This is a genomic window from Streptomyces sp. NPDC017676 (genome assembly GCF_044329325.1).
Lineage (GTDB): Bacteria > Actinomycetota > Actinomycetes > Streptomycetales > Streptomycetaceae > Streptomyces.
Genome location: NZ_JBIRJA010000004.1, coordinates 353,353 through 468,695 on the forward strand (window position 1 = coordinate 353,353; position 115,343 = coordinate 468,695).

The 115,343-nt window shown below is 74.4% G+C and carries 83 protein-coding genes and 1 pseudogene (2 of these 84 only partly in view); 42 read left to right on the forward strand and 42 right to left on the reverse strand.

Going from position 1 to position 115,343, the window contains the following annotated elements; genetic code table 11:
- On the reverse strand, positions 1–1,153 hold the 5' portion of the coding sequence (locus tag ACH4LD_RS11680; RefSeq protein WP_398054024.1) for a cytochrome P450. The gene continues 494 nt to the left of window position 1, outside the view; only the first 1,153 of its 1,647 coding nucleotides appear in the window; the start codon lies at positions 1,151–1,153; its stop codon lies off the left edge, out of view.
- Between the two features lie 121 nt (positions 1,154–1,274).
- On the opposite strand from ACH4LD_RS11680, the gene ACH4LD_RS11685 reads away from it, so the two are divergent.
- Positions 1,275–1,883, forward strand: a complete 609-nt coding sequence (locus ACH4LD_RS11685; protein WP_398054025.1) for a TetR/AcrR family transcriptional regulator — start codon at positions 1,275–1,277, stop codon at positions 1,881–1,883.
- Between the two features lie 166 nt (positions 1,884–2,049).
- On the opposite strand, the gene ACH4LD_RS11690 is transcribed toward ACH4LD_RS11685, so the two are convergent.
- A complete protein-coding gene (locus ACH4LD_RS11690; protein ID WP_398054026.1) occupies positions 2,050–2,541 on the reverse strand; it encodes a MarR family winged helix-turn-helix transcriptional regulator in 492 nt (163 codons plus the stop codon).
- Between the two features lie 81 nt (positions 2,542–2,622).
- On the opposite strand from ACH4LD_RS11690, the gene ACH4LD_RS11695 reads away from it, so the two are divergent.
- On the forward strand, positions 2,623–3,570 hold the full coding sequence (locus ACH4LD_RS11695; protein ID WP_398054027.1) for a zinc-binding alcohol dehydrogenase family protein: 948 nt from the start codon (positions 2,623–2,625) through the stop codon (positions 3,568–3,570).
- Between the two features lie 322 nt (positions 3,571–3,892).
- Complete coding sequence (locus ACH4LD_RS11700) at positions 3,893–4,618, forward strand: DUF2470 domain-containing protein (RefSeq protein WP_398054028.1); 726 nt, start codon at positions 3,893–3,895, stop codon at positions 4,616–4,618.
- On the opposite strand, the gene ACH4LD_RS11705 is transcribed toward ACH4LD_RS11700, so the two are convergent.
- From ACH4LD_RS11705 to ACH4LD_RS11720, 4 genes are all read right to left on the reverse strand, one after another.
- Positions 4,586–5,701, reverse strand: coding sequence for a lactonase family protein (locus tag ACH4LD_RS11705; RefSeq protein ID WP_398054132.1), 1,116 nt, complete (start codon positions 5,699–5,701; stop codon positions 4,586–4,588). The genes ACH4LD_RS11700 and ACH4LD_RS11705 overlap by 33 nt on opposite strands.
- Before the next feature lie 234 nt (positions 5,702–5,935).
- Positions 5,936–7,015, reverse strand: coding sequence for a hypothetical protein (locus tag ACH4LD_RS11710; protein ID WP_398054029.1), 1,080 nt, complete (start codon positions 7,013–7,015; stop codon positions 5,936–5,938).
- A gap of 232 nt (positions 7,016–7,247) precedes the next feature.
- Positions 7,248–8,498: an aromatic acid exporter family protein gene (locus tag ACH4LD_RS11715; protein ID WP_398054030.1), complete on the reverse strand. Its 1,251-nt coding sequence runs from the start codon at positions 8,496–8,498 to the stop codon at positions 7,248–7,250.
- Between the two features lie 79 nt (positions 8,499–8,577).
- Positions 8,578–9,072: an FBP domain-containing protein gene (locus ACH4LD_RS11720; RefSeq protein ID WP_398054031.1), complete on the reverse strand. Its 495-nt coding sequence runs from the start codon at positions 9,070–9,072 to the stop codon at positions 8,578–8,580.
- An 89-nt stretch (positions 9,073–9,161) separates the two neighbouring features.
- Between ACH4LD_RS11720 and ACH4LD_RS11725 the strand changes: the two genes are divergently transcribed.
- The gene (locus tag ACH4LD_RS11725; RefSeq protein WP_398054032.1) at positions 9,162–10,283 is read left to right on the forward strand and encodes a DUF3626 domain-containing protein; all 1,122 of its coding nucleotides are present in this window, start codon (positions 9,162–9,164) and stop codon (positions 10,281–10,283) included.
- 178 nt (positions 10,284–10,461) lie between these two features.
- On the opposite strand, the gene ACH4LD_RS11730 is transcribed toward ACH4LD_RS11725, so the two are convergent.
- A complete protein-coding gene (locus ACH4LD_RS11730) occupies positions 10,462–11,106 on the reverse strand; it encodes a PAS domain-containing protein (RefSeq protein ID WP_398054033.1) in 645 nt (214 codons plus the stop codon).
- A gap of 204 nt (positions 11,107–11,310) precedes the next feature.
- On the opposite strand from ACH4LD_RS11730, the gene ACH4LD_RS11735 reads away from it, so the two are divergent.
- The 3 genes from ACH4LD_RS11735 to ACH4LD_RS11745 all read left to right on the forward strand — a co-directional run bounded on the left by ACH4LD_RS11735 (position 11,311) and on the right by ACH4LD_RS11745 (position 16,866).
- Positions 11,311–14,490, forward strand: a complete 3,180-nt coding sequence (locus tag ACH4LD_RS11735; protein ID WP_398054034.1) for a cytochrome P450 — start codon at positions 11,311–11,313, stop codon at positions 14,488–14,490.
- Between the two features lie 22 nt (positions 14,491–14,512).
- Complete coding sequence (locus ACH4LD_RS11740) at positions 14,513–15,490, forward strand: phosphotransferase family protein (RefSeq protein ID WP_398054035.1); 978 nt, start codon at positions 14,513–14,515, stop codon at positions 15,488–15,490.
- An 86-nt stretch (positions 15,491–15,576) separates the two neighbouring features.
- Positions 15,577–16,866, forward strand: a complete 1,290-nt coding sequence (locus ACH4LD_RS11745) for an ROK family transcriptional regulator (protein ID WP_132785643.1) — start codon at positions 15,577–15,579, stop codon at positions 16,864–16,866.
- Positions 16,867–17,300: 434 nt separating this feature from the next.
- Here ACH4LD_RS11745 and ACH4LD_RS11750 read toward each other — a convergent pair whose 3' ends face one another.
- From ACH4LD_RS11750 to ACH4LD_RS11765, 4 genes are all read right to left on the reverse strand, one after another.
- Entirely contained in the window at positions 17,301–17,543 is a 243-nt protein-coding gene (locus ACH4LD_RS11750; protein WP_398054036.1) for a hypothetical protein, read from the reverse strand.
- 45 nt (positions 17,544–17,588) lie between these two features.
- On the reverse strand, positions 17,589–18,620 hold the full coding sequence (locus ACH4LD_RS11755) for an SDR family oxidoreductase (RefSeq protein WP_103813864.1): 1,032 nt from the start codon (positions 18,618–18,620) through the stop codon (positions 17,589–17,591).
- Positions 18,621–18,943: 323 nt separating this feature from the next.
- A complete protein-coding gene (locus ACH4LD_RS11760; RefSeq protein WP_398054037.1) occupies positions 18,944–19,600 on the reverse strand; it encodes an HAD family hydrolase in 657 nt (218 codons plus the stop codon).
- Between the two features lie 167 nt (positions 19,601–19,767).
- Positions 19,768–20,841, reverse strand: a complete 1,074-nt coding sequence (locus ACH4LD_RS11765) for a PHP domain-containing protein (RefSeq protein ID WP_398054038.1) — start codon at positions 20,839–20,841, stop codon at positions 19,768–19,770.
- Between the two features lie 173 nt (positions 20,842–21,014).
- Here ACH4LD_RS11765 and ACH4LD_RS11770 point away from each other — a divergent pair, with 173 nt between their 5' ends.
- The 3 genes from ACH4LD_RS11770 to ACH4LD_RS11780 are packed head-to-tail and all read left to right on the forward strand — an operon-like array spanning position 21,015 to position 23,165.
- Complete coding sequence (locus ACH4LD_RS11770) at positions 21,015–21,818, forward strand: SDR family oxidoreductase (RefSeq protein WP_398054039.1); 804 nt, start codon at positions 21,015–21,017, stop codon at positions 21,816–21,818.
- 40 nt (positions 21,819–21,858) lie between these two features.
- Positions 21,859–22,923, forward strand: a complete 1,065-nt coding sequence (locus ACH4LD_RS11775) for a DNA topoisomerase IB (protein ID WP_398054040.1) — start codon at positions 21,859–21,861, stop codon at positions 22,921–22,923.
- Positions 22,920–23,165 (forward strand): hypothetical protein, encoded by a 246-nt coding sequence (locus tag ACH4LD_RS11780; RefSeq protein ID WP_171150505.1) that lies wholly within the window; start codon positions 22,920–22,922, stop codon positions 23,163–23,165. Before ACH4LD_RS11775 ends, ACH4LD_RS11780 begins: the two co-directional genes overlap by 4 nt.
- Before the next feature lie 18 nt (positions 23,166–23,183).
- On the opposite strand, the gene ACH4LD_RS11785 is transcribed toward ACH4LD_RS11780, so the two are convergent.
- Positions 23,184–24,416, reverse strand: coding sequence for a ricin-type beta-trefoil lectin domain protein (locus tag ACH4LD_RS11785; protein ID WP_398054041.1), 1,233 nt, complete (start codon positions 24,414–24,416; stop codon positions 23,184–23,186).
- 98 nt (positions 24,417–24,514) lie between these two features.
- Positions 24,515–25,204, reverse strand: a complete 690-nt coding sequence (locus ACH4LD_RS11790) for a VanZ family protein (protein ID WP_398054042.1) — start codon at positions 25,202–25,204, stop codon at positions 24,515–24,517.
- Between the two features lie 233 nt (positions 25,205–25,437).
- On the opposite strand from ACH4LD_RS11790, the gene ACH4LD_RS11795 reads away from it, so the two are divergent.
- From ACH4LD_RS11795 to ACH4LD_RS11820, 6 genes are all read left to right on the forward strand, one after another.
- Positions 25,438–25,632, forward strand: a complete 195-nt coding sequence (locus ACH4LD_RS11795) for a hypothetical protein (protein ID WP_132785652.1) — start codon at positions 25,438–25,440, stop codon at positions 25,630–25,632.
- Entirely contained in the window at positions 25,629–26,081 is a 453-nt protein-coding gene (locus ACH4LD_RS11800) for an MrpF/PhaF family protein (protein WP_398054043.1), read from the forward strand. Before ACH4LD_RS11795 ends, ACH4LD_RS11800 begins: the two co-directional genes overlap by 4 nt.
- Before the next feature lie 171 nt (positions 26,082–26,252).
- Complete coding sequence (locus ACH4LD_RS11805; protein WP_103813885.1) at positions 26,253–26,513, forward strand: hydrogenase subunit MbhD domain-containing protein; 261 nt, start codon at positions 26,253–26,255, stop codon at positions 26,511–26,513.
- A complete protein-coding gene (locus ACH4LD_RS11810) occupies positions 26,510–27,301 on the forward strand; it encodes an MnhB domain-containing protein (RefSeq protein WP_398054044.1) in 792 nt (263 codons plus the stop codon). The genes ACH4LD_RS11805 and ACH4LD_RS11810 overlap by 4 nt, the downstream gene beginning before the upstream one ends.
- Positions 27,301–27,648, forward strand: a complete 348-nt coding sequence (locus tag ACH4LD_RS11815) for a sodium:proton antiporter (protein ID WP_398054045.1) — start codon at positions 27,301–27,303, stop codon at positions 27,646–27,648. The genes ACH4LD_RS11810 and ACH4LD_RS11815 overlap by 1 nt, the downstream gene beginning before the upstream one ends.
- A complete protein-coding gene (locus ACH4LD_RS11820; protein WP_398054046.1) occupies positions 27,648–29,414 on the forward strand; it encodes a complex I subunit 5 family protein in 1,767 nt (588 codons plus the stop codon). The genes ACH4LD_RS11815 and ACH4LD_RS11820 overlap by 1 nt, the downstream gene beginning before the upstream one ends.
- A gap of 6 nt (positions 29,415–29,420) precedes the next feature.
- Here ACH4LD_RS11820 and ACH4LD_RS11825 read toward each other — a convergent pair whose 3' ends face one another.
- From ACH4LD_RS11825 to ACH4LD_RS11835, 3 genes are all read right to left on the reverse strand, one after another.
- Positions 29,421–30,071 (reverse strand): DUF4230 domain-containing protein, encoded by a 651-nt coding sequence (locus tag ACH4LD_RS11825; protein WP_207928382.1) that lies wholly within the window; start codon positions 30,069–30,071, stop codon positions 29,421–29,423.
- 80 nt (positions 30,072–30,151) lie between these two features.
- The gene (locus ACH4LD_RS11830; protein WP_165951625.1) at positions 30,152–30,532 is read right to left on the reverse strand and encodes an anti-sigma factor antagonist; all 381 of its coding nucleotides are present in this window, start codon (positions 30,530–30,532) and stop codon (positions 30,152–30,154) included.
- 127 nt (positions 30,533–30,659) lie between these two features.
- The gene (locus ACH4LD_RS11835; RefSeq protein ID WP_398054047.1) at positions 30,660–31,610 is read right to left on the reverse strand and encodes an NADP-dependent oxidoreductase; all 951 of its coding nucleotides are present in this window, start codon (positions 31,608–31,610) and stop codon (positions 30,660–30,662) included.
- Between the two features lie 71 nt (positions 31,611–31,681).
- Between ACH4LD_RS11835 and ACH4LD_RS11840 the strand changes: the two genes are divergently transcribed.
- Both ACH4LD_RS11840 and ACH4LD_RS11845 read left to right on the forward strand, forming a co-directional pair.
- Positions 31,682–32,638, forward strand: a complete 957-nt coding sequence (locus ACH4LD_RS11840; RefSeq protein ID WP_398054048.1) for a GlxA family transcriptional regulator — start codon at positions 31,682–31,684, stop codon at positions 32,636–32,638.
- A 60-nt stretch (positions 32,639–32,698) separates the two neighbouring features.
- Positions 32,699–33,553 carry a hypothetical protein gene (locus ACH4LD_RS11845; protein ID WP_398054049.1) on the forward strand — a complete coding sequence of 285 codons (855 nt, stop codon included), beginning with the start codon at positions 32,699–32,701 and terminating at the stop codon, positions 33,551–33,553.
- Between the two features lie 156 nt (positions 33,554–33,709).
- Here ACH4LD_RS11845 and ACH4LD_RS11850 read toward each other — a convergent pair.
- Positions 33,710–34,288 (reverse strand): annotated as a pseudogene (locus ACH4LD_RS11850) (amidohydrolase family protein); the annotation flags it as partial.
- A gap of 244 nt (positions 34,289–34,532) precedes the next feature.
- Between ACH4LD_RS11850 and ACH4LD_RS11855 the strand changes: the two are divergent.
- Both ACH4LD_RS11855 and ACH4LD_RS11860 read left to right on the forward strand, forming a co-directional pair.
- The gene (locus ACH4LD_RS11855; RefSeq protein ID WP_132785659.1) at positions 34,533–34,997 is read left to right on the forward strand and encodes a pyridoxamine 5'-phosphate oxidase family protein; all 465 of its coding nucleotides are present in this window, start codon (positions 34,533–34,535) and stop codon (positions 34,995–34,997) included.
- 52 nt (positions 34,998–35,049) lie between these two features.
- Positions 35,050–35,442, forward strand: a complete 393-nt coding sequence (locus tag ACH4LD_RS11860) for a VOC family protein (RefSeq protein ID WP_132785660.1) — start codon at positions 35,050–35,052, stop codon at positions 35,440–35,442.
- Positions 35,443–35,631: 189 nt separating this feature from the next.
- Here the strand turns inward: ACH4LD_RS11860 and ACH4LD_RS11865 are convergent, their stop codons facing one another.
- Together ACH4LD_RS11865 and ACH4LD_RS11870 are read right to left on the reverse strand one after the other, a co-directional pair.
- Positions 35,632–35,934 carry a DUF4235 domain-containing protein gene (locus ACH4LD_RS11865; RefSeq protein WP_014676628.1) on the reverse strand — a complete coding sequence of 101 codons (303 nt, stop codon included), beginning with the start codon at positions 35,932–35,934 and terminating at the stop codon, positions 35,632–35,634.
- Between the two features lie 28 nt (positions 35,935–35,962).
- On the reverse strand, positions 35,963–36,979 hold the full coding sequence (locus ACH4LD_RS11870) for a glutathione S-transferase family protein (protein WP_398054050.1): 1,017 nt from the start codon (positions 36,977–36,979) through the stop codon (positions 35,963–35,965).
- Between the two features lie 602 nt (positions 36,980–37,581).
- Between ACH4LD_RS11870 and ACH4LD_RS11875 the strand changes: the two genes are divergently transcribed.
- Positions 37,582–38,508: a cation diffusion facilitator family transporter gene (locus tag ACH4LD_RS11875; protein WP_398054133.1), complete on the forward strand. Its 927-nt coding sequence runs from the start codon at positions 37,582–37,584 to the stop codon at positions 38,506–38,508.
- An 80-nt stretch (positions 38,509–38,588) separates the two neighbouring features.
- Here the strand turns inward: ACH4LD_RS11875 and ACH4LD_RS11880 are convergent, their stop codons facing one another.
- On the reverse strand, positions 38,589–39,038 hold the full coding sequence (locus tag ACH4LD_RS11880) for a nitroreductase family deazaflavin-dependent oxidoreductase (RefSeq protein WP_398054051.1): 450 nt from the start codon (positions 39,036–39,038) through the stop codon (positions 38,589–38,591).
- A 232-nt stretch (positions 39,039–39,270) separates the two neighbouring features.
- Between ACH4LD_RS11880 and ACH4LD_RS11885 the strand changes: the two genes are divergently transcribed.
- From ACH4LD_RS11885 to ACH4LD_RS11895, 3 genes are all read left to right on the forward strand, one after another.
- Positions 39,271–39,729 carry a nuclear transport factor 2 family protein gene (locus tag ACH4LD_RS11885; protein WP_398054052.1) on the forward strand — a complete coding sequence of 153 codons (459 nt, stop codon included), beginning with the start codon at positions 39,271–39,273 and terminating at the stop codon, positions 39,727–39,729.
- Between the two features lie 200 nt (positions 39,730–39,929).
- Entirely contained in the window at positions 39,930–41,159 is a 1,230-nt protein-coding gene (locus ACH4LD_RS11890) for a cytochrome P450 (RefSeq protein ID WP_398054053.1), read from the forward strand.
- 12 nt (positions 41,160–41,171) lie between these two features.
- Positions 41,172–41,372, forward strand: a complete 201-nt coding sequence (locus tag ACH4LD_RS11895) for a ferredoxin (RefSeq protein ID WP_398054054.1) — start codon at positions 41,172–41,174, stop codon at positions 41,370–41,372.
- A gap of 51 nt (positions 41,373–41,423) precedes the next feature.
- Here ACH4LD_RS11895 and ACH4LD_RS11900 read toward each other — a convergent pair whose 3' ends face one another.
- On the reverse strand, positions 41,424–42,272 hold the full coding sequence (locus ACH4LD_RS11900; RefSeq protein ID WP_398054055.1) for an endo alpha-1,4 polygalactosaminidase: 849 nt from the start codon (positions 42,270–42,272) through the stop codon (positions 41,424–41,426).
- Positions 42,273–42,411: 139 nt separating this feature from the next.
- Between ACH4LD_RS11900 and ACH4LD_RS11905 the strand changes: the two genes are divergently transcribed.
- Positions 42,412–43,380 (forward strand): aldo/keto reductase, encoded by a 969-nt coding sequence (locus tag ACH4LD_RS11905; RefSeq protein WP_398054056.1) that lies wholly within the window; start codon positions 42,412–42,414, stop codon positions 43,378–43,380.
- A gap of 4 nt (positions 43,381–43,384) precedes the next feature.
- On the opposite strand, the gene ACH4LD_RS11910 is transcribed toward ACH4LD_RS11905, so the two are convergent.
- Complete coding sequence (locus ACH4LD_RS11910) at positions 43,385–44,206, reverse strand: phytanoyl-CoA dioxygenase family protein (protein ID WP_398054057.1); 822 nt, start codon at positions 44,204–44,206, stop codon at positions 43,385–43,387.
- A 63-nt stretch (positions 44,207–44,269) separates the two neighbouring features.
- On the opposite strand from ACH4LD_RS11910, the gene ACH4LD_RS11915 reads away from it, so the two are divergent.
- Together ACH4LD_RS11915 and ACH4LD_RS11920 are read left to right on the forward strand one after the other, a co-directional pair.
- Positions 44,270–45,172 (forward strand): helix-turn-helix domain-containing protein, encoded by a 903-nt coding sequence (locus tag ACH4LD_RS11915; protein ID WP_398054058.1) that lies wholly within the window; start codon positions 44,270–44,272, stop codon positions 45,170–45,172.
- Between the two features lie 196 nt (positions 45,173–45,368).
- Positions 45,369–47,501: a ricin-type beta-trefoil lectin domain protein gene (locus ACH4LD_RS11920; RefSeq protein WP_398054059.1), complete on the forward strand. Its 2,133-nt coding sequence runs from the start codon at positions 45,369–45,371 to the stop codon at positions 47,499–47,501.
- 37 nt (positions 47,502–47,538) lie between these two features.
- Here ACH4LD_RS11920 and ACH4LD_RS11925 read toward each other — a convergent pair whose 3' ends face one another.
- From ACH4LD_RS11925 to ACH4LD_RS11945, 5 genes are all read right to left on the reverse strand, one after another.
- Positions 47,539–48,027: a universal stress protein gene (locus ACH4LD_RS11925; RefSeq protein ID WP_398054060.1), complete on the reverse strand. Its 489-nt coding sequence runs from the start codon at positions 48,025–48,027 to the stop codon at positions 47,539–47,541.
- Positions 48,028–48,054: 27 nt separating this feature from the next.
- A complete protein-coding gene (locus ACH4LD_RS11930; RefSeq protein ID WP_398054134.1) occupies positions 48,055–49,308 on the reverse strand; it encodes an SLC13 family permease in 1,254 nt (417 codons plus the stop codon).
- A 64-nt stretch (positions 49,309–49,372) separates the two neighbouring features.
- Complete coding sequence (locus tag ACH4LD_RS11935; RefSeq protein ID WP_398054061.1) at positions 49,373–50,614, reverse strand: hypothetical protein; 1,242 nt, start codon at positions 50,612–50,614, stop codon at positions 49,373–49,375.
- Between the two features lie 248 nt (positions 50,615–50,862).
- Entirely contained in the window at positions 50,863–51,570 is a 708-nt protein-coding gene (locus ACH4LD_RS11940) for a DUF4232 domain-containing protein (protein ID WP_398054062.1), read from the reverse strand.
- 162 nt (positions 51,571–51,732) lie between these two features.
- A complete protein-coding gene (locus tag ACH4LD_RS11945; RefSeq protein ID WP_398054064.1) occupies positions 51,733–53,124 on the reverse strand; it encodes a serine/threonine-protein kinase in 1,392 nt (463 codons plus the stop codon).
- Between the two features lie 47 nt (positions 53,125–53,171).
- On the opposite strand from ACH4LD_RS11945, the gene ACH4LD_RS11950 reads away from it, so the two are divergent.
- Positions 53,172–53,720, forward strand: coding sequence for an RNA polymerase sigma factor (locus tag ACH4LD_RS11950; protein ID WP_103816468.1), 549 nt, complete (start codon positions 53,172–53,174; stop codon positions 53,718–53,720).
- A 15-nt stretch (positions 53,721–53,735) separates the two neighbouring features.
- On the opposite strand, the gene ACH4LD_RS11955 is transcribed toward ACH4LD_RS11950, so the two are convergent.
- Positions 53,736–56,117, reverse strand: a complete 2,382-nt coding sequence (locus ACH4LD_RS11955) for a SpoIIE family protein phosphatase (protein ID WP_398054065.1) — start codon at positions 56,115–56,117, stop codon at positions 53,736–53,738.
- Between the two features lie 276 nt (positions 56,118–56,393).
- Between ACH4LD_RS11955 and ACH4LD_RS11960 the strand changes: the two genes are divergently transcribed.
- From ACH4LD_RS11960 to ACH4LD_RS11975, 4 genes are all read left to right on the forward strand, one after another.
- Positions 56,394–59,486, forward strand: a complete 3,093-nt coding sequence (locus tag ACH4LD_RS11960) for a glycoside hydrolase family 2 TIM barrel-domain containing protein (protein ID WP_398054066.1) — start codon at positions 56,394–56,396, stop codon at positions 59,484–59,486.
- A gap of 109 nt (positions 59,487–59,595) precedes the next feature.
- Positions 59,596–59,835, forward strand: a complete 240-nt coding sequence (locus ACH4LD_RS11965; RefSeq protein ID WP_132785677.1) for a hypothetical protein — start codon at positions 59,596–59,598, stop codon at positions 59,833–59,835.
- A 3-nt stretch (positions 59,836–59,838) separates the two neighbouring features.
- Complete coding sequence (locus ACH4LD_RS11970; protein WP_041666033.1) at positions 59,839–60,216, forward strand: toxin Doc; 378 nt, start codon at positions 59,839–59,841, stop codon at positions 60,214–60,216.
- A 335-nt stretch (positions 60,217–60,551) separates the two neighbouring features.
- Complete coding sequence (locus ACH4LD_RS11975) at positions 60,552–62,096, forward strand: RICIN domain-containing protein (protein ID WP_398054067.1); 1,545 nt, start codon at positions 60,552–60,554, stop codon at positions 62,094–62,096.
- Between the two features lie 72 nt (positions 62,097–62,168).
- On the opposite strand, the gene ACH4LD_RS11980 is transcribed toward ACH4LD_RS11975, so the two are convergent.
- On the reverse strand, positions 62,169–63,347 hold the full coding sequence (locus tag ACH4LD_RS11980) for a lactate 2-monooxygenase (protein ID WP_398054069.1): 1,179 nt from the start codon (positions 63,345–63,347) through the stop codon (positions 62,169–62,171).
- Between the two features lie 82 nt (positions 63,348–63,429).
- The gene (locus ACH4LD_RS11985) at positions 63,430–65,031 is read right to left on the reverse strand and encodes a purine-cytosine permease family protein (protein ID WP_398054070.1); all 1,602 of its coding nucleotides are present in this window, start codon (positions 65,029–65,031) and stop codon (positions 63,430–63,432) included.
- Between the two features lie 453 nt (positions 65,032–65,484).
- On the opposite strand from ACH4LD_RS11985, the gene ACH4LD_RS11990 reads away from it, so the two are divergent.
- Complete coding sequence (locus tag ACH4LD_RS11990; protein ID WP_132785682.1) at positions 65,485–65,919, forward strand: protease inhibitor; 435 nt, start codon at positions 65,485–65,487, stop codon at positions 65,917–65,919.
- Positions 65,920–66,127: 208 nt separating this feature from the next.
- Here ACH4LD_RS11990 and ACH4LD_RS11995 read toward each other — a convergent pair whose 3' ends face one another.
- The 5 genes from ACH4LD_RS11995 to ACH4LD_RS12015 all read right to left on the reverse strand — a co-directional run bounded on the left by ACH4LD_RS11995 (position 66,128) and on the right by ACH4LD_RS12015 (position 70,300).
- Positions 66,128–66,439, reverse strand: coding sequence for a CDGSH iron-sulfur domain-containing protein (locus ACH4LD_RS11995; RefSeq protein ID WP_398054071.1), 312 nt, complete (start codon positions 66,437–66,439; stop codon positions 66,128–66,130).
- Entirely contained in the window at positions 66,420–67,049 is a 630-nt protein-coding gene (locus ACH4LD_RS12000; RefSeq protein WP_398054135.1) for a HemK2/MTQ2 family protein methyltransferase, read from the reverse strand. Before ACH4LD_RS12000 ends, ACH4LD_RS11995 begins: the two co-directional genes overlap by 20 nt.
- A 45-nt stretch (positions 67,050–67,094) precedes the next feature.
- On the reverse strand, positions 67,095–68,156 hold the full coding sequence (locus tag ACH4LD_RS12005) for an iron-containing redox enzyme family protein (protein ID WP_398054072.1): 1,062 nt from the start codon (positions 68,154–68,156) through the stop codon (positions 67,095–67,097).
- Positions 68,157–68,481: 325 nt separating this feature from the next.
- Positions 68,482–68,658, reverse strand: a complete 177-nt coding sequence (locus ACH4LD_RS12010; RefSeq protein ID WP_398054073.1) for a hypothetical protein — start codon at positions 68,656–68,658, stop codon at positions 68,482–68,484.
- A gap of 136 nt (positions 68,659–68,794) precedes the next feature.
- A complete protein-coding gene (locus tag ACH4LD_RS12015; RefSeq protein WP_398054074.1) occupies positions 68,795–70,300 on the reverse strand; it encodes an MFS transporter in 1,506 nt (501 codons plus the stop codon).
- A gap of 248 nt (positions 70,301–70,548) precedes the next feature.
- On the opposite strand from ACH4LD_RS12015, the gene ACH4LD_RS12020 reads away from it, so the two are divergent.
- From ACH4LD_RS12020 to ACH4LD_RS12030, 3 genes are read left to right on the forward strand one after another with little or no spacing between them, the layout of a single operon-like run.
- On the forward strand, positions 70,549–71,388 hold the full coding sequence (locus tag ACH4LD_RS12020; RefSeq protein ID WP_398054075.1) for an SDR family NAD(P)-dependent oxidoreductase: 840 nt from the start codon (positions 70,549–70,551) through the stop codon (positions 71,386–71,388).
- A 6-nt stretch (positions 71,389–71,394) separates the two neighbouring features.
- Positions 71,395–72,321 carry a DMT family transporter gene (locus ACH4LD_RS12025; RefSeq protein WP_132785686.1) on the forward strand — a complete coding sequence of 309 codons (927 nt, stop codon included), beginning with the start codon at positions 71,395–71,397 and terminating at the stop codon, positions 72,319–72,321.
- Between the two features lie 7 nt (positions 72,322–72,328).
- Entirely contained in the window at positions 72,329–73,114 is a 786-nt protein-coding gene (locus ACH4LD_RS12030; RefSeq protein ID WP_398054076.1) for a polysaccharide deacetylase family protein, read from the forward strand.
- Between the two features lie 10 nt (positions 73,115–73,124).
- Here the strand turns inward: ACH4LD_RS12030 and ACH4LD_RS12035 are convergent, their stop codons facing one another.
- Positions 73,125–74,243 (reverse strand): galactosyldiacylglycerol synthase, encoded by a 1,119-nt coding sequence (locus tag ACH4LD_RS12035; protein ID WP_398054078.1) that lies wholly within the window; start codon positions 74,241–74,243, stop codon positions 73,125–73,127.
- 191 nt (positions 74,244–74,434) lie between these two features.
- Here ACH4LD_RS12035 and ACH4LD_RS12040 point away from each other — a divergent pair, with 191 nt between their 5' ends.
- Positions 74,435–75,259, forward strand: a complete 825-nt coding sequence (locus ACH4LD_RS12040) for a ribonuclease BN (RefSeq protein ID WP_398054079.1) — start codon at positions 74,435–74,437, stop codon at positions 75,257–75,259.
- On the opposite strand, the gene ACH4LD_RS12045 is transcribed toward ACH4LD_RS12040, so the two are convergent.
- The 5 genes from ACH4LD_RS12045 to ACH4LD_RS12065 all read right to left on the reverse strand — a co-directional run bounded on the left by ACH4LD_RS12045 (position 75,256) and on the right by ACH4LD_RS12065 (position 82,465).
- The gene (locus tag ACH4LD_RS12045) at positions 75,256–78,072 is read right to left on the reverse strand and encodes an NHLP bacteriocin export ABC transporter permease/ATPase subunit (RefSeq protein WP_398054080.1); all 2,817 of its coding nucleotides are present in this window, start codon (positions 78,070–78,072) and stop codon (positions 75,256–75,258) included. The genes ACH4LD_RS12040 and ACH4LD_RS12045 overlap by 4 nt on opposite strands.
- Before the next feature lies 1 nt (position 78,073).
- Positions 78,074–80,296, reverse strand: coding sequence for an NHLP family bacteriocin export ABC transporter peptidase/permease/ATPase subunit (locus ACH4LD_RS12050; protein WP_398054081.1), 2,223 nt, complete (start codon positions 80,294–80,296; stop codon positions 78,074–78,076).
- Positions 80,293–81,099: an HlyD family efflux transporter periplasmic adaptor subunit gene (locus ACH4LD_RS12055; RefSeq protein WP_398054082.1), complete on the reverse strand. Its 807-nt coding sequence runs from the start codon at positions 81,097–81,099 to the stop codon at positions 80,293–80,295. The genes ACH4LD_RS12050 and ACH4LD_RS12055 overlap by 4 nt, the downstream gene beginning before the upstream one ends.
- Before the next feature lie 101 nt (positions 81,100–81,200).
- On the reverse strand, positions 81,201–81,419 hold the full coding sequence (locus ACH4LD_RS12060) for a hypothetical protein (RefSeq protein WP_014676668.1): 219 nt from the start codon (positions 81,417–81,419) through the stop codon (positions 81,201–81,203).
- Positions 81,420–82,051: 632 nt separating this feature from the next.
- Complete coding sequence (locus tag ACH4LD_RS12065; RefSeq protein WP_103816444.1) at positions 82,052–82,465, reverse strand: PaaI family thioesterase; 414 nt, start codon at positions 82,463–82,465, stop codon at positions 82,052–82,054.
- A 204-nt stretch (positions 82,466–82,669) separates the two neighbouring features.
- Here ACH4LD_RS12065 and ACH4LD_RS12070 point away from each other — a divergent pair, with 204 nt between their 5' ends.
- The gene (locus ACH4LD_RS12070) at positions 82,670–84,181 is read left to right on the forward strand and encodes a S1 family peptidase (RefSeq protein ID WP_398054136.1); all 1,512 of its coding nucleotides are present in this window, start codon (positions 82,670–82,672) and stop codon (positions 84,179–84,181) included.
- Between the two features lie 248 nt (positions 84,182–84,429).
- Here the strand turns inward: ACH4LD_RS12070 and ACH4LD_RS12075 are convergent, their stop codons facing one another.
- The gene (locus ACH4LD_RS12075) at positions 84,430–86,571 is read right to left on the reverse strand and encodes a SpoIIE family protein phosphatase (protein ID WP_398054084.1); all 2,142 of its coding nucleotides are present in this window, start codon (positions 86,569–86,571) and stop codon (positions 84,430–84,432) included.
- A 1,317-nt stretch (positions 86,572–87,888) separates the two neighbouring features.
- On the opposite strand from ACH4LD_RS12075, the gene ACH4LD_RS12080 reads away from it, so the two are divergent.
- The 4 genes from ACH4LD_RS12080 to ACH4LD_RS12095 form a co-directional block, all read left to right on the forward strand.
- On the forward strand, positions 87,889–89,097 hold the full coding sequence (locus ACH4LD_RS12080) for a cytochrome P450 (protein WP_398054085.1): 1,209 nt from the start codon (positions 87,889–87,891) through the stop codon (positions 89,095–89,097).
- A 92-nt stretch (positions 89,098–89,189) separates the two neighbouring features.
- Positions 89,190–90,542 carry a serine hydrolase domain-containing protein gene (locus tag ACH4LD_RS12085; protein WP_398054086.1) on the forward strand — a complete coding sequence of 451 codons (1,353 nt, stop codon included), beginning with the start codon at positions 89,190–89,192 and terminating at the stop codon, positions 90,540–90,542.
- A 508-nt stretch (positions 90,543–91,050) separates the two neighbouring features.
- Positions 91,051–110,121 (forward strand): non-ribosomal peptide synthase/polyketide synthase, encoded by a 19,071-nt coding sequence (locus tag ACH4LD_RS12090; protein ID WP_398054087.1) that lies wholly within the window; start codon positions 91,051–91,053, stop codon positions 110,119–110,121.
- A 13-nt stretch (positions 110,122–110,134) separates the two neighbouring features.
- Positions 110,135–115,343, forward strand: the 5' portion of a protein-coding gene (locus tag ACH4LD_RS12095) for a non-ribosomal peptide synthase/polyketide synthase (RefSeq protein WP_398054088.1). It continues 14,732 nt past the right edge of the window; 5,209 of the gene's 19,941 nt are visible here — the first part of the coding sequence; it begins with the start codon at positions 110,135–110,137; its stop codon lies off the right edge, out of view.

Here is a 115,343-nt window from a genome sequence, read left to right on the forward strand (position 1 = left end):
TCAGCACCAGGGCCCACGCGCCCCGGCGCATCGGATGGTCCCCGGCGAGGACGGTGTCCCGCCGGGCCTCGCGGGCGAAGGCGGGCGCGGTCGGCCACAGCCGCAGCGACTCGTCCAGCACCCGGCGGACCTGGCGCAGCTTGGCGACCTGGTCGTAGCCGGGCCGCGGGGTGTCGCCCCAGACCTGTTCGACCTCGGCGCGCGCCCGGGCGGCGATCTCCGGGTGCCGGGCGAGGTAGTGGAGGGCGAAGGAGAGCGCGCCCGAGGTGGTCTCGTGGCCAGCGACCAGGAACGTGATCACCTGCTTGCGGACGTTCTCCGACGACAGCTTCTCCCCGGTCTCCGGGTGCGCCGTCGCCAGCATGCGGTCCAGCAGGTCCCCCTCGCCGCCGCCGGACCGGCGCCGGGCGGCGACCAGGGCGTCGACCGTGCGGTTGAGGTGGGCGATGTCGGCCGCGTTGCGCCGGGCCGCGGCGCGCAGCAGCAGCGGGGCCAGCGGGCCGGGCACGCTGTTCAGCCGCTGCGCGTAGGTCAGCGTGCCGACCATCGCCGTGACGAAGGGGTGCGGCCGGTCCCGCTCGAAGGAGCCGAAGTCGTGCCCGAAACCGGTCCGCGCGATCGTCTCCAGGGTCAGCCGGGTCATGTCGCCGGGGACGTCCACCGTGCGCCCGGCCGCCAGCTGCCGGTCCCAGTGGTCGGTGAGCCGGCCGGCCACCGACAGCATCATCCCGTGGTAGCCCTCCATGGCCTCCCGGCTGAACCCGGGCGCCAGGACGTCGTGCGCCAACTGCCAGTTGGGCTCGTGGTTGTAGGCGGTGAACAGACCGTCACCGGCCACGGGCCGCAGATTGGCGACGCCGAGTCCGACGTGCTTGGCGAACCGGGACTCGTCGGCGAGGTCGGCGACCAGCCGCGCCCCCCACACGAACACGAACTCCTTGCCGAACGCCCGGCGGCGGAAGATCGGCCCGAGCTCGCGCGCGTAGCGCATCGAGTCCTGCAACGGCCGGTGCCGGTCGGCGCCGAGGACATCGCCGAGCAGCGGCAGCCGGTGCGGCGGACGGGGGATGCGGCGCAGCTCGGGCCAGCCCCGCTCGGCGCTCCGGAAGCCCTTCGGCAGCCCGGTCTCCATGGTCTCCGTCGTCGCCGCCATGACGCGATCTCCCTTGATCCAGCGGATGGTTGACGCAGTGACGCGCGCGTGTTGTACGTGGGTTCAATAGCGCGTCCCAGTGTGGTGCCCTTGTTGAATCCGCGTCAAGTAAAGTGACGCCATGCCCGCGAACCAGGGGGAGCGCGCCCGGCGCAGACTCAGCACCGAGGAACGCCGTGAACAACTGCTGTCGGTCGGCGCGAGGCTGTTCTCGGAGAGCCCCTACGACGACGTGTGGATCGAGCAGGTCGCCGAGATCGCCGGGGTCTCGCGAGGGCTGCTGTACCACTACTTCCCGACCAAGCGGGACTTCTTCGCCGCCGTCGTGGAGCGGGAGAGCGCGCGCATGCTGCGCATGACGGCGGCCGAGCCCGGGGTCCCGGTGCGCGAGCAGCTCGCCGCCGGCCTCGACACCTACCTCGGCTACGTCCAGGCGCACGCCCACGGCTTCCGCGCCTTCCACCGCGCCGACGCGGCCGGCGACCAGGCCGTGCGCCGGGTCTACCAGCGGGCGCTGGCCGCCCAGGAGGAGCAGATCCTGGCCGCGCTCGCCGCCGACCCCGAGTTCGGTCCCGCCGTCGAGACCGCCCCGCAGGTGCGCCTGGCGGTGCGCGGCTGGCTCGCCTTCACCACCGCCGTCTGTCTCGAATGGCTGCGCGGGGAGGGCGAGTCGAGTCGCGAGCAGGTGCGCGACCTGTGCGCCCGCGCTCTGCTGGGCGTCCTCACTTAGCGGTCGGATCCGGACGTCCTTCGGGGGTCGACCGTGCGACAGCGGCACGCCGGTCTCGGCGGGACGCTGACAGGCCGGCGCCTTGGCCTCGGCGACCGGCACGGGAGTGAAGCGGGCGGGGTGGGCCGCCGCCGTATCCCGTGCGGCGTGTCCGGCGGTCGAGAACTCAGGCGGGGGGCGGGGCTGTCGCCTGGCGCGTCTGCTGGATCAGGACGGCAGTGGCTCGTTCCAGGAGTTCGCAGAGTGCGGCGTGCTCGGAGGGCGTGAACGCGTCGGTCAGTGCGCGCTCAAGGACGATCACCTCCTGGTAGGCGCGGTCGAGGACCGCCTGCCCCTCGGCGGTCAGGGTGGCGATCTGCACTTTGGCGTGCACCGGGGATGCCTCGCGGCGGATGAGTCCCTTGGCCTCCATGTTGGTGAGAACGCTGCTCATGCTCTGCTGAGTCACCCCGCAGGAGCGGGCCAGCTGCGCCCCGGACATGCCGCCCTCACGGGAGAGGGCCAGCAACACGGTGTACTGCGTCATGGTCAGGCCGTAGCCGCGCAGCACTGCCTCATGGTGCGCCATCAGGGCCTGCTCGGACCGCCTGATCCGCGTACAGAGGGACTCCTCGACCGGGGCTTCCACCATGCACTCCCACTCAACTGACAGGTTCATGGGTTGACTCAGGAACCTTATACACGTAGCGTCTCGACTCTCGATTATAAGGATTCTGACTCAACACAGGGGGCTGTGACCATGAAAGCTGTCGTTCTCGACGCCGAGGACCACTACCAGGTCGCCGAACTCGACGAGCCCGCCCCCGGCCCCGGGGAGGTGGCGATCCAGGTCGCCTACGCCGGGATCCAGTGGGGGGACGTCATGGTCCGGGACGGCCACCTCCCCTTCCCGCGCCCCTTCGTCCCCGGCTTCGAGGCGTCCGGGCACATCACCGCGGTCGGCGAGGGCGTACCCGCCCACCGCATCGGTTCGCCCGTCGCCGCGCTGACAACGGCGGGCGCCTGCGCCGAGGTGGTCGTGGCTCCCGCCGTGCTCAGTCTGGACGTCGGCGACCTGCCGCTGCGGACAGCCGCGGGTCTTGGCTGGGCCGCGCCGACCGCCTACGACCTGATCCACACCGCGGCTCAAGTGCGCCCCGGCGACGGCGTGTTGATCCACGCCGCGGCCGGCTCGGTCGGTACGCTCGCCGCCCAGTTCGCCCGGCACGCGGGCGCCGGCCGGGTCGTCGGCGTCGTCGGTGGCGCGGCCAGGGCCGACTACGCCGCCCGGTTCGGCTACGACCAGGTCGTGCTCCGCGAAGAGTTCCCGGCCAAGCTCGACGACGAACGCTTCGACGTGATCCTCGACCCGGTCGGCGGCTCGACCCGCCGCACCGGCCTGGAGCAGCTCGCGCCGCACGGCCGCCTCGCGGTGTACGGCAACCTCAGTACCTACGAACCCGTCCTGGCCGACACCAACGCCCTGCTCACGCAGGGCAAGTCGCTGATCACTTACAACAGCGACCTGCTCGGCCGGACCCACCCGGAACGCCTCGCCGACAGCGCCCGCCGCGCACTCGGTCTCGCCGCAGACGGCACAGTGCGCGTGGACATCACCGCCGAACACGACCTGGCAGACCTGGCCACCGCCGTACAGCGGCTCGCCGAGGGCACCACGTACGGCAAGAGCATCCTCCGCATCGCCTGACGGCACGCGCGGAAGCGCCGACCACGAGGCGGTTCCCCCTGGCTCTCCGCCAGGCGGAAGAGACCGCCCCGACGCGGAGGCCGAGCCCACCGGCCCGCCTCATCACTGCCGGGCAGCGACCCAGGCCGCTGCCCGGCCTGTCGATGCCCCGCACGGCCAGGCCCATCGCGTCAGCCTCGAAGAACTTCCGGATCCGACCACTTGGGCCCGCTCGGACCGCTCGGCCCGCTCGGCCGGAACGCCTCCTCCGTCGACGTGGCCTGGTTGGCGTGCGCCCCGATGTCCGATAGGTTAGGCAAGGCTTACCTAAAGGAGGTCACGGATGGGTGACACGCAGGAGTGGACGGCCGCCCCCGGCGCGGCGGAACGGGCGCGCTCGGTGCTGGCCGCCGCGTGGTCGTGCGCGGTGACCGCGGACGGCGTCCGCGAGGAGTACGTCGGCGCGCACACCGTCACCGACGACGGCGCGGTACGGCTGGCGGTGCCCGACGACAGCGGCCTGTTCGGGGCGGTGCTGTGCGCCCCGCGCCAGGAACCCTCCGCCCTGCTGGAGTTCGCCGACGTGGCGCCCGTACCGGTGCGCCACCGCATCCGCGCCCGGCTCTTCCTGTCCGGCTGGTTCGCCCCGTCCGAGGGCACCCTTCTCTTCCGGCCCACCCGCGTGGTGCTGCGCCGGTCCGCCGGGGCCGTGGTGGTCGACCTGGACGAGTTCACCGCCGCCCGGCCCGACCCCCTGGCCGGCGCCGAGTCCCGGCTGCTCACCCACCTCGCCGACGCCCACCCGGACGCCGTCGAGCGGCTCACCCGCCTGGTGCGGCCCGAGAGCCTGCACGCCGCGACCCGGGTGGTGCCGCTCGCCGTCGACCGGCACGGACTCACCCTGCGCATCGAACGCACCCGCGCCCACGGCGACGTACGACTGCCCTTCCACACGCCCGCGGACGACGTCACCCAGCTCACCGAGCGCGTGCACGCCCTGCTCGCCCAGGCCAGTACGGCCGCCTGCCCCCGGGCACTACAACGGCAGCGCGCAGACGGCGACGGGTGAAGCGAACGGCTCACCGGCCGGGCGGAGTTCACCGCTGTCGGCGGCGACGCGGAAGACGGTGACCGTGCCCGAGCGCTGGTTCGCCGCGAACAGCAGCCGGCCGTCGGGCGAGAACGCGATCTGCCGGGGGAAGTCCCCGCCCACCGGTACGGTGCCGAGCAGCCGCAGCCGGGCCCCGCCGTCCTCGACGGCGTACCGCGCGAGGCTGTTGTGGCCCCGGTTGGCGAGGAACGCGTACCGGCCGTTCGCCGTCACCAGGATCTGTGCCGGATAGTTCGTGCCGCCGCCGGACCCCGTCGACTGCGGCTCGCCGATCGTCAGGCGCCCGGTTCCCGGCTCGTACGCGCACACGGCCACGGTGTCGTCCACCTCGTTGGCCAGGTAGGCGTACCGGCCGCCCGGATGGAAGGCCAGATGGCGCGGCCCCGCGCCGGGCCGGGTCCGTGCCCGGGCCACCTCCGTGAGCGTGCCCTTCACCCGGTCGAGGCGGTAGGTGTAGACGGTGTCGGTGCCGAGGTCCACGGCGAGGACGTGCCCGCCGTCCGGACTCGTCAGGAACTGGTGGGCGTGCGGCCCCTGTTGACCGGGACCGGGCGGCGGAGAGCCGTGCGTGACCAGAGCGGTGCGCTCGCCCGGCGCGCCGGAGGCTTCGATCGGGTGCACGGCGACACTGCCCGAACCGTAGTTGGCGCTGAGCAGCCAGCGCCCGGAGGGATGCACCGACAGATGGCACGGGCCCGCGCCGCCGGTGCTCCGGGTGCCGAGGACAAGCCGGTCCGCTAGGCGCACGGCCGTCACCCCGCCGTTCTCCCGCTCGTCCACCGCGTACAGCGTGCGGCCGTCCGGGTGCACGGCGAGATACGACGGGTCGGGCACCCCGGTGAGCGTGCCGGACCCGGTGATCCGGCCCGACTCCGGGTCGTACGAGGCCAGGCCGATGCCGGTGCCGCCGCCCTCGACGGAGGTGTAGGTGCCCACGTACAGCGGGCGCGGACCCGACGGCTTCCGGGGCGGCGGGGCCGCCTCCGGCCTGTCCTGCCCGGCCGGTGTGTCCGTCGGTGGGGCCGCCGGGGACGGCACCATGACGACCGCCGCCGTACCGGCCACGGCGCCGACGAACCGGCGTCTGGTCCAGCCGCCGTGCTCCCGCTCCGGGTGCCGGTTCCGCCGGGGGAGGGGAGACCCTTCCCCCGCCGTCTGTGCCTCCGTGCCCATGCCGCTACCCCAGGTCGTCGGTCGCCCCGCTCGTGACAGTCACCTTGGCCCGCGCACGGCGCCGGGGGCAAGCCGTTGCGGGCAGCGCAACGCCGGCGGTCCCTACCAGTCCCCGTCCTCCACCGGCTTGCCCGGCGCGTCCTTCAGGGGTGTCACCTGGTCGGTGGACGGCGCCTGCCACGGCTCCAGGTCGTCCCCGAGCCACTCGCCGACCGGTTCGACCGCCTCCAGGGTGTCCGTGGGGGCGAGGTCCTCGGCGTCCGCGTCGTAGTAGTCGTACCAGGGCAGGCCCGCCCGGGTGTAGGCCGCCCGGTCCACCGGTGACGGGGGTGGCGCCTCGCCGGTGATCCGGCGCCACTCCGGGGGCGTGACCAGGTGCACGAACACCCGCCCGGCGGGCTGCTCGGACCAGTCGTCCAGCGGCCGGTCGTCCTGGTACACCTCCTGCCGCATCGAGCCGCCGACGCCGAGCCCCATGGCCGTGGCGCGGCGCGGGGGAGCGGCGGCCGGGGCGGGCGGACCGCCGAAGGCCGCGACGGGCGCGGACGGCGGCGATCCGGGGAGTCCGCCGGGGGCCGGGGCGGCCATGGGCAGGGCGGCGCCGTAACCGCCTGGCGCGTCGGCCAGGCGCCGCTGCCGTTCCCCCTCCCGGCGCCGCCACTCGGCGAGGGCGTCCTCCTTGAGCGGGAAGGACCGGAGCTGCACGCCGCCCCACACCTCCTCGCCGGTGACCTGCCCCTCCACGGTCGCGCCCAGCCCCAGTGGTACGGCCACGAACTGGCGGACCGTGCCTTTGCCGGAGTTGATGCCGTCCAGCCAGGGCTGGCGGGGCAGCACCACATAGTTCTGCGGACGCCGGGACAGCCGGTCCCGCCAGGGCTCGCCGGACACCGCGCACACCTTGCCCACACCGACCTGGAGCGCGGCCGGCTCCGACGCGGCGAAGCTCAGCCACATGGCCTCGCGCAGATACACCGGCAGCATGACGCCGCCGCGCGCCCGCATCCACGCGGGCACCCGGTCGGCGTGGTCGGCCACCCGCCGGACCGGGAACTCGCCGAGCCCCGGCGGCAGCGGATGCGTACCGCTCTCGGGCAGGCGCAGCGTGCGGACGAACCGCACCGCCACGCCGCCGGGCAACCGCAGCGTGTTCCCGTCGATCCGGACTCCGTCACCCGTCATCCGTACGCTCCTTCGCCTCCGGCGCGGTCAGCGGCCATCCGCACGTTCCGTCCTTCGGTGCGGTCGGTGGTCGTCGCCGTGCGTTGCGTGTCTTGCGGTGCGGTCGGCGTTCGTCGCCGTGTGTTCCGTGTCGTGCGGTGCGGTCGGCGGTGTGCGTTCCGAATCCTCCGGTGCCGTCAGCGGCCGTCCGTCGCTTCCTCGTCCGCGTCGCCGGACCGCCCCGGCGCCTTCCTCACCGATAACGCTCACCGAACCCCGCGCGGTTCCGCCACAGTTCCTCCTGGACCCCGAGGCGGTCGCGCAGCCAGGCGATCCGGGGCAGCTTGGCCCGGTGCCCGCGCGAGACCCGGTCCAGCTCCTCCAGCAGGCGGCGGGTGCGGTGCTCGGTGTTCAGCTCGTCGATGATCCTGGTCGTCTCGGTCAGGACCGCCCCGAGCAGCTGCCAGTTCGCCCAGTCCTTGCGGATCTCCTCCTGGAGCAGCTCGGCCAGCCGGTCCCGGGTGCCGGCCGCCGTGTGCAGCTCGGCCGACAGCCGTGCCTCCGCCGACTCGGCGTTCTCGCTCAGATGGGTCGTCACCAGCACCGCGAAGCTGACCACCGCGTCGGCGATCTCCGACAGCAGTTGCTCCACGGTCGCCCCCACCCGGGGCGGGAACAGTTCCTCCGGCCCACGGGCCTTCGCCAGGTCCGTGAACGAGCGGGCCAGCACCCGCAGCACCACCGTGCAGATCTCCAGCGTGTCCAGACCGGTGCGCAGCACCACCCGGTGCAGCAGTCCCTCCTTCACCCGTGGGTTGAGCCGCAGACTGTCCTCCGCCTGCCGCAGCGCCGCGTCCACCTGCACGATGTCGTGGTCCAGCCGGCGCGCCTCGTGCAGCCGCTCGGCCGCCCGCTCCCAGGGGATCCGGCCCCCCGCCTCCTCGCCCATCCGCAGCATGAGCTGGCGTACCCGGCGGGCCAGGTCCTCGATGGACCGGCCGGCCTCGTCCACCCACACCGGGGGTGGCAGCAGCAGGTTGCAGGCGGTGCCGACGACCGCGCCGATCAGCGTCTCGACGATCCGTGCCCAGGCGGTGAACCCGACCGTGGTGACACCGAGCACCAGCATGGCGCTGATCGCCACCTCGGCGACGTACTCGTCGACGCGGACCAGGTGTCCCACGGCCAGCGCGGCGACGATCAGCAGGGCGAGGCTCCACCAGGTCAGGCCCACCAGCACGCTGAAGGCGATGGCGACCAGGACACCGGCGACCACGGAGTTCACCCGGCGGATGCCGTTGGTGAGCGTGGCGTAGAAGGTCACCTGGACGACCAGCAGCGCGGTCAGCGGCGCGGTGAGCGGGGCCGGCTCGGGGCTCAGTCTGAGGGCGATCACGTAGGCGACCGTCGCGGCCGCGGCCGACCGTAGCGTCTGGACGACCACCGGCTCCCGACGGCGCTTCGCCAGACGCAGTAGTCCCGTGGTCAACTTTCGTTCGCGCATCCCTTGGCCTGTTCCCGTTCATCGGGTGCGTCGAACGTAGCTGTTTGTGAGCTGGTTCCGCCTGATTTGGGCCAGATGGTTACGCGTACAGCTTGTCGATGAAAGCGGCCAGGTTGCCCGTCGTGCGCGCGATCTGCTCCTCCAGGGCCAGGCTCTCCTCGAACCGGGTGCCGGACTCGGGGGTCTTCCTGCCGCGCACGTACAGCGAACAGGCCAGGTCGGTGCACATGTACAGCCCGACCGAGTTGCCCTCCCGGCCTGCCGCGCCCGCCTTCCGCGCGGTCATCAGCGACACCCCGCCGCCGGGATGCGTGGTCAGACACAGCGAGCACATGCTCCGGTGCAGGAAGCCGTGGTGAGAGGCGGGGAAGCGCAGGGCCACGCCGACGAGCCGGCCCTCCCGCTCCGTGACCAGATAGCTGCGGTCGGGGGCGCCTGGATCGCGCCAGCCGAGGAAGTCCAGATCGCCCCAGGGGCGGTCACCGAGATCGCGCGGGACGGCCAGGCGCTTCGCCTCGCCTTTGGAGCAGTTGACGAACGAGTTGCGGATGTCCTGCTCGGTGAGCGATCTCATGGGGGGAGGTCCTTCCGGATTGCCAGTGCGAACGAACCTAGATGGTCTAGGTTGGGGACTATCCTATTTAGCTGTACGGGGGTGGGCCAATGGATTTCCGGTGGAGGCTGCCCGGGCTGCCGCAGCGTGCCCGGCGGGCGCTGGACCATGTCAGCGGCACCGCGTCCGGCCCACCGCTCGACCCCGGCCTGCGCATCACGGTCAACTTCCACCCCGACCGGATCTCCGGCGGACTGCCGATCCTGGAGTCGCTGGCCCGGGACGGCGCGTACCACTCGCAGTTCGTCACCGGCACCAGCAACGGCGGCCTCACCGCGCACCCGGGCGGCGACCGGACGCTCTGGGAGAGCCGGATCTTCGGCGGTGCCTACGACGACGCCGACCCGGCCGAGCGCCCGGTGTACGGCGCGCTGGACTTCCGGCGCCAGGTGGTCGGCGCGGCCCCCCGCTTCGGCTCCTCGCACCTCAGGCTCTCCGGAGCGGTCCTGGCCCGGGCCACCTTCTGCTACCCGGACAGCTCGGCCGGCCCCGGCGACTTCGGCGTGGCCGGTGCCATGCCGCTGATCTCCCTCGCCGAGGCCGACGAACAGGACGCCCTCAACGACTACATCGAGGCCCAGGTGCACGGGGGTGTGCTGCTCGACCGGGACGTGGAGGCGCTGGTGCTGGACGCGAGCTACCGGGGCACACCGGTGGAGACGGCCGCCCGGCGCCTGCCCTTCCCGCTCATCTGGCACCCCGGCTACCGCCTCACCGTCGCCGAGCTGCGCCGCCACGCCGACTACCGCGGTCCCGAGTACGCCGACCTCGGCGCCCGCATCTCCGAGCACGGCCTCATCACCCCCCGCGTGATCGGCGACGCGGCCCGCACCGCCCGGTACGACCTCCAGGACCTCAAGATGGTCTGGCACACTCTGGCCCGCTTCGGAGCCCCGGAGGGCGCGGGAACGGCGAGACTCCCCCCGCCACCGACCGTCCCGCCTCCCACGGGCGTCGCGGCCGATCCCGGGGACCCTGCGGTGATGGCTGGCACGGACACCGCGGCCGATCCCGGGGGTCGCACGTCCATGGCTCCCACGGTCACTGCGGCCGATCCCGGGGACCCCGCGTCCATGGCTCCGACAGGCACCGCGGCCGATCCCGGGGACCCCGCGTCCATGGCTCCCACGGGCGCCGCCGCCGTGCAGATCCCGCCGGAGCGCAGCGGCTGAGGTTCCCGGTGGCCTGCGGCCGCGGATGCTGTCCTCATGGCTTCGACGGGTGCCGCCACGAAGCGCTGCCGTTGCTCGGACACCCCCACCGCCGAATTGCTCTCCCGTCCCGGCCGCCGTCAGCGTCCCCCGGACGAACCGCCCCGCCCTCCCCTCGTGCCCCCGGCGCGCCCGCTGCTCACCGCCCGTCCGTCGCCGTCCCCGGCTCCGGTGGCCACACCCCCGTGGCCAGTACCCCCATCGCATAGGCCCGGGCGACCAGTTCCGTGCGGTTCGTGGCGTTCCAGCGTGCCGACAGGCGGCGCAGGTGGTAGGTGACGCCGTCCCTGGTGAGGCCCAGTTCGCGGGCGGCGCGGGCCGTCGTGGCGCCGCCGGCCAGCAGGGCCAGGACCCGTCGCTCGGTGTCCGTGACCCGTACCGGCTCCGGTTCCGGTGCGGGGCGCTCGCCCAGGACCCGCAGCATCACCAGCAGCGCCGGTGTCTCCTCCACGCTGTCGCTCACCGGGTCCGCCGTCAGCTCCCCGTGCCGCTCGGCCCCGCCGGGCGCCCGCCAGCACACCGACACCTGGTAGCGGGAGCGGTGCCGCAGCCGCAGCGCCTCGGCGATCCGCTCCACCTGGCCGGCCTGCTGCGGCCGGAACAGCTCCAGCACATGCCGGCCGCGCAGCCGCCCAGGGGTCGTACCGCACTCCGCCGCCATGGCGGGGTTCGCCAGGACGACCTGGCCGTACACATCGCACACGGCCACCGGTACCGCCACCCGGTCGAACAGCATCTGCGCACGGTTGCGCCACACCACCGCGTCGGCCCGTCCCGCTTCCATGGCATCTCATCCAAGAGGAAAGACCAGGTCAGCGGCAACTTGGCGGCAAGGACCCGGCCGCTGGCCGCGACGGCCCGGGGCGCGCAAGTCCCGGCGCGCACTTTCCACTGCACGATCGTGTAGTACCACGGCCCCGGCGCCCTCCGCCCGTCGACCACCCTGGAACGCAGTACGTCCGTTACCGCGAAAGGCAGTTGCCGCGCCATGCCCCCCACCGCACTGCGCCCCGAACCGGCCGGAACCCTGACCGGCGTCCCCGTCGTCGACATCACCGCCACCGGCCCCGGCCGCACCCCCGTCCAGCAGACCATGGCGCTGATGCGGGAGCACGGCCCGGTGCTGGTGCGGCGGCTGCACGGGCGGGACGTGATGTTCGTCGCCGACGCGGACCTGGTCGCCGATCTGGCCGACGAGGAGCGGTTCGCCAAGCACGTCGGGCCCGCCCTGAGGAACGTGCGGGAGTTCGCCGCCGACGGCCTGTTCACGGCGTACAACGACGAGCCCAACTGGGCGAAGGCGCACGACATCCTGATGCCCGCCTTCGCGCTGGGCTCGATGCGCGCGTACCACCCGGTGATGCTGAGGGTGGCCCGGCGGCTCATCGACGCCTGGGACCGTGCGGCGCGGGCCGGCCGGCCCGTCGACGTTCCCGACGACATGACCCGGATGACCCTCGACACCATCGGACTGGCCGGATTCGACTACGACTTCGGGTCGTTCGAGCGCGCCGAGCCGCACCCCTTCGTGGAGTCCATGGTCCGCTGCCTGGAGTGGAGCATGACCCGCCTGGCCCGCACCCCCGGCCAGGACCACACGGCGGCCGACGCGGCCTTCCGGAAGGACGCGGACTACCTGGCCGGCGTCGTGGACGACGTCATCGCCGCCCGCACCGGCACCGACCAGAGCGGCGCCGAGGACCTGCTCGGTCTGATGCTCAGCGCCCCGCACCCCGCCGACGGCACCACCCTGGACCCGGCCAACATCCGCAACCAGGTCATCACCTTCCTGATCGCCGGCCACGAGACCACCTCCGGCGCGATGTCCTTCGCCCTCTACTACCTGGCCAAGCACCCGGCCGTACTCCGGCTCGTGCAGCGCGAGGCCGACGCGCTGTGGGGGGACACGCCCGACCCCGAGCCGTCGTACGAGGACATCGGCCGGCTCGCCTACACCCGCCAGGTCCTCAACGAGGCGCTGCGGCTCTGGCCGACGGCCGCCGCCTTCGGCCGGCACGCCCGTGAGGACACCCTGCTCGGCGGCCGGATCCCGCTGCGCGCCGGCCAGGCCGTCACCGTGCTCACCCCGATGCTGCACCGCCAGCCGGTCTGGGGCGACAACCCGGAGCTGTTCGACCCCGAGCGGTTCACCCCCGAGGCCGAGGCGGCCCGCCCGGTGCACGCCTTCAAGCCGTTCGGCACCGGCGAACGCGCCTGCATCGGACGGCAGTTCGCGCTGCACGAGGCGACCATGCTGCTCGCCCTGCTGGTCCACCGCTACCGGCTGCACGACCACGCGGACTACCGGCTCACCGTGAAGGAGACCCTCACCCTCAAGCCCGAGGGCTTCACCCTCACGCTCACCCCGCGCACCGCCGCCGACCGCGTGCACGCGTCCCTGCCCGGCGCCGCCGCCGTGTCCGCCGCCGGCACACCCGCCCCGGACGCCCTCCCGGCCCGGGTCCGCCCCGGCACCCGCGCCCTCTTCCTGCACGGCAGCAACTACGGCACCTGCCGGGACCTCGCCACCCGGCTCGCCGACGAGGCCGCCGCCGTCGGCTGCGCCACCGAGGTCGCCGCCCTGGACGCCTACGCGGGCGGCCTGCCCACCGACCGGCCCGTCGTCATCGCCGCCGCCTCCTACAACGGCCGACCCACCGACGACGCCCGCGCCTTCACCGCCTGGCTCGACGGCACCCCCGACCTGACCGGAGTGACCTACGCCGTCCTCGGCGCCGGCGACCGCAACTGGGCCGCCACCTACCAGCAGGTCCCCACCCGGATCGACGCCCGCCTCGCCGAACTCGGCGCCACCCGGCTCACCGAACGCGCCGCCGCCGACGCCTCCGGCGATCTCACGGGCGCCGTACGGGAGTTCACGGCCCGGCTGCGCACCGCCCTCCTCCGGGAACACGGCGACCCGGACGCCGTCCACGCCACCACGGACGAGCCCGCCCACGCCTACGCGGTGCGCACCCTGACCGGCGGTCCGCTGGACGCCCTCGCGGAGCGGCACGGGCTGGTCCCGATGACGGTCACCGAGGCGTACGACCTCACCGCGCCCGGTCATCCGCGCACCAAGCGGTTCCTGCGCGTCGCCCTGCCCGAGGGCGTCACCTACCGCACCGCCGACCACCTGACCGTCCTGCCCGCCAACGCCCCCGAGCTGGTGGACCGCGCCGTCGCCGCCTTCGGCCTCGACGCCGACGCCGTCCTGGACATCCGGCCCACCCGTCCGCGCCCCGACCGCCTCGCCGTCGACCGGCCCTTGACGGTGCGGCAACTGCTCACCCATCACGTCGAGCTGCAGGAACGGCCGACCGGGCGCCGGCTGGTCCTCCTGGCCGAGGCGAACCCCTGCCCGCCCGAGCGCGCCGCCCTCGCGGCCGTGCCCGGCGACGACCCGCGCACCCTGGTGGAGCTGGCCGAGGACCACCCCGCCCTGCGCGGTGCCCTGGACTGGCCGCTCCTGCTCGACCTGCTGACCCCGCTGCGTCCCCGCCACTACTCCATCTCCTCCGCACCGGTGGTCGACGCCCGCCACGCCGACCTGATGGTGTCCGTGCTCGACGCCCCCGCGCGGTCCGGCAAGGGCCGCCACCGCGGCACCGGCTCCGGCCACCTGGCCTCCCTGCGGCCCGGTGACACCGTGTACGCCCGTGTCCAGCCCTGCCGGGAGGCGTTCCGGATCGACCACGCGGCGCCGGTCGTGATGGTCGCCGCCGGCACCGGGCTCGCCCCGTTCCGGGGTGCCGTCGCCGACCGCCTGGCCGCCCGCCGTACCGGCGCCCGACTCCCCGCCGGGCTGCTCTACTTCGGCTGCGACGCCCCGGACGCCGACTACCTGCACGCCGAGGAGCTGCGGGACGCCGAGCGGGCCGGCGCGGTCTCGCTGCGGCCGGCCTTCAGCGCCGCGCCCGAGAACGGTGCCGCCTTCGTCCAGCACCGCATCGCCGCCGAGGCCGGTGAGGTCTGGGAGCTGCTGAGCGCCGGTGCCCGGGTGTACGTCTGCGGCGACGGCGCCCGGATGGCTCCCGGCGTCCGCGCCGCCTTCCGTACCCTGTACCGGGAGCGGACCCCCGGCGCCGACGAGGCCGCGGCCGAACGCTGGCTCGACACGCTGGTGGCGGACGGGCGTTACGTGGAGGACGTGTACGCGGCGGGCTGAGCCGCCGGGGGAGGGGTGCGGGGTGCGGGACACGGAGGAACGAGCCCGTCGGATCCTGGCCACGGCGGGCCTGCCGCCCGCCCGGCCCGGCGGGGTGCGCCCCCTCGGCGGCGGCACCTACAACACCGTCGAGGAACTACGGCTCACCGACGGCCGCCGCTATGTGCTGAAGACCGCGCCGGACGGACCGGGCCTGCGCTACGAGTCCCGGCTGCTGCGCTCGGAGGAGGAGTTCTGCCGCGCCGCCGCCGAGGCCGGTGTCCCCGCACCCCGCACCGTGCACACCGACGGCGGCCCCGCCGCACGGCACACCCTGCAGACCCACTGCCCCGGCGCCCCCTGGGACGACTCCCTCACCGCCGCCGAACGGGCCGCGCTGCGCCGGGAGCTGGGCGGCCACGTGGCCCGGCTGCACCGGGTGACCGGCCCCGGCTTCGGCTACCCGTCCGGCGCGCTCGGCCCGCTCGCCCCGGACTGGCGGACGGCGTTCACCGCGATGACCGACGCCGTGCTGGCCGACGCCCGCGACTACGCGGCCGACCTGCCGTGCCCCGTGGACGAGGTGGCCCGCACCCTCCGCTCCGGTCACGACGTGCTGGAGGAGGTCACCGTCCCGCGCGTGGTCCACTTCGATCTGTGGCCGGGCAACATCCTGGTCCACCGCACCCCGGCCGGACCCCGTGTCGGCGGACTCGTCGACGGCGAGCGCATGTTCTTCGGCGACCCGGTCGCCGACTTCGTCTCCCTCGCCCTGCTGGACGACATCGAGAAGGACCAGGACTTCCTCGCCGGCTACCGGGACGCCGGCGGCCGCGTCCGGTTCGACCGTTCGGAGCGGCTGCGGCTCGCGCTCTACCGCGCCTATCTCTACCTGATCATGCTGGTCGAGACGGTTCCCCGGGCGGTCGACGCGCAGCGGCGGCGGTGGACCCGGGAGACCGTCGGGCCGGAACTTGTCGCCGCGCTGGACGAGATCAAACGTCTCCGCCTTAGCTCATAGCGTGAACTAAGGGTTGGGGGAATGTCGCGCCCCGGCTGTCCGAAGGGGTATGTTGCAGGTCGGGCAGGGTTCGTGAAGGGAGCCACATGGCGGCGCGCAACGGGCGCACGGTACGCGACCTGAGACGAGGCAACCGGACGGCGGTGCTCCAGCGGCTGTACTTCGACGGCCCCCTCAGCCGGTTCGAGCTGGGCCCGGCCACCGGACTCAGCTCCGGCTCGGTCAGCAACGTGGTCGCGGACCTGATCGCCGACGGACTGGTCGAGGAGGCCGGCAGCGTCGACTCCGACGGCGGCCGGCCGCGCACGCTGCTGCGCGTCGCCCCGCACAGCGGCCAGATGATCGGCGTGGACGTCGGCGAGACCCGCGTCCGGGTCGAGCTGTTCGACCTGGCCCTCACGGAACTGGCCCGCGTCGAACGCCCGTTGACCCCGCAGGGCTACGACGTCGACGTCATCGCCGGCCACATCCGCGACGGCGTCGCCGAGGTCCTCACCGCCGAACAGGCCGCCCCCGACCGGCTGCTCGGTGTCGGCGTCGGCGTCCCCGGCATCGTGGAGCACACCCCGGACCGGGGGGCCGTCGTGCACGGGCAGACCATCGGCTGGGACGCGGTCCCGCTGGAGGAGCTGCTCCGCTCCGCCTCCCGGCTCCCCGACGGGGTGCCGTACTTCATCGACAACGGGGCCAAGACGCTCGGCCAGGCCGAGATGTGGTTCGGCGCGGGCCGCGGCGCCCGCAACGCCGTCGTCGTCCTCTTCGGCTCCGGCGTCGGCGCCTGCCTGGTCACCCCCGAGGTGGAGCACGGGCGGGCCGTGGAGTGGGGCCATCTGACGGTACGGGTGCGCGGGCGCCGCTGCCGCTGCGGTGCGCCGGGCTGCCTGGAGGCCTACGCGGGCGCCGAGTCGCTGCTCGCCCGCTGGCGCGAGGAGGGCGGCCGGCCGCCCGAGGACACCGACGAGGAGACCGCGCTCACCGCGATGCTCGCCGCCGCGTACCCGTCCGAGGGCGGTACGGCCGACCCGGTCGCGCTGGCCGTCCTGGAGGAGACCGCCGAGTACCTGGGCGCCGGCCTGTCCGACCTGATCAACCTCTTTCAGCCCGAGCGTATCCTCATCGGCGGCTGGGCCGGGCTCCAGCTCGGCACGCGGTTCCTGCCCGCCGTACGCCGGCACGCGGCCACGTACGCCCTGCGGCACCCGGCGGACAAGGTCACGATCGACCTCGGCCGGCTGGGCCCGGACGCGGTCACCGTCGGCGCCGCGATCCTGCCGCTCGCCGACTTCTTCGCGAGCGGCGGGCGCCGCCCCGAACCGGCCACCGAGGACCGGCTGCCCGCCTGGCGGACAGCACTCCAGGAACGCGCCCCGCACTGAGGGGGCCGGGGCGGGCAGGGGTGCCCGGGACGGGGCCGACGTCCGCCGGGTGGGGGTCACGCGGCCGGGGCAGGCCGGGGCGCCCGAGACCGGGCCGACGACCGCCGGGTGGGGGTCACGCGGCCGGGGCAGGCCGGGGCGCCCGAGACCGGGCCGACGACCGCCGGGTGGGGGTCACGCGCCCGGGGCAGGCCGGGGCGCCCGAGACCGGGCCGACGACCGCCGGGTGAGGTCACACGCCCTGGGCGACCCGCGCCGTGGGCGAAACCGCCGTGTGCTGGAACCGGCCGCTCTGCCTGATGTGCGCCGGCCCTGCCCGGTCCGAGCCGGTCCTGCCGGGTTCAGGCCGACGTGTCCCGGGGGGAGCCGATGGCTGCCGGACTCTGGGCCGGCGGAGAGCGCTGCCCTGATGCCTCAGGCGCGCGGCCCCGCGATCAGTCCGACGGCTCGTCCGGCGTCGGGTGTTCCGACTGTGCCGTGCCCGGCCGGGACGCGCCCCGGGGGCCGGTGCCGGCCTCGTCCGTGTCCGGTGCGACGTCCTCGTCCGCTTCGGCGGCCGCGTGCCTCGGGGACACGTCCCACGGGTCCTCTTCGGGCCGGGCCTGCTGGTCGGGCATGTCCCGGGGCACCGGCCGTTGCTCGGCCCCGGACCCGGAACCAGGTTTGCGCGCCGTCATGGTCTTCTCCGCTCCTCGTGGGCTCGTTCGGTGCTCAGGACGCGCTCAGCCGACCTTCCGCCCGCGCATCGGCTCGGTCTCCATCCCGCCACCCTTGCGCAGGCCGTCCAGGAACTCCTGGATCACCTCGGTCGCCGTGTGCCGGGGCTCCCAGCCCAGTTCGGCGCGCGCCCGCGCGCAGTCCATCAGCGGCAGCCGCAGCACGGCGTCGAACAGGTGCGGCGACGCGGGCAGCAGGTGCAGCCCCCAGGCGGCGGCGATGGCCGTGCGGGCCGCCGTACGCGGCAGCCGTACCGGCCGGGAGCCGAGCAGCTCGGCGAGCACACCGGCGTCCAGCGCGGGGTCGGCGGCCAGGTTGAAGGCGCCCCGGGCGCTGTCCGAGCGCACCGCGAGCCGGTAGGCCTCGGCGGCGTCGTCCGTGTGCAGGGCCTGTACCCGCAGACCGGGGATGTCCGGCAGGAACGGCAGCAGGTCCGGCCGGGCCAGCGGACCGGGCAGGAACCGCCCGCCGAAGATCCGCCGCTGCTCGCTCGCCGACTCCCACTTGAACAGGAAGGCCGGGCGCATCCGGACCACCCGCACCTCGGGGTGGTCGCGCTCGAACACGTCCAGCGTGCGCTCCAGGTAGGCCTTCTCCCGGCAGTACGCGGCGTCCGGCCAGCCGTGCGTCGGCCAGGACTCGTCCACCGGGCGGTCCTTCGGACCCGGCGAGTACGCCCCCACGGAGGAGGCGTGCACCAGCACCGGCACCCGGGCCGCGGCGACCGCCTCGAACACCCGGATGCTGCCGAGCACATTGGTCCGCCAGGTGGTGGCCGGATCGTGCGTCGGCTGGAAGGCCCAGGCCAGATGGATCACGGCGTCGGCACCCTCGAACCGCTCGGCGAGGTTCGCGCGGTCCCCGGCGAGGTCCACGGCGGACCACTCGGTCTTCGGCGGCGACCACTCGGGCGTCCGCCGGGCCAGCCCGCGCACGGACTTGATGTCCGGGTCCTCGGAGAGCAGGCGCACCACGCTCGTCCCGACGTTGCCGGTGGCGCCTGTCACGACGACCCTGCTGCCCGCTGAGCTGCTCACCTTCGGCTCCTCTCGTCGGCGTGGCGGAGGCTGCGACGAGCGCCCGGGTACCCGGGCGCCGCGGCCGCACACGCGGCCCGGGGGCGGCATGAGGAAGCCCCGGCCGTGACGGGGGAATCACGACCGGGGCGGTCAGGTGGTGGGGGCGGATGGCGGTCGCCTCTCGGCGAGACGCTCCACAGGGCTTCAGCCGAACGATCGTCCCTGTGGGCAAAAGGTGAGGCCCGGGGACACTGTCCCATCCGCACCCACGGCTTGTTCAACGGGCAACCACACCCTGGTGTTCCAGCCCCCTACGTGACGTGCGTCACCACCGGAACCGCTCAGGCCAGCGGGCTCCCGGCCAGCCGCGCCAGCAGGTCCGCGGGGTCCGCGTACACCGCCTCCGCCCCCGCCTCCTCCAGATCGGCCCGGGGGATCCCGCCGCACAGCACGCCCAGACAGCGCACCCCGGCCTTGCTGCCCGCCCGCATGTCCCACACGGTGTCCCCGACGAACACCGCCCGCGAGGCCGGCACCCCGGCCAGCTCCAGCGCGTGCTCCACGGGCTCCGGGGCCGGCTTGCCCTCCCGCACGTCGTCCGCGCTCGCCGTGGCCGCGATGGCGTCGTCCGCGTCGATCGCCCGGCGCAGCGCACCCAGCTCGGCACCGCTCGCCGAGGTGGCGAGGACCACCGTCCAGCCGTCCCCGTGCAGCCGCCGCAGCAGCTCGCCGGCCCCGGGCAGGGCGGGGAGCCGGTCGAAGTACTGGCCGTACAGTGCCGTGTGCGCGGCGCTCAGTTCGGCGTCCTGTTCCGGGTCCCGGTCGTCGCCGAGCAGATGGGCGACGAGGTCGGTGGAGCCGAGGCCGACGGCCCGGTGCACGGCGTGCATGGGCACCTCGTGGCCCGACTGCCGGAACGCCTCCCACCAGGTCACGACGTGCAGGTGATTGGTGTCGACGAGGGTCCCGTCGACGTCGAACACGGCGGCACGGTCCATCCCAGCTCCTCTCCGTCAGCCCGGGTCCTTCCTGTCAGGCCCAGGTCTTCGCTGTGGGCCGCGGGTTCTTCCCGTCAGCCCCAGGCCCTCGCTGTGGGGCCCGGGTTCTTCCCGCCAGCCCCGGGTCCTCACCGTGGGCCCCGGGTCCTTCCCGTCAGCCCGGGTCCTCACTGTCGGCTCCCGGAGCGGGTACCACGCGCGGAACCCGCCACGCGTGCCGGCAGCCGGCCCTCGTGCGTCCAGCCCAGCAGCTCGTCGGCCGACCAGGTGGTCACGGCGCGCTCGGGCGGCACCCCGCACTCCTCGGCCCGGGCGCAGCCGAGGATCTGCCAGTCCAGCTGGCCGGGCGCGTGCGCGTCGGTGTCGACCGAGAACAGCACCCCGGCCTCGACCGCCCGGCGCAGCAGCCGCCGGGGCGGGTCCAGCCGTTCCGGACGGCTGTTGATCTCCACGGCGGTCCCCGACTCGGCGCACGCGGCGAACACCTCGTCCGCGTCGAACTGCGACTCGGGCCGCCCCCGGCCCGTCACCAGCCGCCCGGTGCAGTGCCCGAGGACGTCGGCGTGCGGATCGCGCACGGCGGCGACCATCCGCCGGGTCATGGAGCGGGCGTCCATCCGCAGCTTGGAGTGGACCGACACCACGACCACGTCCAGCCGCTCCAGCAGCTCCGGTTCCTGGTCCAGCGAGCCGTCCTCCAGGATGTCGCACTCGATGCCCGTGAGCAGCCGGAACGGCGCCCAGCGCGCGTTCAGCTCCGCGACCACCGCCAGTTGCTCCCGCAGCCGCTCGGGCGACAGCCCCCGGGCCACGGTCAGCCGGGGCGAGTGGTCGGTGAGCGCGGTCCACTCGTGCCCCAGCCCGGCCGCCGCCCGCCCCATCTCCTCGATCGGGCTGCCGCCGTCGGACCAGTCCGAGTGCGTGTGACAGTCCCCGCGGATCAGCGCCCGCAGCCCGGCCCCGGCCGCATCGGCGTCGGCCGGCGCCCCGGCCTCCTCCTCCAGCTTGCGCAGGTACCCGGGCACCTCACCGCCCAGCGCCTCCCGAACCACTTGAGCGGTCTTCGGCCCGACCCCCTTCAGCGACTCCAGCGTCCCGGCAGCGGCCCGCTCGGCCACCTCGCCCTGGGGCAGCGCGGCCAGCGTCCGGGCGGCGGTACGGAAGGCCCGTACCCGGTAGGTGGGCGCGAGCGCCCGCTCCAGAAGGAACGCGATCCGGTCGAGGGCGGCGACGGGGTCCATGAGAACCAAGGGTGCACCAGGTGCCCCCGAGGGGCGCGGGGAACCAGCTCGGCCGGCCACGGATCACCCGCGGCCCACGGCCATCCGTGCCCGCAGCGAGCGGGGCCGTTTGCCGCCACCACCCCCGGGTACTGCGTGACCCGTCCACGTGACCCACCGTGAGGAGGCTCGTCATGTCCGTACCGGATGCGCAGCGAACGGCCGTGGTGACCGGCGCGGACAGCGGCATCGGCCGGGCCACCGCCGTACGGCTGGCCGAGGCGGGCCTGGACGTCGGCATCACCTGGCACACGGACGAGAAGGGCGCCGAGGAGACGGCGGAGGAAGTCCGCGCGCACGGCGGGCGCGCCGCCGTGAGCCGGCTGGACCTGACCCGGCTGCCCGAGGCCGCCGACGCCGTGGACGAGCTGTGCGAGGAGCTCGGCCGGATCGACGTCCTCGTCAACAACGCCGGCACGGGCACGATGACCCCCTACCTCGACCTGACGCTCACGGATGTGCGCCGGGTTCTGGACGTCGACCTCCTGGGACCGTTCCTGCTCGGGCAGCGGGCCGCGCGGCGCATGATCCGGCAGGGCGGCGGCGGCCGGATCGTGAACGTCACCTCCGTGCACGAGCACCAGCCCCGGGTCGGCGCGGCCCCGTACTGCGCGGCCAAGGGCGGGCTCGGCCTGCTCACCCAGGTGATGGCCCTGGAGCTGGCCGAGTACGGCATCACCGTGAACGCGGTCGCGCCGGGCGAGATCGCCACCCCGATGACCGGCCAGGAGGACACCGACGTGCGCACCGAGCGCCGCCCCGGCGTGCCGCTCGGCCGGCCCGGCGACGCCCGCGAGGTCGCCGCCGTGATCGCGTTCCTCGCGAGCCCGGACGCCTCCTACGTCACCGGTGCCTCGTGGAGCGTCGACGGCGGCATGCTGCGCATGGGCCCGCAGGCCGGTTCCCATCTGACCAGCGACGACTGGCGCCGGCCCTGAGGCGGCGGGGAAGGCGCGAGGACGCCGGGGGGAGACCGCGGTGAGGCTGCGCACCAGTTCGCCGGACGGCCCCGGCCACCGGCGCGTCCGCTGCGGCCGGGGCTTCCGCTACCTCGACAGCGCCGGCGAGCCCCTGACCGACCCCGGGCAGCTCGCCCGCATCCGCGCCCTGACCATCCCGCCCGCCTGGCGCGACGTGTGGATCTGCCCCTGGCCCAACGGCCATCTCCAGGCCGTCGGCACCGATGACGCCGGACGCCGGCAGTACCTGTACCACGAGCGGTTCCGGGCCGAGCAGGACGAGGCCAAGCACGAGCACGTGCGGCAGGTGGCGCGGGCCCTGCCCGAGCTGCGCGCCAAGGTGGCGCGGGACCTGGCCGGGCGCGGGCTGAGCCGGGACCGGGTCACCGCCTGCGCGGTCCGCCTGCTCGACCTCGGTTTCTTCCGCATCGGCAGCGACCGGCACACCCGCACGAGCGAGACCTACGGCCTGACGACCATGCTCCGCGAGCACGTCAGCTGCGCACGTGGTGAGATCACCTTCGGCTACCCGGCCAAGGGCGGTACCGAGATGGTCCGCGCCCTCGTCGACGACCAGGTGCACGCGGTCGCCCGGTCCCTGCTGCGCCGCCCGCGCGGCGGCGACCGCTTCCTCGCGTACTGGGACCGCGGCGCCTGGCACGACCTGCACGGCGACGACCTCAACGAGGCCCTGCGCCGGCTGTCCGGCACCGACGTCACCGCCAAGGACTTCCGCACCTGGCACGCCACCGTGCTGGCCGCCGTGGCGGTCTCCGTGACCGCGCGGGGCGCCCGGGCGACCGAGGCCGCCCGGCGCCAGCAGATCGCCCGGGCCGTCCGCGAGGTCAGCCACTACCTGGGCAACACGCCCGCGGTGTGCCGGGCGTCGTACATCGACCCGAAGGTCTTCGAGCTGTTCGAGCAGGGCGTGACCGTCGCCCCCGCGCTCACCCGGCTGGGCGAACACGGGGAGTTCGGGCGTCCGGCGACGCAGGGGGCCGTCGAGGCGGCCGTCCTCGATCTCCTCGACGGCTCCGGTGGACGACCCGTCGGCGCGGGTTGCGTTCTACCCTCGATTGCATGACCGAACAAGCAGCCCCCTACATCTCCCGCCCGCGGATCCTCGTCCTCGGTGTGTGCCCGGGCCGGCACGGCGAACCGCCTTTCCGGATCATGGAGATCGACGGTGAGGTGGTCGGTGAGGCCAGGACCATCACGGACGTGCTGGAGACGGCCGCCGCCTACGGCATCCCCATCCACGACCTGGACGACCCGGACGCGGTCCGCTGGGTGGGCGGCGACAAGTACACCTGGACGCTGCACTGACCTGCCCGAGGGGCAGGCTCAGCCGACCGTCCACTTCTGGTTGGCGGCGCCCGTGCAGGTCCAGATCTGCAGCCGGGTCCCGTTGGCCGAGTTGTTCCCGGTCACGTCCAGGCACTTGTTCGTCTGCGGGTTGACGATGTCGCGGGCGGCCGGGAGGGCCCACTTCTGGGCGGCGCTGCCGTTGCAGTCCCACAGCTGGACGGGCGTGCCGTCGGCGGTGCCGCCGCCGCTGACGTCCAGGCACTTGCCGAGCGCGCGGAGCGTGCCGTCCGAGCCCACCGTCCACGCCTGTGCGGCCGTGCCGTTGCAGTCGTAGAGCTGGACCGGGGTGCCGTTCGCGGGGTTGGCGCCGGCGACGTCCACGCACTTGCCGGCCAGGCCGCGGATCGGCACGCCGGCGGCGCTGTCGCTCGTCGTCACCGACACCGAGTCCACCACCAGCGTCTGCGGGAACTGCGTCGAGCCGTCGGGGTCGCCCGGCCAGTAGCCGCCGACCGCGAGGTTCAGGATCAGGAAGAACGGCTTGTTGAACACCCAGGTCTTCCCGCCCAGGTCGGCCGGGGTGCGCCGCTGGTAGACGTTGCCGTCCACCGACCAGGTGATCGAGTCCGGTGCCCAGTCGACGGCGAAGGTGTGGAAGGCGTCCGCGAAGGCCTGCCCGTTCGGCAGCGAGTAGCCCGCGCCTATGCCGCCCGAGCCGGAGTAGCCGGGGCCATGGATGGTGCCGTGCACGGTCGAGGGTTCAAAGCCGACGTTCTCCATCACGTCGATCTCACCGGAGTCCGGCCAGTTCACCGGCGTGCCGAGCATCCAGAACGCGGGCCACATGCCCTGGCCGCGCGGGATCTTCATCCGCGCCTCCACATGGCCGTACTGGGCGTTGAACTTCCCGGCCGTGTTCAGCCGGGCCGAGGTGTACTGGCAGCTTCCGTACCAGCACTGGTAGCCGGCCGGGTTCTCCTTGCGGGCCGTGATCACCAGATGGCCCTGGCCGTCCAGGGCCGCGTTCTTCGTGCCCGAGGTGTAGTACTGCCGCTCGTGGTTGTTGACGTTGTCGCCGGTCTCCAGGGTCCACTTCGAGGAGTCGACCGCGGCGCCCGCGGGCCCGTCGAAGGTGTCGGAGAAGGTGGTGACGGCCGCCGCCGCGGGGGCGGCGGTGTCGGCGCGCGCCGGGCCGACGGCGGCCGAGCCGATCAGCGCCGCGGACAGGGCGGCCAGGAGACATCTGCGGAGCAGGCGTGGGGAGGCCATGGCTCTCCGTTCATGTGGGGGTGTGAGCGGTGCGCCTCTTGATTTAAGGAGTGAGATAAGGGGCCGTCAATACTCTGGTACGGACCTGCTGCTGACGATCAGCCGGCGGACGGCTCACGCACCCGCCGGTGCACCCCCCGCCCGAGCCGCCGCCCCAGCAGCAGCCAACCCACCAGCGCCCCGGCCGTGTTGAGGATGACGTCGTCGATGTCGAAGGCCCGCCCGGTGACCAGTGCGCCCTGGACCAGCTCCACCATCAGCATCACCAGGGCCGTCAGCGCGAGCACCTGGAGCGCGCCCCGGGCACGCGGCGCGAGGACCGGCACCAGCACCCCGAACGGCACGCCGAGCAACAGGTTCCCGCCGAGCTGCCGGAGCGCGTCCCGCAGCGACGCCTGCTCCAGATAGGCCCTGAGCGAGCGGCCCGGGTGCAGGTTGCTGTGCGTCAGCGGCACCGACGCGGGCGACGGCTGGAGCGTGATGCGGGCCAGGGCGACGGCGAACGCGACCATGCACGCGAAGGCGAGGAGGATCGCCAGCAGCCGGACGGGCAGCGGCCACACGTGCCGTGGGCGGCCCTCTCCGGCGGGACGCCGTTTCCCGGTGTCCTGGTTGGGGCGCCGCTTCCGGGTGGATCGGGGGCGTACCTTCTCGGCCGGCCACCACTTACGGGTGGACCGGGGGCGGACCTCGTCGGCCGGCTGCCGGGCGGGACGGGCCTCCTCGGGCGGCTGCCGTTTCCCGGCGGCGCGCAGGATCTCCGGCAGGCGCGGCACGGTACGGGCCATGTGCTCCTCCACTCGTCAACTTCCGCGTTCCGAACGTCGGTTACCCGCACCACGGCCCAGGATGCCCGCCGCCCGGCCCCGCACCCGTGGTTTCCGTTCACGCCTGCGGGGCACTCCGGGTGCGGACCCGCGTGCCGCCGCTCCCGCCCGGGCCCGGCGGTGCTTGGATGCCCCCAGCGGCACTGCGGTCACATCGCCGCGTATCCGAGCACAGCGGACCGAGGAGGTGCTGCATGACCCGTCGTACGGCACCCCGCGCGGTCCTCCGCGCCGCCGGTGAACTCCTCGCCTGGTGGGTGGTGCTGGCACTGCTCTGGCTGGTGCTGATCAGCACGGTCGACACCCTGGAACGGATCGTCGGCGCGAGCTGTGCCGCCGTGGGCGCGGTCCTCGCCCGGACCGGCCGGCGGGCGGTGAGCTGGCGGTGAACGGCTGGATCCTCGCCGCGACCGTCGAACTGGGCGGGGCGGGCGCGGCCGCCCTGTGGGGCGTGACCACCGGCCCGCCGGCCCGCCGGGTCATCGCCCAGAACCTGACCACTTCCGCCGTCTGCCCGGCCCTGCTGCTCCTCGCCCAGGGCTACGGCCGCCCCGCCTACGTCGACCTCGCCCTGCTGCTGGCCCTGCTCGGTCCGGTCGGCACGCTCGTCTTCGCCCGGCTGCTCTCCGACGACCTGGCCGGGGAGCGCCCGGGCGCGTGGGCGCTGACCTGGACGGCGGCGGGCCTGGGGGCGGCGGTGGTGCTCGCCCTGTGCGTGGCCGGCGCCCCGGGCCGGGCGACGGTGAAGCTCCTGGTGATCGGCGCCCTGCTGATCAGCGGCAACCTGATCGCCTCCCGCGCCCTGGCGGGCGGGTTCCGGGGGGTGGGGGGTGGCTGACGGGACGGAAGGCGTGGCCGGTGCCGGGGGAGTGCCGGGCGTCGGGTGCGTGGTGGCCGGGCAGGCGACTTGCGGCGGCGGCGGGGCCGACGGGACGCGGGGTGCGGCCGGTGGCCGGTACGCCCCGGGCGGCGGGCGCGTGCCCGCCGGTATGCCGAAGGCGGGTGCCGTGTGTCCGACGCCCTGATCGTCGTCGTTCTGCTGCTCGTGGCCGCTGCCGCCACCGCGGCCGTGGTCCAGCGCGACCCCGCCCGCCAAGCGCTCGTGCTGTCCTTCCTCGGCGTGCTGCTGGCCGCGCTGTTCACCGTGCTCCAGGCCCCGGACGTCGGCCTGTCCCAGCTCGCCGTCGGCTCCGCCCTCACCCCCCTGCTGATCATGCTGTCGGTGCGCAAGGTCAGACGCCGGGGCCGTTCGAAGGAGGGGGGCGGGTGAACCGGCTGCGGCTGTGGCTGCTGGCCGTCGGCGGCGCGGGTCTGGCCGCCCTGCTCGTCGCGGCCTGCCTCGACCTGCCCGGCTTCGGCGGGACCCGCCACCCGTACGGCGACCGCGCCGTCCACGCCTCCCTCTCCCGGCACACCGCCAACACCATCGCCTCCGTCAACTTCGACCTGCGCGCCTACGACACCCTGGGCGAGATGAGCATCCTGTTCGCCGCCGTCCTGGGCTGCGTGGTGCTGTTGCGCGAGGCCCGCGACGAGCACCGGGCACGGCCCGAACCCGCCGACGTGGCCCGCCCGGTCCGCCGCTACGCCCTGCTCGTGCTGCCCGTCGCCCTGGTCACCGGCCTGTACGTCATCGCCCACGGCCAGCTCAGCCCCGGCGGCGGCTTCCAGGGCGGGGTCGTCGCCGCGACCGCCCTGCACCTGCTCTACCTGGGCGCCGACTACCACGCGCTGGAACGCGTCCGCCCGCTCGGCGTCCACGAGACCACCGACGCGCTCGCCGTGTCCTCCTACCTCGTGCTCGGCGCCGCCGGAGTCCTCGCCGGCACCGCGTTCCTGGCCAACACCCTGCTGCCGTACGGCACCTTCAACACGCTGTCGTCCGGCGGCACCGTCCCCCTGCTGAACGCGGCCATCGGCATGGAGGTGGCGTGCGCGGTCGTCGTCCTGCTCGCCCACTTCCTCGACCAGGCCGTCGAGATCGAGGGGGAGCAGGCCGAGGGGGAGCAGGCCGAGGGGGAGCGGACCGAGAAGGAGCACAGGAGGGGAACCCCGTGATGCACGTCCTTCCGTACCTGGTCGCCGCCTACATCTTTCTGACGGGCTGTTACGGCCTCGTCACCAGCCGGAACCTGATCCACGCCGTCGGCTGCCTCGCGGTCTGCCAGTCCGCCACCTACGTCCTGCTGCTGGCGGTCGGCTACCGCGACGGCGGCACCGCGCCCGTCTTCTCCGACATCAAGCCCGGCTCCCGGCCGCTGGTCGACCCGGTGGTCCAGGCCCTCACCCTCACCGACATCGTCGTCGGCGCCACCGTCACCGCGCTGCTGCTCGCCCTCGTCCTGCAGATCGCCAAACGGCACGGCACGGTCGACCCAGACGAACTGCGGGAGCTGCGCGGCTGATGCACCACCTGATCCCGCTGCTCGTCGCGATCCCGCTGCTCGGCGCCGCCCTGCTCGTGGCCACGGGCCGCCATCTCCCGAGGATCGCCGCCGAGATCACCGGGTTCGTCTTCTCCGGCGGTACGGCCGCGCTGGCGCTGGTCCTGCTGCTGAACTCGGCCCCGCCGATGGTGGAGTGGGTCGGCGGCTGGCTGCCCGTCGACGGCGAGAGCGTCGGCATCCTCGTGGTCGGGGACGGCCCGGCGCTCGGCATGGCCGCGCTGGCCTCACTGCTCACCCTGGCCGCGCTCGCCTGTTCCTGGCGGTACTTCGACGAGCCCCCGCGCGACCGCACCGGCTCCTTCACCGCGCTGATGCTGGTCTTCCAGGGCGCCATGTGCGGCTTCGCCGTCGCGGGCGACCTGTTCAACGCGTTCGTCTTCTTCGAGCTGATGAGCGTGGTCGCCTACGCCCTGACCGGCTACCGCATCGACGAGGCCAAGGCCGTCCAGGGCGCCCTGACCTTCGGGATCGTCAACTCCCTCGGTGCGTACGCGATGCTGATGGGCATCGCCCTGCTGTACGCCCGTACCGGTGAACTGGCCATGGCGAAGATCGGCCGCGGGCTCGACGCCGCCGGGCAGGGCGGGCCGGACGCGCTGGTCCTCGCCTCCTTCGTGCTGGTGCTGACCGGGCTGCTGGTGAAGGCGGCGGCCGTGCCGTTCCACTTCTGGCTCCCGGACGCGCACGCGGTCGCCCCCACCCCGGTCTGCATGCTCCTGTCCGGCGTCATGGTGGAACTCGGTGCCTACGGCGTGTGGCGGCTGTACGGCACGGTCTTCGCCGGGCCCGGCGGCATCCCCGCCGCCGACCTGACCCGCGCCCTGGTCACGCTCGGCGCCCTCACGGCCGTGACCGGCGCCGTCATGTGCTGGTACCAGCGGCACATCAAACGGCTCCTCGCCTACTCCACCGTCTCCCACACCGGCCTGTTCCTCGTCGGCCTGGGCGTCCTCACCCCCGAGGGCGACGACGGGGTCGCCCTGTACCTCCTCGGCCACGCCGGCGTGAAGGCCGCGCTGTTCGCCTGCGCGGGCGTCCTGCTGGACCGGTTCGGCAGCGTCGACGAGCACGCGCTGCACGGCCGGGCCCGGGGGCAGCTGCGCGCCACCGCCGTGATGTTCGCCGTCGGCGCCCTCGGTCTGGCCGGCCTGCCGCCGTTCGGTACGGCGCTGGGCAAGGCGATCACCGAGGAGGCGGTCGGCGGCCCGTTCACCGTGGTGTACGTGGCCGCCTCCGCGGTCACCGCCGGCGCGGTCCTGCGGGTCACCGCCCGTGTCTTCCTGGGCCTCGGGCCGCGCCCCGAGGACGCGGAGTACGAGACCAGCGGCTCCGACGAGGAACCAGAGACGTCCGGCCCGCTGCGCCGGATCCCGGACACCATGACGACCGTGCCCGCCGTACTGCTGGCCGCCGCCCTCGCCGTCGGGGCGGCCCCGGGCTTCGGCGCCCTGGTCGCCCGCTCCGTCAACGAGGCCGGCTCGGGCGGCGCCCACGCCTCCGCGTACTGGACCCTGCCCGGCGTCCTGCTGGGCGTGGCCTCCACCGCGCTGGCCGTGGCGCTGGCCGGTCTCGCGGTCAGCCGGCCCGGCTGGGTGGCCGCGCCCGACTGGGCCGCACCCCTCAGGCGCCTGCAGTCCGGGCACGTCGGCGACTACGTGGCCTGGCTGCTGGTGGGCGCGACCGTGCTGGGGGCGCTGGCCCTGCCGGGGATCCTCGGCTCCTGATCAGGTTCAGGTGCCGTACGCGATGTGCACCTCCTTGAAACCGAGGGAGCGCAGCAGGCCCTGGAGCATGCCGGTGGTGTTGCGCTCGGCGCGGGCGGTCAGCCCGCTGGTGCGCGCCGCGTCCCCGATGTGCCGGACGGCGAGCTGCTGCACGGCCTGCTCGCTGTTGGGGTTGTCGGAGAACAGGTCACCGAGCCGGTCCAGCAGCCCGCGCTGCTTGGACACCGCGTAGGAGTGGTCGGGGTCGAGGGCCGGCCTGCCGAGCCGTGCGTGCGGCAGCCGGATGGTGGCGGACGTACGGTCGCCGTTGACCGTCACGTCCTTCTCGCCGACCCGGCCCAGGTCGACGTAGGCGTCCACGGTGCCCGCGCCGACGTACAGGGTGCGGGTGCCGCGGATGGCGTCGGGCAGGAACTTCGCGTCCTTGTCCAGGTCCACGACGACCTGGAAGTTGCCCGACGCCGCGTCGTAACGGCTCATGTCCTGGATGGACTTGAGGAGAGCCGGGCCGGAGCGGTCATGGGTCTCGGTGCCGAACAGGTCCTTGATGCCGGGCAGTACGGCCAGCCGGATGCCGGCGAACAGTACGGCGAGCACCAGCACGAGCGCCGCCACGGCCTTGGCCCACCCCGGCAGGCGCCTCACGGAAGTCGTCATCGCGACGGTCCTCCTTCCTGTTGACCGCATTCCCGTCAACAGCCGGACCAGTCAGGGCCGGAGCGGGCCGCCGACCGGTCTCACAGTGAGCCGGACGCGGCCCCGGAGCGGGCCAGGGCCGCGTCCAGGGTCGGATGCGGGGGCAGCAGCCGGGTCAGACCGGTGACCCGGAACACGCGCAACGTCAGCGGGTGCGTGCACACGAGGTGCACCTGCCCGCCGCGCTCCAGCACCCGGACGCGTGCCCGGTACAGCAGCCGCAGCCCGGAGCAGTCGAAGAACTCCACGGGCCGCAGGTCGATCACGACCCGGGCCCCGGGCCGGTCGGTGGCCCGGTCGAGGAACGGGCCGATCTCCGTCGCCGAGGCGATGTCGATCTCACCCCGGAACTCCAGCACCGTGTGCCCGCGATACGCGTACATGCCCAGTTGCCGGGGGAGGGGTACGGGTTCGTGCCGCACCTCGCCACCACCTCCCACCCGTGCCCGGACGTCGTTTCCCGATCGTCAAGTTACCCTCGATGGAAGGAATTTGAGCATGTTCGATTGACATATGTCTTCGAGTTTGCGGCGTGTCGGCGCGCCGCGCTCAGTCCGCCAGCAGCACCAGCTTGCCCGTCGTCCGCCCGGTGTCGCCCAGCTCGTGCGCCTTCGCCGCGTCGGCCAGCGGGAACGTCCCGGCGATCGTCGCCCTCAGCCGGCCGGACTCCGCGAGCTCCGCGACGGCGCCCATCCCGGCCCGGTCGGCGTCGACCAGCATCCGCACCGCCCGCACCCCGAGCCGCTCGGCCTCCTCGTGGAACTCCGCGGAGCCCACCGGCAGGATCGACACCACGACACCGCCCGGCCGCAGCACCCGCAGCGAGCGCGCGGAGGTCTCGCCGCCGAGGGTGTCCAGGACGACGTCGACGTCCCGCACCGCCTCCGTGACGTCCGTCGAGTGGTAGTCGACCGGCTCGTCCACACCGATCTCCCGCAGGAAGCCGTGCTTGCCCGCGCTCGCCGTCCCGATCACGTACGCCCCGCGCGCCTTGGCGATCTGCACGGCCACATGGCCCACCCCGCCGGCCGCCGCGTGGATCAGCACCCGCTGCCCCGGCCCGACGTCCGCGTGCTCGGTCAGTGCCTGCCAGGCGGTCAGGGACACCAGCGGCAGCGCGCCCGCCTGCACGTGGTCGAGGGAGGCCAGCTTGGGCACCAGGGCCCGGGCCGGGACGGTGACGTACTCGGCGTGCGAGCCGTGGCCGAAGGGGTAGGGCAGCATGCCGAAGACCTCGTCGCCGGGCCGGAACGCGGCCACGCCGATCCCGGTCTCGGCGACCTCGCCGGAGACGTCCCAGCCGAGGACGAACGGGGGCCGGCCCAGGAACCCGCCGGTGGCCCGGTGCTTCCAGTCGGTGGGGTTCACCCCGGCGGCCCGCACCCGGACCAGCACCTCGTTCGGACGCGGTTTCGGCCGCTCGACCCGCACTTCCCTCAGGACCTCGGGACCGCCGAGGACGTCCTGGCTGATGGCTCGCATCGTGTTCACATCGCTCATGGTCACCCGGCCTGCCCGCCTCCGCCGGGCCGGAAAATGGCATGAATGCCAACCTCCGACAGGATCGTGCCATGCGCGACACGCCGAGTCCCGAACGCGTGGTCGTCCTGGCCCTCGACGGCGTCTACCCCTTCGAGCTGGGCATCCCCAGTCGCATCTTCGGCGCGGCCGACGGTCACTACGAGGTCTTCACCTGCACGGTCGACGGCCGCCCGGTGCGCACCAACGCCGACTTCACCGTCGGTGTCGCCCACGGCCCCGAGATCCTGGAGACGGCCGACACGGTGGTCGTCGCCTCCATGGCGACCACCCACATCCCCACCGAGCTGCCGGCGGAGGTCGCCGCCGCCCTCGGCCGGATCCGCCCGGACGCCCGGATCGTCTCCATCTGCACGGCCGCCTTCGTCCTCGCCGAGGCCGGACTGCTCGACGGCCGCCGGGCGACCACCCACTGGCAGGTGGCCGACCTGTTCCGCCGGCGCTACCCCCAGGTCGACCTCGACCCGGACGTCCTCTTCGTCGACGACGGCCGCGTCCTCACCTCCGCCGGCGCGGCCTCCGGCATCGACATCTGCCTGCACATCGTCCGCACCGACCACGGCAGCGAACTGGCGAACGCCGTCGCCCGCCGCTGTGTCGTGCCCCCGTTCCGGGACGGCGGCCAGGCCCAGTACATCGAGCATCCGGTCCCCGAGAGCGGCGCCGCCGACACGGCCGCGACCCGCGCCTGGGCCCTGGAGCGGCTGGACGAACCGCTCACCCTGGCGGACCTCGCCGGGCACGCCCGGATGAGCCTGCGCACCTTCGCCCGCCGCTTCAACGACGAGGTCGGCCTCAGCCCCGGCCGCTGGCTGATCCAGCAGCGGGTGGCCCGCGCCCGGCACCTGCTGGAGGCCAGTGACCTGCCGGTGGACCGGATCGCCGCCGAGGTGGGCTTCGCCACCGGTGCCTCGCTGCGCCAGCACCTGCACGCGGCGATCGGGGTGTCCCCGCAGGCCTACCGGAGGACCTTCCAGCAGGCCCGCTGAACGTTCCGTCCGGCTCCGGCGTCGAAGGAGCGCACAGAGCACGGGAGAACAGGGGCGGGAATGCGCAGAGGGCTTGTGGCGACGGCGGTACTGACGGCCGTGACGGTGGGGGCGGTGGCGGGGTGCGACGACGGGCCCCGGCCCGACCTGGTGGTGAAGGGCGTCCCACCGGCGACCCCCTACAGCGGTCCGCTCGACGTACCCACCGAGGAACTCGACGAGAACACGCCCCGCGCGCTGCGCCTGGCCTCCGGGGCGGCCGGCCGGGCGCTGGAGTGCGACGGGGAGATCTTCGAGGGCGCCGGACCCGACGGGTGGAGCAGGTCCGACGGCGGGGACACCCCGGAGGAGGGGCTGGCCCTCTACTTCGACATGTTCCAGCCGGAGGAGCCCGACCACGGGTACCGCGTGGAACGCCGGGAGGCGGACCGGGTCCTGTACTCCTACGACGTGGACGGCCGCACCAAGGTGGCGGTCGTGGTGGCCAAGGACCAGAAGGACCGGCCCGGCTGGGGTCCGGAGACGCACGCCTCCTGCGACCCGGCCGAACTCCCGGAGAGCTTCACGGCCACCACGGCCTGGCAGATCTGGACCGACCGCGCCGGCCGGAGGGTGCCGGTGGCCCGGCTGCACAGCTCGTCGGGACCGGAGCACTGCGGCTGGCAGTCCGCCGACTTCCTGGCTGTGGGCCACCGGACCTACGCCCGCGACCCCGAGGGCGTGCTGGCCCGGGACGAGTTGCTCCGGGCGCCCTACCGCGCCGGGGTCCGCATGCCCGCGGACGCCCGGGACACCGGGTACCACTACCGTGACCGGCGGCTGTGGCTGACGGCGGACAGGATGACGGCGTACGTCCGCACGGACCACGGGGTGGAGGCCTGGCCGCTGGTGAAGGAGGGCGCCGGGTGCGACTGACCGGCACGGGTGGGGTCGTGCCCCGAGGACGCGCGGGGCCTGCGCCGGGTCCGACAGCACGGCGTTCGGCCCTCATGACTCGGCCGTACGACCCGGAGTGGGGTCGTACGTTCGAGAGGACGAGGCGCCCCGCGGGTCAGGACGCAGTCTCGCCTCTCACTCCGCGGCGTGGACGCACTCGCCTCCCACATGGGTCAGCGCCACGGTCGTCCCGGCGATCGACTCCGGCGGCCCGGCGAACGGGTCGCGGTCCAGGACCACCAGGTCGGCGAGTGCGCCCACGGCCACCCGGCCGGCGTCGTCCGGGTGGTTCACGTACGCCGACCCGGCCGTGTACGCCGTCAGCGCGTCGGTGAGGCGCAGCCGTTCGTCCGGCGGGAACACCGGCCCGGTGCCGCCCGGCTCGACCCGGTTGACCGCGACGTGGACGCCCTGGAGCGGATCGGGGCTGCTCACCGGCCAGTCGCTGCCCGTGGCGAGCCGTGCCCCGGAGCGCAGCAACGCCCCGAACGGGTACTGCCGGGCGGCCCGGTCGGGCCCGAGCAACGGGATCGTCAGCTCGTCCATCTGCGGCTCGTGCGCGGCCCACAGCGGCTGCACGGTCGCGGTGGCGCCGAGCCGGGCGAAGCGGGGTACGTCGTCCGGGTGCACGACCTGGAGGTGCGCGAGGCGCGGCCGGGTGTCGCTCGGCCCGCCTGCCGCCCGGGCCGCCTCGATCGCGTCCAGGGCGTCCCGTCGGCGGTAGCCGTACGGCCCTCGGGGGTGAGGAAGGGGCCGCCGGTGAAGAGGAGGTCAGCGTGCAAGATGCCTTTGCGGATCGGTCGGTGGGAGGTGGTCCGGGAGGGGTGCGGAAGACCGGCGGTGTCCTCGCGGGGTCCCCCCAGCCCGGTCACCCGGACACGCCTTGGGCGACTTCGTGCGCGGACCGGGGCCCACGGCCACACTGATCGGGACGATCACGCAGAGGAGGCCGTACGCCATGACCCCGCCCCCCGCCCGCACCGCCGAACAGCGCAAGAAGGACACCCTGCACCGATTGGATCACGACGTCGACGCCTGGGTCGCCACCGCCGGCCCCGACGGCGGAGCGCCGTACCTCGTGCCGCTGTCGTTCGTGTGGGACGGCAGCTGCCTGCTGATCGCCACCCCGGCGGACAGCCCCACCGGCCGCAACCTCGTGGCCACCGGCCGCGCCCGCCTCGGCATCGGCCCCACCCGGGACGTCGTCCTGGTCGACGGCACCGTCCGCGCGGTGACGCCCGAGGACCTGCCCGAGGAGGACGCCGAGGTCTTCGCCGGGAAGACCGGCTTCGACCCGCGCCGACTGGCCGCCCGCTACCTGTACTTCAGGGTCTTCCCGGAGCGGGTCCAGGCCTGGCGCGAGGAGGACGAGCTGCGCGGGCGGACGCTGATGCGCGACGGACAGTGGCTGCCCGCCGACTGAATCCGGGGGCCGGGGATATCCGCTGGGGAGAGGACACTTCCCGGGAGGACCGATGACACTGGTGAAAGCGGGCGTGGTCGTGCTGGACTGCGCCGAGCCCGAGAAACTCGCTGAGTTCTACAGGGAGTTGCTGGACGGAGAGCGGGTGAGCGCGTCCGCGAACCTCGTGGAGGTCAGGGGCGCCGACGGCGTCCGGCTGGCCTTCCGGCGCGATGTCAACGCGACCCCGCCGAGCTGGCCGCGCCCGGAGAACTCCCTCCAGGCCCATCTCGACTTCCTCGTCGAGGACTTGGACGAGGCCGAGCGGCGCGTGGTGGGACTCGGCGGCCGGCCGATCGAGACGAGGGACGCGGCGGGCCCGTACGAGGAACGGGGCTACGCCGACCCCGCCGGACACTCCTTCACCTTGCGCCTGCTGCCGCCGACGGCACCGAAGCAGGGATGACCGACGGCGCGGCAGCCCGGTCGACGGCGGTGCGGGAACGGGGCCGGCCGGGCGGCGTCCGCCCGTGGCACCCCGCGGGGCCGGCGGACGGCGGGGGTGCCGGAGCGGCGGAGGCGCCCGGGCAAACGTGAACCCCGGCGCCGGCGACAGTGGTCGTCCGGGGCGCCGGGGCGGGGGCGGTCGGTCCGGTCAGTCCCGGCCGCCCTTGTCGGTCGCCGGCCACACGCCCGTCGACCGGGCGATGGCCTTCGCGCCGGTGCGGTCCACGGCGCTGCGCACCACCGCGAAGATCGCGCCCTGGACCGCGGCGGCCAGCAGGATCTCGCCCCAGCCGCGGTCCGGGTCCAGGGCGTCGGGGGCGTCCTCCTCGTGCCGGATCGCCATCCACGCCTTGCGGAAGGCCATACCGGCCAGCGCGCCGCCCGCCCAGCTGAGCACGAATCCGACCGGCTGATAGACGAGAGGGAGCTTCTTCTTCTTGTTCTTGGCCATGTGTGACTACTTCCTCGTCAATCGACCCTCATGCGGGCCGTCCTTCCGGGGCCACCCGTTCGCCCGGGGGCACCGGACCCGGCGGTGTACCGTCACCGAACGGCCGGCCGCCCAGCTCCGCGCGGCCGTGCGGGCTCAGCCAGCCGCCGAGGTCCGGGCCGAGCGGCACGATGCCGGTCGGGTTGATACCGGTGTGCACCTGGTAGTAGTGCCGCTTGATGTGGTCGAAGTCCACCGTGTCACCGAACCCCGGTGTCTGGAACAGATCCCGGGCGTACGCCCACAGCACCGGGTGCTCCGCCAGCTTCCAGCGGTTGCACTTGAAGTGGCCGTGGTAGACCGCGTCGAACCGGACCAGCGTGGTGAACAGCCGGATGTCCGCTTCCGTGAGGGTGTCACCGACCAGATACCGCTGCCGGGACAACCGCTCGCCGAGCAGTTCCAGCCGCCGGAACACGGCCGCGCACGCCTCCTCGTACTCCTTCTGGTGCGTGGCGAACCCGGCCCGGTACACCCCGTTGTTCACGTCCTCGTAGACCTCGGCCATCACCTCGTCGATCTCGTCGCGCCGGCCGTCCGGGTAGAGGTCCGGCGCGCCGGCGCGGTGCAGGGCCGCCCACTCGGTGGCCAGGTCCAGGGTGATCCGCTGGTAGTCGTTGGTGACCAGCCGCCCGCTGGGGACGTCCACGAGCGCGGGCACGCTCACCCCGCCCGGGTAGCCGGTCTCGCGCTTGTCGTAGGCCTCGCTGAGGAACCGGATGCCGAGCACCGGGTCCCGGCCGTCCGGGTCCAGGGAGAACCGCCAGCTGCGGTCGTCCTGGACCGGATCGGCGATCGCCATCGAGAGCGCGTCCTCCAGCCCCAGCAGCCGGCGCGAGATCACCGCGCGGCTCGCCCACGGACAGGCGCGCGAGACCACCAGCCGGTAGCGGCCCGCCTCGACCGGCCAGCCGTCCCGGCCGTCGGCGGTGATCCGGTCCTGGAAGTGGCTCCTGGACCGCTTGAAGGCCCGGTGTCCGTAGGCGCGGTTGCCGTCGCCGCTCATGTCTCCTCCTCGCCGCACGGGTGGTCCTGACCCACGCGTTCCCCGTTTCACCCGGCCGGCACGGTGTGAGCGGCCCGGTCGGGGGCAATCGGCGAGAGATGAGTGGGACACCCTCGGAACGGGAGCCGGCCGCACGGACGGCCGAGGACAACGAAACACGACCGGCACACGCCGCGGACGGAGCGCCCGCACGGGCGCAGGTCCCCGACGGAGCACGGGCGCAGGCTGCGGACGGCGTGCCGGCAAGGGCGCGGGCTGCGGACGGAGCGCCGGAACGGGCACGTGCCAGGGACGGCGCACCGGCGCAGGAACAGGCTCCGGACGGCGCACCGGCGCGGGCACACGCCCCGGACGGCGTACCGCCAGCAGCAGAGGCTCCGGACGGCCCACCGGCACCGGCACACGCCCCGGACGGCCCACCGGCACACGCCCCGCACGGCGCACCGGCACACGCCAGGGGCCACGAGGCCCCAGCGCCACACGCGCCGCGCCCGGAGGCGCCGTCGGCACACGCCCCGGACGGTCACCCGGACACCGCACGCACCCACGCCGGCGGCGACCCCGGCGGTCGCCGCGGTGCGAAGGGCGACCGGCACACCAGGATCACCGTTCTGGTGGCGCTCGCCGCCAATCTGGTGATCGCCGCCGCCAAGGCGGTGGGCGGGGTCCTCGCGGGCTCGCCCGCGCTGCTGTCGGAGGCCGCGCACTCGGTCGCCGACAGCCTCAACGAGGTCTTCCTGCTGGCCGCCCTACGCCGCAGCCGCCGCCCCGCCGACGCCCGGCACCCCTTCGGCTACGGCAAGGAGCGCTTCTTCTGGTCCCTGCTGGCCGCCGTGGGCATCTTCGTCATGGGCGGCTGCTTCTCCTTCTTCCAGGGCGTCGAGGCCCTGCGCAACGGCGCCGAGGAGGAGTTCAGCGGCTATGTGGCGGGCCTGATCGTGCTGGGCGTGGCCCTGCTCGCCGAGGGCGCCTCGCTGCTGCGGGCCCTGCACCAGGTGCGCCGGCAGGGCGGCGGCCTCGGCGCGCTGCGCGACCCGGCGCTGCGCACGGTGGTCGCCGAGGACGGCACGGCGGTGCTCGGCGTGACCCTGGCCCTGGTCGGAATGGCCCTGCACATGGTGACGGGGCAGGTCGTCTGGGAGGCGTCCGCCTCACTGGCGATCGGCCTGCTCCTCGTCTACGTCGCCTACCGGCTCGGCCGCGACGCCCGCGCCCAGCTCATCGGGGAGGCCGCCGACCCGGAGCTGAGCGGCAGGATCCGCGCGCTGCTGCGGGCGCAGCCGGAGATCGACAGTGTGGAGGCGCTGTTCACGATGAAGATGGGCCTCGACTCCACGCTGGTCGCCGCCCGTGTCGACCTGGCGCCGGGCCTGGACAGCGAACGCGTCGAGGAGGTCGCCGTACGCATCAAGCGGTCCCTCGCCCGGACGTTCCCCGAGGCCGACCAGATCTTCTTCGACGTGACCGACCGGCCGGCGGGCGAGGCACGAGAGAGCCCCGCCGCGACGGGGGAACGCGGCGGGGCCTGACGCACGAGTGCCCGCCCGGAGGGCGGTTCACACCTCCCCGGAACAGATTTTTCTGAAATGGGGCGGCACCCCGGCCTGAATCAGCGCTCGTCGAGCGGCTCCAGCACGAAGACCGGGATCTCCCGGGAGGTCTTCGTCTGGTAGTCGGCGTACGCCGGGTACGCCGCCACGGCCCGCTCCCACCACTCGTCCTTCTCCGCCCCGGTGACCTCACGGGCCCGCATGTCCCGCTTCACCGGGCCGTCCTGGAGCTCGACGTGCGGGTCGGACTTCACGTTGAAGTACCAGACCGGATGCTTGGGGGCACCGCCGAGGGAAGCGACCGCCGCGTACCGGCCCTCGTGCTCCACCCGCATCAACGGCGTCTTGCGGATCTTCCCGCTCTTCGCGCCCCGGGTGGTCAGCACGATCACCGGCAGCCCGGTGTCGAGCAGCGTCGTGCCCTTCGTCCCGCCCGAGCTCTCGTACAACTCGACCTGCTCGCGCACCCACTGCGTCGGGCTGGGCTCGTACTCGCCCTCAAGAGGCATGGGATTCCGTTCCCTTCGTCGGTCCAAACGGCTGCCTGCCACCGGACAACACCGGTGACGCCGCGAATCATCCGTACCGCGCGCCGATTCCGCCGATGGGGTGATCGCCGTGCGTCCGCGGCGATCACCTCCGGGGTCGCGATGATGACCTCCGGGGTCATCGCGCCGCCCCGCCGCGCGCGGCACAGTGGTCCGCGTCCCGATCACTGCCCACCCGGGGAGGGAACCACCCATGTCCGCCGACCGCACCGCCGCGACCCGCGCCGTCGTCCAGGAACTCCTCCGCAGGATCGGCCAGGGCGATCCCGAGCGGATCGCCGAGCTGTACGCGGAGGGCTGCGACTGGCGGCTGGACTGGCCCGAGGAGGAGCACGGCCGCGCCGACACGCCGTGGATCCGGCACCGCGCCACCCGCGCCGACGCCGCAGCGCACTACCGCGAGCTGGCCGCCCACCACGTCCCGGAGAAGGCCGGCACCACCGTCGAGCGGGTCCTGGCCGACGGCGAGGACGCGGTCGTGCTCGGCGTCATCCGGCAGACCGCCGCCCCGACCGGCCGCGCCTACTCCGCCCGGTTCGCCCTGCACCTCACCGTCCGGGAGGGCCTGGTCGTACGGCACCACGTGTACGAGGACAGCCTCGCCGTCGCCCGTGCCTTCGCCCCGGCGGAGCGCGACGTCCGGGTGCCGTGACCAGGCGCGACGGGGCGGACACCGGCCGCGGCCATCGTGCGGGGCGTGCGGCCGTGGCCGGTTTCCGCCGGTCGGACCCCGGGTACTTCGGCCAGATGACGAAGGTCACCGAAGTGGCCGAACTTGGCGTCGACCCATAGGTGCCTGGGGCATCTAATGATGATCGGCACGACGCACCTCTTCGTCTGCGAGGTCTTTCCATGACGGAACTGACGGACATCTCCGGCCCGGCTGCCCCGCCCGACCCCGTCGCCTTCCCCCAGGACCGCACCTGCCCCTACCACCCGCCCACCGGCTACGACCCGCTGCGCGACGGGCACCCCCTGTCCCGCGTCACCCTCTACGACGGCCGCGAGGTCTGGCTGGTCACCGGGTACTCCGCCGCCCGAGCCCTGCTCGCCGACCCCCGCCTGTCCACCGAGCGCCGCCGTCCCGGCTTCCCGGTGCCCACGCGCCGGTTCGAGGCGGGCCGCGACCGCAGGGTGGCCCTGCTCGGGGTGGACGACCCGGAGCACCACCGGCAGCGGCGGATGCTGATCCCGTCGTTCACCGTCAAACGCGCCGCGGCGCTGCGCCCCTGGATCCAGCGGATCGTGGACGAACTGCTGGACGCGATGATCGCCCAGGGGCCGCCCGCCGAGCTGGTCTCCGCCTTCGCGCTGCCCGTGCCGTCGATGGTGATCTGCGGCCTGCTCGGTGTGCCGTACGCCGACCACGAGTTCTTCGAGGAGCAGTCCCGCCGGCTGCTGCGCGGCCCGACCGCCGCCGACACGGTGGAGGCCCGCAACCGGCTGGAGGACTACCTCGGCGGACTGATCGACGCCAAGGCCGGGGAGGCCGAGCCCGGCGACGGCATCCTCGACGAGCTGGTCCACGACCGGCTGCGCACGGGGGAGCTGGACCGCGACGACGCCGTGTCGCTGGCCGTCATCCTGCTGGTCGCCGGCCATGAGACCACCGCCAACATGATCTCCCTCGGCACCTACACCCTGCTGCGGCACCCCGCCCGGCTGGCCGAGCTGCGCGCCGACCCCGCGCTGCTGCCCGCCGTGGTGGAGGAGCTGATGCGGATGCTGTCCATCGCGGAGGGACTTCAGCGGGTGGCGGTGGAGGACATCGAGATCGCCGGCACCACGATCCGGGCCGGCGACGGCGTGCTCTTCGGCACGTCCGTGATCAACCGCGACGCGTCCGTGTACGACGACCCCGACGACCTGGACTTCCACCGCGCCGACCGCCACCACGTCGCCTTCGGTTTCGGCATCCACCAGTGCCTGGGACAGAACCTGGCCCGCGCGGAACTGGAGATCGCCCTCGGCAGCCTGTTCACCCGGCTGCCGGAGCTGCGGCTGGCGGTGCCGGCACAGGACATTCCCTTCAAACCCGGCGACACGATCCAAGGAATGCTGGAACTCCCCGTGACCTGGTAAGAGGCTCTGCTCATGCACATCGACATCGACAAGGACGTCTGTATCGGCGCCGGGCAGTGCGCGCTGGCCGCCCCGGGCGTCTTCACCCAGGACGACGACGGTTACAGCACACTCGTGCCCGGACACGAGGACGGCGGGGGCGACCCCATGGTCCGGGCGGCGGCCCGCGCCTGCCCGGTCAGCGCGATCACCGTCCGGGACAGCGCCGGCTGACGACCGTCCGGCGGTACGGCGCCCGGACCGCCGTACCGCCGGACAGCACACCTAACGCACCTTGCGGACGTACCCGGCGCTGCCCGGCGTGGACACGTCCCGGTCCCGGCGGACGATGCTCAGCCGGCCGCCCCAGCGGGCTCGGGCCGCGCGCAGGCCCGCGTCGGTGTACTCGATGTCCAGCACCCGTTCGTCGAACGCCTTCGCGTACACCTCGCACTCGTCGTACTGCCCGCACTCCTCCGTCACCGCGAAGTCCAGCCCGGCCCGCTCGCGCCGCCCGGCCAGCTCCGCGGTGTTCTTCTGCCCGACGGCCAGGTGCCGGGTGTGCGCGTGCCGGGACAGCAGGCGCATGAACGCCGTCGCGTCGGACGCGGTGAGCAGCCGGTGGGAGCGGGTGTAGCTGTCGTAGTTGTCGGGCTCCACGGCGTCGAAGCCCTTGTCCGCGCAGCCGTCGATCCAGCGGTTCACCCGCCGCGCCACCCGGTCACGCTTGGCCGGGGTGCCGATGTCGAGCAGCGGCTCGTTCCAGTCCTCGTCGACGACGACCCGGCCCCGCGCGTCGCGCAGCAGAAGGTCGGCCGGCCAGGAGGAGCGCTCGGCGGGCTGGGCCTGGAACGCGTTGACGTAGCAGATGTTGTACAGGCCCGGCGCGGGGGAGTCCGACCGGTCGCGGCTGACGATCCGCACGCCCGGGGGCGGGGGATAGGCGCCGCCGATCTGGTAGTCGAACCCGGCGTGCCGCAGGGGCTGCCGCAGAGTGGTGCGCGGGGGCGCGCCGTCCTCGTCCCGCTCGCCGGGCGCGCAGCCGGACAGTGCCGTCACCGCGACGGCCAGGGCCGCTGCCAGGGCGCCCAGGGCCGCGCGCGCTCCCGTGGCGCGGGGAAGTGTCAGGGGCACGTCCGCTCCGTCCTGCCCACGCCGGGCGGCGCGGTACGTGTCAGGATCAGATCGTCCGTGCGCTGCGGACGTCAAGTCGGCCCCGCGTCACGTCGTAGGCTCGGCCGTGACCATCGTCCCGAAGGCAGGAGCAGCAACGATGCAGTACGTGAAGCTCGGTTCCACGGGCCTGGACGTCTCGCGGATCTGTCTGGGCTGCATGACCTACGGACTGCCGGACCGCGGCACGCACGAGTGGACCCTGGACGAGGAGGCGTCCCGCCCGCTGATCCGGCAGGCGCTGGAGGCGGGCATCAATTTCTTCGACACCGCGAACGTCTACTCCGACGGCACCAGCGAGGAGATCGTCGGCAAGGCCCTGCGGGACTTCGCCCACCGCGACGAGATCGTGCTCGCCACCAAGGTGAACGGCCGGATGCGGCCGGGTCCCAACGGGGCCGGCCTGTCCCGCAAGGCCATCATGAGCGAGATCGACCACAGCCTGCGCCGCCTCGGCACCGACTACGTCGACCTCTACCAGATCCACCGCTACGACCACCAGACGCCTGTCGAGGAGACGATGGAGGCGCTGCACGACCTGGTGAAGGCGGGCAAGGTCCGCTACATCGGGGCGAGTTCGATGTACGCGTGGGAGTTCTCCAAGGCGCAGTACACCGCCGAGCGGCACGGCTGGACCAAGTTCGTCTCCATGCAGAACCACTACAACCTGCTCTACCGCGAGGAGGAGCGGGAGATGCTGCCCCTGTGCGCGGACCAGGGCGTCGGTGTGCTGCCCTGGAGCCCGCTCGCCCGTGGCCGGCTCACCCGTGACTGGGGCGCGGTGACCGAGCGCAGTGCGACCGACGACTTCGGCAGCCGGCTCTATCTGGAGGGCGACCACGCGATCGTCGAGGCCGTCACCCGGATCGCCGGCGAGCGGGGCGTGCCGCGCGCCCAGGTGGCCCTCGCCTGGCTGCTGCACCAGGACACCGTGGTCGCACCGATCGTCGGCGCCGCGAAGCCGCAGCACATCGAGGACGCGGTGGCCGCCGTCGAACTCAAGCTCACCGAGAAGGAGATCGAGGAACTGGAGCGGCCGTACTCGCCCCACGAGATCAGCGGCCACTGACCGGTCAGTGCGGTCCGTGCGGTGCGAACTCCGTGCCGCACGGACCCCCGCCCTCGCTCTCCGGCAGCGGCAGCCGTGATCCCGACATCGTCAGGGTCCGGTAGTAGGCGCCGATGCGCTCGGCCGAGCGGCCCACGTAGTGGCCGATGAAGGTGCGCCGGAAGCGGTCGGCGCTGCGGTTGGGCCCCGAGCCGTGCACCAGGCTGCCGTTGAAGAACAGGACGTCACCCGGCGCCAGATCGACCGGCACCGGCGACAGACCGGGCGGCGGTGGGACGTACTCGCGGGCGAACGACAGGCCGGCGTCGGCCACTTCGGGGCAGAACAGGTCCATCCGGTGGGTCCCCGGCACGACTTCGAGGCCGCCGTTGCCCCGGTCGACCGGCTCGCACGCCACCCACGCGGCCACACACGTGCCCGGCTCGACCCGGAGGTAGAAGTTGTCCTGGTGCAGCGCCTGTCCGCGCGCACCGGGCGGCTTGAAGTAGAACATGCTCTGCGCGGCCAGCACCTCCTCCCCGAACAGCGCCTCCAGCACCGCCCGCAGCCGTGCGTCCAGCAGGAACCGCCGGGCCACCGGGCTGATGTCGTGGGGATGCATCACCCGTGGGTGGCGGCGCAGCGGGTCGGGGTGGTCCGGTTCCGGCGCGAAGTGGCCCGGCACCGGTCCGGCCGCGTGCAGCGCGGCGAACTCCGCGCACAGCCGCGCGATCTCGTCGCGGCCGAACAGGCCGGGTACGACGACGTATCCGTCCTCCTCGAACGGGTGCCGCAGCCGCTCGGGCAGGATGGGGGTGCCGGTGGCACCAGGGTCCGTGGCTGTCATGATGCGCTCCTCGCGTCCGCCGGGAACCGGCCCCACGCTAGGCGGGGTGCGTCCGACGGGAGGATGCCTGTGCGTGCTGAGGGTCTGCCCGGGACAGCTGCCGCCGGTGACCCGTCACCGCCGCCCGGCCTCGTCGTGACCGGCCGCTACGACCAGGGACCGGGCTACGGCGTCAACCGCCCGCGCGGCTCGGCGAGTTGGCTGTTCACGTTCACCACGGGCGGACACGGCCTGCTCCGGCAGGGTACCGCCCGCACCCCGGCCGGCGCCGGGGACCTCGTGGTGCTCGCCCCCGGAGTCGGCCACCGCTACACCGTCGCGCCCGGTGCCGGGCGGTGGCGGTTCTGGTGGGCGCACTGCCAGGCCCGGCCGGCCTGGACGCACTGGCTCGGTCCGCACGCCGTGGCCGACGGCCTGTATGCCGTCCCCTCCGTGCCCGATGCCCGACTCGCCCGGATCGAGGCCGCCTTCGGCCGGATGCTCACCGACTCCCGTACACCGGCCGATACTTCGCCGTACGGACCGGAACCGGTGGCCGTGGCGCACGGCAGCCTGCATCGCGAACTGGCGCTGTGCGCACTGGAGGAGGTCGTCCTGCTCGCCGTCGCCGGGACCGCCCGCACTCCGACGGCCGACGCGGGCGCCGACGCCCGGGTGCGCCGTGCCGAGGAGCTGATCGCCGCCGATCCGGGCGCCCCGCACACCGTCGGCTCGCTCGCCGCGAGCGTGGCACTGTCCCCGTCCCGGTTCGCGCACCTGTTCAGGCTGCGGACCGGCCGGTCCCCGATGCGGGCCGTACGCGAGGCCCGGCTGCGGCACGCGGCCCGGCTGCTGGAGGTCACCGACCTGACGGTGGACCGGGTGGCGGCGGCCTCCGGGTTCCCGAGCCCGTTTCACTTCAGCCGGGTGTTCCGCACGCGGTACGGGGTGCCGCCCGGCGCCTATCGGGCGGGCGAACGGCGGTAAAGCGAGGAAATGACGGCCCTTGACGAAATGTCAACAGAGAGAATACGGATGGGAAATCCCGAGAATCGGGAGATCACTTGTTCCGGTGTCTTCAACTGTGCGAAAGTGCCGCCTCAGGTGGACGTTCGAGCTGCCATGACCTCGCCGTACCGATTGGTACGGACAATTCCGGTAATGCGTCTGGAGGAATTCGGCCGTGACCGACGCACGCCTGTCGGACGAGCAGCTGAGCGCCGAACTGAAGAAGTGGACGGGAGCATCGCCCGCCCTGCATCCCGTCGGCGAACTCCTCGACCGGCACTGGGCGGCGGCCTTCGCCTACGCCCGGCTGTGCACCGACGGACCGCGCGCCGCCGGCATGCTCACCACCGCCGCGTTCACCCGGCTCTTCGGCGCGTCCCTCCGGCAGTCCGGCCCGACCGCGGCCTGGCGGCCCCACGTCCTGGTCGCCGTCCGCCGGATCGCGGCCGAGTGGGACACCGACGGCCGCCAGGAACTCCTCCACCCGGGTCTGCGGTCCGGGGACGGCACCGGCGAACGGGCCTCGGCCCGGCTGCTGCCACCGCCCGGCCGGCGGCTGCTGTCCCGCGCGTTCCAGCGGGTCCCGGAGACCTCCCGCGCCCTGCTGTGGCACACCGAGGTCGAGGCAGAACCCCTGGCCGTACCCGCCGCGCTGCTCGGCCTGGACGAGGAGGACGCCCGCGTCGAACTGCGCCGGGCCCGCGAGCGGCTGCGCGAGGAATGCCTCCAGGTGCACCGCGAACTCGCCCCGGAGGACGACTGCCAGCGCTATCTGCGCATGCTCGACGTGACCTTCCGGCGCGGCGGCACGGACATCGACCCCGACCTGCGGCGGCACCTGTCCGGCTGCCCCCACTGCGCCCGGACCGCCGACCAGCTCGCCCGCTTCAACGACGGCCTGCCCCTCGCACTCGCCGAGGCGGTCCTCGGCTGGGGAGCCTCCGGCTACCTGGAATCCCGGGCGGCGGACACGGAGGAGCCGACCGCGCCCGCGCCGAGCGCCGCCACCCTCGCATCGGTGGGCGAGGACATCACCGCACCTCCGGCCGGGGAAGCCTTCATACCGGCCGGCCCCGCGGCCGCACGCGAAGCGACCCCCCGCCGGCCGGCCGACGGCGGCACGCCGTCCGCCCACGGCGAAGACGCCGCTGACACGGAGCCGGTCGCGTCCGACGGAGGACCCACCCGCGGCCGACGGGCCGCCCGCGGTGCCTCGCCTTCCCGCCACCCAAAGGGAGCGGCCCCCGCTGGTCCCGGAGGGGCCGATGGTGCCGGGCCCGCCGGGGCCGCCGGGTCGGGTGGGTCGGCTGGTGGTGGATGGGCCGGTCGGGGTGCGTCGTTCGCCCGTCGCCGAAGGGGTGTGTCCTCGGTCGGCCCCGGAGGGGGCGTTGGTGCCGGGGCCGCCGGGTCGGGCGGGTCCGCTGATGGTGGATGGGCCGGTCGGGGTGCGTCGTTCGCCCGTCGCCGAAGGGGTGTGTCCTCGGTCGGCTCCGGAGGGGGCGTTGGTGCCGGGTCCGGTGGGACTGCCGGCCGTGGTGGGGCGCCTTCCCGGCGCCGGGCGGGAGCGGCTGCCGCCGTTGCGCCGGGCGGCGGCGGTGTCGAACCCGCCGTCGCCTCCAGCCGTTCCGCCCTGCGCGCCGCCCGCCGGGCCCGGCGCCGGAACCTCGCGCTGGCTGTTCTCACCGTCAGCGGTCTGGTCGTCCTGCCCTTGGCGCTGTGGTCGGCGTTCGGCTCCGACGGTGGCCCGGCGTCCGGCGCCGCGGGGACGCCCTCCCGTGCGCCGGGCGGGTTCGCGGCCTCCCCGGGCCCCTCCTGGGCCGGCCGGAAGGCCCCGGACCAGGACACCCTGCGGGGCAGGCTGCGCAACCTCGCCTCCGGCCTGTGCGTCGGAGTCGTCGGCGACAAGGCCGTCCGGGGCGCCGAGACGGAACTCGCGGACTGCTCCGCCGCCCCGACCCAGCAGTGGACGTACGAGACCGACGGTCTGCTGCGCAGCGCCGCCGCCCCCGATCTGTGCCTGGACTCCCACCTCGGCTACTCCGTGCGCCTCGCCCCCTGCACGGCCACCGGCAAGGCCGCCCGCGACCTCCACTACGACTTCACCCTCCAGGGCGACCTGGTACCGCGCTCCGACCAGGAGCTGGCCCTCACCCCGGCCGCCACCGACGGCTCCGGCGCCCTGGTGGTGAAGACCCGCGCCGCGGGCACCGCCCAGCGCTGGGCCATCGACACCGCCCACCCGGACCTGCGGATGGAGAACGTCGACTGGGACGGTGCCCACAGCCCCGTGCGAGCCGCACGACCGTGACGCAGGGCGGCCCCGCACCCCGGCGCCGCCCGAGCCGTCAGGGGTGGTGGTGCGGCGGCGGTGGCGGGATCGTGTCCAGACGCGGGGCCGGTTCCGGCCAGACCAGCAGGACCGGGCAGGGTGCGTGGTCGACGGCGAAGCGGACGGCCGGGCCCAGGCTCTTCGGACCCAGCCGGGACCGGTCCCCGTCCCGCGCCAGCACCAGCAGCCCGGCACCCTCGGCGGCGGCCACGACCTCCCGTTCGACCCGGCCCGAGCGCTCCTCGCGCACACAGGACCGGCCCAGCCGTTCGGCCGCCGCGTCGAGCAGGGCGGTCGCCGACGTGCCGCCGAGCGCTTCGAGGCGGTCACCCGGGTCCTGACCCCGCCGCCCGAGCAACCCGGCGAAGGCCCCGTGCGCCACCGCCGGCACCTCCGGTCCGCTCACATGCAGCAGCACCACCTCGGCGTCACCGGGAGCGTGGGCGCGCACCGCGTCCACGCAGGCGGGCCAGGTGCCTTCCACGAGCCAGGCGATCACGCGCATTGCTCGGCCTCCTCCGCTCACTACCCGTCACATGATGCGCAGCGACCCCCACAGTGCCACCACCGCGACGGCGAGGGAGGAGGGCACGGCCAGCAGCCCGAGCCGGGTGAACTCCCGCAGGTCCACGTCGTGCTCGTGCTGGTGGACGATCCGCCGCCACAGCAGCGTCGCCAGCGACCCGGCGTAGGTGAGGTTGGGGCCGATGTTCACGCCGAGCAGCACGGCCAGGACGGCTCCCGGCCCGGCGGGTGCGGCCAGCGGCAGCAGGACCAGGACGGCGGGCAGGTTGTTGATCAGGTTGGCCAGCAGGGCGGCCAGCGCGGCGATCCCGAGCAGCGCGACCAGCCCGGTGCCGCCCGGCATCACCCGCCCGAGCACGTCCGCGAGCCCGTTGTCGACCACCGCCCGCACCACGACGCCCAGCGCCAGCACGAACGCGAGGAAGGCCGGGGCCGCCGCCCGTACGACGCTCAGCGGGCTCGCCTTCCGGCGGACCAGCGCCCGCCCGGCCAGCACCAGCGCTCCCGCCGCGGCCACCCAGGCGGGCTCCACGCCGAACGCCGACGCCACCACGAACCCGGCCAGCGTGCAGCCCACGGTCACCAGCGCGAACAGCGGCAGCCCGGGCGTCTCACCGGTGTCCCGGTCCGCCGGGGCCGCCGCCGCCAGGTCCCGCGCGAAGAACCGCCGGAACACCACGTATTCGACGCCGATCGCGGCCAGCCACGGCAGCGCCATCAGCGCCGCGAACCGGGTGAAGCTCAGCCCGCTCGCCGCGAACGCGAGCAGGTTCGTCAGATTGGACACCGGCAGCAGCAGCGACGCCGTGTTCGACAGATGCGTACAGGCGTAGACGTGCGGCTTGGGCCGTACGCCCGTCCGTGCGGCCGTGGCGAACACCACCGGGGTGAGCAGCACGATCGTCGCGTCCAGGCTGAGGACGGCGGTGATGACCGACGCCAGCGCGAACACCGCCGTCAGCAGCCGCACCGGACGGCCCGCCGCCCACCGCGCCATCCACGCCCCGCACGCCTGGAACAGCCCCTCCACGTCACAGAAGTGGGCGAGCACCAGCACCGCCGCCAGGAACCCGACCACCGGACCCAGCCGCTCCGCCTCGGCCCGCGCGTGGCCGAGGGAGATCGCGCCGGTCGCCACGGCGATCCCGGCGGCGGGCACGGCCATGACCGCCTCCGGCCATCCGAAGGGCCGTACGACGGCCCAGGCCAGCACGGCGACCAGCAGAACGGCGGACAGGGCCTCGGCGAGCGGGGTGTTCAGGGCGGGGTCCTTCCGAAGTGGAGCAGAGGGTGCCCGCCCATCAAAACAGACGATCCTGAACGGTTTACGACGCCCCGGCGCCCGCCGCGCCCAGGAACTCCGCCCAGCCGCCCGCCGGGGACTGCCCGGGCACCAGCGTGCGCAGCTTGCGCAGCACCCCCGGGTCCTGCGCCTCCAGCCAGGCCACCAACTGCTTGAAGGACACGAACCGCACGTCGTCGTAGGCGGCCATCTTCCCGATCGCCTCCTCGACGGCGTCCATGTAGATCCCGCCGTTCCAGCGTTCGAAGTGGTTGCCGATGAAGAGGGGCGCGCGGTTGGACTCGTAGGCACGCCGGAAGCCGGCCAGGTAGGTGTCGCGGGCCTGGACGCGCCAGGTGTCGTACTGCGCCCGGTCGCCGAGCGGGTTGCCGCCGGACTGGTTGAACATCATGTTGTAGTCCATCGAGAGGACCTGGAAGGAGTGGCCGGCGAACGGTATGGACTGCAGCGGGAAGTCCCACAGCCTGCCGCCCCGCACCTTGCCCGGCCAGACCTGGAGGCCGCCGGGGGAGCTGGCGTCGTACTTCCAGCCGAGCGCGGCGGCGGTCGGCAGCAGATTGGCCTGGCCCTCCAGACAGGGGGTACGGCCGCCGGTCAGCTCCTTGCGGTAGTCGAAGGGCAACGGGTCGAGGTCGGTGAAGCCGGTGTTGGTCTTCCACTGCGTCACGAAGTCCACCGCCTGGTCGATCTCGCTGCGCCACTCGGCCGCGGACCAGTTGCGCACGCCGGTCGCCCCGCAGAAGTGCCCGTTGAAGTGGGTGCCGATCTCATGGCCCTCCAGCCAGGCCGCGCGCACCTGCTGGAGCGTGGCGTGGATGTGCCGGTCGGCGAGGTAGCCGATCGCGGAGGCGCCGACCGGGTGCTGCGGCGGCCGGTACAGGTGCTTCTTGGACTCGGGCAGGGTGTAGATGCCGCTGAGGAAGAACGTCATCCCGGCGCCGTGGTCGGCGGCCACCTTGCGGAACCGGGAGAACAGCTTGTTGCTCAGCTCGCCGGCGCCGTCCCACGAGAACACCACGAACTGCGGGGGTCGCTGACCGGGACGCAGCCGCTCCGGCTCCGGCTGGTGCGGCTGGGGGCCGGTGTCGGCGGTCGAGCCGTCGCCGATCGGCTTCACCGGCCGGGCCTGCGCGGTGCCCTTCGCGTCCGCCGGGTCCGGTCCGCCGGTCCTGAGGCCGGTGCCGGAGGAGCAGGCGGCCAGTGTGCCGAGGGCGCCCGCCGCCGCCCCCGCCGTCAGCACCCGCCTGCGTGAGATCCCGCTCATCTTTCCCCGATTCCCTGGTCACGGCCCCTGCTGGGGGCCACTTCGCTGTGCGGTCGACCGGGTTCGATGACCGGAGGGCGGGAAAAGATCGCGACCCAGGGCGGCTGTTGCCGTCCTGTGACAGTTGTGGCGCCGGCATGACGATCGAGGCCGGCGCCGACGTGACGGACCCCGTTGTCCCGTGCGCCGACGTGACGGACCCCGCTGCCTCGGGGGTGGCAGCGGGGTCCGCGCGGAGGGGCGTCGGGTCAGGAGGGCCCGGCGCCGGGGCTGAACACCGTCAGACGGACGGTCGAGGAGTTGCCGGACACCGGCACGGGCCCGCCCTTCCAGACCACCTTGACCTGGTCCCGCTCGTCCGGCGGGGTCACCAGCAGCGCGGCCGGCGTGGCCGCCTTCGCCCCGCTGACCCCCGGGTTGGAGAAGGTCATGCCCGCCCAGGCGCTCTGTCCGGGCTTGAGCCTGACGGTCACCGGGGTGCCCGGGGACCGCTTCGGGTCCGGACCGAGCTGGTCACCGGAGGCGCCCACGAAGGCGGCGCCCGGATAACCGTGCAGGGTGCAGGTCCGGGCGGAGGTGTTGGTGAGGACCACGGGGAAGTTCTCCTGGCCGGCGCCCGGGTCGTTGCGGCCCACGGAGGCGCGCAGCTCGGAGGTGTGGCAGCGGGTGCTCGCCGCGGCCGGGGTGGTCGTGGCCGTGGCGCCGCCCGGGGACGCCGTCGTCCGGGGGGCGGTCGGCGTGCCGGTGCCGGTGGCGGAGGAGGCCGTGGCGGGCGGCGCCGGGCTCGTCGTGCCGTCCGTCGCGGGGGCGGCCGTACCCGCGACGGTGGCCGGGGCGTCGCCTTGCGCGCTCGTGCCGTTGCCGCAGGCGGTCAGCAGGCCCAGCACGGCGACCGTGCCCACGAGCAGGGCCCCGTGCCGCGCGGATCGGGGGGCGGACCGGGGGGTGTACACCATGTCGCTCAACACTCCTGGAGGTCACGGCACGCGACGGGACCGCGTGCCTACGGCGCCGGGTGCGCCGTCCTCTCCGTCCGATGCACGGACCGCCGGAAAAGTTCGGGGCGCGCCGGGTTCTGTCGTGTTCCTTTCCCCGCCCCGCCTCCCGGCAGCCGCCGTTCAGGCCACCCGCAGTGAACGCAGTACGCCGTCGGTCGCGTCCCCGTCACCCCGCTCGCGCACCTGCACGTACACCTGCGGCCGCGCCGCCCCGGCCGCCGGGACCAGCGCGGACTCGGTGACCGAGCCGCCGTCCGGGCAGCCGTTCCAGGCCCGGACCAGCCCGTGCCAGTCGGTGTCCGTGAAGGTGTGGGCGCCCGCGTAGCGGCAGCCGGGGTGCGCGAGCGCCTTCACCTTCGCGGTGACGTCGCCGCGCCCGCCGACCCCGACGAACACCCCGTCCACGGCGGCCTTGAGATCGGACCAGCGGGACAGGTCGTCCGCCACCACGAGGCCCGGCTGGTGCCCCGCCGTCAGCCCGAGGGCGTGCGGGTCCCAGCCGGAGTCGCGCAGCTCGCGGCCCCAGCCCTCGGGCACCCGGAGGGTCACCCGCCCGGTGGCGTCCGCGACCCGCACCCCGTCGTCCGTGCCGCCGTCCCGGTGCAGCGCCACGGTCACCGTGACCGCGGCGGCGGTGGCGGCGAGGACCGCGGCCACGGCCAGCGTCACGGTGTTGAGCCGGCCGCGCACCCCGTCCAGGCGCCGCGCGGGCCGTACCGACGGACCCGCGGCCAGCCGGTCCAGCTCGTGGGCGAACGCCAGGGCGGACGGCCAGCGCCGCGCCCGGTCCGGCTCCAGCGCGCGCAGCAGCACCCGTTCCACGTCCGCGCCGAGTTCCGGCCGCAGCCGTCGGGGCGGTATCACCTTTCCCGGCGGGCCCGGCACGGTCCCGGTGAGCAGTTCGTAGCCGACCGCGCCCAGGCTGTAGACGTCCGCCCGTTCGTCGATGCCCTCGCCGGGCTCGGCCTGCTCCGGCGGCTGGTAGCCCGCCGAACCGGCCGCCAGGGTCAGCACCGACGCCTGCGCGAGGCTCTTGGCCAGCCCCAGGTCGGCCAGCAGCACCCGGCGGGTGCCGTCCGGGGCGGTGTGCAGCAGCACGTTGGTCGGCTTGATGTCGCGGTGGACGATGCCCGCCTCGTGGAGCGCGGCGGCACCGCGCGCGGCCTCGGCGGTCAGCGCGAGCGCCTCCCGCACCGGCAGCGGGCCGCCCGCCGGCAGATCGGCGAGGGTCCCGCCGGCGGCGTACTCCATCACGAAGTACGGCCTGCCGTCCGGGAGTTCTCCGATGTCGTAGACCTGCACCACCCGGCTGGACCCGGCCCGGCGCAGCAGCCGCGCCTCGGACAGGAAGCGCTCCCTGATGTCGAGCCGGTGCGACCAGTTCTCGGCGAGGACCTTCACCGCCACCGGGGCCTGGAGCTCGGGGTCGTGCGCGAGCCACACCGTGGCGAAGGCGCCGCTGCCCAGCGGCCGTTCGAGGCGGTGGCGGCCGATCCGCTCCAGGGGGTGCATACGACTATCATGCCTGGCCTGAGATCGACTTGGAGGGGGGCCCGTCCGTGCAGGACCAGGCGCTGACGGAAGACCTCGCCCGGCGCGCCGCCGCGGGCGACAGCGGGGCCCTGGACCGGTTGCTGACCGGCATCCGGCCCGAGGTCGTGCGCCGCTGCGCGCGCTTCCTGCCCTGCCGGGAGGACGCCGAGGAGGCCGCGCAGGACGTGCTGCTCCAGGTCGCCCGGCACATCACCGGCTTCCAGGGCCGCAGCCGCTTCGGCACCTGGCTGTACACCGTCGTCGCCAACTGCTGCCGGCAGAAGTACCGCGAGCTGAAACGGCGGGCCGCCGAACAGCCGGCGGCCATCGAGCCCGCACACGCCGTGGACCCGCGCACCACCAGCGTCATCGCCGGCTCCCGGGTGGATCTGCTGGAGGCCCTGGACCGGCTGGAGCGCGAGCATCCGCATCTGGTGGCGCCGCTGGTCTACCGGGACATCTGCCAGCTGGACTACGCCGAGGCCGCCGAGCGCGCGGGCATCCCGCTCGGCACCCTCAAGTCCCGTCTGCACGAGGCCCGCAAGCAGGTGCGGCCCTGGCTGGCCGCCTCCTGAGACGCGGCCACGGGCCTACTGGTCCTCCTCGTACAGCGGCAGCTCGGCCCAGATCGTCTTGCCCTCCGGGGTGTGCCGGCTGCCCCAGCGCTGGGTGAGCTGGGCGACCAGCAGCAGGCCCCGGCCGCCCTCGTCGAAGGTCTTCGCCCGGCGCAGATGCGGCGCGGTGTGGCTCGTGTCGGAGACCTCGCAGATCAGCGTGGTCGCGTCGTGGATCAGCCGGAGCCGGATGGGCCGCGCCCCGTACCGGATGGCGTTGGTGACCAGCTCGCTGACCACCAGCTCCGCCGTGAACGTCGCCTCGCTCAGCGACCAGGCGTCCAACTGGTCCACGACCTGCTTGCGGATCGGCGCGACCAGCGCCGGGTCGGCGGGGATGTCCCAGGTCGCCACCTGTGAGGCGGGCAGGCCCCGGGTGCGGGCCAGCAGCAGCGCCACGTCGTCCGGCGCGGCCCCGCCCGGGAGCAGGGCGTGCAGGACGCAGTCGCACGCCTCGTCCAGGGAGTCCGCGTCCTGCCCCAGCGCCCGGAACAGCAGCTCGCGGCTGGCGTCCAGGTCCCGCTCCCGGGACTGCACCAGGCCGTCCGTGTACAGGGCGAGGACGGTCCCCTCGGGCAGGTCCACCTCGGTGGACTCGAACGGCAGCCCACCGAGACCCAGCGGGGGACCGGCGGGCAGGTCGAGCAGCTGCGGCCGGCCGCCCGGCCGCAGCAGCACGGGCGGCGGGTGCCCGGCGCGGGCCAGCGAGCAGCGGCGGGACACCGGGTCGTAGACGGCGTACAGGCAGGTGGCGCCGACCTCTCCCGGGCTGCCCTCGGCGCCGGCGTCCTCCGACAGCCGCAGCACCAGGTCGTCCAGGTGCGTGAGCAGCTCGTCCGGGGCCAGGTCGATGTCGGCGAGGGTGCGCACGGCGGTGCGGAGCCGGCCCATGGTGGCCGAGGCCTGGATACCGTGCCCGACGACGTCCCCGACGACCATCGCGACCCGCATCCCGGACAGCGGGATCACATCGAACCAGTCCCCGCCGACGCCGGCGCGCGCGGCCGGGAGGTAGCGGGAGGAGGCGTCCAGCGCGGCCGTGCGCGGCAGCGAGCGGGGCAGCAGGCTGCGCTGGAGGGCGAGCGCCGTCTCGCGCTCGCGCGAGTAGCGGCGGGCGTTGTCGATGCAGACGGCTGCCCGCGCGGTGATCTCCTCGGCCAGCAGCACGTCGTCCGCGGTGAAGGGGTCCGGGCGCCGGTGCCGGATGAGCACCGCGACCCCGAGGGTGAGTCCGCGTGCCTGGATCGGCACCGACATCGAGGAGTGGATCCCGAACCGCCGCACCCACTCGCAGCGCTCCGGATGCCAGGTCAGCCACTGGTCCATGTCACCGGCGGAGACGGCGGCGGTGATCGTGCGGCCCGCGGTCAGCGAGTCGCCCTGCGGGGAGAGGGCCGGGTACTCCTCCGCCGTCCCGGGCGGGACCACCACCTCCGGCAGGTCCGGCAGCACCGACTGGTGGGCGGCCCGGCGCAGCCGCACCGGCGCGGTGATGCGGGCCGGGGGCTCACCGCCGTACTCCTGCGGGTCCAGCAGGTCGATGGTGACGAAGTCGGCGAGCGCGGGCACGCACACGTCGGCCAGCTCCTGCGCGGTGCGGGTGACGTCGAGCGTGGTCCCGATGCGCACGCTGGCCTCGTTGAGCAGTTGCAGCCGCTGCCGGGCGCGGTGGTTGTCGGTGATGTCGTGCGCGGCCAGGCACACGCCCCGGACCCGGCCGGCCGGGTCCCGGACCGGCGCCATGCTGGCGAGCCAGGCGTGGGCCCGGTCCTCGCCGCCGGTGCGCATGAAGGTCTGCACGTCCAGGGGCCGGCCCGAGGTCAGCACCCGGAGCATGTTCTCCTCCAGTTCCTCGCTCTGCGGCCGGCCGCCGATCTCCGCGAGCCGCAGCCCCCGTACCCGCTCCTCGGGCAGCCCGACCACGCCGGCCATCGCCTCGTTCATCCGGCGCAGCCGCAGCCGGTCGTCGTACACGGCGACCGGGCACGGCGACTGGATCAGGCCCGCCTCGGTGAGCGGGTCGTCCCCGGCGGGCGGACCGGTGCCGGTGAGCGGGGTGACGACGAGCCAGTCACCCGGGTGCTCGTCGTGCGCCGGGCGGTGGTGGGCGAGCAGCCACACGGGGACGGTACGGCCGTTCCGGTGGCGCAATCCGACCGTTCCCGCCCAGCGGGGGCCCAGGGGCGGCACCGGGGCGCCGGCGTCGGCCAGCAGCTCGGCGGCGGGGCGGCCCAGGACGGCGTCGGCCGGGTGGCCGAGCAGGCGGCGGGCGCCCTCGTTCCACTCCACCAGCGTTCCGTCGGGGCCGATGACAGCCCGGGCCGTCGCCGCATCGTCGAACGGATAGACCCGGCTCATCGTCCCCGCTCCCAAGCGCACACTCACAGTGAACAGGTGGCACCACTCGCGTACCAGCCTAGTGCTTCGCGCCCGCCCGTGAGCGCCGATCCGGGCCGCCCGGCCGACCCGTCGAACAGGTCGGGGGCACGGTCAAGGGGGAATTCCGGCCGATGTGCCGGCGACGGCACTCGTGCGGTTCCGGACCCTTGACGATCGTGTGTGGCAGGACGTCAGAATCTGTTTGTTCGCGATCAGTTGTGAGTACTTCTGGGCCCTGATGAGGGAGAGCCGCCCATGTCGGTCACGCGTAGATCGGTTCTGGTCGCAGCCACGGCAGCGCCCGCGGCCGGGACGCTCCTGGACATTTCCGCGGCTCCGGCCGCCCTCGCCGCCGGCGCGCCCCCCGCCCGGGGACGCCACACCGTGCCCCTGCGGGACGGCTGGCGCTTCGCCCTGGCCGACCCGGGCGGCACCGACCCCACCGGCGCCTACGCACGGGCCGCCGACCCCGACTACGACGACTCGGCCTGGCGCGAGGTCGCCGTACCCCACGACTGGAGCATCGAGCAGACCCCCACGACCGACCACGGCACCACCAGCGGCACCGGCTTCTTCCCGGGCGGCCTCGGCTGGTACCGGCTCGCCCTCCGCCTCCCGCGCGACTGTGCCGGCAAGCGGATCTCGGTCGAGTTCGACGGCGTCTACATGGACGCCCACGTCTACTGCAACGGCACCGAGGTGGGCCGCCACCCCTACGGCTACACCGGCTTCGCCCTCGACCTCACCGACCTCGTCCACGCCGACGGCACCACCGTCGACGTGCTCGCGGTCAAGGTGCGGAACCAGCTGCCCAGCAGCCGCTGGTACTCCGGCAGCGGCATCTACCGCGAGGCCCGTCTGGTGATCACCGAGCCGGTGCACGTGGCCCGCTGGGGGACGTACGTCACCACGCCGGAGGTCTCCGCCGACCGGGCGCTGGTCCGGGTGCGGACCACCGTGCGGAACGCCTCCGGCACCGGCGCGGACGTGGAGGTACGCTCCCGGATCGTCGCTCCGGACGGCCGGACCGTCGCCCGTACGGCCACCACAGCCGCCGTCTCGGAGGAGGCCACCGAGACCCACGAACTGACGGTTCCCGAGCCCCTCCTGTGGGACTTCGCGACCCCGCAGCACCGCTACACCCTGCACACCGAGCTGCGCGTCGGGGGCCGCACCACCGACACCCACCGCACGACCTTCGGCATCCGCACCTTCCGCTTCGACCCCGACGGGGGCTTCTCCCTCAACGGCGCGTACACGAAGATCAGGGGGGTCGACCTCCACCACGACCAGGGCGCGCTCGGCGCCGCGATCAGCATCGACGCGGTGCGCCGGCAGATGCGGATCATGAAGTCGATGGGCGTCAACGCCTTCCGCACCTCCCACAACCCGCCCTCGCCGCAGATGGTCCAGGTCTGCGAGGAGCTGGGCGTCGTGATGATGGTGGAGGCCTTCGACTGCTGGCGTACCGGCAAGACGACGTACGACTACGGCCGGTTCTTCGACGAGTGGTGCGAACGGGACGCCACCGAGATGGTGCTGGCCGCCCGCAACTCGCCCGCCGTGGTGCTGTGGTCCATCGGCAACGAGATCCCCGACTCCACCTCCACCGCCGGGCTCGCCATGGCGGACCGGATCATCGCCGCCGTCAGGGCCGCCGACGACACCCGGCCGCTCGTCATCGGCTCCGACAAGTACCGGCGCGTACCCGCCAAGGGCTCGGCGGCCGACCTGATGCTCGCCAAGCTGGACGGCCTCGGCCTCAACTACAACACGGCCAAGTCGGTGGACGCCCTGCACGCGGCCTACCCGCACCTGTTCCTCTTCGAGTCCGAGTCCTCCTCGGAGACCTCGACCCGCGGCACCTACCAGGAGCCGGAGCACCTGAACACGGGGGAGAACCACACGCCCGGCAAGCGGGAGGTCTCCTCGTACGACAACAACCTCGCCTCCTGGACGATGAGCGGCGAGTACGGGCACAAGAAGGACCGGGACCGGAAGTGGTTCGCGGGCCAGTTCCTGTGGTCCGGCATCGACTACATCGGCGAACCGACGCCGTACGACGTCTTCCCGGTCAAGGCGTCCTTCTTCGGCGCCGTCGACACCGCCGGCTTCCCCAAGGACATGTACCACCTCTTCCGGAGCCAGTGGACGACCGAGCCGATGGTCCACCTGCTGCCCATGACCTGGAACCACGAGGACGGCGACACCGTCGAGGTGTGGGCCTACGCCAACGTGCCCGCCGTCGAGCTGTTCCTCAACGGAGAGTCCCTGGGAGTGCGGGAGTTCGACCTCAAGCGGACCACCGACGGCCGAAGCCACCTGGAGACCACCGAGGCCACCGGTGACGACAAGACCTTCACCGACGGCCCCTACCCGGGCAGTTACACCAGCCCCAACGGCAGCGCGGGCAAGCTGCACCTGACCTGGAAGGTCCCGTACCGGCCGGGCGAGCTGAAGGCGGTGGCCCGGCGCGGCGGCAAGGTCGTCGCCACCGACGTGCTGCGCACGGCCGGCGCCCCGCACGCCGTACGGCTCACCGCCGACCGCGACTCCCTCGCCGCAGACGGCCGTTCGCTGGCCTTCGTGACCGCGGAGATCGTCGACGCGCACGGCGTGGTCGTGCCCGACGCCGACCACCTCATCGCCTTCGACGTCACCGGCGGCTCCCTGGCCGGCGTCGACAACGGCCGCGAGGAGAGCGCCGAGCGCTACCAGGCGAGCACCCGCACCGCCTTCCACGGCAAGGCCCTCGCCATCGTCCGCTCCGGCACCAGGCCCGGCACTCTGAAGGTCACCGCCCGCGTGGACGGCCTGCGCACGGGCACGGCCCACCTGCACACCACCCCGGCCCGCTCGGCCGCGACCACGGAACCCGCCGCCTTCCGGCCCGACCACCCGGCGCCGCCCGGCTGCCCCTACGCGGACGCCAGTTACTCCGGCCGCCCCGACACGCTCCCCGCCGCGATGCTGGACGGCGACCCGGCCACCGGCTGGTCCAACGCCTTCGTCAAGCCGGCCACCGCGCTGCTGCCGGCGTTCGGCGGGGCCCGGGCGAAGGACTGGGTGTCGGTCGACTTCGGGCGCACCCGGACCTTCGACCGGGTGGCGGTCTCCTTCACCGTCGACGCCGGCCACACCCTGCCCGCGCGGGCCGAGGTGGCGGTGTGGGACGGCCACGCCTGGGTCCCCGTGACGGGGGCCACGGTGGAGTGGGCCACCGCCTCCGACAGCCCGACGGCCATCACCTTCGACGCGGTACGCGGCTCCCGGCTGCGCCTGACGCTCACCAGCGCGTACCCGGGGCAGGCGAAGGGAGCGGTGCGGATCAGCCGCCTGGACGTGTGACCGTGCCGGCACGACCGGGGGAGGCGGCGCCCTCCGGCCGGTACCGCACCAGGTGCCGGTTGACCTGGGCATATTTACGCGGAAGTACCCGCGCGGTACCGTGAGGGGCATGCCAGCTCTCAACGTGGAGTTCAGCGAACGGGAACTAGAGGACCTGCGGCAGATCGCCAAGGAGCGCGGTACGTCGATGAAGGCCCTCGTGCGCGAGGCCGCCGCCGCCGACATCGCCCGGCACCGGGCCCTCCAGGAGGGCGCCGAGGCGTTCCGCCGCTTCTTCGCCGGTCATGCCGAGGAGTTCGCGGCGGCCTTCCCCGAGGACGAGCGTCCCGCCAAGGGCGAGGCCGCCTGAGCGATGCCCTCCGTCATCCACATCGACGTCCCGTGGCTGCTCCAGCGGCACGAGGAGGTCCTGCCCGACCAGCCCGCCGTGGACGACTTCTCCGCGCTGGTCGCCGCCGTCGCCCGGCACCGGGTGGACCCGCCCCGGCTCGGCGTGGACTCCGACGCCGCCTGGCGCGCCGCCGCGCTGCTGCACACCCTCGCCGTGCTCAAGCCGCTGCCTGCGGCCAACGCCCGCTTCGCCTGCGCGACCGCCGTGGCCTACATGTTCGTCAGCGGTGTCGGCATCGACCCGCCCTACGGCGCCCTCGTCGACCTGGCCCGCGACCTGATCTCCGGCAAGACCGACGTGTACGGCGCCGCCGACCGGCTCCGCTCCTGGCAGATCTGAGGCGGCCGGGCCCTGCCCGCCCCCGGCCGGCGGGGGAAGCCGCCGGGAGCCGCCGGCCGGGAGCGGGCCTTTCCGAGGAGGACCGGCACCCAGTCCACCACCGGTCCGCCCGCCGCGGGAGCGTGCGCTTCCGGCGGGCGCGTGCGCACGCTTCACACGGGGCGCATGAGAAATCCGGCCGCTTTCGCGACAAGCCCTGGCCGGGGCCCCGATTCTGACTTTCTTTCAAACCCGTCGATGTCCTCCGCGCGCCTTGTTGCCCGTGTGGCACTTGTGCAAGGGTTTCGAACGCGGTGAATTTCCCGCTCGCACACGCGCCAGAAGGAATCCGCTCCGTGCTCACCCCCCACCCCCCTCGTCCTCCCTATCCGCCGTCCGGCGCCGATCCCGGGGAATCCGACGAGTTCCTCGCCGGCCCGCTGCGGGCCGGCTCCGACGCGGAGGCCTCCCGGTCGGCCGCCCTCCTGATGGCCCGGCACTGGCAGCCGGCCCAGGAGTACGCGGTGATCTGCCTGGCCGCCTCCGGACCCCTCGCCCACATGGTCACCGCGACCGCCTTCCACCAGGTCCTCGGCCGGCTGGCGCTCGGCGAACCCGCCGACGCGCTGCGGCCCCGCCTGCTGGTGGCCGTCCGTGACACGGTCCTGAACTGGTCCGGCACCGACCGGATCACCGCCGTACTGCCCGGACTCGGCAAACCCGCCGGGGGCCGCGGGATGCGCGCCGCGCAACCGCTCGTACCGGAGAACCGCGCCCTCTCCGACCGTTCCTTCCACGCCCTTTCCCGCCTGGAACGGGCCCTGTTGTGGCACGCCGAGGTCGAGGCCGAACCGTTGGACGTGCCCGCCGGACTGCTCGGTGTGGACATCCGCAACGCGTCCGCCGCGCTCGAACAGGCCAGGGAGAAGTTCCGCGAGGGCCTGGTACGCGCCCACCGGGAACTCGCGCCCGGCAAGGAGTGCCGTTACTACAACCGCCTGCTCGACGTCCCGATCCGCCGGGGCGGCGCGCTGCTGCCCGACGTCCAGGAGCATCTGGCCGGCTGCGCCTACTGCCGGCACGCGGCGGAGCAACTCGGCCACGCCGACGCGGCTCTGGGCGTGCTGCTCGCCGAGGCCGTGCTCGGCTGGGGCGCCCGCCGCTACCTCGACTCGCGCCCCGGCCGCCGTCCCGGTCCCGCCCGCGGCGGCTCCCGGCGGTCCGGCGGACGCCGGCGCGGCGGAGGCCGGCGCGGCGCCGAGGAGGGCCGAAGGGGGCTGCCGGCCCGGTTCCTCACCGGGGTGTCCGCGCACCGCGCTCCCGGCACCGGCTGGTCGTCCCGGACGCTGCTGACCGGCGTCGGCGTGGCCTCGGCCGGGCTGCTCGCCACCGTCCTCGCGGTCAGCGCGTGGCCGGACGGCGACGACGGCACCACCCCCGTCGCCACCAGCGCGGTCCCCGGCGCGTCGGCTCCGACGGGCACCCCGGGGCTGCCCGCCGCCGGCCGGCCCGGTCCGCTGCGCAACGCCGCCGGCCGGTGTCTGGACGTCAGGGGTACGCCGGAGGCGGGGGCGAGTGCCGTGCTCGCCGAGTGCTCCGGCGCGGCCACGCAGCGGTGGACGTACGAGACCGACGGGCTGCTGCGCAGTGCCGCCGGCACCGGTCTGTGCCTGGACTCCCACGCCGACGCCGGCGTGGTGCTCCTCGGCCGGTGCGCCGGCGCCGGATCGGAACGTGGCGACGACGTGCGCTACGACCTCACTCCGGAGGGCGAGTTGCTGCCGCGGTGGGACCGGACCCTCGCGCTCGCCGCCGGCGGCGACCAGGCGGGGGCCGACCTCGTCGTCAAGGTCCGGGACGGGTCCGCCGGCCAGCGGTGGGTCTCCGGCGGCTCGTCGTAGGCCGCGGCAGATCGCCGCGCCGGCTGCCGGTCCGTCTCGGCCGGGCCGCACGCCGGCACCGCCCCGCGTCCCTCAGGAGGCCGCGCCTCCGTCGGCCTCCAGGTCCGACCGCGTCACCGTGCCCGGGCGTGCGTGGCCGGACAGGGCCAGGGTCAGGTCGAACTCGGCCAGGAGGCAGCGGATGACGTGCTCCACGCCGGCCTGGCCGTCCAGGCCCAGGCCGTAGACGTACGGGCGCCCGAGCAGGACCGCCCGTGCGCCCAGGGCCAGGGCCTTGAAGACGTCGTCGCCGGTGCGCACCCCGCTGTCGAACAGCACCGTCAGCCGGTCGCCCACCGCGTCCGCGACCCGGGGCAGCGCGTCGGCCGCCGCGACGGAACCGGCCACCTGCCGGCCGCCGTGGTTGGAGACCACCACGCCGTCCATCCCGGCGTCCGCGGCGAACCGGGCGTCGTCCGGGTGCAGGACGCCCTTGAGGACGATCGGCCCGTCCCAGTGCTCGCGCAGCAGGGCCAGGTCCGGCCAGGTGTGGCTCGCGTCCCCGAACAGACCGAGGAAGTGCAGCACCGCCGCGTTCGGGTCTTCGTGCACCGGCTTGGCGAGGCCCGCCTGGAACGCCGGGTCGGTGAAGTAGTTGGCGGTGCCCACGCCGTGCACGAACGGCAGGTAGGCCTGGTCGAGATCGCGGGGCCGCCACGCCAGCAGCGGGGTGTCCAGCGTGACGACCAGCACCGAGAAGCCGGCCGCGCGGGCCCGGGCGAGGAAGCTGCGGGTCACCTCCCGGTCCTTGCCCCAGTACAGCTGGAACCACCGCTCGGCGTCCCCCATCGCCTCCGCGACCTTCTCCATCGGCGTGCTCGACGCCGACGACAGGACGTACGGGACGCCCTGCGCGGCGGCGGCCCGGGCGGCGGCGGTCTCGGCGTCCGGATGCATGATCGACAGCACGCCGACGGGAGCGAGGGCGAGCGGTGCCGGCAGGGTCCGCCCGAGCACCTCGGTGGTGAGGTCGCGCTCGTGCACGTCCCGCAGCACGCGCGGCACGATCCGGCGCCGGGCCAGGGCCGTCCGGTTGGCGCGGGCCGTGCCGCCGTCGCCCGCGCTGCCCGCCACATAGCCCATCGGCCCCGGCCCGAGCCGGTGTTCGGCCAGCTCCTCCAGCCGGGTCAGGTCGGTGGGGAGCCGGGGCACGGCCCCCGTCACCCCGTTCAGGTAGATCTCGTACTGGAAGTCCGCCCAGTGCTGTGCCATCCGTCAACTCCCGCGCGTCGTCGGCCACGTGCGCCCCCGACGATACCGACCGGTACGTCGGACGGCGCGTCACCGGACCAGGTCAGCCGGCCCCGCCCGCCGGCACGGGCGCGGGAGCGTCGGCGGCGGCTCCCGGCCCGGTGATCGGCGGCACCGGGACCTCGACCGTACGGACCAGCCGGGCGCCCCCGGGGCCGTACGCGGCACGGGGTTCGGGGAACAGCCGCAGCAGGGCCAGGAAGAGCACCGCGGCCGTCGCCAGCGACAGCGGCAGGCTGATGTCGACGCCGTGCGCCAGATCACCCAGCGGACCCACGAACTGGCCCGGGATGTTCGTGAACAGCACACCGATGAGCGCCGACACCCACCACGCGGTCATGCCGCGCCAGTTCCAGCCGTGCGCGAACCAGTAACGGCCGCCGCGCTGACGGCGGTTGAAGACCTGGAGCGCGTCCGGGTCGTACCAGCCGCGGCGGGTCCAGAAGCCCAGCATCATCACGACCATCCAGGGCGTGGTGCAGGTGATGATCACGGTGGCGAAGGTGGAGATCGACCGGACCAGGTCCAGGCCGAACCGGCCGACGAAGATGAACGCGATCGACAACACGCCGACCAGCAGCGTCGCCTGGACCCGCGACAGCCTAGGGAACACCGAGGAGAAGTCGAGGCCGGTGCCGTACAGCGAGGTCGTGCCCGTGGACATGCCGCCGATCAGGGCCAGCAGGCACACCGGCAGGAAGAACCAGCTCGGCGAGATCGCCAGCAGTCCGCCCACGAAGTCCGGCGCGGCCGGGTCGACGTACTTCGGCGCCTCCGTCGCCACGATGCTGGCCGTCGCCAGCCCGAACACGAACGGCAGCAGCGTCGCGACCTGGGACAGGAACGCGGCCCCGACCACCCGACGACGCGGGGTGGCGGCCGGGATGTAGCGCGACCAGTCGCCGAGGAACGCGCCGAACGACACCGGGTTTGACAGCACGATCAGCGCCGCGCCGATGAAGGACGGCCAGAACATCGACCGTGTCGCCGCGTCCGCCGAGGCGGTGAACACCCCGGCGTACGACGGGTCGAAGTCACCGGCGAACGCGACCGCGCCGAGCAGGAACAGCACACTCGCCGACGTCACCGCGATCTTGTTGACGAACAGCATGAACCGGAAGCCGTAGACGCAGACCGCGAGCACGAGACCGGCGAAAAGGGCGTACGCGACGCCGTACGACAGGTTGTTCCGCTCCAGACCGAACAGCCGGTGCGCACCGCCGACCAGGGCGTCGCCCGAACTCCACACCGACAGCGAGAAGAACGCGACGGCCGTCAGCAGGGACAGGAACGAGCCGACCACCCGGCCGTGCACACCGAGGTGCGCCGAGGACGACACGGCGTTGTTGGTGCCGTTGACCGGGCCGAACACGGCCATCGGGCACAGGATCAGCGCGCCCGCGAGGACACCGAGCACGGTGGCCGCGAGGCCCTGCCAGAAGGAGAGCCCGAACAAGATCGGGAAGGCGCCGAGGACACAGGTGGAGAAGGTGTTGGCGCCGCCGAAGGCGAGCCGGAACAGGTCCAGCGGGGTCGCGGTGCGGTCGGCGTCGGGGATGCGTTCCACACCGTGGGCCTCGACCTCGGTCAGGGCCGGTCCCGACGGTGAGGCGGACGCGGGGGGTGGTGCGGGCTGTGCGGACACGGGCGCTCCAGCGGGGACGGCAGCGGGGTGCGCTGACGGTACGGCGGGCGGAACCGTGTGATCCAGAGGACGGTTCATCCAAATTTCGGGCCGCCGATGGATGAATCGCCCATCGGTCGGGCGACGGAGGCACCGGCGCCTGGTGATCACTTCATGAACACGAGGAGTCATGAAGGGGCGCGACGCGGTCAGAGCCGGAATGTTTCAGGACGATTAACGAAGAGCTGATTTTCGGCCATCCGGCCGCTTTCCCGACGGGGGAACCGCTTGGTTCCGGGGCCACGGCGTTCGAATTCCGTGACTTCACGCCACTGATTCAACACGAAAGGTTACTGAAACCCATGGGTTCGATGTGAGTTTCGCCGAGGGAGTCGGCAGAGTGGCGGTCGCCGCTCCGGCACCCGACCGGGCCGGAGCCGGCGACCCGACTGTTCGAGCGGAAGGATGCACACAATGCGGAACACCGCGCGCTGGGCAGCGGCCCTCGGCCTCACGGCCGCCGCCGTTTGCGGACCCCTGACCGGGGCCGCCGTCGCTGCACCGGGCGCCGCCCCGTCGTCGCTCTACGCCCCCTCGGCGCTGGTGCTCACCACCGGCCACGGCAACGACGCGGCCACGGCCACTCCGGAGCGCGCCGTCACCCTCACCTGCGCCCCCACCGCCTCCGGCACCCACCCGGCCGCCGCCGAGGCGTGTGCGGAACTGCGCGGCGTCGACGGCCAGCCGGACGCCCTGAAGCCCGCCGGCGACGTGATGTGCACCAAGGTCTACGACCCCGTCGTCGTCACCGTCCAGGGCGTGTGGCAGGGCAAACGCGTCTCCTACGAGCGCAGCTTCGGCAACGCGTGCATGCGGGACGCCGTCGGCGGCAGCCTGTTCGCCTTCTAGGACCGGGATCGCACGGGTCCCCGTGAACGCCGGATCAGGCCCGCAACTGGGGAGTGCGGCCCCCTGGAGCGGGGAACCTGCGATCTCGCGCCGGGGCCGGCGGGCGGAGTGGGGCCGCCCGCCGGGCCCGGGCACACAGCCGCTCCCCGGGCCGGTCCGTGGGGGACCGCCCGGGGAGCGGCGAAAAACAATCTGTTTCAACCAGTGTTCAGGCCTTGCGCCGGTGACTCGTGTCGCACCACGGGTAGCGGCGACTGCGCCGGCAGGTACACAGAGCGACGCGGAAGCGGTCCGAGGAGACCGTGGTCCCGTCCTCCAGCTCGATCTCCACGGGTCCTTCCACGAGGAGGGGCCCGCGCCGCTGCACGGTGATCCGCCGCGCCCGGTCGGCCGAAGCCTTGGCCGCCGGGCCGGCAGGGCTCTTGGAGTCGGGAGGGCCGTCGGAGCCGACAGGGCCGTTGGAGCCGGCAGGGCTCTTGGTGTCGGCGGGGCTCTTGGCGTCAGCAGGGTCGTTCGGCACGGATGACCACCAGCTCTTCCCTGTCCTCGGCCGGCGCGAGCAGCCCGCTCCGGCGCAGCCAGTCCTCCCGGGAGCGCAGCACCGGGCCGAAGGCGATCCAGCGGCGCCGGACCACCGAGGCCTTCAGGCCCGCCGCCCGCAGCAGCTCCAGGGTGCGGTCGGGACCGCTCAGCGCCGAGTGCACGATCAGCAGCACCCCACCGGGGCGCAGCAGCGCCGGAGCGTCCCGGCAGATCCGGTCCAGCAGCAGCCGCCCGTCGCGCCCGGCGTCCCAGGCCCGGGCCCGGCCCTGCGGCCCCCGCCCGGCGTCGGGCGCCGGCACGTAGGGCGGGTTCGCCAGGATGAGGTCGTACGTCCGGCCCCGCACCGGTGCGAAGAGGTTGCCGCGCCGGATGCGCACCGGCAGCCGCCGCAGCCACGAGTTCAGCCGGGCCGTCCACACCGCGCGTCGGGACACGTCCACCGCGGTCACCTCGGCGCCCCGGCGGGCCGCCTCCAGGGCCAGCGCCCCGCTGCCGGTGCCGACGTCCAGCACCCGGGTGCCGGGCGGCGGCGCCTCCTCGTGGAGGGCCTCGGCCAGCAGCTCCGTATCGTCCTGCGGGGCGTACACACCCGGTAGCAGCAAAGCGATCACATCGCACGGGTACCCCGGGGATCAGGATGTATGGGAAACCTCCTGTTCCCGGTGTGCCCCCACGGGGGAGTCCGGGGCCGTGCGCACGGGGGAGTCCAGGGGCGTCCGCAGGGACGACCGTCCCGCGCGCCAGTCCGCCAGCAGCCGCCGCGCCAGCCGTTCCTCCAGGTACTCGGTCGCGTCGATCCCGAAGGCGATGTCCGGCGCCAGCTCCGGTTCCTCGGCGAGCAGTCCGCCGATCACCTCGTGCCGGACGACCTGCTCGTGCACCGCGTCCGCCTCCACGTGCTCGTCGTAGAAGAACTCCGCGGCCGGGCCGGCGCCGGTGCGGCGCATCGCCTCGGCCAGCCGGCGGGAGCCGGGCGAGGAGGTGATCTCGACCTCGGCGAAGTGGCCGACCAGCGCGCCGCGCAGATCGCGGTGCAGGCCGAACAGGGACATCAGGTTGACGACGGCCAGCATCTCGGCCGGGGCCGCGTCCAGGTGACGGCCGTACGCGGTGTCCAGGCCCAGGTCCGTCATCAGGTCGGCGAACAGGCGCGCGTGCACCCGCTCGGCCCGGCCGCCGCCGAACTCGTCGTACTCCACCGCGGCCATCGCCGCCTTCGCCCGGCCCCACAGCCGGGGCAGCACCCAGGCGTGCGGGTCGGCCTCCTTCAGGTGGTACAACGAGCGCAGCGCCGCGTACTCCCGCAGCTGCCACAGCTCGCCCTCGGCACACAGGAAGTGGGTGACCCCGGTGCCCTCGGCCGGCTCGACCAGGAGGGCGCCGAGCGCGTCGTCCAGGCTGTCGTGGACCGGGGTGTCGGCGCGCAGCGCGGCGCCGAAGCGGTGTTCCAGCTCGGCCCGGACGCGCAACAGCTCCGGGTCCCACTCGGTCCGGGGCGGGACACCGGCGAAGCCGCGGTAGTGCAGTTCGTAGCAGAGGTACAGGGCGAGCTGGAGGTCGTCGCCGTACGGATCGGCGGCCCCGGCGTCCGCGGGGTCGGGAAGCGGGCCCGTGCCGCGCAGGTACGCGGTGACCGCGGCGGAGAGCGGGCCCCGGGGCGGGGGCAGCAGGGGTCCTCGCACGTCGTGGTTCATGGGGTGCGGGTACCCGCCCGGCGGGAAAGCAGCAGTGATGAGCCGCACCCGCAGATGAGCACCAGTGCTGAGCCGCACCCGCAGATGAGCACCAGTGCTGATGCGCACCCGCGGGCAAGCACCAGTGCTCAGCCGCACCCCGAAGCGGTCACCGGACACCTGCGTAACCGAGGCGCCGGCCGGGGTCGTCGCCGGGCGGCTCGCGGAGCGGGGCGTGGCCGCGGCGGTCCTGCCCGCCGTCGGCCTGCCCATCGGCCGGGACCGGTCGCACCGCACCGGTCGGGGCGTCGGCGGAGTGCCCCGTGGGCGCGCCGTCCGGCCGACCTCAGTCGCCCTTCGCCTGCTCCTGCGCGCTGGGGCTCGGGGTGACGGTGTCCCCGGCCTCACCCGAGGCGGACCGGTCCTCGTCGCGCTTCTCGGCCTCCTCGACCTCCCGGAGCACCTCCTCCAGGGCCGTCTCCGGCCGGTGCTCGTGGTCGTCGTGGCCGTTCCCGCCAGGCATGCCGTCTCCTTCCGTCGGCGAGGTGATCTGCCCTGCGGGTTACCCGGGGGAGGCGTCCCAAGCGTGCCCCGGACAGGGCGAGGGGCCGCCGTCTCCCTGCTGACGGCGGCCCCTCGGGCCTCGATGGCGACGGCTGTCACATGTGGACGACGGGTGCGGCGCCCGCGTCCTGCCGCGGCACCCCGCGCCGGTAGCAGAGGAAGGCGATGACCGTGCCGGCGCCGAAGAGGACCGCCGACCACCAGAAGGCGGTGGTGTAGCTCTCGATGGTGGCCTGCGCCCGCACCAGCTTGCTGCCGGCGTCCCGGCCGGCCAGGTAGTCGGTGGCCGCGCTCGCCGCGAGGGTGTTCAGCAGGGCCGTGCCGATCGAGCCGCCCACCTGCTGCATGGCGTTGACGGTCGCGGAGGCCACGCCCGCGTCCTCGGCCGCGACCCCGCCGGTGGCGAGCTGCATGGCCGTCGGCATGACGAGGCCGAGGCCCACACCGATCACGATCAGCTGCGGGAGCACCGCACCGAGGTAGTGGGAGCCGAGGCCGATGCCGGTCAGCCAGGCCATGCCGGCGGTGGCGACCGCGAAGCCCAGCGGGATGACCACCTTGGGGCCGATCCGCGGCAGCAGGACGGTGGTGCCCACCTGCGCGGTCACCATCAGCGCGCCGACCATCGGCAGGAACGCCACACCGGTCTTCGTGGGGCTGAAGCCGAGGTTGAGCTGGAGGTAGTAGGTCAGGAAGAGGAACACGCCGAACATGCCGCCGGCGGCGATCAGCACCGCGAGGAACGAGCCCGCGCGGTCGCGGTCGAGCAGGATGCGCAGGGGCAGCAACGGGTGCGCGGTCCGGGTCTGCCACCAGGCGAAGGCCGCCAGCAGCACCCCGCCCGCGATCAGGAAGCCCCAGGTCAGCGGCGAGTCCCAGTCGTGGGTCTCGGCGTTGGAGAAGCCGTAGACCAGGGAGAACAGACCGGTGGCCACCAGGATCGTGCCCGGGACGTCGAGCTTGGCGTTGGCCGCGTCGCGGTGGTTGCTCAGCAGCAGCCAGCCGCCCGCGAAGGCGACGATCGCGATGGCCACGTTCACGTAGAGCGTCCAGCGCCAGTCCAGCGCGTCGGTCAGCACACCGCCGAGCAGCAGACCGAACGCACCGCCGGCGCCGGCGATCGCGCCGTACACGCTGAACGCGCGGGCCCGCTCCCGGGCGTCGGTGAACGTGGTGTTGAGCAGTGAGAGCGCGGCGGGTGCGAGCAGCGCGCCGAAGACACCCTGGAGGGCGCGGGCGACGACCAGCATGGTGAAGCCGTTCGCCGCGCCGCCGAGCGCGGAGACCGCGGCGAAGCCGACGACGCCGACGAGGAAGGCGGTCTTGCGGCCGAACATGTCGGCGATCCGGCCGCCGAGCAGCAGCAGGGAGGCGAAGGCCAGCGCGTAGGCGGTGACGATCCACTGGCGGTTGCCGTCGGAGAAGCCGAGGTCGGTCTGGGCGGACGGCAGGGCGATGTTCACGATCGTGGCGTCGAGGACCACCATCAGCTGGGCGATCGCGATGACCGCCAGGATCCACCACCGCTTGGGCGAGGGCTCGGAGAGCGCCGGCGCCGCGGCTCCCGCGCGGGAGCTCTCGGCCAGGGTCTTCTCGGGCATGCGGAACCACTCCGGGGAAGTCGTTCGGGTACGGGACGGCAGACGGGTACGAGAAGGTGAACAGCTCATAAACGAAACTGTTTCGTACACCTAGAGCCTAGATCACCGCGAGCGAAACGGCAACGTTTCTCTATTGCGGCCCTCTTCGCCGTGCGCGGTGTTTCAGTGTGTGGCGCCCTGGATACACCGCGAAGGTTCGGCCCCGGAGTTCGCGAGCCCGTGCAACGCCGTCGCAGTGAGGTCGTCACATGTCCCATGCCCCGTCCCCCGCAGGACCGTCGAACGACACCCGGCCGCTCCCGGCCCCGGCCGGAACGGCGGACACCGCCCCGTACCCCGGCCGGGGCGGCACCGCCCTGGTGACGGGCGCCTCCTCGGGCATCGGCGCGGCCGTGGCCCGCCGGCTGGCCGCCGAGGGCGGCTGGCGGCTGGCCCTGAACGGACGCGACGTCACCCGACTGGAGCAGGTGGCCGCACAGGCCGGTGCGCTCGCGCTGCCCGCGGACCTGACCCGGCCCGGCGCCGAGCGCCGGCTCGCCGGACAAGCGCTGGACCACCTCGGACGGCTGGACCTGCTCGTCGCGGGCGCCGGCGTCGGCTGGGCCGGGGACTTCACCGGCATGCCGGCCGCGCGGATCGACGAGATCGTGGAGGTAGACCTGCTGGCCACCGTGCACCTGGTGCGGACCGTGCTGCCGCACATGGTCGCCGCCGGATCCGGACGCGTCGTACTCATCGGATCCCTCGCCGGCAGCGTGGGCGTGCGCGGTGAGGCCGTCTACTCCGCGGCGAAGGCCGCGCTGGCCACCTTCGCCGACTGCCTGCGGTACGAGCTGCGCGGCACCGGAGTGGGCGTCAGCCATGTCATCCCCGGCGTGGTGGCCACCCCCTTCTTCGACCGGCGGGGCACCCCCTACACCCGCGCCTGGCCGAGGCCCGTGTCCGCCGAACGCGTGGCCGACGCGGTCCGGGCCGCCGTCCTGCACGGCCGCGACGAGGTGTACGTCCCCGGGTGGCTGCGGCTGCCCGCCCGGGTGCGCGGCGTCGCGCCCGGACTCTACCGGCGGCTGGCCGCCCGCTTCGGGTGAGCGACCATGATGGCGCTGACGGTGCTGCTCGCCCTTCTCGCGGCCCTGTCCAACGCGTCCGCGTCCGTCCTCCAGCGCCGCGCCGCCGTGCAGGAGGAGCCGGACCAGGGCGGCGGGGCGGGGTCCGTGGTGCGCCGGTTCGCCCATCTGCTGCGCAGACCCTACTGGCTGGCGGGCGCCGGGCTGCTCGGACTGTCCAGCCTGTTGCAGGCCGGGGCGCTGGCCGTGGGCAGCCTGTCCCTGGTCCAGCCCCTGCTCACCGCCGAACTGCTGTTCACGCTGGCCGTGGGCAGTGTCGTCTTCCGGCGCCGCCCGGAAGCCCGCACCTGGCTGGCGTTCGTCGCCCTCGCCGGCGGACTGGCCCTGTTCCTCCTGGCGGCGGCGCCGTCCGCCGGCCGGCCCACCGCGCGGCCGGGGGACTGGCTGCTGGGCGGCGGCGGGGCGCTCGGCGTCGTCGTCCTGCTGGTGGTGGTCGCGCGCCCGACCCGCGGCGCGTCGCGGGCCGCGCTGCTCGGCCTCGCCTCCGCCGTGTCCTTCGCCGCGACCGCGGCGCTGCTGAAGGAGGCCGTGGGACGGCTCGCGCAGGGGCCCGCGGAGATGTTCGGGCACTGGTCGCTGTACGCCACGGGGGCCGCCGGACTCGTCGCGTTCCTGCTGCTCCAGGGCGCGCTCGGCGCCGGCTCGCTGACGGCCTCCCAGCCCGCCCTCACTCTCGGCGACGCACTCACCAGCGTCGTGCTCGGCTGGGTGCTCTTCGGCGAATCGATCCACCTGGGCCTGAGCCTGCTGCCGGAGGCGATCGGCGTCGCCCTCATCGGCGCCGGCAGCATCGGCCTGGTCCACTCCCCGTCCGTCGGCGGGGAGTGGGACGCCACGGACCCGGAGGGGACCTCCGGCTCCACCGACGCTCTCCCGCGCACCCCGAGGAGGTAGGTCACCCATGTCCCTCGTGTCCGGCCGCGCCGTGCGGACGGCCGCCGTCCTGCTGCCCGCCGCGGTCACCGCGGCCCACGTCGGCCCGGCGGCCACCTGGCTGCCCGGCGTACGGCTGCCGTTCTTCCCCGGGCTCGCCGGCACCGGGCCCCGCCGGCACATCGCGCTCACCTTCGACGACGGACCGGACCCGGTGTCGACCCCGCGCTTCCTCGACACGCTCGACGAACTCGGGGTGCGGGCCACGTTCTTCGTCCTCGGCGAGCAGGCGGTGCGCCATCCCGCGCTGGTCCGGGAGACGGCGCGGCGCGGGCACGAGCTCGGGGTGCACGGCTGGACCCACGACCGGCCCTGGTGGCCGGCGTTCGCCCGCGACGCCGAGGAGGTCGCCCGGACCGTCCACGCGGTGCACGACCTCACCGGCCACCGCCCGCGGTGGTACCGCCCGCCCTACGGCATCCTCACCACGAGCCGCTGGCTGGCCGCCCGGCGCGCCGGACTGCGGACGGTGCTGTGGTCGGCATGGGGCAGGGACTGGACCGCCGACGCGACCCCCGCGTCCGTACGGGCCCGGGTCGCCGCGGACCTGCGCGGCGGTGGCACCGTCCTGCTCCACGACTCCGACCGCCACTCGGCCCCCGGCTGCTGGCACGCCACCCTGGCCGCGCTCCCGACGATCGTCCGGGACTGCCGGGAGGCGGGGTGGACGGTGGGACCCCTGCGCGACCACGGGGCGGTTCCGGTTCCGGTTCACGGCGGGGCGGTGGTGCCGGCCGAGTCGGCGGGGGAGTGACGGGGGCTTCTCACGTACCCGTCGTCAGGTCCGTCACGCGGTCCAGAACGTCCCCGCGGAACAGGGTGCGCCCACGGGCCACCCGGTCCGTGCGTTCCGGGGTGTTCTCCCCGAGCCGCCCCAGTGCCGCCAGCAGGGCGGGGGCGTCCGGGGCCAGTTCGGACACGCCCAGCTCGGTCATGCGGCGCACGCCGTCCCTGCCGTGGCCGGGCAGCGGGCGGTACGCGATCACGGGCAGGCCCGCCGCGAGGGCCTGGACGGCGGTCTGGCCGGCCGCGTTGTCCACCAGCGCGTAGCAGGCGGCCAACAGGCCCGGCATGTCCTCGACCCAGCCCAGGGCCAGCGCCGCCGGCTCCCGGGAGACGCCCGCGCGCAACCGCTCGTTGCGGCCGCACAGCACCACCGGCAGACAGCCGGCCGCCGCCAGCAGCCGGGCGGTGGCGGCCGGGCGGGAGGCCGCCCCCCAGGCACCGGCGGACAGCAGCACGGGAGGCCGGCCGGGGGCCCGCCGGGCGAACCGCTCCCGCCAGCGGGCCGCCCCGGGGGCCGGTGCGCGGAAGGCGGGCGCGACCACCGGGCCGGTCGTGACCACCGGCACGGCGAGGAACCGGCGTACGTCCGCCGCCGCCGCGTCCGTGAGGCACAGATACCGGTCGTTGCCCGGGTGCAGCCACTGCCGGTGCACCGCGAAGTCCAGCAGGAACACGGCGCTCGGCACCCGCAGCCCGCCGCGCTCCCGCAGGTGCCCGGTGAGCTGCGCGGCCAGGTGGAAGACGGACACCACCACATCGGCGCCCGTCCGGTCCACGAGTTCCGTCAGCCGGTCCCCGGCCAGGCGGGCGAGCGGGACCCCGCTGGGCCGCCGGCCCGGGCCGCCGCGCAGGAACGCGCCGTACACACCGCCGTACAGCCAGGGCAGATGCCGTACCGACGCCTGGTAGCCGCGGCGCAGCCCGGTGCCCAGGCCGTACGGCAGCAACGTCAGCACATCGGCCACCCGGGCCTCTTGGCCCCGGTCCGCGGCCCGCCGCGCCAGCTCGGCGGCCACGGTGTCGTGACCGGCTCCCATGCTCGCGCTCAGGATCAGCACGCGCCGCCGGCCGTCCGGCGTGTCCTCGGTGGTAGGCACGGAGTCCGATTCTCCGCCGCAGCGCCGCGCAAACCGCGCCCGCCGCCCGTGTCGCCGGCCGGACGGTCACCCGTGCGCAGCAGCGCGCCGGGCGGGTGCGCGCCCTCCGGCTGCGAGTCGCGCGGCGCGTGCCACGCTGGATGAATCGGCACAGGAGAGCGTGTGGTGGGCGGCGAGCGGCGGGAGGAGCCGTGAGGCGGTTGCGGCGCGGCCTGCACCGCGCGTGGCGGTGGCTACGGGTCCAGGCCTTGTTCGAGCACGGCCGGGAGCTGGAGCTGATGCACCGGGCCATGGGCTTCGCCACCCTGGCCCTGGTCACGCTGGCCCCGCTGCTGATCGTGGTCGCCGCGGCCGACCCGCTGGTACGGGGCGGCTTCGCCTCCTGGCTCACCGACGGCATGGGCCTGTCCGGGCGGTCCGCCCACGTCATCACCGATGTGATCAGCCCCCCGCGCAAGGTCATCGGCACCACCAGCGTGTGGAGTGGTGTCCTGCTCGCCGTGTTCGGCGTGTCCTTCGGCGGCAGCGTGCAGAACGCCTACGAGCGGATCTGGGGCCTGGCCTCCGGCCCCTGGCACCGGGTGTGGCGGCAGGCGACCTGGCTGGTGGTGCTGACGGCGTACCTCTACCAGGAGGTCGCGACGAAGTCGACGCTGCACGGGACGCAGCGGATCGTGTTCTCCGCGCTGAGCGGTGTGCTGTTCTTCTGGTGGGGGCAGCGTTTCCTGCTCGGCGGGCAGATCCACTGGCGCTCGCTGCTGCCCGGCGCGGTGGCCACGGTCATCGGCCTGGCCGGGCTGCGCGCCTTCTCCTACCTCGTCTTCACCCCGCTCATCGTCACCAACGCCCTGAGCTACGGAGCCGTCGGCACCGTGCTCGTCGTCGAGTCCTGGCTCATCGGCGTCGGCTTCGTCATCTACGGCGGCGCCCTGTTCGGCCGCTGGTTCACCCAGCACCACTGGGTCCCCTCCCACCACGACGAGCCGGCTCAGCCGGGTGACGAGGACAGGCCCTAGGCCAGCTGCCGGCGCACCAGCTCGTGCAGCCGGCCCCCGGTGTCCGCGAGGAGTTCGGCCGGGGTGCCCTGCTGGACGACCTTGCCCTCCTCCATCACGATCACCCGGTCGGCGTCCATGACGGTCGACAGCCGGTGGGCGATGACGATCCGGGTGGCGTTCAGCTTGCGGGTGCTGTCGATGACGGTGCGCTGGGTGTCGTTGTCCAGGGCGCTGGTCGCCTCGTCGAAGAAGAGGATGCGCGGGCGTCGGATGAGGGCCTGGGCGATCATCAGGCGCTGCCGCTGGCCGCCGGAGATCGCTCCGCTGCCCGCGACGATCGTGTGCAGCCCCATCGGCATCCGCTGGATGTCCTCCGCGAGCCCCGCCAGCTCGGCCGCTGCCATCGCCTCCTCGGGTGTGTACGGCTCGGTGCCGCAGATGACGTCCATGATCGAGCCGGTGAACGGCTGGGCGTGCTGGAGGACGACCCCGCACTGGCGGCGCACCGCGGACTGGTCGAGCGCCGCCAGGTCCTGGCCGTCGTAGAGGACGCTGCCGGAGACCGGCCGGTCGAAGCCGATGAGCAGCCGCAGCAGCGTGGACTTGCCGCAGCCGCTCGGGCCGACGACCGCCACGAACTCGCCCGGCCGTACGGCGAAGGACACGTCGTCCAGCACGAGCGGGCCGTCGTCGGCGTACCGGAAGGACAGCCGGCGGGCCTCCACCGCCCCGGACAGCGGGCCGGGGCGGGTGCTCGCCGTGCGCACCTCGGGCGTGGCCTCCAGCACCGGTTTGATCTCCTCGAACAGCGGCAGCGCCGCCACCGCCGACACGAACGCGCCGGTCAGCTGGGTGACCGAGGTCAGCACCATGGTCACCGAGGTGTTGAAGGCGAGGAAGTCCGCCGCCGACATCGCCCCCTTCGCCGGGCCCGCCAGCAGCATGGACATCAGCAGGGTGCACACCGGCAGGTAGACCGCGCCGAGGACCGTGGTGAGGTTCTTGATCCGGCCCGCCTTCTGCTGGAGCTCCCTGCTGTGCGCGAACTGCCGCGCCCAGGCCGCGTAGGCGTAGTTCTCCGCCGCCGCCACCCTCAGCTTCGGCAGTCCGCGCAGCGTCTGGAACGCCTGGTTGTTCAGCTTGTTGCCGAGCACCACCAGGCGCCGCTGCCAGCGCACCTGCCACAGCCCCAGCCCGCCGAACACCGCCGCGATGACGACGAGCATCCCGATCGCGGCCGTCGCCATCGCCGGGCTGTACCAGAACAGCAGGGCGAGGTTCATCGCGCCGACGGTCACCGACTGGGCGACGACCGGGCCGACGCCCGCCAGCAGCCGGCGGATCGTGCTGATGCCCATCGCGGCACTGGCCAGCTCGCCCGTGGAGCGCTGGGTGAAGAAACGCGTGGGCAGCCGCAGCAGCCGGTCCCAGACGGCGGGTTGCAGCGCCGCCTCGATCCGGCCCTCCAGACGCAGGATGGAGAGGTTCTCCAGCAGTGTGAACGCCGCCGCGACCACCCCGCTCACCATGACCGCCAGGCACACCTGGACGATCAGGCCCTCCTGCGCCCTCGGCACGTACTCACCGAGCACCTTGCCGGTGGCGATCGGCACCAGCGCGCCGATCACCACCGTCACCAGCCCCGCGAGGAGCAGGTTCAGAAGGTCGGCGCGGGTGCCGCGGAGACTGAACCGCAGCAGCCCGAGCGGCCCGAGCCGTTTGTCGGGCAGCGGCCGGTAGAACATCACCGCGCGCGGCTCGAACTCCTCCGCGTTCGCCCTCTCGACGGGTGTCTCGCGCCCCGTCCCCGGGTGGACGGCGACATAGCCGCCGCGTCGCCACAGCAGCGCGACCGGCGCCCCGGACAGCGCCCGGTGGCCGACCAGCGGGCCCACGTTCTCCCGCCACCAGCGCCCGTCCAGCCGGACGGCCCGCGTCCGCACCCGCGAGGCCAGCGCCACCCGCTCCACCGGGTCCAGCCGGTCGCTCTCCGTGCCGCTCCGCGCGGGTTCGGCGAGCCGGATGCCCGCCGCCTCGGCGACCACCTTGCAGGCCGCGTACGTCGCGTCGGCGTCCGCGGCCGTCGTACGGTGCGAGGAGCGCTTGCCGATGGAGGCCAACAGGGTCCGGTCGGCCTGGGCGCGGACCGCCTCACCGGCCTTGATCCCGGCGGCCGTCCGCGTCTCGTGCGTGCGCTCCAGCTGCTCGATCCAGCGGTCCAGCGCGGTCAGCAGCCGGTACTGCTGGTCCACCATGCTCTGCCACAGCGCCGGGTCCACCAGCAGATCGGCGGCGGCCTCCGCGCCGTACAGCGAGCCGTACTGCACGCTGCCCGGCGGCACCTGCATCCAGAACACGTCGTCGTCCGCGGGGGCGGTCGCGCGCTCCTCGGCCAGCGGGGCCTGGAAGAGGACGGACAGGCCCCGGCCGACGCCCAGGGCGAGCGCGTACTCCAGCGGGCTCGACGTCGGCGGCACGTACTGCGGGTTGCCGTACTCGTCGTACGACCAGGTCTGGGTCTGCGCCGGCTGGTACAGCTCGCGCAGGTCGACGCGGTGCACCACGCAGTCCCGGACCGGGCGGGCCACCAGGGTGTGCTGGGGGCCGGCGACCGGGCCGAGCAGCAGTGTGCCCGCCTCCAGTCGGCCGAGGTGGTGCCAGTGGCCCTGCTGGGCCGCGTCCACCGCGTACAGGTCCAGGGCGCCGGCCGCGACCAGCCACAGCACCTGCGGGCCCTGAAGGTCCAGGCGGCTCAGACCCGCGCAGTCGAACCGGGCGCCGAGCGCGCCGAACGCGCCCAGGACGAGGTCCCCTTCGTGTACGGAGGTCATCTCACCGCTCCCTGACCAGCGCCGCGTACGCGCCGCCGCGCGCCACCAGCTCCTCGTGCCGCCCGCGCTCCACGACCGTGCCGTGCTGGAGGACGACGATCTCGTCGCTGTCGCGGACCGTGCTCAACCGGTGCGCGATCACCACGCAGGCACAGCCGCGCCGCCGCAGGTTGTCCATCACGACCAGCTCGGTCTCCGCGTCCAGCGCGCTGGTCACCTCGTCCAGCACGAGGATGCTCGGCCGGCGCACCAGCGCCCGCGCGATCTCCAGGCGCTGACGCTGCCCACCGGAGAAGTTGCGGCCGTCCTGCTCGACCCTGCTGTGGATACCGCCGGGCCGGCGCATCACCACGTCGTGCAGCGCCGCGTCCTTCAGCGCCTCGACCACGGCCTCGTCCGGGATCGACGGGTCCCACAGCGCCACGTTGTCGCGGACCGAGCCCTCGAAGAGGAAGACGTCCTGGTCGACGAAGGAGACGGAGGCGGCGAGCGCGCCGCGCGGGATGTCCTCCAGCCGCCGGCCGTCGATGCGGATCACCCCGTCCCACGGGGTGTACAGCCCCGAGATCAGCCGGGAGACCGTGGACTTGCCGCTGCCCGAGCCGCCCACCAGCGCCACCTGCTGCCCGGGGCCGACGGTCAGGTCGAAACCGGTCAGCAGCGGCTGGTCCAGCGGGCTGTAGCCGAAGGTGACGTTCTCCAGCTCGACGTGCCCGTGCAGCCGCCGGGTCGAGTCGCCCCCGCCGGGGCGGGCGTAGAGCGGGTCGGTCTGGAAGTTCTCCACGTCCTTCAGCCGGGCCACGTCGGCGGCGAAGTCCTGGATGCGGCCCGCCACGCCGTTGAGCCGGGTCAGCGGCGCGGTGAAGCGGGTCACCAGCGCCTGGAAGGCGACGAGCAGACCGACCGAGATGTGCCCCTCCACCGCGCGCATTCCGCCGATCCACAGGATGAGCGCGCTGTTGAAGGTGGCGAGCGTCGGCGCGACCACACCGAGCCAGGCGCTCGGCACACCGAGCCGCTGCTGCTCCTCCAGCGTGGTGGCGTGCTGCCCGGCCCACTTGCGGAAGTAGCCGTCCTCACCGCCGGTCGCCTTCAGCGTCTCGATCAGCTGGAGGCCGGTGTACGACGTGTTGGTGAGCCGTGCGGTGTCGGCGCGCAGCTTCGCCGTGCGTGTCGCGCGCAGCTTCACGACGAGCCGCATGGCCACCACGTTCAGCAGGGCCACGGCGACACCGACGAACGTCAGTTGCGGGTCGTAGGTGTAGAGCAGGACCGCGTACAGGACGACCACGATCGCGTCGACGCCGGCCGCCGCGAGGTCGCGGGCCAGGGTCTCGGCGACCTGGTCGTTGGACTGCAGGCGCTGCACCAGGTCGGCGGGGGAGCGCTGGGCGAAGAACGTCACCGGCAGCCGCAGCAGATGGCGCAGGAAGCGGGCGCTGGAGAGGGTGGAGGAGATGATCCGGCCGTGCAGCAGGTTGGCCTGCTGGAGCCAGGTCAGCACCAGCGTCAGCAGCACACAGGCGGCCATCGAGGCGAACAGCACGCCCAGCAGCGAGGTCTGCCCGCCGATGAGGAACATGTCGATGTAGGTGCGGCTGAGCGCGGGGACGGCCGCGCCGACCGCCACCAGCAGCAGGCTGGCCAGGACGGCGGCGGGCAGCGTGCCCGCGGTGCCGCGCAGCCGGGCCGGCATCGCGCCGAGCACACCGGGCTTGCGCCCGCCCCTGGTGAAGCCCTCGCCGGGCTCCAGCACCAGCACCACACCGGTGAAGCTGCCGTCGAACTCCTCCATGGGCACGAACCGGCGGCCCTTGGCGGGGTCGTTGACGTACACCCCGCGCCGGCCGAAGCGGCGGCCCATGCCGTCGTAGACGACGTAGTGGTTGAACTCCCAGAAGAGGATGGCCGGGGCCCGCACCTCGGCGAGCGCGGCCAGGTCCATCTGCATGCCCTTGGCCGTCAGGCCGTAACCACGGGCCGCCTTCAGCAGGTTGGAGGCGCGGGAGCCGTCGCGGGAGACACCGCAGGCGATGCGCAGCTCCTCCAGCGGGACGTACCGGCCGTAGTGGCCGAGGACCATGGCGAGGGAGGCGGCGCCGCACTCGACGGCCTCCATCTGCAGCACGGTGGGCGTACGGACCGTGCCGGTACGGGACTTGGGGACCGGCCGCTTGGCGGGGGCGGCGCGTCTGCGGCCGCGGGTTTCCTGGGCGGTGGTCACGGGAGCAGCCAATCGACGGGATGCTGGTCGGCGAGCCGGACGGAGCCGGTGGCGAGCGTCATGGAGTCGAGCCGGAACGGCGGCCCGTCCGAGGTGGACCAGCGGTAGCCGCTCTTGGTCGACGAGGACGTGGCGAGTTCCACCAGGACGGCCACCGGGCGGCCCTTGCGGGTGAACTGCTCGCCGAGCTGGCTGTCGCCGAGGAACGCGGAGACGGACTGCGCGGACTGCGCGGTGCGGTCCACCGACTTCACCTCGCCGCGCAGCACGCCGTACCGCTGCGTCGGTACGGAGGACACGGTCAGGTCGACCGAGGCGTGCGCCGGGATGGCGGCGGCGTTCTCGGCCGGCACGTACACGGTCGCGTACAGCGGGTCGGAGGCGTGGGCGACCTTCTCGACCGCGGCGACGTCGGTGCCGGTCTGGACGATCTGGCCGATGGTGGCGGCGAGCGTGGTGACGCGTCCGGCGGCGACCGTCCGGACCACGGTCTCGCCCTTGTCCGTACGGACCTTGAGGACGGGCGCGTCCGCGGGCAGCCGCTCGCCCTGCCGGGCGAGGACGGCCGTCACCTGTCCGGCCACCGGGCTCTGCAGCAGATAACTGCCCTGCCCATGGGTGAGGATGGCGGGCGCGCTCACGGTGGAGGCGACCGAGCCGGTCACCGCCCAGACGGAGGCGGCGGCCATGACGACGACGGTGACGCCGAGCGCCAGCCAGCCCTGCGGGCGCGCGAGACGCACGGGGAGGTCCAGCTCCTCCGGTGACTGGAGCTTGGCGAGGGCCTGTTGGCGGAACTGCACGGAACTTCCCTCACCTGTGGGAGAGACGCGGGTGTTTCAGGGCACCGATGAGTCCCGGAGCCGAGGGACGGCTCCGGGACGTCGGTCACACCGAGGTGCGATCAGAGACCGGCGACCAGGCCGTTGACCGGGGCGACGTTCAGGCCGGAGACGCCCTCGACGGTGCCGACGACCGTGTTGACCAGGCCGGTCACGCCCGGGGCCACCGCGTTCACGGTGCCCAGGGTGCTGTTGAGGGTGTTCACGGACAGACCGCCGGAGACGTTGTCCAGCTCGGCGTCCGAGATCTCGACGGTCTCAACCTGGGGGGTGGAGTTCATGGTGGAACTTCCCTTCATATGGATATCTCACAAGGGGGGAGCGGCCCCCTCTGGGGACAGACGGACGGCCGCGGCCGCGGGTGCCGGGCACCCGTCTCCGGAGGCCCGCCGGACCCCCGCGGTGCGATGGATCAAAGCACGCACGCGGGGCGCGCTTCCAATCAACCAGGGCTCTCACCTGCGAACTTGGCGCTTGAGGGGGGTCCAACCGTGCAGGTCTGCGCACGGCATGTCGGCGACTCCTTCACATGCCGCACGGCATCACCGCGCCCGGTGTCTTGCCCCTCGGATCGCGAATCCGGCACTCCGCGCCAAAGGCGTGTCAGGGGGCGTGCGGATGTGCAGATCTCCGGGCGGCCGTGACGTGCCTGGGTATTCGATGTGCAGATTCCCTGAAGGGGGGATTCCGCTTCATGTTCGCGGCTGAGCGTTACTGATCGATAGCTGAGCGTGTCGGTGCGGAAACGTGTCGGTCGGCGTCACGTCGGCCGACTCAAGACAGCCGACTGGGCGTCAGCCGACTTCGCGTCAGCCGGCTTGGCGTCAGGAGGCTCCGGGTCGGACAGCATCGCGTCAGGCGACTCGGGTCGGCCGACATAGCGTCAACCCTCGTCGCGTCAGCCCTCGTCGTGTCAGCCCAGGATCGCGTAGACCGTGCTCGCCCGGGCCGCGAGCGCACCCGAGGCGGCGTCGCTCAACGTGACGTCCGCGAACGCCATCCGGCGGCCCAGCTTGGTGAGCACCGCTTCGATCAGGACATCCGCGCCGGTCACCGCCCGCTGGAACGAGGTCGACTGCTGCACCGTCGTCATCGGCACGAACCCGCCCCGGGCGGCCGAGACCGCGATCACCGTCGCCGTGTCGGCCGCCGCCATCAGCGCCTGACCCGACAGCCCGCCGCCCTCCCGGGCCAGCCGGTCGGACCAGGGCAGACGCAGCACGGCCCGGTCCTCGCCCACCGCTTCGACGGTCAAGCCCAGATCGAGCACCCAGGGCGCGAAGTTGGCGGAGAGGATCTTGTCGGCTTCGGCGGTGGTCATCGTCATATGGGGGATTGTTCCCGGCCGCCGGCCACGACACGCGGAGCATGGCCGATTGCCCGCGCCGGTACGGCCGTGCGGAACCGGAATTGAACACACCACGCGGCCGGTGCGTACGTACGGCCATCCAGGCGCCCCGGTACGAACCCGATACGCACTGCCCGTGAGCGGCAGACCCCGTGGAGGTCGAGAAGTTTGAGTCACAAGCGAATGCCCAAGCGCAAGGCCGCGATAGCGGTGGGCGGTGTCGCGGCGCTCGGGGCGGCGGCCCTCCTGCTGCCCAACGCCAACGCCTCCCAGGACCAGGACAACGCGACCGCGGGCGGCACGGCGGACGTGAAGACCCTGAAGGCCACGGACGCCTCCGACCTCGCCGGCCGGCTCCAGAAGATCCTCGGCGACGCCTTCGCCGGGTCCTACTACGACAGCGGCAAGCAGCAGCTCGTCGTCAACGTGGTCAGCGGCGACAACAACGTCATCGTGCAGGCGAAGAAGGCCGGCGCGGTGGTCCGCCAGGTCGAGAACAGCACCGCCGAACTCAGGGCCGCCGCCGCGACGCTGAAGGCCAAGGCGACCATCCCCGGTACCTCCTGGGCCGTCGACCCGCGCACCGACAAGGTCCTGGTCACCGCCGACTCCACCGTCACCGGCGCCAACTGGAACAGGCTGCAGTCGACCGTGCGCGGCCTCGGGTCCGGCATGGCGACCCTGAAGAAGTCCTCCGGCACCTTCAAGACCTTCGTCTCCGGCGGCGACGCCATCTTCTCCCAGGTACAGGGCGGCAGCGTCCGCTGCTCGCTCGGCTTCAACGTCACCGCCTCCGACGGCAGCCCCGCCTTCCTGACGGCCGGTCACTGCGGGGTCGCCGCCAAGGAGTGGTCCGACTCCGAGACGGGCCGGCCCATCGCCACCGTCGACCAGGCCACCTTCCCCGGCGAGGGCGACTTCTCCCTCGTCAAGTACGACGACCCGAACACCCAGGCGCCCAGCGAGGTCGACGCCGGCAACGGCCAGACCGTCCAGATCAACCAGGCCGCCGACGCCACCGTCGGCGAGACCGTGTTCCGGATGGGCTCCACCACCGGGCTGCACGACGGCCAGGTCACCGGCCTCGACGCCACCGTCAACTTCCAGAGCGAGACCGACCCGAACGGCGTCGACACCGTCACCGGCCTCATCCAGACCGACGTCTGCGCCGAGCCCGGCGACAGCGGTGGCTCGCTGTTCACCCAGGACGGCAGCGCCCTCGGCCTCACCTCCGGCGGCAGCGGCGACTGCACCAGCGGCGGCGAGACCTTCTTCCAGCCGGTCACCACCGCCCTCCAGGCCACCGGCGCGACGCTCGGCGACGCCGGCGCCGGCAACGGAGCGGGCGACCAGTCCGGCGCGGGTGCCGGCGACGAAGCCGGTGCGGGTGACCAGGCGGGTGCGGGCGATCAGGCGGGCGCTGGTGACCAGGCGGGCGCGGGCGCGGGCGATCAGGCCGGTGCTGGTGACCAGGCGGGCGCGGGCGATCAGGCGGGCGCGGGTGACCAGGCGGGTGCTGGTGACCAGGCCGGCGCGGGTGACCAGGCGGGTGCCGGTGACCAGGCCGGCGCGGGCGACCAGGCGGGTGCCGGTGACCAGCCCGGTGCCGGCGGTGACCAGATCGGGGGCAGCGCCGATCCGTCCGGTGCCGGCGCGGCGGACGGCGGGTCGTCGTCCGTCACCGGCTCCCACTGACCGGACCGGCAGGCACTGAGTCGGCCGGTGCGCCCGAGGCGGTCGGCCCCAGCTGAGTCGGCCGGCCCGGACGGAGCCGGCCGCCCCCACTGAGCCGGTCGATGGGCATCGGGTCGGTCCGCACTGAGCCGGCCGGCCCGCACTGAGCCGGCCGGTGTGCCCCCAGGGCTCCCCGCCGGGCTCCCCCCGGTGTCGGTCGGCGGGGAGGGGTCCGGTCCTCCGGCGGGAGGGCCGGGCCCGGCCGTGCGTCATCCGTCGTCGCGTGCCCGCAGCAGCAGCACCGCCACGTCGTCCACCCGCCCCCGGGCCCCCGCACTGTGCCGGACCACCTCGTCCGCCAGGCTCTCCAGGGGCTGGTCGCCGATCTCCGCGAGCAGCCCGCCGAGGTCGACCAGCGCGTCCTCGATGTCGATGCCCGGGGACTCCACCAGACCGTCGGTGTACAGGACGAGCACCGAGCCGGGGACCAGGGAGACCTCGGTCGTCGGATACCGGGCCGAGGCGTCGATCCCGAGGAGCGGGCCCCCGGCCAGGTCCAGCACCCGCACCCGCCCGTCCGGCCGGCGCAGCAGCGGCGGCGGATGACCCGCCCGCGCCATGACGGCCCGCCCGCGCGCGGGATCCAGCCGCAGGTACAGACAGCTGGCGAACAGTTCGGCACCGAGATCGATCAGCAGCCGGTTGGTGCTGCTCATCACCTCGTGCGGCGCCTGCCCCACCGTGGTGTACGCGCGGACCCCGGTGCGGATCTGGCCCATCAGACCGGCCGCGGTCACGTTGTGTCCCTGGACGTCCCCGATCACCGCCGCCGCCAGCGGCCGGGTCGGCACCAGGTCGTAGAAGTCGCCGCCGATCTCCATGCCCTGGGTGGCGGGCAGATAGCGGGCCGCCGCCTCGATGCCGGGTGGGGGCGCCAGCGAGTGCGGCAGCAGCGCCTGTTGCAGGCCGTGGGCGAGGCGGTGCTTGGCGTCGTAGAGCAGGGCCCGCTCCAAAGCCTGCGCGATCAGCCCGCCGAGCGAGGCCAGCACCGCCCGCTCGTCGGCGGGGAAGACGCGCGGCTCCGTGTAGGCCAGCACACAGGTGCCGACCGGCCGCCCGGACGCGATCAGCGGCAGGTACGCCCAGGCCGCGAAGCCGTCCGGGGTGTGGTGCCGGGTCGGATACAGCCGTTCGAGCTGTTCCTGGGAGTCGAAGAAGGCGGGCACCCCGCTGTTCAGGACGTGCGTGCCCGGCGTGCGCTCGGACAGCGGCAGCCCGTTGAACCGTTCCACGATGTGCGCGTCCGGATAGCCCCGGTGCCCCAGCACGTGCAGCCGGCCGCCCTGCGCCCGCAGCAGCGCCAGCGCCTGGCTGCCGACGGCCGGGGCCACCTCCTCCCACACGAGCTGCACCACGTCCCGCACCCCGACCGCCTCGGTGAGCGCGCCCGCCAGGCTCAGCAGCTGGGAGATCGTCACGAGCCGGGACGGGCCCGGACCCGCCCGGGGGGTCCCGCCCGCCATCTCCGCCACCGCCCTGGCCCGGGTGACGCGCACGCTCAGTCCTGTCGTACTCGGATACATCCGGAACGACAGCCACTCGCCCGGCGGGCGCAGCGCCACGAACGAGGTCACCTGCTGGCTCATCAGCGCCGCCCGGTAACGGTCCTCGTACATCGGGTCGTTCAGCCAGGGCACCGACACCCAGGGCACCGTGCCCAGCAGCTCCCCGGCGGGCCGGCCGAGCAGTTCGGCGGCGGCCGCGTTCACGAAGCCGATACGGCCGTACAGATCCAGTGACATCAGTCCGTACGGCAGCCGGGACACCATCCGCGCCGCCTCGACCGAGCCCAGCGTTTCCGCCACGAACGACACCGGCGACGCGAGCACGTCCGGCTCGTGCCCGAGCGGGCGGTCCTCCCGCGCGGCCCGCTCCAGCCGCAGCGCCAGCCGTGCGCAGGCCGCCGTCAGATGCTCCCGCTCCCGGTCCGACAGCTCCGGCGGATGCGTACCGGGCCAGGTGACGAACACCGCGCCGTGCACCGTGTGCTCCGTCGCCACGGGCGCGGCGGCCAGCGCGAACGGGTACGGCAGCACCACCGAGATCCTGGGATAGCGGCGGGCCATCTCCGCCTCGCCGCCCACCCACACGAGCCGTCTCTCGCGCGCCGCGTCCGCGACCGGGATCGGAGCGCTCAGCCCGACCCGCTCCCACGGTGCCGCGAAGGCGCGGGGCATGCCCGCCATGACCGCCATTTCCAGGACCGGCTCGTCGGTCCTGAGCAGATAGATGGCGCCGGAGTGCGCCTGCACCTCCTCCAGCAGGGTGGCCAGCGCCAGCGACAGCACCGGCTGTCCGGCCGGCGCCGCGCCGGCCGCCGGTGCCCGTCCCGGCTCCGGCCCGTCGGACACGCCGACCACCTCCTCGTACGGCCGCGCGTCGCATCCCGGCCACAAGACTCCCTCGCGGCGGCGCTCCGCGCACGGCGAACGCTCACGGGGCTCCCTTCGCGCCCGCGCGTGCCGGATGGCTCCGAATACCCCGCCCGGCCGTCTCCATGCGCCGGCGCTGAGGGGAGGGGCCGGCCGCGGACGAGAACGCCGTCCCCGGGCGGCCGGCCGCCGTACCGGGTGGTGCACGGCGGTGGGCGCGAAGCACGGGTGGCGTACGGGCTTGGGGTGTGCGCCCCCGCCGCGCCCGGATGGCCGAATCCGCGCGCACCGGCCGAAGTTCTCGGTGCCGAACGGCGCCGAAGCGGCCGAGTACGGGGCGGGGTACGGGTGACCGCCGGGCGTGTCGGCCGTGGGCCGGTGCGGCGCGCCGCGCGTGTCGGCACCGTCCTCGGCAGTGGGTGAGGAGTCTCCGCTGGCTGAATCATCCCCCCTGATCAGGGGCAGTCCGGCCATCGGGTCGAACAGCGGGGCGGCGCACCGGCCGGCGTGCGGACGCGGCACGGACGACCTGCCGCCCGGCGATCGTTGACAGGTTTTCCCCGCGCGCTCGGTTTGCGGCGGAGGTGCCGGGGCACACGCGGGGGCGACGATCCGGCCGGGGGTCCCGTGTGCGCGCAGGCCCGGCGAGTGGCTGGACAGTGACGCAAAAGCACCGCCAGAGTACTCTCCGTTCAACTTCAGGGGGTTGCTTGTGTGTGACTCGCCATGAAGACTGTGGCCGAGTTCCATCGAAACGAAGGTGTCTCGGGGTACGCATCATGCCAATCGTGGGGCGGCACGCGCTGCGACTGCGTATTCTCACACCTCACGAGCCGGGAGGGTCCTGCGTGAGCCTTGCGCGGGAGCTATCGCCGAGGGGGATGCGTTATGTCGGATCGGCGCGCCGCACGACACGGCTCGCTACGGGGCCGTGGCCGGCCGGGGTCTCATCGCAGGGGTGAGTGCCGGCACATGGACCGCAGGGGCTGAGTCCCACCCCATGCGTCGGAGGGCTGAGTCCCACCCTGTGCGCCGCACGGGCTGAGACCAGCCATGGGCTGAGACCTCATCGCCTGCGCGCAGGGTCTTCGGCCCACCCGGACACCAGTCCGACGGCGGCCGACGTCGCCGCACCCGAGGAGGACACGGGGGTCACGCGTTCTTCCCGTCCGGATGTCCCGGCAGCGGGGGCGCAGCCGTGCCCGGAACCCGCCCGGTCTCCCGGCCGGCGCCGGTCCCGGCCTTCCCCCGCGCGCACGACTCCGCCATGCCCGCACGCGCCAGCAAGGAGACAAGGTGATCAGCAAGCAACCGACGGGCGAACGGCTCCTCCTGGAGGAGTTACCCGACCGCTGGCGCGGCTTACGCGAGGCCGGGCCGGTGCGGTACGACGGGACGCAGGGCGTCTGGCAGGTGCTGGACCACGAGACCGTCTCCACCGTGCTCGCCGACCCGACGACGTACTCCTCCGACATGTCCGCCCTCGCGCCCACCCAGCCCGACTTCGAGACCTTCCGGCAGGGCAACTTCGTCGGCATGGACCCGCCGGAGCACCGCAAGCTCCGCACCCTGGTGAGCCAGGCGTTCACCCCCCGGGTGGTCCAAGGGCTCGGCCCCCGCATCGAGGCCGTCTGCGCCCGGCTGCTGGACGCCGTCGCCGACCGCGACCGGTTCGACCTGGTCGACGCCCTGGCCTATCCACTGCCGATCATCGTCATCGCCGAACTGCTCGGCATCCCGGCGGAGGAACACCGCCTCTTCCAGGAGTGGGCGAGCGTCCTGTTCGGCGGCGACCAGCTCGGCGAGGCGCCGGACATGGCCGACCTGGAACGGGCCCTGGAGGCCATCGCGCCCACGGTGCGCGAGATGAACGGCTACATGCTCGACCACATCCGCGCCCGCCGCGCCGACCCCGGTGACGACCTCACCAGCAGACTCATCGCCGCCGAGGTGGACGGCGTCCGCCTCGCCGACCAGGAGATGGTCGGATTCGTGGCCCTGCTGCTGGTCGCCGGGCACATCACCACCACCGCGCTGCTGGGAAACGCCGTCGTCACCTTCGACCGGCACCCCGGCACGAACGCCGCGCTGCGCGCCGACCCCGCGCGGATCCCGGCCGCCGTCGAGGAGGTGCTGCGCTGGCTGCCCCCCTTCCCGGAACTGGGCCGCCGCGTCACCCGGCCCGTGGTCCTCGCCGGCCATGAGATCGCGCCCGACACCCTGCTCATGGCACATCTGGGCGCCGCCAACCGGGACCCCGCCCGCTTCGAGGCGCCCGACGTCTTCGACGTGACCAGGCACCCCAACCCGCATCTGACCTTCGGGCACGGCATCCACTTCTGTTTCGGCGCGCCCCTGGCCCGGCTGGAGGCGCGGATCGCCCTGCGGATGTTGCATGAACGATTCCGCATGCTGGCGATCCCCTCCTACGAGGACGTCGCCTACCAGAATCCGGCCGTGATCATCGGCGTACGGCAGCTGCCCGTCGAGGTCCGCAGACCGTAGCCCGAGCGCGCCGGCCGGCCCCGACACCGCTCCGACCCGGGCCGGACCGGCACACCCGCACATGAGACCCATCCATCGGGAGTCCCCTTCTCATGCCGTACACCATCCCCACCGCTCCGGCCGCCTCCCGGACGCCGTCCCTGTTACGCCGGGAGATACAGGACCGCCTCGACGCCCTGGCCCGGACCCACCGGGTGCCCGGCGCCCAGCTGGCCCTGGACACCGGCACCGATCTCATCGCCGTGCACACCGGTACGGCCGACGCCACCACCGGCAGACCCCTCACCGAGGACACGGCGGTCCCGCTGGGCTCGCTCACGAAACCCTGCACCGCCGCGCTCGTCATGCTCCTGGCCGACGACGGCGACCTGGACCTGGACGAACCCGCCGCCGCGCACCTCCCGGAACTCAGCGGATTCCCCGAGGTGACCATCCGTCACCTCCTCAGTCACACCGGCGGGTTGCCGACCGGACCGGACTCGGACACCGCCGCCACGACCACGGCCCCTCGCTATCTCGCCGCCGTGTGCACCGCCCGCGACGCGCTGTTCCCGCCGGGGACCGACTTCTCCTACTCCAACGCCGGCTACGTCGCCGCCGGACGGCTGGTGGAGACGGTCACCGGCATGCCGTGGCACGAGGCGGCCGGGGCGCTGCTCCTCGAACCCCTCGGCATCACACCCGCGTTCATCGGTGACCCCGCGCCCGGTCGTCCCGTGGCCGCAGGACACGCCGTCAACTCCGCGACCGGACAGGCCCGTCCGGCCCGGCAGAACCTGGCGCCACTGGAGGCGCCGGCCGGGGCGCTGCTCGCGAGCGCCCGGGACCTCGCCGCGTTCGGCAACGCGCTGATCGGCCGCGTGGACCTGCTGCCGCCCGCCGTCGCCAAGGAGATGCGCCGCCCCGAGACCGCCGCCCGGCCGGGCACCCTGGCCGACGGCTGGGGCCCCGGACTCGCCCTCTACGAGCGGGACGAACGCGTGTGGTGCGGGCACGACGGCAACGCCCAGGGCACGTCCTGCCATCTGCGGGCCGATCCGGAGAGCGGGGTGGTGGTCGCCTTCACGGGCAACGCCGGGGGTGCCACCGCGCTCTGGCGCGATCTCACCGAGGAACTGGGCCGGCTGACCGGCATACGGGTGCCCGCCGGCGTGCCGGCCGTGGACCGGGGACGTCCCGTCGCCCTGCCCGAGTGCGTGGGCACCTACCGCAACGGCACCACGACCTATCGCATCGCGCCCGGACCGGACGGCTCGCCGGCCCTGTCGGTCGACGGTGACCTGCCCCTGCCGCTGGTGTGCTACGCCGACCTCTCCTGCGACCTGCTCGATCCGGACACCGGACGCCTCGAACCCGGGGGCCGTTTCCACCGCGATCCGGTCACCGGAAGCATCGACCGGGTGCAGATCTCCGGCCGCACGGCCCGCCGTACCGACCCCGACTGAACACGGGTGCCCGCCGGTCCGGGGCCGACCCGGGTCCGGAGCCGTGGTGCCGGCTCCGGCGCGTCGCGCCGGTGTCCTGGCCGACGTGGCCCTGGACCGTGGTCCGACGGTGCCGGTGCCGGTCCAGCCGCTGGTCCGGTGGCCCGTGCCCGCTCGGACCGGGTTCCGTCCGGTCCGGGTCCCCTCGGGGGCCGGGTCCTGTCAGGGCCGGTCGGGCCGGTCGGGTCGGCCGAGCAGCCCCGGCACCGGCTCGGGCCGCTCCGGAACCGGCTCGGGCCACCTCGGCACCGGAACGAGGTCGGCTGCCCGGACCGGTAGTCGTCACCGGCCAGGCGGCACCCCTGGCGCGCCTCCCGGTCGCCCCCGGTACCGGACACCCGAGTCAGCCCCCGCACCCCGTACCGCCCCGCCCCGCACCCCCGGTGTGTCACCCGAGCCGGTGCACCGCCCCCTCGTGGGGCCCGGATCGTCCGCGCCGCATCGCCCCGCTCTCCGAAGGACTTCACCCATGACGGACCTGCACGACAAGCCCGCACCGGCGTCCTCCCTGCCGCCGCAGGCCGGCCCCGCCGCCGGCGCGTCGCAGAGCGCGGCGGCACCGGCGCATCCGACGCTCGGCGAGCTGTTCACCGCGTGGGTGGCCCGCACCCCGGACGCACCGGCGCTCACCGACGGCCGGCGGACCTGGACCTACCGCGAACTCGCGGCCCGCGCCGACCGGTTGGCCGTCCACCTGACCCGGCGAGGAGCCGGCCCCGACCAGATCGTCGCCCTGGTCCTGCCGCGCTCCATGGAGCTGATCGCGGCGGAGCTGGCCGTCGCCCGGGCAGGTGCCGCCTTCCTGCCCGTGGACCCGGCCTATCCCGCCGAGCGCCGCGCGCTGATGCTCGCCGACGCCGCGCCCGCCGTCACCCTCGACGACCCAGGCCGGGTCCGCGAGCTGCTGGACACCGCCGGCGGTCCAGGACACGCGGTCGGCGCGGATGCCCGTGTCGACGCCGATCACGCCGCCTACGTCATCTACACCTCCGGTTCCACCGGTACCCCCAAGGGCGTGACCGTCACCCACCGGGGCATCGGCGGCTTCACCGCGGCCGCCGCCGAACGGTACGCGGTGGGCCCCGGCGACCGCGTGCTCCAGTTCTCCTCGCCGAGCTTCGACGCCTCCGTGCTGGAGCTGTGCGCCTCCGTCCTGTCCGGCGCCACCCTCGTCGTGCCGCCGCACGGTCCCTGGCTCGGTGACGAACTCGCCGCGGTCCTCGACGAGCAGCGCATCACCCACGCCCTCATCCCGCCCGCCGCACTGGCCACCCTGCCGGACCCCGCGCAGGGCACCGCCCGCCACTTGCGCACGCTCATCGTGGGCGCCGAAGCCTGCCCCGCCTCCCTGGTCGACCGCTGGGCACCCGGCCGCCGCATGATCAACTCGTACGGGCCGACCGAGGCCACGATCGTCGCCACCTGGACCGGACCGCTCACCGCCGGTCAGGGCACGCCGACGATCGGCGGCGCCCTGCCGCACACCCGGGTGTACGTCCTCGACGCCGCGCTGCGCCCCGTACCGGCCGGTGCGGACGGCGAGTTGTTCGTCGGCGGCGACGCGGTGGCCCGCGGTTACCTGGGCCGTCCGGGCCTGACCGCGGCCCGGTTCGTCGCCGACCCCTTGGGCCCGCCCGGTGCCCGTCTGTACCGCACCGGCGACCGGGCGCGCTGGACCGCCGACGGGGAACTGGAGTTCCTGGGCCGGCTGGACCGGCAGGTGAAGATCCGCGGCTTCCGCGTCGAACCGGGCGAGATCGAAGCGGCGTTGCGCCGCGCCGGCGGCGGGGGCGTCGGCGAGGCGGTGGTCGTGGTCCGGGAGGACGAGCCGGGCCACCAACGCCTCGTCGGCTACGTCACCCCCGCCGGGCAGGGTTCCACCGGCCCTGCGGCCCCCGCCGGGCAGAGTGCCACCGACCTCACCGTTGCCGCCGGGCAGGGTTCCACCGGCCCCACCGCTGCCGCCGGGCAGAGTGCCACCGACCCGACCCCCGGCCCCACCGAACCCACCCCCTCCGGACCCCCGCACCCCCTCGACCCGGCGGCCCTCCGCTCCGCCGTGGCCGCTGTCCTGCCCGCTCACATGGTGCCGTCCGCCGTCGTGGTGCTAGACCGGATGCCGCTCACTCCCCAGCACAAGATCGACCGGCGGGCCCTGCCCGCGCCGGAGCGGAGCGTCACGGAGGGGCACGTCGCGCCGCGTTCGGCGGGCGAGCGGGCCCTCGCCCGGATCTGGGCGGAGGTCCTGGGCGTCGACGCGGTCGGTGTGACGGACGACTTCTTCGACCTGGGCGGTGAATCGATCCTCGCCGCCCGTGCGCTGGCCCGGATCCGGGACGAGCTCGGTGTCCGGCTGACCCTCCGGGACGTCTTCACCGCGCGGACGGTCGCCGCCCTGGCCCTGCTGCTGGACGACCCGTCGGCCGCCGCGCCGCCGGAGCCGATACCGCCGGCGCCCCGCGACGGCACCCTGCCGCTGTCCAGCGCGCAGCGGCGGCTCTGGTACCTCGACGACCTCACCGAGGGCGGCACCGAGTACAACACCGGCGTGTCGCTGCGGCTGCGCGGCCCCCTCGACCCGGGCGCGCTGCGCCGCTCCCTGCACCGCCTCGCCGCCCGCCACGCCTCCCTGCGCACCACCTTCACCACGGCCGACGGGCAGGGCGCCCAGCGTGTCGCATCGGAGCCGGACCTGCCCCTGCGCACGGCCGACCTCACCGGCGTACCCGAAGCGCGCCGCCCGGACGCGGCCGAGGCGCTGCTCACCGAGGAACTGGGCCGCCCCTTCGACCTGTCGGCCGGCCCGCTCACCCGGGCGCTGCTCGTCCGGCTCGCCGCCGAGGAACACCTGCTGCTCCTGGCCCAGCACCACATCGTCACCGACGGCTGGTCGGTCGGCATCCTCACCCGCGAACTCGCCGCCCTCTACCACGCGGAGACCACCGGCGAACCCGACGGCCTGCCGCGACCCGCCGTGCAGTACCCGGACTTCGCCGTGTGGGAGGGGCGGCAGCGGGCCACCGAGGCCGACACGGCGGATCTGGCCTACTGGAGACGCCACCTGGCGGGCATGCAGCACCTGGAGCTGCCCACCGACCGGCCGCGCCCCGCCGTCCGCACCACCGCCGGAGCGGCCCACCGACGCCCGCTCCCCGCCGAGTTGGTGACCCGGCTGCGACAACTCGCCGCGGGGCGCGGCACCACCCTGTTCACGCTCCTCGCGGGCGCCTCCGCGCTGCTGTTCTCCCGCTACTCGGGGCAGCGGGACGTCGCGTTCGGCACCGTCACCACCGGGCGTGGGCGGCGTGATCTGGAGGACGTGCCGGGCTTCTTCGCCAACACGGTGGTGCTGCGGGGCGAGGTCGACGAACGGGCCACCGTGGACAGGTTCGTGGAGAGCATGCGGACGACCGTACTGGACGCCTTCGCCCGTGACGGGGTGCCGTTCGACCGGGTGGTCGAGGAGCTGGCACCGCCCCGCGACCCGAGCCGCACCCCGTTGGTGCAGGCCCTCGTCGTGCAGCAGACGGCCCTGCCCGTGCCGCCCCGGTCCGGCGGGCTGCGGCTCACCGAGCACCCGCTGCCCCGCCCCGCCGCCCGCTTCGACCTGGTCCTGGAGTTCTCACCGGACCCCGACGGCGGCTGTGTGCTGACCGCCGAGTTCAACACGGATCTGTTCGACGCCGCCACCGTGGCCCGGCTGACCGCCCATCTGCACCGCCTGCTGGAGGGCATGGCGGACGGACCGGGCCGCACGCTCGCCGAGCTGCCCATGCTCTCGGCCGGGGAACAGCGCACCCTGGTCGACACCTGGAACCCGCCCGCCCGCCGCTCCCGGGACACCCGTCACGGCACGCTGCCCGACCTGTTCCGCGCCCAGGCGGCCCGCACCCCGGACCGTACCGCCGTGATCTGCGGCCCGGTCCGGCTGGACTACGCCGAGGTCGCCCGGCGCGCCAACCGGCTGGCCCGGCAGCTCCTCGCGCGCGGCGCGGGCCCGGAGACCCTGGTCGCGCTGTGCCTGCCGCGCACCGCCGACCTCGTGCCCGTGCTGTGGGCCGTGCTCGCCTCGGGCGCGGGCTACCTCCCCGTCGACCCCGGCTATCCGGCCGAGCGCGTCCGTCTCATGCTCGACGACGCCCGGCCCGCCCTCGTCCTCGCCACCCGGGAGACCGCCGCCGCCCTGCCCGCCGATCGCGCCCCCCTGCTTCTGGAGGACTGCGCCGACCCGGCCGTGCCCGACACGGACCTCACCGACGCCGACCGGCCCCGGCCGCTGCTGCCGGACCATCCCGCGTACGTCATCTACACCTCCGGTTCCACCGGCCGCCCCAAGGGGGTCGTCGTCACCCACCGCACGGTCAGCGCGCTGGCCGCGTGGGCGAAGGAGCGGTTCGGGGCCGCCGGCCTGGACCATGTGATCGCCTCCACCTCCCTCAACTTCGACGTCTCCGTGTTCGAGCTGCTGTGCCCGCTGACGGCCGGCGGCACCGTCGAGGTGGTCCCCGACCTGCCGGCCCTGGCCGACGGCACCGGCCCCCGGCGCGCCGGGCTGCTCAGCGGAGTGCCGTCCGTGGTCTCCCGCCTGATCGCCGGCGGTACGGCACCCGTCACCGCGGACACCGTCGTCCTGGCCGGTGAGGCCCTGCCCGAGCAGACGCTGCGGGACCTGCGCGCCGCGCTGCCCGAGTGCCGGGTCGCGAACGTCTACGGGCCCACCGAGGCCACCGTGTACGCCACCGCCTGGTTCGCCGGTGACCGCCTGCCCGAGCAGGCCCCGCCGATCGGCGGGCCCGTGGCGCTCACCCGGGCCTACGTCCTCGACGGCTCGCTGCGGCCCCAACCGGTCGGTGTCACCGGTGAGTTGTACCTGGGGGGCGGTGGTCTGGCCCGCGGCTACCTGCACCGGCCCGGACTGACCGCCGCCCGGTTCGTCGCCGACCCGTTCGGCGCGCCGGGGGAGCGCATGTACCGCACCGGCGACCTGGTGCGCCGCCGTGCCGACGGCGCCCTGGAGTACGTCGGCCGGATCGACCAGCAGGTCAAGGTGCGCGGCTTCCGGATCGAACTGGGCGAGGTGGAGGAGGCGTTGCGCCGCTGCGCGGGCGTCGCCGAGGCGGCGGCCACCGTCACCACCGACGCCGACGGCCACCGGCGGCTGGCCGGATACGTCGTCCCGGCCGCCGGGCAGCGGGTCGAACCCGAGGCCGTACGCCGGGAACTCGGCCGTACCCTGCCCGCCTCCATGGTGCCCTCGGCCGTCGTGGTGCTCGACGCCCTGCCGCTCAACCCGAACGGCAAGCTCGACCGTGCCCGGCTCCCCGACCCGGGCCCCGCCGTGCGCGCGGTACGGCATGTCGCGCCCCGCACACCCACCGAACGCGCGCTCGCCCTGATCTGGGCCGAAGTGCTGCGCGTGCAACGCGTCGGCGTCGACGACAACTTCTTCGAACTCGGCGGCGACTCGATCCTCAGCATCCAGGTGGTGGCCCGCGCCCGGCAGGAGGGGCTGTCGCTGACCTCCCGGGACGTCTACCGGCACCAGACGGTCGCCGCCCTCGCCCGCTGCGCGGACGCCGCCCGAGGCCCCCGCGAGACGGCCCCCGCCCCGGAACCGGCCACCGGCCCGGCCCCCCTGACACCCATCCAGCACTGGCTGTTCGGCACCACCGCCGAGCGCGCCGGACACTACGCGCAGGCGCTGTCCGTCCGCGTGCCGGACGACCTCGACCCGGCGGCGCTGGAAGAGGCGCTGAACGACCTGGCCGCCCACCACGACGCCCTGCGCTCCCGCTTCGTCACCGACGCCGCCGGCCCGGGCGTCCGCTGGCACATCGAGGACCGGGCGCCCCGCATCCGCCTGGCCCACCACAGCGGCCCGGACACGGACACCCCCCACTTCGGCCCCTTCGACCTCGCCCGGGGTCCCCTGCTGCGGGCCGTGCTGCACGACGACGGAACCGGCCGCCCTCGCGTCCTGCACCTCGCCGTCCACCACCTGGTGGTCGACGGGGTGTCCTGGCGGGTGCTCCTGGAGGACCTGGACCGCGCCTACCGGGCCCGCCGGGCCGGTGACGACGGCGCGGCGGCCCTGCCCGCGAAGTCCACGGCCCTGCGGGAGTGGGCCCGCCGGCTGGCCGCGCACGCGGCGGACGGCGGCTTCGACGACGAACGGGAGTACTGGGCCCGGGCCGTCCCGCGGACCGGCCCCGTGGTGCCGGCGAGCGACCCCGGCGCGGAGGACTCCCGGCGCGCGAACACCTACGCCTCCCAGCGCTCCGTCACCGTCCGCCTGAGCCCCGAGGACACCTCCGCCCTGCTGCGCACCCTGCCCGACACCTACCGCACCCAGGCCAACGACGTCCTGCTCAGCGCCCTCGGCCGGGCCGTGTGCGCCTGGAGCGGCCGGGACCGGGCGGTGGTCGACGTCGAGGGGCACGGCCGCGAGGAACTCTTCTCCGAGCTGGACATCAGCCGCACGGTCGGCTGGTTCACCACCCGGTACCCCGTCGCGCTCGCCGTCCCCGAGGACGCCGACTGGGACGCCGTGCTCAAGCGGGTCAAGGAGCAGCTGCGCGCCGTACCCCGGCACGGCCTGGGCCATGACGCGCTGCGCCACCTGACGGACCCCGGTACGGCCCCGCGCACCCCCGAGGCGCAGATCAGCTTCAACTACCTGGGCCGCATGGGGCTGCCGGAGAACCCCGACGGCCTCTACCGGGGCACCGTACGGCCGCTGGAACTGGACGCCGACCCGGCGGCCGAGCGCCCGCACGCCCTCGAAGTCGTCGGCCAACTCGACGGTGACGCACTGGAGTTCACGTGGTTCTACTCCGGCCGGCTGCACCGGGAGGACACGGTCGCGGACCTGGCGGGCCGCTTCGCCGACGCACTGGCCGACCTGGCCCGGTACGCCGCCCGGCCCGGAGCCGCCGGACGCACCCCGTCCGACTTCCCGCTGGCCCGGCTCGACCAGGCCACCGTGGACCGGATCACCGGCGCGGACCCGGCGGCGGTCACCGACGTGTACCCGCTCACGCCCACCCAGGCGGGCATGCTCTTCCACGGCCTGTCCCAGGACGACCGCGGTGTCTACTTCCAGCAGCTGACCTTCGTCCTGGACGGCGTGCCCGACCCGCGGGCCCTCGCCGACGCCTGGCAGCACGTCACCGACCGCACCGAGGTGCTGCGCGCCGGGGTCGTCTGGCAGGACGTGCCCGAGCCGCTGCTGGTGGTGCGGCGCCACGCGGCCGTACCGGTCACCCACCTGGACTGGCGCGACCTGACCGCCGACGAGCGCCGCGCCCGGCTGGACGACGTCCTGGCCCGCGACCGCGCGGACGGCATCGACCTCGGCCGCGCCCCGCTCCAGCGGCTGCTCCTCGCCCGCCTCTCCGGCACCGAGGTGCGTGTGGTGTGGTCCTTCCACCACCTCCTCCTGGACGGCTGGAGCCTGTTCCAGGTGCTCTCGGACGTCTTCGCCCACCACGCCGGCGGCGACCCCGGCGCCCTCCCGGACCGCCCGCCCCACCGCGACTACGTGAGCTGGCTGCGCCGACGCGACCCGGACGCCGCCGAACGGCACTGGCGGCGCCGGCTGTCCGGTCTGACCGAGGCCACCCCGCTGCCGTACGACCGTGAGCCGCGCGAGGCCCACCGCGCCGAGTCCACGCACGCCGTCCGGACGACGCTGCCCCCGGCCACCAGCCGGGCGCTGGAGGAGCTGGCCCGCACCTCCGGCCTGACCCTGAACACCCTGGTGCAGGGCGCCTGGGCACTGCTGCTGGCCCGGCAGGCGGGCCGGAACGAGGTGGTGTTCGGCACCACCGTGTCCGGACGGCCGCCCGAGCTGCCCGGCGCCGAGGCCATGACCGGCCTGTTCATCACCACTCTGCCCACCCGCGTCACCGTCCCGGACCACGGCACCCTGCTCGACTGGCTGCGCGCGCTCCAGCACGACCAGAGTGAGGACCGGCGCTTCGACCACCTGCCGCTCACCCGGATGCGGGCGTTCACCGGACTCCCCGAACGCGTCGGTCTGTTCGACAGCATCGTCGTCTTCGAGAACTACCCGGTGGACGACGACCTCGCCGCCGCTCACGGACTGCGCCTGAGCGGCCTGGAGGGCATCGAGACCACCAACTACCCGCTGAGCCTCACCGCCTATCCGGGCGCCGGACTGACCCTGCGCCTCGGCTATGACCCCGAACTCCTCGACACGGGAACCGCCGAGCGGATGGCCGAGTACCTGACCGTCCTGCTCGCCGGGATGCCCACCGGCTCCGCGCTCCCGCCCGCCCGGCTGCCGCTGCTCACCGCCGACCGCCGCGAACAGGTGCTGCGCGCCTGGAACGACACCGCCACCGATCTCCCCGACACCACCGTCGCGGACCTCTTCGCCGCGCAGGTGCGCCGCACTCCCGGCGCGGTGGCCCTGGAGGCCGGTGACGAGCGCCTGACGTACCGCGAACTCGACGCCCGCGCACAGCGGTTGGCGGCCCGGCTGACAGGGCTCGGCGTACGGCCGGAACACCCGGTCGGGGTGCTCATGGACCGCCGCGTGGAGCTGATCGTCACCCAGCTGGCGCTCGTCCGCACCGGCGGCGTGTACGTGCCGCTCGACGGCCGGGCGCCCGTCGAGCGACTGCGCCGGACACTCGCCGAGGCCGGGGCCGGGCTGCTGCTCACCGACGCCGGGTGGGAGGAGACGGCCCGGGAGGTGCTGCCCGGCGACGGCGTCGTGCGCGTGGACGACACGTCCGGCACGCACGCTCCCACCCGTTCCGACCCGAACGATTCCGCGGCCCCGGGCCGCTTCGAGGCGTACGCCCCCGCGATTCCCGGGCACTCCGACGGGGACGGCCCCGCGACTCCCGCCCCCTCCGCCCCGGACGGCCCCGCGGCCCCCGCCCACGCCGTCCACCCCGACAACGTCCAGTACCTGATGTTCACTTCGGGCTCCACCGGTACCCCCAAGGGTGTCGCGGTGCGTCAGCGGGACGTCGTCGCGCTCGCCCTGGACCGGGCGTTCGCCGGGCACGACCGGGTCCTCGTGCACTCGCCGCACGCCTTCGACGCCGCCACCTACGAGGTGTGGGTGCCGCTGCTGCGCGGCGGTACGGCCGTGCTCGCCCCGCCCACCGACCTGGACGCCGCCCTGGTCCGCCGTGCCGTCAGAGAGCAGGGCGTGAGCTGTCTGTGGCTGACGGCGGGGCTGTTCCGCCTGCTGGCCCAGGAGGACCCCGGCTGCCTGCGCGGCGCCCGTGAGGTGTGGACGGGCGGCGAGGCCGTGCCGGGCGCGGTCGTGCGCCGGGTGCTGGACGCCTGCCCCGGACTGACCGTCGTGGACGGCTACGGTCCCACCGAGACCACCACCTTCGCCACCCGCCGCCCCTTCCGCTCCGGCGACCCGCTGCCCGCCGTCCTGCCCATCGGACGCCCGCTCGACAACACCCGCGTGTACGTCCTGGACGCCGCTCTGCAACCCCAGCCGCCGGGCGTACCGGGTGAGTTGTACGTCGCCGGCGCCGGCCTGGCGCGAGGCTACGCAGGCCGGCCCGGCGCGACCGCCGCCCGCTACGTCGCCGACCCCTTCGGCCCGCCCGGCACCCGGATGTACCGCACCGGCGACATCGTGCGCTGGAGCGCCGACGGCGAGCTGCACTTCGTCGGCCGCGCGGACGACCAGATCAAGATCCGTGGCTTCCGCGTCGAACCCGCCGAGATCGAGGCCCGGCTCACCGCACACCCCGGCGTCGCCGAGGCCGTCGTCTCCCTGTACGAGGACGCCGGGCGCAAGCGGCTGGCCGCCCACCTCGTGCCGGCCGGGGGCGCCGAGGTGCCGTCCACCGCCGAGCTGCGCGCCCACCTCGCGGCCGGGCTGCCCGACTACATGCTGCCCGCCGCGTTCGTCACCGTCGCGGAACTGCCGTTGACGGCGAACGGCAAGGTCGACCGGCGGCGGCTGCCCGCCCCCGACTGGTCGGCGGGCGGCGAACGGGCCCACCGCGCCCCGCGCACCGAGACCGAGCGCGTCCTCGCCGGGATCTGGGCCGAGCTGCTGGGTCTCGAACAGGTCGGCGTCGACGACAACTTCTTCATGCTGGGCGGCGACTCCATCCTCAGCATCCAGGTGGTCTCCCGGGCTCGGGCCGCGGGGCTCACGCTCACCCCGCGCGATCTCTTCCGGCACCCCACGGTGGCCGAACTGGCCGCCGCCGGCGGCGGTACCGGGCCGGCCGTCGCCGGTACCGGACCGGTCGCCGGACCGGCGGACCTCACCCCGATCCAGCACTGGTTCCTCGACGCGCGCCCCGCGCGCCCCGACTTCTTCAACCAGTCCGTCGTCATCGAGACGGCCGGCCCGGTGGACGAGGACGCCCTGCGCCGCGCCCTGACCGCGCTGTGGACCCACCACGACGCCCTGCGCGCCCGGTTCGTGGCCCCCGGCGACACCCGGTCCGTGCCCGACGGCGGCGGCCGGCGCCAGGACGTCGCCGCCGCCGACAGCCCGGTCCCCGACCTGCTCCAGGTCCACGACGCCCACGCCGAGGAGCTCGTCACGGCGGCGGCCCACGCCGGACTCCGCCTGGACACCGGCCCGTTGTTCACCGCCCGCCTCTTCACCGCCGACGGCCCCCGCACCGCCCGGCTGCTGCTGATCGCCCACCACCTGGTGGTCGACGGAGTCTCCTGGCGGATCCTGCTGGAGGACCTGGAGACCGCCTACCGGCAGGCCGCGTCCGGACAGCCCGTACGGCTGCCCGCCCGCACCACCTCCGCACAGGAGTGGGCCCGCCGGCTGCGCGACCGCGCCGACGTCTTCGCCGCCGGGCACGCCCACTGGGCGGAGGCCGCCCGGGCCTGCGCCGACCCGCTGCCCGTGGACGGCGACGGCGGCACCACCATGGCCGACACCCGCGAGGTGACCGTACGGCTGGACCGCGACAGCACCGACGGCCTCCTGCGCCGCGTCCCCGGCGTCTACCGCACCCGCGTCGACGACGTCCTGCTCACCGCGCTGGGCCGGGTCCTCGCCGACTGGACCGGACGCGACACCGTCGCCGTCGGCCTGGAGGGGCACGGCCGCGAGGACCAACTGTTCGAGGACGTCGACCTGTCCCGCACGGTCGGCTGGTTCACCTCGCTCTTCCCGGTCGCCCTCACCGTCCCGGCCGGGGACTGGGGCACCGCCCTGAAGTCGGTGAAGGAGCAGCTGCGGGCCGTACCCGACCGGGGACTCGGCTACGGCGTCCTGCGCCACCTCGCCCGCGACCCCCGGCTCACCGGCACGCCCGCGCCCGGCGTCAGCTTCAACTACCTGGGCCGCTTCGACTGGTCCGCCGCGGGCGGCACCCTGATCGGGGCCGTGCCCGGCGGGCTCGGCGGCGCGGAGGCGCCCGGCACCGAGCGGCCGCACCTGCTGGACGTCGTGGCCCGGGTCGAGGAGGACCGGCTGGAGATCACCTGGTACTACAGCGCCGGACGGCACCGCGAGGAGACCGTCACCGCGCTCGCCGAGGGCATGCTGCGGGCCCTCACCGGCATCGTCGCCCACTGCGCCCGCCCGGACGCGGGCGGCCGCACCCCGTCGGACTTCCCGCTGGCCCGCCTGGACCAGGCCGCCGTGGACCGGATCGCCGGGGACGGCCGGGACGTCGCCGACATCTACCCGCTGACGCCGATGCAGGCGGGCATGCTCTTCCACAGCCTGCTGGACCCCGCCGGCCGCACCTACGTCAACCAGGTGCAGCTGGTGCTGTCCGGCGTCACCGACCCGCCCGCGCTCGCCGAGGCGTGGCAGCACACCGCCGACGCCAACCCGGTGCTGCGCACCGGCCTGGTCTGGCAGGAGACCCCGGAACCGCTCCAGGTCGTCCGGCACCGGGCCACCGTGCCCGTCACCCACCTCGACTGGTCCGGACGGTCCGCCGAGGACGAGGCGCGCGAGCTGGACCGGCTGCTCGCCGAGGACCGGCGGGCCGGCATCGACCTGGGCACCGCGCCCCTGATGCGGCTGACGCTGATCCGGCTGGCACCGGACCGGGTCCGCCTGCTGTGGACGTTCCATCACGTCCTGCTCGACGGCTGGAGCGCGGCCCAGGTCTTCGACGAGGTGTGCGAGCGGTACGCGGCCCTCACCTCCGGACGCCGCCCGCAGGTGCCCGAACGCCGGCCCTTCGCCGACCACCTGCGCCGGCTGGCCGGGCGGGACACCGCCCGGGCCGAACGGTACTGGCGCGAGGCCCTCGCCGGTTTCCCGGCCCCCACCGAGCTGCCCCGCGACCGGCGGCCCGCCGACGCCCACCGCGCCTCCTCCTCCGGCTCGGTGCGCATGACCCTCTCCCCGGACGTCTCGGCGCGCCTGCGGGACACCGCCCAGCAGGCCGGGCTCACCCTCAACACGGTCCTCCAGGGCGCCTGGGCGCTGCTGCTGTCCCGCTACGGCGGCGGCGAGGACGTGGTGTTCGGTACGACCGTCTCCGGGCGGCCCGCCGACCTGCCGGGGGTCACCACGATGGTCGGCCTGTTCATCAACACCCTGCCCACCCGGGCCCGCGTCGACGGACGGCGCCCGCTGCTGGACTGGCTGCGCGACCTCCAGGCCGCCCAGTCCGAGGCCAGGCGCCACGACTTCGTCTCGCTGGCCCAGGTGCAGTCGTGGAGCGAAGTACCGGGCGGCACCGGCCTGTTCGACTCCATCGTCGTCTTCGAGAACTACCCCTTCGACGAGGGCGCGCTGGCCCGGCACGGCCTGGCCATGGAGCAGGAGCGGGACCTGGAGCCGACCAACTACCCGCTCAGCGTGGTCGTCGCGCCCGGGGACACCCTGGCCGTGCACCTGGACTACGACCCGGCCGTGTTCGACGCCACGACGGTGGAAGGGCTCGGTGAGAGCCTGCGCACCCTGCTCACCGGCATGGCCACCGACCCCGGCCGCCGCCTGGCCGACCTGCCGCTGCTGGACCCGGACGCGGGGCGGAAGCTGGCCGACCGGTTCGGCGGACGGGGGGCCGAGGCACCGCGCGACACGCTGCCCGAGGCGTTCCGGCGCCAGGCCGGGCGCACCCCGGACGCCCCCGCCGTCCGCCACGGCGACACGTGCCTCACCTACCGTGAACTTGACGCGCGCTCCAGCCGGCTGGCCCGGCTGCTCATCGCCGCCGGCGCCGGACCCGAGCGCTTCGTCGCCCTGTGCCTGCCCCGCACCGCCGACCTGGTCGTGGCGCTCCTCGCGGTGCTGAAGAGCGGCGCGGCCTATCTCCCGGTCGACCCCCAGCACCCGGCCGAGCGCGTCGCGTTCCTCTTCGAGGACGTACGCCCCGACGCCGTGATCACGGCCGCGGAGACCGCCGGCCGGCTGCCCGAGGGCCCGTTCACCCGCATCCTGCTGCACGACGCGCCGGACACCGGCGTGCCGGACACGCCGGTCGGCGACGGCGAACGGCGCGGCCCGCTGCTGCCCGGACACCCCGCCTACGTCATCCACACCTCCGGCTCCACCGGCCGGCCCAAGGGCGTCGTCGTCAGCCACGCGTCCGTGCTGGCCCTGACCGACTGGGCGGCGGCCGAGTTCACCGGCCGGGGCCTGCACCACGTGGTGGCGTCCACCTCGCTCAACTTCGACGTGTCCGTGTTCGAGATCTTCTCGCCACTGCTGTCCGGCGGCTGCGTGGAGGTCGTCCGCGACCTGCTGGCCCTCGCCGAGCGCCCCGGACCCTGGCGGGCCGGACTGCTCAGCGCGGTGCCGTCGGCCCTCGACCGGCTGCTCGCCGAGGACGCCGTGCGGGTCAGCGCGGACACCGTCGTCCTCGCCGGGGAGGGGCTGCCCGCCCGGACCGTGCGCCGGGTCCGCGACGCCGTCCCCGGCAGCCAGGTGCGCAACATCTACGGCCCCACCGAGGCCACCGTCTACGCCACCGCCTTCACCTGCGACCCGGCCGACCCCGACCGCGACCCGCCGATCGGCCGGCCTCTCGGCGGCGCCCGCGCCCATGTCCTGGACGAACGGATGCGCCCGGTGCCCGTCGGCGCGCCCGGCGAACTGTTCCTGGCCGGAACCGGCGTCGCCCGCGGCTATCTGCGCCGGCCGGGCCTGACCGCGAGCCGCTTCCTGCCCGACCCGTTCGGGCCGCCCGGCAGCCGCATGTACCGCACCGGCGACCTGGTCCGCTGGACGGCCGACGGCGACCTCGTCTACCTCGGCCGTGGCGACGACCAGGTCAAGGTGCGGGGCTTCCGCATCGAACTCGGCGAGGTGGAGGCCGCGCTGGCCCGTCACCCGGCCGTGGCGGCGGCAGCAGCCCGGGTGGTCGAGGACGCGGGCCACCGCCGCCTGGTCGCGTACGCGGTACCCCGGCCGATGGGTTCCCGGGACGCCGGCGGCCAGGCCGGCGCCGACGGCCGCGTGGTGCCCCACGGAACGGGCGCCCCGGGGCTCGACGGCGAGACCGGCGCCGAGACTCGCACCGTCCCCGTGGCGAACACCGCGCCCGGACCGGACGGCGGCCACCCGGCGACCCTGCCGGACCCCGCCGAGCTGCGCGCCTTCCTCGCCCGAAGCCTCCCCGACCACCTGGTGCCCGCCCTCGTCGTCCCGTTGGAGGGGCTGCCGCTCGGGGCCACCGGAAAGCTCGACCGGCGGGCGCTGCCCGCGCCCGAGTGGGCCGCGACGGCCACCGGTGAGGCGGGCCGGCCGCCGCGTACCGAGGCCGAGCGCATCCTCGCGGGCATCTGGGCGGAGGTGCTCGGCGTGCCCGAAGTCGGCGCCGACGACAACTACTTCACGCTCGGCGGCGACTCGGTCCTCGGTATCCAGATCGTCTCGGCCGCACGCCGGGCCGGGCTGGCACTGACCCCCCGGCACTTGTTCACCCACCAGACTCTCGCCGAACTCGCCGCCGCCGCCGAGCGGTTGCCGGACGGCGACGGCCCCGGCGCCGCGACCGTCCTCGCCGAGCAGGGCCCGGTGACCGGCGACGCCCCGCTCACCCCCGTACAGCACTGGTTCCTCGACACCCTCACCGGCGACCCCGCCCACTTCAGCCAGACGGTCGCCTACGAGCTGGCCACCGACCCGGACGAGGAACTGCTGCGGGCCGCCCTGGCCGTCGTACTGGCCCACCACGACGCGCTGCGGCTGCGCTTCGAGCCGGGTGGGGACGGGCGGTGGCGGCAGTACGGCGCCGAGCCGGGGGAGGAGGTCCACCTGGAGGTGCACCGGGGGACCGCGCCGCAGGAGGTGGCCGACGCCCTCGGCGCCGGGTTCGACCTGGCCGGCGGACCGCTGCTGCGGGCCGCGCTGTGCCGGCCGGACGACGGCGGCCGGCCGGTGCTGCTGCTGGCCGCCCACCACCTGGTCGTGGACGCCGTGTCCTGGCGGCTGATCCTGGAGGACCTGGACCTCGCCCACCGCGCCCTGCGGGACGGCGAGCGGCCCGCCCTCGGCGCCAAGAGCACCTCGTTCCGCGACTGGGCCCGGCGGCTCGCCGCGCACACCCAGGCGGGCGGATTCGACGGCGAACTCGCCCACTGGCAGGGCCTCGACGCCTCTGCCGCGCTGCCCGAAGACCACCCCGGCGGCGCGAACACCGTCGCCGACGAGGACAGCGTGACCGCCGGCCTCGACGCCGAGGAGACACGCCGGCTGCTCCAGGACGTGCCGGATGTGTACCGCACCCGCGTCAACGACGTCCTGCTGTGCGCGCTCGGCCGGGTCCTGGCCCGCTGGACCGGCCGGGACCGGGTGGCGGTGACCCTGGAGGGCCACGGCCGCGAGGAGCTGTTCGAGGACGTCGACCTCGCGCGGACCGCCGGCTGGTTCACCGCGATGTACCCGGTCGCCCTGGACGTGCCCCGGGACGCCGGCACCGGCACCGCGCTGAAGACCGTCAAGGAGAACCTGCGGGCCGTACCGCACGGCGGACTGGGCTACGGCGCCCTGCGCTTCCTCCGCCCCACGGCCGGAACCGGGCTGCCCGACCTGCCGCCCGTCTGCTTCAACTACCTGGGCCGGCAGGACGGCACCCCCGCCACCGGCGGCCTGCTGCACGCGCCCCACGGCGGCCTCACCGGCGGCATGGACCGCACGGCGGACCGGCCGTACCTCCTCGACGTCCTCGGCCGGGTCACCGACGACCGGCTGGAGTTCACCTGGTCGTACTCCCGCCAGGTGCACCGGCGTGAGACCGTCACCCGGCTGGCGGCCGAACTGGCCGACGAACTGCGCGCGATCGTCCGCCACTGCGCCGAACCCGGCGCCGGCGGCCGTACCCCTGCCGATTTCCCGCTCGCACCGCTGGACCAGCCGGCCGTCGACCGGCTCGTCGGCAGCGGAGCCGACGTCACGGACGTGTATCCGCTCACCCCCACCCAGACCGGCATGGTGATGCACGGCCTGGACGACGCCGAACACGGCCTGTACGTCGAGCAGATCACCTTCGTCGTGGACGGCGCCCACGACCCGGGCACCCTGGCAGCGGCCTGGCGGCACGTCGTCGACCGCACCCCCGTCCTGCGCACGTCCGTCGCCCTGCACGGCGTCCCCGTGCCGCTCCAGATCGTCCACCGGAACGTGACCCTGCCGGTCACCGAGCTCGACTGGAGCGGGGTGCCGGCCGACCGGCGGGACGCGGAGCTGGAGCGCCTGCTCGCCGAGGAGCGGACCCGGGGCGTCGCCCTGGACCGGGCCCCGCTGCTGCGGCTCGCCCTGGTCCGGCTCGGCCCCGACGCGGTACGCGTGGTGTGGACCTTCCACCACGCCCTGCTGGACGGCTGGAGCGTCTTCCACGTCCTGTCCGACGTCATGAACGCGCACGCCGCCCTCAGCCGGGGCGAGCGGCCCCGGCTGCCCGAGCGCAGGCCGTTCGCGGACTACGCCGGCTGGCTGGCCGCCCGAGACACCGGACCGGCGCGGGACCACTGGCGCGGCGTCCTGGCCGGCTTCGCCACGCCGACCCCGCTGCCCTACGACCGCAGGCCCGCGCCGGGCACCACGGCCCGCTCCGGGACCTGGCTGTCGCAGCGGCTCGACGCCGAACGGACGCGACTGCTCCAGGAGTTCGCCCGCCGGCACCGGCTCACCCTCAACACGCTGGTGCAGGGCGCCTGGGCGCTGCTGCTGGCCCGGTGGAGCGGGGAGCGGGAGGTGTGCTTCGGCACGACCGTCTCCGGACGCCCCGCCGACCTGCCGGGCGCCGACGGCATCACCGGCCTGTTCATCACCACGCTGCCCGCCCGGACCGTGGTCGACGGCACCGCCGACTGCGCCGGCTGGCTGCGCGCGGTGCAGGAGGCCCGGGCCGAGGACCGCCGCCACGACCACCTGCCCCTCAACGCCCTGCACACCCTCGGTGAACTGCCGCCCGGTACGCTGCTGTTCGACAGCCTGGTGGTCTTCGAGAACTACCCGGTCGGCGACGCGACCGCCGGTGCGCACGGGCTCGCCCTGCGGGACCTGGACGCCCGGGAGGCCACCAACTACCCGCTCACCGTGGTCGTCTCGCCCGGCGACCGGCTGGCCGTCGAACTCGGCTACGACCCCCGGTGCTTCGACCCGGCCACCGCCGAGTTGCTGGCCGGACAGCTGCTGCACACCCTCCACGCCCTGGCCGCCTCGGACGGCACCGCCCGCCTGGACGACATCGACGTACTGCCGCCCGAGCAGCGCGACCGGCTGCTGCGCGGCCCGGCCCGGCCGGCGCTCGGCCCGGTGCCCGCCGCCACCCTGCCCGCGCTCGTGGAAGCCGCCGTCGACCGGTGGCCCACCGCACCCGCGCTCGACGCGCCCGGCACGCTCCTCACGTTCGCGGAGGCCGAGACGCGGGCCAACCGGCTCGCCCACCGGCTCATCGCCAGGGGCGCCGGCCCCGGCGACCTCGTCGCGCTGCTGCTGCCCCGCTCGGCGGACATGGTGCTGGCACAACTCGCCGTGGCCAAGGCGGGCGCCGCGTTCCTGCCCGTCGACCCCGGCTACCCCGAGGAGCGGATCGCCCTGATGCTGCGCGACGCGGCCCCCGCCCTCACCCTCGACGCCAAGGAGGTCGCGGACCTGCTCGCCGCCGCGCCGGACGACGTGCCCGGACACCGGCCAGGCGACGCCGACCGGACCCGCCCACTCGACCTGGACGATCCGGCCTACGTCATCTACACCTCCGGCTCCACCGGCACCCCCAAGGGCGTCGTCGTCACCCACCGCGGTCTCTCCGCGTTCTCCGCCGCCGAGGCCGCCCACTACCAGGTGAGCGCGGGGGACCGGGTGCTGGCCTTCGCCACGCCCAGCTTCGACGCCTCCGTGCTGGAGCTGTGCATGTCCCTGCCGCACGGCGCCCGGCTCGTCGTACCCCCGCCCGGACCGCTGCTCGGCGCCCAGCTCGCCGACGTCCTGCGGACGGAACGCGTCACCCACACCCTGCTGCCGCCGGCCGCGCTCGCCACCTTGCCCGACGGCACGCCCGGCACCCTGCCCGACCTGAAGACGCTGATCGTCGGCGCCGACGCGTGCGGGGCCGAACTCGTCGCCCGCTGGGCCCCGCACCACCGGATGGTCAACTCCTACGGCCCCACCGAGGCCACCGTCGTCGCCACCTGGTCCGCGCCCCTGGCGGCGGACGGCGCCGCACCGCCCGTCGGCCGCCCGCTGCCCGCCACCCGCGCCTACGTCCTCGACGCCCGGCTGCGGCCCGTCCCCGACGGCGTCACCGGTGAACTCTGGCTGGCCGGACCGGCGCTGGCCCGCGGCTACCTCGGCCGGCCCGGGCTGACCGCCGCCCGGTTCCGCGCCGACCCGTTCGGGCCGCCCGGCACCCGCATGTACCGCACCGGCGACCTCGTGCGCCGCGACAGCGCGGGCGAACTGCACTACCTGGGCCGCACCGACCACCAGCTGAAGCTGCGCGGCCACCGCATCGAGGCGGGCGAGGTCGAGGCGACCCTGGTGCGCCATCCGGGCGTGCTGGACGCCGTGGTGACCGTACGCGAGGACGAACCGGGCCTGCCCCGGCTGGTCGCCCACCTGCTCACGGCCCCGGGCGCCGAACCGCCCACCGCCGCCGCACTGCGGGAGCTGGCCGCCCGCTCCCTGCCCGCCCCCATGGTCCCCTCGGCGTTCGTGGTGCTGGACCGCTTCCCGCTCACCGAGAACGGCAAGACCGACCGGGCCGCCCTGCCCGCCCCGGCGCCGGCCGAGGAGCGGCCACCGTCCGAGTACGTCGCACCGCGCACGCCCACCGAGGAGGCGCTCGCGGACCTCTGGGAGGAGGTCCTTCAGACGCCCGTGGGCGCCGAGGACGACTGGTTCGCACTCGGCGGCGACTCCCTGCGCGCCCTGCTCATCGCCTCCCGCGCCAACGACGCCTTCGGCGTCACGCTCACCCCCCGCGACGTCCTGGTCTCCCGCACGGTCGCCGCCCTGGCGGACCTCGTGGAGGAACAGGTGCTGAGTGAGCTGGAGGGCGCCGCGTACGGCGACGACCCCGGGAACCGCTCCTACGAAGCCGACGCCGAAGACGCCGCTGCCGGCGGCCACGACCACGAACGGTGAGGATCCGACGACCATGACGTCTTCGACCCCTTCGAACCCCTCCGGCTCCCCGCGCCCCTCCAAGCGGGACCGCGCCGAGGCGCTGCCCGAGGAACTGCGGGAGGCGCTGCGGCGGCGGCTCGCCGGACGGGCCGGCGGCGCGGCCCCGGCCGCCCGCCAGGGCATCCCGCGCGCCGACCGGGACCGTCCCCTGCCGCTGTCGTTCGCGCAGCAGCGGCTGTGGTTCCTGGACCGGCTGCGCCCCGGCGACGCCCGCTACAACAGCGCGGTCGCCGTCCGCCTCACCGGCGCCCTCGACCACACGGCGCTGGGCGAGGCGCTCGCCGTCGTGGTCGCCCGGCACGAGGCCCTGCGCACCACGTTCGAGGAGACCGACGGCCGGCCGGTGCAACGGGTGCGTCCGGCGGGCCCGGTGCCGCTGCCGGTACGGGACGCCCGCGACCTGGACGCGGACCTCCTCGCGGAGTACTCCCGCCCCTTCGACCTGCGCCACGGGCCGCTGCTGCGCGCCCTGCTGCTGCGCGAGTCGGCGACCTCGCACGTCCTGCTGCTGACCGCCCACCACATCGTCACGGACGGCTGGTCGATGGGCGTGGTCCTGGACGAGCTGTGCACCGCCCACGACGCCCTCGCGCGGGGCGCCCGACCGGACCTGCCCCCGGTGGCCACGCAGTACCCGGACTTCGCGGTGTGGCAGCGCGAACAGCTCTCCGGGCCCCGCCTCGAACGCCATCTCGCCCACTGGAAGCGGCAGTTGGATGGGGCGGTGGCGCCGGAGCTGCCCCTGGACCGGCCCCGGCGCGGCGAGGAGGCGGGCGAGGGCGCCGTCCACACGTTCACCGTCCCCGCCGCCCTCACCGCGCGGCTGCGCGACCTCGCCGCAGAGCAGCACAGCACCCTCCACACCGCCCTGGTGGCCGCCACCCAGGCACTGCTGGCCCGCTGGTCGGGCCAGGACGACATCACCGTCGGCTCCCTCACCCCCGGCCGGTCCCGCACCGACCTCGAACGGGCCGTCGGGTTCTTCGTGAACACCGTCGTCCTGCGCACCCCGGTGGACGCCTCCGGCTCCTTCCGCGACCTGCTCCCGAAGACGGCCGACACGGTCAACGACGCCTTCGCACACGGCGACACGCCGTTCGAGCGGATCGTGGAGGCGGTCGGCGCACCCCGCGAGGCGGGCCGCAACCCGCTGTTCGACGTGATGGTCCTGCTGCATCCCGACCCGCCCGCCGCGACCGCCCCGCGCGGCCTCGCCACCACCCCGGTCACCGTGCCCCGGCAAGCGGCCACCTTCGACCTGAGCATCGAGTTCGTGCCGGACGGCGCGGGTCTGACCGGTCTGCTGGAGTACCGCACCGACCTGTTCGACCCGGTCACGGCCGAGCGCCTGGCCGCACAGCTGCTGCGCCTGCTGGAGGGCGCCGCCGAGGCCCCGGACCGCCCGCTGGGCAGCCTGCCCCTGCTGTCCGGGGAGGAGATACGGCGTGTCGTCCACGACTGGAGCACCGGCCCCCACCACCCCGTGGACGACACCACCCACCCGGAGGTCTTCGAGCGCCGCGCGGCCCGCACCCCCGACGCCCTCGCCCTCGTCGCGGGCGGCGAACGGCTGGACTACGCCACCCTCAACGCCCGTGCCAACCGGCTCGCCCACCACCTCATCGCGCTCGGCGCCGGCCCCGAGCGGCTGGTCGCGCTGCGGCTGCCGCGCACCGCCGACATGATCACCGCGATCCTCGCCGTCTGGAAGGCGGGCGCCGGCTACCTGCCGCTGGACCCGGCCCTGCCCGAGGAGCGCGTCCGGTTCCTGCTGGACGACACCCGCCCGGCCCTGGTCCTGGACGAGACCGCCCTGCGCGCCGTACCCGCGACCGCCCCGGACACCGACCCCACCGACGCCGACCGGCGCGCCCCGCTGGACCCCGGCCACCTCGCGTACGTCATCCACACCTCCGGCTCCACCGGCCGCCCCAAGGGCGTCGCCGTGTCCCACCGTTCGGCGGTACACCTGCTGGCCGCGCACCGCGCCGGGTTCGTCGCCGAGGCGGGCGGCGGCCCGCTGCGGGTCGCGCTCACCGCGTCCTTCTCCTTCGACACCTCCCTCGAAGGCGTGCTGCTGATGGCCGACGGCCACCCGCTGCACCTGGTCGACGAGACGACCCGGATGGACCCGGCCGCCCTGGTCGCGTACGTGGTCGAGCACCGCGTCGACTTCCTCGACGTCACGCCCTCCTACCTGAGACAGCTGCTGCCGGCCGGGCTGCTCACCGACCCCCGGCACCGCCCCCGGGTCCTCATGCTCGGCGGCGAGGCGGTCGGGCCCGCGCTCTGGCGGGAGCTTGCCGCCCACCCCTACGTGACCGCCCACAACTTCTACGGCCCCACCGAGTGCACGGTCGACGCGCTGTCCTGCCGCATCGACGGCGACCGCCCCCTGGTCGGCCGCCCCCTGCCCGGGGTGCGGGCCTATGTGCTGGACGACCGGCTCCAGCCGGTGCCGCCCGGTGTCGGCGGCGAACTGTACCTCGCGGGCCCCCAGCTCGCCCGGGGCTACACCGGCCGCCCCGGTCTGACCGCCGCCCGCTTCCCCGCCGACCCCTACGGGCCGCCCGGCACCCGCATGTACCGCACCGGCGACCTGGCCCGCTGGACCCCCGACGGCCGCCTGGACTACCTCGGACGCGCCGACGACCAGGTCAAGGTGCGCGGCCACCGCATCGAGCCCGGCGAGATCGAGGCCGCCCTGCTCGCGCTGCCCGGCCTCGCCGCCGCCGCGGTCGCCGCCGTACCGGACGCGCACGGCCACACCCGGCTCGCCGCCTACGTCGTCCCCGCGCCCGGCGCGCCCCGGCCCGCCCCCGCCGACCTGCGCGCTGCCCTGCGCCGGGTGCTGCCCGACGCGCTGGTGCCGTCCTCCTTCACCCCGCTGGACGCGCTGCCGCTGACCACCAGCGGCAAGCTGGACCGCCGAGCCCTGCCCGCGCCCGGCATCACCGCCGGCGAGCGGGAGTTCGTCGCCCCGCGCACCCCCGACGAGGAGACCCTGTCCGCCATCTGGGCCGAGGTGCTCGGCGTGGACCGGGTCGGCGTCACGGACAACTTCTTCGAGCTGGGCGGAGACTCGATCCTGAGCATCCAGGCCGTCTCCCGGGCCCGCGCGGCGGGCCTGAGGATCGGCTCGCAGGACGTCTTCCGGCACCAGACGGTCGCCGACCTGGCCGCCGCCGCGGCCCTGCGCACCACCGGCCTGCCCGCGCCCCGGCGCCCGCAGGAGGACGGGCCCGCTCCGCTCACCCCGGTCCAGGAGTGGTTCCTCGCCACGCACGGACCGCTGCGGCACTTCAGCATGTCGATGCTGCTCGACCTGCCCCACGACCTCCACGAGCGGGCACTCGAACGGGCGCTGGACGCCGTGGTGGACGCACACCCCTCCCTGCGCGCCCGTTTCACCCGCACCGGGGACACCTGGCGGCAGCACCCCGGCACCGGCCCGGCCACCGGACTGCTGACCCGGTACGGCCCCGGCACCCCGCCCGCCGAGGCCGCCGACGCCGCCCGCGCCGCCCTGGACCCGGCCACCGGAACCCTGCTGCGCGCGGCCCTGCTCACCGGCGGGGAACGCCCGCGGCTGTTCCTCACCGCTCACCACCTGGCCGTCGACAGCGTCTCCTGGCGGGTGCTGCTCACCGACCTGGCACAGGCCTACCGGCAGGCCGTGGCAGGCGCGGAACCCCGGCTGGAGCCCGAGCAGACCCCGTTCGCCGACTGGGCGCGCGACCTGGCCGAGCGGGTGCGGGACGGCGACCTGGACGACGACCTGCCCCACTGGACGGAGGAGACCGCGCCGCCGCGCACCCCGCTCCCCGTCGACCTCCCCGGCACCCCGGTCGCCGGGTCCGTACGCACCGTCCGGACCCGGGTGGACCGTGCCACCACCGAGGCGCTGCTGCGGCGGGTGCCGGGCGCCTACCGCACCCAGGTCAACGACGTGCTGCTCAGCGCGCTGGCCCGGGTGCTGGCCGACTGGACGGGCACGGACCGGGTGACCGTCGCCCTGGAGGGCCACGGCCGGGAGGAGGAACTGACCGAGGGCGCCGATCTGTCGCGCACGGTCGGCTGGTTCACCACCCAGTACCCGGTCACCCTGACCCCGGCGGGTCCGGCCGACTGGGGGGCCACGCTCAAGGCCGTCAAGGAGCGGCTGCGCGCCGTGCCCCGCCGCGGTCTGGGCTACCAGGCCCTGGGCCACCTCGGCTCGCCCCGGCCCGAGGCGAGAGCCCTCGGTCAACTCCCGCTGCCCCAGGTGTGCTTCACCTACCACGGTCAGTGGGAGGCGCCCGCGGGCGGGGACTTCGCGCCCGTCGCCGACGTGCCCGGCCGGGACATGGACCCCGGCGCGCCGCTGGACCACCTCCTGGACGTCTCCGCCCTGGTGGCCGACGGCGAACTGGAGATCACCTGGCACTACAGCGACCAGGTGCACCGGGCCGGCACCGTGCGGCGGCTGGCCGACGGCATGGTGGGGGCGCTCGCCGCCATCGCCGAGCACTGCGCCCGGCCCGGCGCGGGCGGCCGTACCCCCTCCGACTTCCCGCTGGCCCGCCTGGACCAGGCCGGCGTGGACCGTCTGGCCGGCGACGGCCGGGACGTGGAGGACCTGCTGCCGCTCACCCCGCTCCAGGAGGGCATGCTCTTCCACCGGCTGGTCGGCGGCCCGGACGACGTGTACCTCGACCAGGCCGCACTGCTGCTCGACGGGGTGAGCGACCCCGACGCCCTCGCCCTGGCCTGGCAGCGCGTGACCGACCGCACCCCCGCCCTGCGCACCTCCGTGGTGTGGGAGGACGTGCCGGTGCCGCTCCAGGTCGTGCACCGCCGTGTCACCGTGCCCGTGGAACAGGTGGACTGGCGGGACCTGGACGCGGGGGAGCGGGCCGAGCGACTGGACCGGCTGCGCGCCGACGACCTCGCGCGCGGCCTGGACCTCGGCACGGCCCCCCTGATGAGGCTCACCCTCGTCCGGCTGCCCGAGGACCGGCTCCAGTTGCTGTGGACCTCCCACCATCTGATCCTGGACGGCTGGAGCCTGGCCCAGGTGCTCACCGACGTCTTCGAGGAGTACACGGCGCTCACCACCGGCACCGAGCAGCGGCCCCCGGTACGGCGGCCGTTCGCCGACTACGTGCGCTGGCTGGCCGGCCAGGACACCGAGGCCGCGC

What these genes read in the sequence shown, in the direction of transcription:
- ACH4LD_RS11860 (WP_132785660.1), top strand. Translation starts at nt 35,050, where the DNA reads ATGACACTGGTGAAAGCGGGCGTGGTCGTGCTGGACTGCGCCGAGCCC.
- ACH4LD_RS11720 (WP_398054031.1), bottom strand. Translation starts at nt 9,072, where the DNA reads ATGAGATCGCTCACCGAGCAGGACATCCGCAACTCGTTCGTCAACTGC.
- ACH4LD_RS11970 (WP_041666033.1), top strand. Translation starts at nt 59,839, where the DNA reads ATGCCCTCCGTCATCCACATCGACGTCCCGTGGCTGCTCCAGCGGCAC.
- ACH4LD_RS11795 (WP_132785652.1), top strand. Translation starts at nt 25,438, where the DNA reads ATGACCCGTCGTACGGCACCCCGCGCGGTCCTCCGCGCCGCCGGTGAA.
- ACH4LD_RS11710 (WP_398054029.1), bottom strand. Translation starts at nt 7,015, where the DNA reads ATGACGGGTGACGGAGTCCGGATCGACGGGAACACGCTGCGGTTGCCC.
- ACH4LD_RS11895 (WP_398054054.1), top strand. Translation starts at nt 41,172, where the DNA reads ATGCACATCGACATCGACAAGGACGTCTGTATCGGCGCCGGGCAGTGC.
- ACH4LD_RS11935 (WP_398054061.1), bottom strand. Translation starts at nt 50,614, where the DNA reads ATGAGCGGGATCTCACGCAGGCGGGTGCTGACGGCGGGGGCGGCGGCG.
- ACH4LD_RS11945 (WP_398054064.1), bottom strand. Translation starts at nt 53,124, where the DNA reads ATGCACCCCCTGGAGCGGATCGGCCGCCACCGCCTCGAACGGCCGCTG.
- ACH4LD_RS11815 (WP_398054045.1), top strand. Translation starts at nt 27,301, where the DNA reads ATGCACGTCCTTCCGTACCTGGTCGCCGCCTACATCTTTCTGACGGGC.
- ACH4LD_RS11910 (WP_398054057.1), bottom strand. Translation starts at nt 44,206, where the DNA reads ATGACAGCCACGGACCCTGGTGCCACCGGCACCCCCATCCTGCCCGAG.
- ACH4LD_RS11835 (WP_398054047.1), bottom strand. Translation starts at nt 31,610, where the DNA reads ATGAGCGATGTGAACACGATGCGAGCCATCAGCCAGGACGTCCTCGGC.
- ACH4LD_RS12070 (WP_398054136.1), top strand. Translation starts at nt 82,670, where the DNA reads ATGCCCAAGCGCAAGGCCGCGATAGCGGTGGGCGGTGTCGCGGCGCTC.
- ACH4LD_RS12015 (WP_398054074.1), bottom strand. Translation starts at nt 70,300, where the DNA reads ATGCCCGAGAAGACCCTGGCCGAGAGCTCCCGCGCGGGAGCCGCGGCG.
- ACH4LD_RS11695 (WP_398054027.1), top strand. Translation starts at nt 2,623, where the DNA reads ATGAAAGCTGTCGTTCTCGACGCCGAGGACCACTACCAGGTCGCCGAA.
- ACH4LD_RS11845 (WP_398054049.1), top strand. Translation starts at nt 32,699, where the DNA reads ATGCGCAGAGGGCTTGTGGCGACGGCGGTACTGACGGCCGTGACGGTG.
- ACH4LD_RS12045 (WP_398054080.1), bottom strand. Translation starts at nt 78,072, where the DNA reads ATGACCTCCGTACACGAAGGGGACCTCGTCCTGGGCGCGTTCGGCGCG.
- ACH4LD_RS11750 (WP_398054036.1), bottom strand. Translation starts at nt 17,543, where the DNA reads ATGACGGCGCGCAAACCTGGTTCCGGGTCCGGGGCCGAGCAACGGCCG.
- ACH4LD_RS11890 (WP_398054053.1), top strand. Translation starts at nt 39,930, where the DNA reads ATGACGGAACTGACGGACATCTCCGGCCCGGCTGCCCCGCCCGACCCC.
- ACH4LD_RS11785 (WP_398054041.1), bottom strand. Translation starts at nt 24,416, where the DNA reads ATGGCCTCCCCACGCCTGCTCCGCAGATGTCTCCTGGCCGCCCTGTCC.
- ACH4LD_RS11765 (WP_398054038.1), bottom strand. Translation starts at nt 20,841, where the DNA reads ATGGACCCCGTCGCCGCCCTCGACCGGATCGCGTTCCTTCTGGAGCGG.
- ACH4LD_RS11865 (WP_014676628.1), bottom strand. Translation starts at nt 35,934, where the DNA reads ATGGCCAAGAACAAGAAGAAGAAGCTCCCTCTCGTCTATCAGCCGGTC.
- ACH4LD_RS11905 (WP_398054056.1), top strand. Translation starts at nt 42,412, where the DNA reads ATGCAGTACGTGAAGCTCGGTTCCACGGGCCTGGACGTCTCGCGGATC.
- ACH4LD_RS11745 (WP_132785643.1), top strand. Translation starts at nt 15,577, where the DNA reads ATGGCGGCGCGCAACGGGCGCACGGTACGCGACCTGAGACGAGGCAAC.
- ACH4LD_RS11880 (WP_398054051.1), bottom strand. Translation starts at nt 39,038, where the DNA reads ATGCCTCTTGAGGGCGAGTACGAGCCCAGCCCGACGCAGTGGGTGCGC.
- ACH4LD_RS11980 (WP_398054069.1), bottom strand. Translation starts at nt 63,347, where the DNA reads ATGGCACAGCACTGGGCGGACTTCCAGTACGAGATCTACCTGAACGGG.
- ACH4LD_RS11840 (WP_398054048.1), top strand. Translation starts at nt 31,682, where the DNA reads ATGCGCGACACGCCGAGTCCCGAACGCGTGGTCGTCCTGGCCCTCGAC.
- ACH4LD_RS11730 (WP_398054033.1), bottom strand. Translation starts at nt 11,106, where the DNA reads ATGGAAGCGGGACGGGCCGACGCGGTGGTGTGGCGCAACCGTGCGCAG.
- ACH4LD_RS11685 (WP_398054025.1), top strand. Translation starts at nt 1,275, where the DNA reads ATGCCCGCGAACCAGGGGGAGCGCGCCCGGCGCAGACTCAGCACCGAG.
- ACH4LD_RS12085 (WP_398054086.1), top strand. Translation starts at nt 89,190, where the DNA reads ATGCCGTACACCATCCCCACCGCTCCGGCCGCCTCCCGGACGCCGTCC.
- ACH4LD_RS11925 (WP_398054060.1), bottom strand. Translation starts at nt 48,027, where the DNA reads ATGCGCGTGATCGCCTGGCTCGTGGAAGGCACCTGGCCCGCCTGCGTG.
- ACH4LD_RS11915 (WP_398054058.1), top strand. Translation starts at nt 44,270, where the DNA reads ATGCCTGTGCGTGCTGAGGGTCTGCCCGGGACAGCTGCCGCCGGTGAC.
- ACH4LD_RS11885 (WP_398054052.1), top strand. Translation starts at nt 39,271, where the DNA reads ATGTCCGCCGACCGCACCGCCGCGACCCGCGCCGTCGTCCAGGAACTC.
- ACH4LD_RS12020 (WP_398054075.1), top strand. Translation starts at nt 70,549, where the DNA reads ATGTCCCATGCCCCGTCCCCCGCAGGACCGTCGAACGACACCCGGCCG.
- ACH4LD_RS12030 (WP_398054076.1), top strand. Translation starts at nt 72,329, where the DNA reads ATGTCCCTCGTGTCCGGCCGCGCCGTGCGGACGGCCGCCGTCCTGCTG.
- ACH4LD_RS11735 (WP_398054034.1), top strand. Translation starts at nt 11,311, where the DNA reads ATGCCCCCCACCGCACTGCGCCCCGAACCGGCCGGAACCCTGACCGGC.
- ACH4LD_RS11715 (WP_398054030.1), bottom strand. Translation starts at nt 8,498, where the DNA reads ATGCGCGAACGAAAGTTGACCACGGGACTACTGCGTCTGGCGAAGCGC.
- ACH4LD_RS11940 (WP_398054062.1), bottom strand. Translation starts at nt 51,570, where the DNA reads ATGGTGTACACCCCCCGGTCCGCCCCCCGATCCGCGCGGCACGGGGCC.
- ACH4LD_RS11690 (WP_398054026.1), bottom strand. Translation starts at nt 2,541, where the DNA reads ATGAACCTGTCAGTTGAGTGGGAGTGCATGGTGGAAGCCCCGGTCGAG.
- ACH4LD_RS12005 (WP_398054072.1), bottom strand. Translation starts at nt 68,156, where the DNA reads ATGAACCACGACGTGCGAGGACCCCTGCTGCCCCCGCCCCGGGGCCCG.
- ACH4LD_RS11790 (WP_398054042.1), bottom strand. Translation starts at nt 25,204, where the DNA reads ATGGCCCGTACCGTGCCGCGCCTGCCGGAGATCCTGCGCGCCGCCGGG.
- ACH4LD_RS12090 (WP_398054087.1), top strand. Translation starts at nt 91,051, where the DNA reads ATGACGGACCTGCACGACAAGCCCGCACCGGCGTCCTCCCTGCCGCCG.
- ACH4LD_RS11820 (WP_398054046.1), top strand. Translation starts at nt 27,648, where the DNA reads ATGCACCACCTGATCCCGCTGCTCGTCGCGATCCCGCTGCTCGGCGCC.
- ACH4LD_RS11705 (WP_398054132.1), bottom strand. Translation starts at nt 5,701, where the DNA reads ATGGTGCCGTCCCCGGCGGCCCCACCGACGGACACACCGGCCGGGCAG.
- ACH4LD_RS11770 (WP_398054039.1), top strand. Translation starts at nt 21,015, where the DNA reads ATGTCCGTACCGGATGCGCAGCGAACGGCCGTGGTGACCGGCGCGGAC.
- ACH4LD_RS12060 (WP_014676668.1), bottom strand. Translation starts at nt 81,419, where the DNA reads ATGAACTCCACCCCCCAGGTTGAGACCGTCGAGATCTCGGACGCCGAG.
- ACH4LD_RS11780 (WP_171150505.1), top strand. Translation starts at nt 22,920, where the DNA reads ATGACCGAACAAGCAGCCCCCTACATCTCCCGCCCGCGGATCCTCGTC.
- ACH4LD_RS11700 (WP_398054028.1), top strand. Translation starts at nt 3,893, where the DNA reads ATGGGTGACACGCAGGAGTGGACGGCCGCCCCCGGCGCGGCGGAACGG.
- ACH4LD_RS11965 (WP_132785677.1), top strand. Translation starts at nt 59,596, where the DNA reads ATGCCAGCTCTCAACGTGGAGTTCAGCGAACGGGAACTAGAGGACCTG.
- ACH4LD_RS11990 (WP_132785682.1), top strand. Translation starts at nt 65,485, where the DNA reads ATGCGGAACACCGCGCGCTGGGCAGCGGCCCTCGGCCTCACGGCCGCC.
- ACH4LD_RS12010 (WP_398054073.1), bottom strand. Translation starts at nt 68,658, where the DNA reads ATGCCTGGCGGGAACGGCCACGACGACCACGAGCACCGGCCGGAGACG.
- ACH4LD_RS11760 (WP_398054037.1), bottom strand. Translation starts at nt 19,600, where the DNA reads ATGGACCGTGCCGCCGTGTTCGACGTCGACGGGACCCTCGTCGACACC.
- ACH4LD_RS12065 (WP_103816444.1), bottom strand. Translation starts at nt 82,465, where the DNA reads ATGACGATGACCACCGCCGAAGCCGACAAGATCCTCTCCGCCAACTTC.
- ACH4LD_RS11725 (WP_398054032.1), top strand. Translation starts at nt 9,162, where the DNA reads ATGGATTTCCGGTGGAGGCTGCCCGGGCTGCCGCAGCGTGCCCGGCGG.
- ACH4LD_RS12025 (WP_132785686.1), top strand. Translation starts at nt 71,395, where the DNA reads ATGATGGCGCTGACGGTGCTGCTCGCCCTTCTCGCGGCCCTGTCCAAC.
- ACH4LD_RS11855 (WP_132785659.1), top strand. Translation starts at nt 34,533, where the DNA reads ATGACCCCGCCCCCCGCCCGCACCGCCGAACAGCGCAAGAAGGACACC.
- ACH4LD_RS11870 (WP_398054050.1), bottom strand. Translation starts at nt 36,979, where the DNA reads ATGAGCGGCGACGGCAACCGCGCCTACGGACACCGGGCCTTCAAGCGG.
- ACH4LD_RS11955 (WP_398054065.1), bottom strand. Translation starts at nt 56,117, where the DNA reads ATGAGCCGGGTCTATCCGTTCGACGATGCGGCGACGGCCCGGGCTGTC.
- ACH4LD_RS11825 (WP_207928382.1), bottom strand. Translation starts at nt 30,071, where the DNA reads ATGACGACTTCCGTGAGGCGCCTGCCGGGGTGGGCCAAGGCCGTGGCG.
- ACH4LD_RS11960 (WP_398054066.1), top strand. Translation starts at nt 56,394, where the DNA reads ATGTCGGTCACGCGTAGATCGGTTCTGGTCGCAGCCACGGCAGCGCCC.